This window comes from Pseudomonas sp. 2725 (assembly GCF_050434585.1).
Taxonomy (GTDB): Bacteria; Pseudomonadota; Gammaproteobacteria; order Pseudomonadales; family Pseudomonadaceae; genus Aquipseudomonas; species Aquipseudomonas jessenii.
In genome coordinates this window covers 572,967-686,460 of the sequence record NZ_JBNDIV010000004.1, presented here as the reverse complement: position 1 = coordinate 686,460, position 113,494 = coordinate 572,967, and the positions used below count along the sequence as shown (strand labels likewise).

The 113,494-nt window shown below is 59.9% G+C and carries 110 protein-coding genes and 2 pseudogenes (2 of these 112 only partly in view); 91 read left to right on the top strand and 21 right to left on the bottom strand.

What is annotated here, in order from left to right:
* The 43 genes from ABIE16_RS14595 to flhB form a co-directional block, all read left to right on the top strand.
* Positions 1–1,998, top strand: the 3' portion of a protein-coding gene (locus ABIE16_RS14595; RefSeq protein ID WP_429521417.1) for a glycosyltransferase. Its footprint begins 1,596 nt before the window's first position; only the last 1,998 of its 3,594 coding nucleotides appear in the window; the start codon falls outside the window, past its left edge; the stop codon is at positions 1,996–1,998.
* A 278-nt stretch (positions 1,999–2,276) separates the two neighbouring features.
* Complete coding sequence (rfbF, locus tag ABIE16_RS14590) at positions 2,277–3,050, top strand: glucose-1-phosphate cytidylyltransferase (protein ID WP_057715909.1); 774 nt, start codon at positions 2,277–2,279, stop codon at positions 3,048–3,050.
* Entirely contained in the window at positions 3,032–4,114 is a 1,083-nt protein-coding gene (gene rfbG / locus ABIE16_RS14585) for a CDP-glucose 4,6-dehydratase (protein ID WP_218497062.1), read from the top strand. Before rfbF ends, rfbG begins: the two co-directional genes overlap by 19 nt.
* Positions 4,111–4,671, top strand: a complete 561-nt coding sequence (locus ABIE16_RS14580; RefSeq protein ID WP_340315002.1) for a dTDP-4-dehydrorhamnose 3,5-epimerase family protein — start codon at positions 4,111–4,113, stop codon at positions 4,669–4,671. The genes rfbG and ABIE16_RS14580 overlap by 4 nt, the downstream gene beginning before the upstream one ends.
* Positions 4,668–5,894, top strand: a complete 1,227-nt coding sequence (locus ABIE16_RS14575) for a methyltransferase domain-containing protein (protein ID WP_429521416.1) — start codon at positions 4,668–4,670, stop codon at positions 5,892–5,894. Before ABIE16_RS14580 ends, ABIE16_RS14575 begins: the two co-directional genes overlap by 4 nt.
* Complete coding sequence (locus ABIE16_RS14570) at positions 5,891–7,012, top strand: DegT/DnrJ/EryC1/StrS family aminotransferase (RefSeq protein ID WP_429521415.1); 1,122 nt, start codon at positions 5,891–5,893, stop codon at positions 7,010–7,012. The genes ABIE16_RS14575 and ABIE16_RS14570 overlap by 4 nt, the downstream gene beginning before the upstream one ends.
* Positions 7,009–7,674 (top strand): acetyltransferase, encoded by a 666-nt coding sequence (locus tag ABIE16_RS14565; protein ID WP_090453805.1) that lies wholly within the window; start codon positions 7,009–7,011, stop codon positions 7,672–7,674. Before ABIE16_RS14570 ends, ABIE16_RS14565 begins: the two co-directional genes overlap by 4 nt.
* A 29-nt stretch (positions 7,675–7,703) precedes the next feature.
* A complete protein-coding gene (locus ABIE16_RS14560; protein WP_057715903.1) occupies positions 7,704–8,432 on the top strand; it encodes a cephalosporin hydroxylase family protein in 729 nt (242 codons plus the stop codon).
* 52 nt (positions 8,433–8,484) lie between these two features.
* Complete coding sequence (locus ABIE16_RS14555) at positions 8,485–11,409, top strand: TIGR00180 family glycosyltransferase (RefSeq protein WP_429521414.1); 2,925 nt, start codon at positions 8,485–8,487, stop codon at positions 11,407–11,409.
* A gap of 125 nt (positions 11,410–11,534) precedes the next feature.
* On the top strand, positions 11,535–12,725 hold the full coding sequence (gene pseC / locus ABIE16_RS14550; RefSeq protein ID WP_429521413.1) for a UDP-4-amino-4,6-dideoxy-N-acetyl-beta-L-altrosamine transaminase: 1,191 nt from the start codon (positions 11,535–11,537) through the stop codon (positions 12,723–12,725).
* A complete protein-coding gene (locus ABIE16_RS14545; RefSeq protein ID WP_429521412.1) occupies positions 12,725–13,345 on the top strand; it encodes a pseudaminic acid biosynthesis-associated methylase in 621 nt (206 codons plus the stop codon). Before pseC ends, ABIE16_RS14545 begins: the two co-directional genes overlap by 1 nt.
* On the top strand, positions 13,342–14,049 hold the full coding sequence (gene pseF / locus ABIE16_RS14540; protein ID WP_340315017.1) for a pseudaminic acid cytidylyltransferase: 708 nt from the start codon (positions 13,342–13,344) through the stop codon (positions 14,047–14,049). Before ABIE16_RS14545 ends, pseF begins: the two co-directional genes overlap by 4 nt.
* Positions 14,046–15,551, top strand: a complete 1,506-nt coding sequence (gene pseG / locus ABIE16_RS14535) for a UDP-2,4-diacetamido-2,4,6-trideoxy-beta-L-altropyranose hydrolase (RefSeq protein WP_429521411.1) — start codon at positions 14,046–14,048, stop codon at positions 15,549–15,551. Before pseF ends, pseG begins: the two co-directional genes overlap by 4 nt.
* Positions 15,544–16,596, top strand: coding sequence for a pseudaminic acid synthase (pseI, locus tag ABIE16_RS14530; RefSeq protein WP_057715898.1), 1,053 nt, complete (start codon positions 15,544–15,546; stop codon positions 16,594–16,596). The genes pseG and pseI overlap by 8 nt, the downstream gene beginning before the upstream one ends.
* A 226-nt stretch (positions 16,597–16,822) precedes the next feature.
* A complete protein-coding gene (locus ABIE16_RS14525; RefSeq protein ID WP_056721553.1) occupies positions 16,823–17,749 on the top strand; it encodes a ketoacyl-ACP synthase III in 927 nt (308 codons plus the stop codon).
* 90 nt (positions 17,750–17,839) lie between these two features.
* Positions 17,840–19,132 carry a motility associated factor glycosyltransferase family protein gene (locus ABIE16_RS14520; protein WP_429521410.1) on the top strand — a complete coding sequence of 431 codons (1,293 nt, stop codon included), beginning with the start codon at positions 17,840–17,842 and terminating at the stop codon, positions 19,130–19,132.
* Complete coding sequence (locus tag ABIE16_RS14515; protein ID WP_057715896.1) at positions 19,129–19,395, top strand: hypothetical protein; 267 nt, start codon at positions 19,129–19,131, stop codon at positions 19,393–19,395. The genes ABIE16_RS14520 and ABIE16_RS14515 overlap by 4 nt, the downstream gene beginning before the upstream one ends.
* Positions 19,396–19,636: 241 nt before the next feature.
* Positions 19,637–20,488 (top strand): flagellin domain-containing protein, encoded by an 852-nt coding sequence (locus ABIE16_RS14510; protein WP_057715895.1) that lies wholly within the window; start codon positions 19,637–19,639, stop codon positions 20,486–20,488.
* Positions 20,489–20,560: 72 nt separating this feature from the next.
* Positions 20,561–20,914 carry a flagellar protein FlaG gene (locus ABIE16_RS14505; protein ID WP_340315027.1) on the top strand — a complete coding sequence of 118 codons (354 nt, stop codon included), beginning with the start codon at positions 20,561–20,563 and terminating at the stop codon, positions 20,912–20,914.
* Between the two features lie 83 nt (positions 20,915–20,997).
* A complete protein-coding gene (gene fliD, locus ABIE16_RS14500; RefSeq protein ID WP_429521409.1) occupies positions 20,998–22,434 on the top strand; it encodes a flagellar filament capping protein FliD in 1,437 nt (478 codons plus the stop codon).
* Positions 22,435–22,563: 129 nt separating this feature from the next.
* On the top strand, positions 22,564–22,959 hold the full coding sequence (fliS, locus tag ABIE16_RS14495) for a flagellar export chaperone FliS (RefSeq protein WP_090453820.1): 396 nt from the start codon (positions 22,564–22,566) through the stop codon (positions 22,957–22,959).
* Between the two features lie 11 nt (positions 22,960–22,970).
* Complete coding sequence (locus ABIE16_RS14490; protein WP_056721566.1) at positions 22,971–23,267, top strand: hypothetical protein; 297 nt, start codon at positions 22,971–22,973, stop codon at positions 23,265–23,267.
* Between the two features lie 171 nt (positions 23,268–23,438).
* A complete protein-coding gene (locus ABIE16_RS14485; RefSeq protein ID WP_046037712.1) occupies positions 23,439–24,914 on the top strand; it encodes a sigma-54 dependent transcriptional regulator in 1,476 nt (491 codons plus the stop codon).
* 128 nt (positions 24,915–25,042) lie between these two features.
* A complete protein-coding gene (locus ABIE16_RS14480) occupies positions 25,043–26,236 on the top strand; it encodes a sensor histidine kinase (protein WP_218497249.1) in 1,194 nt (397 codons plus the stop codon).
* A gap of 5 nt (positions 26,237–26,241) precedes the next feature.
* Entirely contained in the window at positions 26,242–27,627 is a 1,386-nt protein-coding gene (locus ABIE16_RS14475; protein WP_429521408.1) for a sigma-54-dependent transcriptional regulator, read from the top strand.
* Between the two features lie 234 nt (positions 27,628–27,861).
* Positions 27,862–28,188: a flagellar hook-basal body complex protein FliE gene (gene fliE / locus ABIE16_RS14470; RefSeq protein ID WP_057715889.1), complete on the top strand. Its 327-nt coding sequence runs from the start codon at positions 27,862–27,864 to the stop codon at positions 28,186–28,188.
* A 16-nt stretch (positions 28,189–28,204) separates the two neighbouring features.
* Entirely contained in the window at positions 28,205–29,992 is a 1,788-nt protein-coding gene (gene fliF, locus ABIE16_RS14465) for a flagellar basal-body MS-ring/collar protein FliF (protein WP_429521407.1), read from the top strand.
* Positions 29,985–31,004, top strand: coding sequence for a flagellar motor switch protein FliG (gene fliG, locus ABIE16_RS14460; RefSeq protein WP_007983391.1), 1,020 nt, complete (start codon positions 29,985–29,987; stop codon positions 31,002–31,004). The genes fliF and fliG overlap by 8 nt, the downstream gene beginning before the upstream one ends.
* Before the next feature lie 4 nt (positions 31,005–31,008).
* A complete protein-coding gene (fliH, locus tag ABIE16_RS14455) occupies positions 31,009–31,806 on the top strand; it encodes a flagellar assembly protein FliH (protein WP_340315034.1) in 798 nt (265 codons plus the stop codon).
* Positions 31,796–33,154 carry a flagellar protein export ATPase FliI gene (fliI, locus tag ABIE16_RS14450; RefSeq protein ID WP_057715886.1) on the top strand — a complete coding sequence of 453 codons (1,359 nt, stop codon included), beginning with the start codon at positions 31,796–31,798 and terminating at the stop codon, positions 33,152–33,154. The genes fliH and fliI overlap by 11 nt, the downstream gene beginning before the upstream one ends.
* Before the next feature lie 6 nt (positions 33,155–33,160).
* A complete protein-coding gene (gene fliJ / locus ABIE16_RS14445) occupies positions 33,161–33,610 on the top strand; it encodes a flagellar export protein FliJ (RefSeq protein ID WP_090453830.1) in 450 nt (149 codons plus the stop codon).
* 157 nt (positions 33,611–33,767) lie between these two features.
* Complete coding sequence (locus tag ABIE16_RS14440) at positions 33,768–34,067, top strand: STAS domain-containing protein (protein ID WP_150813419.1); 300 nt, start codon at positions 33,768–33,770, stop codon at positions 34,065–34,067.
* 5 nt (positions 34,068–34,072) lie between these two features.
* On the top strand, positions 34,073–35,779 hold the full coding sequence (locus ABIE16_RS14435; RefSeq protein WP_407515198.1) for an ATP-binding SpoIIE family protein phosphatase: 1,707 nt from the start codon (positions 34,073–34,075) through the stop codon (positions 35,777–35,779).
* 30 nt (positions 35,780–35,809) lie between these two features.
* Positions 35,810–36,160, top strand: coding sequence for an Hpt domain-containing protein (locus ABIE16_RS14430; RefSeq protein WP_057715882.1), 351 nt, complete (start codon positions 35,810–35,812; stop codon positions 36,158–36,160).
* 100 nt (positions 36,161–36,260) lie between these two features.
* A complete protein-coding gene (locus ABIE16_RS14425) occupies positions 36,261–37,607 on the top strand; it encodes a flagellar hook-length control protein FliK (protein ID WP_429521406.1) in 1,347 nt (448 codons plus the stop codon).
* Positions 37,608–37,840: 233 nt separating this feature from the next.
* A complete protein-coding gene (gene fliL, locus ABIE16_RS14420; RefSeq protein ID WP_429521405.1) occupies positions 37,841–38,344 on the top strand; it encodes a flagellar basal body-associated protein FliL in 504 nt (167 codons plus the stop codon).
* Between the two features lie 9 nt (positions 38,345–38,353).
* Entirely contained in the window at positions 38,354–39,322 is a 969-nt protein-coding gene (fliM, locus tag ABIE16_RS14415; RefSeq protein WP_015096242.1) for a flagellar motor switch protein FliM, read from the top strand.
* A 65-nt stretch (positions 39,323–39,387) separates the two neighbouring features.
* Positions 39,388–39,834, top strand: a complete 447-nt coding sequence (gene fliN, locus ABIE16_RS14410; protein ID WP_057398370.1) for a flagellar motor switch protein FliN — start codon at positions 39,388–39,390, stop codon at positions 39,832–39,834.
* A gap of 30 nt (positions 39,835–39,864) precedes the next feature.
* On the top strand, positions 39,865–40,278 hold the full coding sequence (fliO, locus tag ABIE16_RS14405) for a flagellar biosynthetic protein FliO (protein WP_102669727.1): 414 nt from the start codon (positions 39,865–39,867) through the stop codon (positions 40,276–40,278).
* Positions 40,278–41,036 (top strand): flagellar type III secretion system pore protein FliP, encoded by a 759-nt coding sequence (gene fliP / locus ABIE16_RS14400; RefSeq protein WP_057715878.1) that lies wholly within the window; start codon positions 40,278–40,280, stop codon positions 41,034–41,036. Before fliO ends, fliP begins: the two co-directional genes overlap by 1 nt.
* A complete protein-coding gene (fliQ, locus tag ABIE16_RS14395) occupies positions 41,033–41,302 on the top strand; it encodes a flagellar biosynthesis protein FliQ (protein WP_015096238.1) in 270 nt (89 codons plus the stop codon). Before fliP ends, fliQ begins: the two co-directional genes overlap by 4 nt.
* A 3-nt stretch (positions 41,303–41,305) precedes the next feature.
* Positions 41,306–42,088, top strand: coding sequence for a flagellar biosynthetic protein FliR (fliR, locus tag ABIE16_RS14390; RefSeq protein ID WP_429521404.1), 783 nt, complete (start codon positions 41,306–41,308; stop codon positions 42,086–42,088).
* 3 nt (positions 42,089–42,091) lie between these two features.
* Positions 42,092–43,231, top strand: a complete 1,140-nt coding sequence (flhB, locus tag ABIE16_RS14385; RefSeq protein WP_218497095.1) for a flagellar biosynthesis protein FlhB — start codon at positions 42,092–42,094, stop codon at positions 43,229–43,231.
* A 28-nt stretch (positions 43,232–43,259) separates the two neighbouring features.
* Here flhB and ABIE16_RS14380 read toward each other — a convergent pair whose 3' ends face one another.
* The gene (locus tag ABIE16_RS14380; RefSeq protein WP_218497097.1) at positions 43,260–44,267 is read right to left on the bottom strand and encodes an RHS repeat-associated core domain-containing protein; all 1,008 of its coding nucleotides are present in this window, start codon (positions 44,265–44,267) and stop codon (positions 43,260–43,262) included.
* A gap of 357 nt (positions 44,268–44,624) precedes the next feature.
* On the opposite strand from ABIE16_RS14380, the gene flhA reads away from it, so the two are divergent.
* From flhA to ABIE16_RS14310, 14 genes are all read left to right on the top strand, one after another.
* Positions 44,625–46,754, top strand: coding sequence for a flagellar biosynthesis protein FlhA (gene flhA / locus ABIE16_RS14375; protein ID WP_057715875.1), 2,130 nt, complete (start codon positions 44,625–44,627; stop codon positions 46,752–46,754).
* An 11-nt stretch (positions 46,755–46,765) separates the two neighbouring features.
* Positions 46,766–48,094 carry a flagellar biosynthesis protein FlhF gene (flhF, locus tag ABIE16_RS14370; RefSeq protein WP_429521403.1) on the top strand — a complete coding sequence of 443 codons (1,329 nt, stop codon included), beginning with the start codon at positions 46,766–46,768 and terminating at the stop codon, positions 48,092–48,094.
* A 116-nt stretch (positions 48,095–48,210) separates the two neighbouring features.
* Entirely contained in the window at positions 48,211–49,041 is an 831-nt protein-coding gene (gene fleN / locus ABIE16_RS14365) for a flagellar synthesis regulator FleN (RefSeq protein WP_008001746.1), read from the top strand.
* Positions 49,038–49,778: an RNA polymerase sigma factor FliA gene (gene fliA, locus ABIE16_RS14360; protein WP_057715873.1), complete on the top strand. Its 741-nt coding sequence runs from the start codon at positions 49,038–49,040 to the stop codon at positions 49,776–49,778. Before fleN ends, fliA begins: the two co-directional genes overlap by 4 nt.
* Positions 49,779–49,946: 168 nt before the next feature.
* Complete coding sequence (locus ABIE16_RS14355) at positions 49,947–50,318, top strand: chemotaxis response regulator CheY (protein ID WP_003183998.1); 372 nt, start codon at positions 49,947–49,949, stop codon at positions 50,316–50,318.
* A gap of 21 nt (positions 50,319–50,339) precedes the next feature.
* Entirely contained in the window at positions 50,340–51,128 is a 789-nt protein-coding gene (locus ABIE16_RS14350) for a protein phosphatase CheZ (RefSeq protein ID WP_008052267.1), read from the top strand.
* A 46-nt stretch (positions 51,129–51,174) separates the two neighbouring features.
* Positions 51,175–53,439, top strand: coding sequence for a chemotaxis protein CheA (locus ABIE16_RS14345; protein WP_218497103.1), 2,265 nt, complete (start codon positions 51,175–51,177; stop codon positions 53,437–53,439).
* 48 nt (positions 53,440–53,487) lie between these two features.
* Entirely contained in the window at positions 53,488–54,612 is a 1,125-nt protein-coding gene (locus tag ABIE16_RS14340; protein ID WP_429521402.1) for a protein-glutamate methylesterase/protein-glutamine glutaminase, read from the top strand.
* A complete protein-coding gene (locus ABIE16_RS14335; RefSeq protein ID WP_057715870.1) occupies positions 54,612–55,352 on the top strand; it encodes a flagellar motor protein in 741 nt (246 codons plus the stop codon). The genes ABIE16_RS14340 and ABIE16_RS14335 overlap by 1 nt, the downstream gene beginning before the upstream one ends.
* Before the next feature lie 12 nt (positions 55,353–55,364).
* Positions 55,365–56,255, top strand: a complete 891-nt coding sequence (motD, locus tag ABIE16_RS14330; protein WP_150813434.1) for a flagellar motor protein MotD — start codon at positions 55,365–55,367, stop codon at positions 56,253–56,255.
* A gap of 43 nt (positions 56,256–56,298) precedes the next feature.
* Positions 56,299–57,087: a ParA family protein gene (locus ABIE16_RS14325; protein WP_008000390.1), complete on the top strand. Its 789-nt coding sequence runs from the start codon at positions 56,299–56,301 to the stop codon at positions 57,085–57,087.
* A gap of 126 nt (positions 57,088–57,213) precedes the next feature.
* A complete protein-coding gene (locus tag ABIE16_RS14320; protein ID WP_429521401.1) occupies positions 57,214–58,155 on the top strand; it encodes a chemotaxis protein CheW in 942 nt (313 codons plus the stop codon).
* Positions 58,156–58,231: 76 nt separating this feature from the next.
* Positions 58,232–58,717 carry a chemotaxis protein CheW gene (locus ABIE16_RS14315; RefSeq protein WP_007980742.1) on the top strand — a complete coding sequence of 162 codons (486 nt, stop codon included), beginning with the start codon at positions 58,232–58,234 and terminating at the stop codon, positions 58,715–58,717.
* The gene (locus ABIE16_RS14310) at positions 58,718–59,110 is read left to right on the top strand and encodes a DUF2802 domain-containing protein (RefSeq protein WP_057715868.1); all 393 of its coding nucleotides are present in this window, start codon (positions 58,718–58,720) and stop codon (positions 59,108–59,110) included. It begins immediately after the preceding gene.
* A gap of 478 nt (positions 59,111–59,588) precedes the next feature.
* On the opposite strand, the gene ABIE16_RS14305 is transcribed toward ABIE16_RS14310, so the two are convergent.
* A complete protein-coding gene (locus tag ABIE16_RS14305; RefSeq protein ID WP_429521400.1) occupies positions 59,589–59,918 on the bottom strand; it encodes an EscU/YscU/HrcU family type III secretion system export apparatus switch protein in 330 nt (109 codons plus the stop codon).
* Entirely contained in the window at positions 59,915–61,489 is a 1,575-nt protein-coding gene (locus ABIE16_RS14300) for a flagellar hook-length control protein FliK (RefSeq protein ID WP_429521399.1), read from the bottom strand. Before ABIE16_RS14300 ends, ABIE16_RS14305 begins: the two co-directional genes overlap by 4 nt.
* 199 nt (positions 61,490–61,688) lie before the next feature.
* Here ABIE16_RS14300 and ccmA point away from each other — a divergent pair, with 199 nt between their 5' ends.
* From ccmA to phnN, 11 genes are all read left to right on the top strand, one after another.
* On the top strand, positions 61,689–62,324 hold the full coding sequence (gene ccmA / locus ABIE16_RS14295; RefSeq protein WP_429521398.1) for a cytochrome c biogenesis heme-transporting ATPase CcmA: 636 nt from the start codon (positions 61,689–61,691) through the stop codon (positions 62,322–62,324).
* Positions 62,321–62,989 carry a heme exporter protein CcmB gene (ccmB, locus tag ABIE16_RS14290; RefSeq protein ID WP_007980754.1) on the top strand — a complete coding sequence of 223 codons (669 nt, stop codon included), beginning with the start codon at positions 62,321–62,323 and terminating at the stop codon, positions 62,987–62,989. Before ccmA ends, ccmB begins: the two co-directional genes overlap by 4 nt.
* A gap of 90 nt (positions 62,990–63,079) precedes the next feature.
* Complete coding sequence (locus ABIE16_RS14285) at positions 63,080–63,835, top strand: heme ABC transporter permease (RefSeq protein ID WP_429521397.1); 756 nt, start codon at positions 63,080–63,082, stop codon at positions 63,833–63,835.
* Positions 63,832–64,008 (top strand): heme exporter protein CcmD, encoded by a 177-nt coding sequence (gene ccmD / locus ABIE16_RS14280; RefSeq protein WP_057715863.1) that lies wholly within the window; start codon positions 63,832–63,834, stop codon positions 64,006–64,008. The genes ABIE16_RS14285 and ccmD overlap by 4 nt, the downstream gene beginning before the upstream one ends.
* A complete protein-coding gene (gene ccmE, locus ABIE16_RS14275) occupies positions 64,005–64,460 on the top strand; it encodes a cytochrome c maturation protein CcmE (RefSeq protein WP_008052305.1) in 456 nt (151 codons plus the stop codon). Before ccmD ends, ccmE begins: the two co-directional genes overlap by 4 nt.
* Positions 64,461–64,463: 3 nt before the next feature.
* Positions 64,464–66,452, top strand: coding sequence for a heme lyase CcmF/NrfE family subunit (locus ABIE16_RS14270; protein WP_429521396.1), 1,989 nt, complete (start codon positions 64,464–64,466; stop codon positions 66,450–66,452).
* Positions 66,449–66,985 carry a DsbE family thiol:disulfide interchange protein gene (locus tag ABIE16_RS14265; RefSeq protein ID WP_218497129.1) on the top strand — a complete coding sequence of 179 codons (537 nt, stop codon included), beginning with the start codon at positions 66,449–66,451 and terminating at the stop codon, positions 66,983–66,985. The genes ABIE16_RS14270 and ABIE16_RS14265 overlap by 4 nt, the downstream gene beginning before the upstream one ends.
* Positions 66,982–67,455, top strand: a complete 474-nt coding sequence (locus tag ABIE16_RS14260) for a cytochrome c-type biogenesis protein (protein WP_102669711.1) — start codon at positions 66,982–66,984, stop codon at positions 67,453–67,455. The genes ABIE16_RS14265 and ABIE16_RS14260 overlap by 4 nt, the downstream gene beginning before the upstream one ends.
* A complete protein-coding gene (gene ccmI / locus ABIE16_RS14255; RefSeq protein ID WP_429521395.1) occupies positions 67,448–68,650 on the top strand; it encodes a c-type cytochrome biogenesis protein CcmI in 1,203 nt (400 codons plus the stop codon). The genes ABIE16_RS14260 and ccmI overlap by 8 nt, the downstream gene beginning before the upstream one ends.
* 14 nt (positions 68,651–68,664) lie before the next feature.
* Positions 68,665–69,072 carry a hypothetical protein gene (locus ABIE16_RS14250; RefSeq protein WP_079246789.1) on the top strand — a complete coding sequence of 136 codons (408 nt, stop codon included), beginning with the start codon at positions 68,665–68,667 and terminating at the stop codon, positions 69,070–69,072.
* Positions 69,073–69,478: 406 nt separating this feature from the next.
* Complete coding sequence (gene phnN, locus ABIE16_RS14245) at positions 69,479–70,030, top strand: phosphonate metabolism protein/1,5-bisphosphokinase (PRPP-forming) PhnN (protein WP_349735928.1); 552 nt, start codon at positions 69,479–69,481, stop codon at positions 70,028–70,030.
* A gap of 14 nt (positions 70,031–70,044) precedes the next feature.
* Here phnN and ABIE16_RS14240 read toward each other — a convergent pair.
* A pseudogene (locus tag ABIE16_RS14240) lies at positions 70,045–70,329 on the bottom strand (LysR substrate-binding domain-containing protein); the annotation flags it as partial.
* 60 nt (positions 70,330–70,389) lie between these two features.
* The gene (locus tag ABIE16_RS14235) at positions 70,390–71,595 is read right to left on the bottom strand and encodes an MFS transporter (RefSeq protein WP_429521394.1); all 1,206 of its coding nucleotides are present in this window, start codon (positions 71,593–71,595) and stop codon (positions 70,390–70,392) included.
* 169 nt (positions 71,596–71,764) lie between these two features.
* Here ABIE16_RS14235 and ABIE16_RS14230 point away from each other — a divergent pair.
* Positions 71,765–71,860, top strand: a pseudogene (locus ABIE16_RS14230) (hypothetical protein); the annotation flags it as partial.
* Between the two features lie 129 nt (positions 71,861–71,989).
* On the opposite strand, the gene ABIE16_RS14225 reads toward ABIE16_RS14230, so the two are convergent.
* The 8 genes from ABIE16_RS14225 to gcl all read right to left on the bottom strand — a co-directional run bounded on the left by ABIE16_RS14225 (position 71,990) and on the right by gcl (position 81,617).
* A complete protein-coding gene (locus tag ABIE16_RS14225; RefSeq protein WP_102669706.1) occupies positions 71,990–72,988 on the bottom strand; it encodes a sulfate ABC transporter substrate-binding protein in 999 nt (332 codons plus the stop codon).
* Positions 72,989–73,079: 91 nt separating this feature from the next.
* Positions 73,080–73,904, bottom strand: a complete 825-nt coding sequence (locus ABIE16_RS14220) for an ion transporter (RefSeq protein WP_057715854.1) — start codon at positions 73,902–73,904, stop codon at positions 73,080–73,082.
* A 21-nt stretch (positions 73,905–73,925) separates the two neighbouring features.
* Positions 73,926–74,840, bottom strand: coding sequence for an urea transporter (locus ABIE16_RS14215; RefSeq protein WP_429521393.1), 915 nt, complete (start codon positions 74,838–74,840; stop codon positions 73,926–73,928).
* 145 nt (positions 74,841–74,985) lie between these two features.
* Complete coding sequence (gene pyk, locus ABIE16_RS14210) at positions 74,986–76,401, bottom strand: pyruvate kinase (RefSeq protein WP_349735931.1); 1,416 nt, start codon at positions 76,399–76,401, stop codon at positions 74,986–74,988.
* Positions 76,391–77,671 carry a glycerate kinase type-2 family protein gene (locus ABIE16_RS14205; RefSeq protein WP_007971416.1) on the bottom strand — a complete coding sequence of 427 codons (1,281 nt, stop codon included), beginning with the start codon at positions 77,669–77,671 and terminating at the stop codon, positions 76,391–76,393. The genes pyk and ABIE16_RS14205 overlap by 11 nt, the downstream gene beginning before the upstream one ends.
* 204 nt (positions 77,672–77,875) lie before the next feature.
* Entirely contained in the window at positions 77,876–78,769 is an 894-nt protein-coding gene (locus ABIE16_RS14200; protein WP_057715850.1) for a 2-hydroxy-3-oxopropionate reductase, read from the bottom strand.
* Between the two features lie 135 nt (positions 78,770–78,904).
* Complete coding sequence (gene hyi / locus ABIE16_RS14195; RefSeq protein WP_090453874.1) at positions 78,905–79,687, bottom strand: hydroxypyruvate isomerase; 783 nt, start codon at positions 79,685–79,687, stop codon at positions 78,905–78,907.
* A gap of 154 nt (positions 79,688–79,841) precedes the next feature.
* Positions 79,842–81,617, bottom strand: a complete 1,776-nt coding sequence (gcl, locus tag ABIE16_RS14190) for a glyoxylate carboligase (RefSeq protein WP_057715848.1) — start codon at positions 81,615–81,617, stop codon at positions 79,842–79,844.
* Between the two features lie 268 nt (positions 81,618–81,885).
* Here gcl and ABIE16_RS14185 point away from each other — a divergent pair, with 268 nt between their 5' ends.
* Complete coding sequence (locus ABIE16_RS14185; protein ID WP_218497140.1) at positions 81,886–82,326, top strand: GlcG/HbpS family heme-binding protein; 441 nt, start codon at positions 81,886–81,888, stop codon at positions 82,324–82,326.
* Positions 82,327–82,539: 213 nt separating this feature from the next.
* A complete protein-coding gene (locus ABIE16_RS14180) occupies positions 82,540–82,998 on the top strand; it encodes an REP-associated tyrosine transposase (RefSeq protein WP_150814897.1) in 459 nt (152 codons plus the stop codon).
* A 128-nt stretch (positions 82,999–83,126) separates the two neighbouring features.
* Here ABIE16_RS14180 and ABIE16_RS14175 read toward each other — a convergent pair whose 3' ends face one another.
* Positions 83,127–83,735, bottom strand: a complete 609-nt coding sequence (locus ABIE16_RS14175) for a TetR/AcrR family transcriptional regulator (RefSeq protein WP_340315089.1) — start codon at positions 83,733–83,735, stop codon at positions 83,127–83,129.
* 134 nt (positions 83,736–83,869) lie between these two features.
* On the opposite strand from ABIE16_RS14175, the gene ABIE16_RS14170 reads away from it, so the two are divergent.
* Complete coding sequence (locus tag ABIE16_RS14170; RefSeq protein ID WP_057715838.1) at positions 83,870–84,784, top strand: DUF808 domain-containing protein; 915 nt, start codon at positions 83,870–83,872, stop codon at positions 84,782–84,784.
* Positions 84,785–84,931: 147 nt separating this feature from the next.
* On the opposite strand, the gene ABIE16_RS14165 is transcribed toward ABIE16_RS14170, so the two are convergent.
* Positions 84,932–85,720, bottom strand: a complete 789-nt coding sequence (locus ABIE16_RS14165; protein ID WP_057715837.1) for an MlaA family lipoprotein — start codon at positions 85,718–85,720, stop codon at positions 84,932–84,934.
* A complete protein-coding gene (locus ABIE16_RS14160) occupies positions 85,713–87,011 on the bottom strand; it encodes a serine/threonine protein kinase (protein WP_057715836.1) in 1,299 nt (432 codons plus the stop codon). The genes ABIE16_RS14165 and ABIE16_RS14160 overlap by 8 nt, the downstream gene beginning before the upstream one ends.
* 225 nt (positions 87,012–87,236) lie before the next feature.
* Between ABIE16_RS14160 and ABIE16_RS14155 the strand changes: the two genes are divergently transcribed.
* Together ABIE16_RS14155 and ABIE16_RS14150 are read left to right on the top strand one after the other, a co-directional pair.
* Complete coding sequence (locus ABIE16_RS14155; protein ID WP_429521392.1) at positions 87,237–87,605, top strand: hypothetical protein; 369 nt, start codon at positions 87,237–87,239, stop codon at positions 87,603–87,605.
* A 225-nt stretch (positions 87,606–87,830) separates the two neighbouring features.
* On the top strand, positions 87,831–88,871 hold the full coding sequence (locus tag ABIE16_RS14150) for an RHS repeat-associated core domain-containing protein (RefSeq protein WP_349735936.1): 1,041 nt from the start codon (positions 87,831–87,833) through the stop codon (positions 88,869–88,871).
* A 45-nt stretch (positions 88,872–88,916) separates the two neighbouring features.
* Here the strand turns inward: ABIE16_RS14150 and ABIE16_RS14145 are convergent, their stop codons facing one another.
* The gene (locus ABIE16_RS14145; RefSeq protein WP_429521391.1) at positions 88,917–90,524 is read right to left on the bottom strand and encodes a beta (1-6) glucans synthase; all 1,608 of its coding nucleotides are present in this window, start codon (positions 90,522–90,524) and stop codon (positions 88,917–88,919) included.
* Positions 90,525–90,810: 286 nt separating this feature from the next.
* Between ABIE16_RS14145 and ABIE16_RS14140 the strand changes: the two genes are divergently transcribed.
* The 3 genes from ABIE16_RS14140 (at position 90,811) to ABIE16_RS14130 (ending at position 93,871) form a co-directional block, all read left to right on the top strand.
* Positions 90,811–91,662 carry a glycine betaine ABC transporter substrate-binding protein gene (locus ABIE16_RS14140; RefSeq protein WP_057715833.1) on the top strand — a complete coding sequence of 284 codons (852 nt, stop codon included), beginning with the start codon at positions 90,811–90,813 and terminating at the stop codon, positions 91,660–91,662.
* A 242-nt stretch (positions 91,663–91,904) separates the two neighbouring features.
* On the top strand, positions 91,905–92,216 hold the full coding sequence (locus tag ABIE16_RS14135) for a DUF485 domain-containing protein (RefSeq protein WP_057715832.1): 312 nt from the start codon (positions 91,905–91,907) through the stop codon (positions 92,214–92,216).
* Complete coding sequence (locus ABIE16_RS14130; protein ID WP_340315098.1) at positions 92,213–93,871, top strand: cation acetate symporter; 1,659 nt, start codon at positions 92,213–92,215, stop codon at positions 93,869–93,871. The genes ABIE16_RS14135 and ABIE16_RS14130 overlap by 4 nt, the downstream gene beginning before the upstream one ends.
* 1,003 nt (positions 93,872–94,874) lie before the next feature.
* On the opposite strand, the gene gltA is transcribed toward ABIE16_RS14130, so the two are convergent.
* Entirely contained in the window at positions 94,875–96,164 is a 1,290-nt protein-coding gene (gene gltA / locus ABIE16_RS14125; RefSeq protein WP_007977501.1) for a citrate synthase, read from the bottom strand.
* Between the two features lie 364 nt (positions 96,165–96,528).
* Here gltA and sdhC point away from each other — a divergent pair, with 364 nt between their 5' ends.
* The 10 genes from sdhC to brnQ all read left to right on the top strand — a co-directional run bounded on the left by sdhC (position 96,529) and on the right by brnQ (position 109,600).
* Positions 96,529–96,903: a succinate dehydrogenase, cytochrome b556 subunit gene (gene sdhC, locus ABIE16_RS14120; protein WP_057715829.1), complete on the top strand. Its 375-nt coding sequence runs from the start codon at positions 96,529–96,531 to the stop codon at positions 96,901–96,903.
* A complete protein-coding gene (sdhD, locus tag ABIE16_RS14115; RefSeq protein ID WP_008049683.1) occupies positions 96,897–97,265 on the top strand; it encodes a succinate dehydrogenase, hydrophobic membrane anchor protein in 369 nt (122 codons plus the stop codon). Before sdhC ends, sdhD begins: the two co-directional genes overlap by 7 nt.
* Positions 97,266–97,268: 3 nt before the next feature.
* Positions 97,269–99,041 (top strand): succinate dehydrogenase flavoprotein subunit, encoded by a 1,773-nt coding sequence (gene sdhA, locus ABIE16_RS14110; protein ID WP_057715828.1) that lies wholly within the window; start codon positions 97,269–97,271, stop codon positions 99,039–99,041.
* Positions 99,042–99,052: 11 nt separating this feature from the next.
* Positions 99,053–99,757, top strand: coding sequence for a succinate dehydrogenase iron-sulfur subunit (locus ABIE16_RS14105; RefSeq protein WP_008063297.1), 705 nt, complete (start codon positions 99,053–99,055; stop codon positions 99,755–99,757).
* Positions 99,758–100,010: 253 nt separating this feature from the next.
* Positions 100,011–102,842 (top strand): 2-oxoglutarate dehydrogenase E1 component, encoded by a 2,832-nt coding sequence (locus tag ABIE16_RS14100; protein ID WP_090453893.1) that lies wholly within the window; start codon positions 100,011–100,013, stop codon positions 102,840–102,842.
* Positions 102,843–102,884: 42 nt separating this feature from the next.
* A complete protein-coding gene (gene odhB, locus ABIE16_RS14095) occupies positions 102,885–104,105 on the top strand; it encodes a 2-oxoglutarate dehydrogenase complex dihydrolipoyllysine-residue succinyltransferase (protein WP_056721685.1) in 1,221 nt (406 codons plus the stop codon).
* 98 nt (positions 104,106–104,203) lie between these two features.
* Positions 104,204–105,640 (top strand): dihydrolipoyl dehydrogenase, encoded by a 1,437-nt coding sequence (gene lpdA, locus ABIE16_RS14090; RefSeq protein ID WP_007998079.1) that lies wholly within the window; start codon positions 104,204–104,206, stop codon positions 105,638–105,640.
* Positions 105,641–105,836: 196 nt separating this feature from the next.
* Positions 105,837–107,003 carry an ADP-forming succinate--CoA ligase subunit beta gene (gene sucC, locus ABIE16_RS14085; RefSeq protein WP_007919879.1) on the top strand — a complete coding sequence of 389 codons (1,167 nt, stop codon included), beginning with the start codon at positions 105,837–105,839 and terminating at the stop codon, positions 107,001–107,003.
* A complete protein-coding gene (sucD, locus tag ABIE16_RS14080; protein ID WP_007919877.1) occupies positions 107,003–107,884 on the top strand; it encodes a succinate--CoA ligase subunit alpha in 882 nt (293 codons plus the stop codon). Before sucC ends, sucD begins: the two co-directional genes overlap by 1 nt.
* A 402-nt stretch (positions 107,885–108,286) precedes the next feature.
* A complete protein-coding gene (gene brnQ / locus ABIE16_RS14075; protein ID WP_349735940.1) occupies positions 108,287–109,600 on the top strand; it encodes a branched-chain amino acid transport system II carrier protein in 1,314 nt (437 codons plus the stop codon).
* 92 nt (positions 109,601–109,692) lie between these two features.
* Here brnQ and ABIE16_RS14070 read toward each other — a convergent pair whose 3' ends face one another.
* Together ABIE16_RS14070 and ABIE16_RS14065 are read right to left on the bottom strand one after the other, a co-directional pair.
* A complete protein-coding gene (locus ABIE16_RS14070) occupies positions 109,693–110,931 on the bottom strand; it encodes a hypothetical protein (RefSeq protein ID WP_429521390.1) in 1,239 nt (412 codons plus the stop codon).
* Positions 110,932–111,069: 138 nt separating this feature from the next.
* Positions 111,070–111,288: a hypothetical protein gene (locus ABIE16_RS14065; RefSeq protein ID WP_349735942.1), complete on the bottom strand. Its 219-nt coding sequence runs from the start codon at positions 111,286–111,288 to the stop codon at positions 111,070–111,072.
* Here ABIE16_RS14065 and ABIE16_RS14060 point away from each other — a divergent pair.
* Together ABIE16_RS14060 and ABIE16_RS14055 are read left to right on the top strand one after the other, a co-directional pair.
* Positions 111,278–112,015, top strand: a complete 738-nt coding sequence (locus ABIE16_RS14060) for a DUF599 domain-containing protein (protein WP_102669684.1) — start codon at positions 111,278–111,280, stop codon at positions 112,013–112,015. The genes ABIE16_RS14065 and ABIE16_RS14060 overlap by 11 nt on opposite strands.
* Positions 112,015–112,416 carry an MAPEG family protein gene (locus tag ABIE16_RS14055; RefSeq protein WP_057715823.1) on the top strand — a complete coding sequence of 134 codons (402 nt, stop codon included), beginning with the start codon at positions 112,015–112,017 and terminating at the stop codon, positions 112,414–112,416. The genes ABIE16_RS14060 and ABIE16_RS14055 overlap by 1 nt, the downstream gene beginning before the upstream one ends.
* A 67-nt stretch (positions 112,417–112,483) precedes the next feature.
* Here ABIE16_RS14055 and ABIE16_RS14050 read toward each other — a convergent pair whose 3' ends face one another.
* Positions 112,484–112,738 carry a hypothetical protein gene (locus ABIE16_RS14050; RefSeq protein WP_429521389.1) on the bottom strand — a complete coding sequence of 85 codons (255 nt, stop codon included), beginning with the start codon at positions 112,736–112,738 and terminating at the stop codon, positions 112,484–112,486.
* A 158-nt stretch (positions 112,739–112,896) separates the two neighbouring features.
* On the opposite strand from ABIE16_RS14050, the gene ABIE16_RS14045 reads away from it, so the two are divergent.
* On the top strand, positions 112,897–113,373 hold the full coding sequence (locus ABIE16_RS14045) for a PaaI family thioesterase (RefSeq protein ID WP_057715822.1): 477 nt from the start codon (positions 112,897–112,899) through the stop codon (positions 113,371–113,373).
* Positions 113,370–113,494: the 5' end (the start) of a PaaI family thioesterase gene (locus ABIE16_RS14040; RefSeq protein WP_090453899.1), read on the top strand. Its footprint extends 328 nt past the window's final position; the window shows 125 of its 453 coding nt (coding positions 1–125); its start codon is at positions 113,370–113,372; the stop codon falls past the right edge of the window. Before ABIE16_RS14045 ends, ABIE16_RS14040 begins: the two co-directional genes overlap by 4 nt.

Sequence of the window (113,494 nt, the reverse complement as noted above, 5' to 3'; positions counted from 1 at the left end):
CTGTCGCTGCCGCAAGTGGTGGACACCAATCCGCGGTTACTCGAGGCGCACTTGCAGCGCCTGGGTGTCGCCCACGGCATTCGCCAGGGCAGTTCGGCACTGCTCAATCGGGTCGACTATCACCATGAAGATCGGCCGCTGGTGTCGATCGTTATCGTCAGCAAGGACCAGACCCTGGCGTTGCAACGCTGTGTCGAGAGCTTGTTGGAGAAAACCGCGTACGGTGAATACGAGTTGCTGTTGGTGGACAATGGCAGCGAGAGCGCCGAGGCGCTTGACTGGTTCGCCGGCATGGCGCAACTGGGCAGCGACCGGGTCCGGGTGTTGCGTTACGAGTTGCAGGGCAATGCAGCGGCGGTGCGCAACTTCGCCGTGCAGCAGGCTGCTGGCGAGTATGTCCTGATGCTCAACCCCTACACGGTGATCACCCAGGCGCAATGGCTGGGTGAACTGCTCAATCATGCGCAACGTCCGGAAGTCGGTGTGGTGGGGGCCAAGCTGTTCAACCCCGATGGCCGCGTGCTGCATGCCGGCCTGATTCTCGGGCTGCAAGGGCCCGCCGGCGTGCCGTTCCATGGCGAGATGCTGCACGCGGCAGGCTACATGTACCGCTTGCAGGTCGCCCACAATTTCAGTGCCGTCGGCGGCGACTGCCTGATGGTGCGCAAGGCGGTCTTCGATGCGGTCGGCGGCCTGGATGAGCAGGGCCTGGCGCACTCCCTCAACGAGGTGGACTTGTGCCTGCGGGTCGGCCAGGAAGGTTATCTGGTGGTGTGGACGCCCCACGCGCAACTGGCCTTGGGCGCGCAACCGGCGGTAGTTGCGCAAGAGGGTGACCAGGCCCGGAGCGAACAGGAGCAGGAGGTTTTCTATAAGCGCTGGCTGCCGATCGTGGCCCGTGATCCGGCCTACAACTCCAACCTGGCGTTGCAGGGGGTGGGCGGGGCAAGCTTCAGTCTCGAGCCCGGCTTGCGATCCGGTTGGAGTCCGTTTTCCAAGGCGCAATTGCCGAAGATTCTCGCGTTGCCGGTCAACGCATCCGCCATTGGCCATTATCGGGTCACGCAACCGCTGATCGAACTGGAGGCCGCCGGCAGGGCGCATGGGCGCATTCATTACAACCTGCCGACCATCATCGAAGTCGAGCGCCATTCGCCTGACGTGATCATCTTGCAGGGGCGCTATTCCGAAGGTCCGATCAACGAAATCCCGAGCCTGCAAAAATATTCCAGCGCGCGACGTATCTATGAGCTGGATGACTTTGTGATCAACGTCCCGCACCGTAATGCGCATATTCGCAATATGCCGGGCAAGGATGAAATGGAGGCGCTGGTCCGGCGCGCCATCGGCATGTGCGATCGCGTGGTGGTCTCCACCGAACCGCTGGGTAACGCGCTGTCGGACATGCATCACGACATCCGCGTGGTACCCAACATGTTGGCGTCGCACTTGTGGACCGATCTGCGCAGTCAGCGCCGCACTTCGAAAAAGCCTCGGGTCGGCTGGGGTGGCGGCACCAGCCACCACGGTGACCTGGCGGTCATCGCCGATGTGGTCCGCGAATTGGCCAATGAGGTCGACTGGGTCTTCTTCGGCATGTGCCCGGACGATTTGCGCCCGTACATGCATGAGTTTCATGGGGTGATCGGGCTGGATGTGTACCCGGCCAAGCTGGCCAGCCTGAACCTGGATCTGGCATTGGCGCCGTTGGAGTTCCACATCTTCAACGACTGCAAGAGCAACCTGCGGCTGCTGGAGTATGGCGCGTGCGGTTACCCGGTGATCTGCACCGACACCGAAGCCTATCGCGGCTACTTGCCGTGCACCCGGATCAAGACCAACTCCACGGATGAATGGCTGCAGGCGATCCGCATGCACCTGGCCGATCCGGACGCCAGCTATCGCATGGGCGATGAGTTGCGCGAGATCGTGCTGCGTGACTACGTGCTGCGCGGCGACAATTTGCGCTACTGGGAAAATGGCTGGCTGGCGGACTGACCGTTCGCACATCCATCCCGTCCAGGCAGGCGAAGTTGAGTCGCCTGCCTTTTTTTGCCGCCAGGTTTCCAATCAGCGTTGAAGATGCCCGTCAGGCATTGCCCGGTAGCGGATTGAAAGAGCTGGCGCGTTTCCTGCAAGTCCCCCTTATATCGCCATAAAACGAGCACTTCCGGGGAGTCCGGACGTGTCCTGAACGGCGGCAGGTTTAACCCAGATGGCCCCGCAAAAGCTTGATACAGCTTGGCTGAGCCCTGTGACGAACAAGAGGGAAGGGGATGAAGGCAGTTATTTTGGCGGGTGGCCTGGGTACGCGGATCAGCGAGGAGTCGCACCTCAAGCCCAAGCCGATGATCGAGGTCGGCGGCAAGCCAATTCTCTGGCACATCATGAAGCAGTACTCCGCTCACGGAATCCACGATTTCGTGATCTGTCTTGGCTACAAGGGCTATGCGATCAAGGACTTCTTCGCCAACTACTTCCTGCACACCTCCGACGTCACGTTCGACATGCGCAACAACCGCATGGATGTTCACCAGAACTACAGCGAGCCATGGCGCGTCACGCTGATCGACACCGGCGAAGAGACCATGACCGGTGGCCGTTTGCGCCGCGCCCGACGCTACCTCGAAGACGAAAAGGCCTTCTGTTTTACCTATGGCGACGGCGTGTCGGACCTCAATATCGGTGCGTTGGTGGATTTCCATCTCAAGCACGGAAAGCTGGCGACCGTCACCGCGGTACAGCCACCAGGTCGCTACGGTGCCCTCAATCGCGATGGCGACAAGGTCTTGGGCTTCACTGAAAAACCTCGCGGCGACGGTGGCTGGATCAATGGCGGGTTCTTTGTCCTGTCGCCCAAAGTGCTGCCGTTGATCGACGGCGATGAAACCTCGTGGGAGTCCGGCCCGCTGGACGGCCTGGCCGAGCGCGGCGAACTCATGGCGTTCCAGCACGACGGTTTCTGGCAACCGATGGATACCCTGCGCGACAAGAATCACCTCGAAGCGCTGTGGCAGAGCGGGGAGGCCCCATGGAAGCAATGGGATTGAGCCCGCAATTCTGGCGCGGCAAGCGCGTGCTGGTCACCGGCCACACCGGGTTCAAGGGCAGTTGGCTGACGTTGTGGCTGCAAAGCCTGGGTGCCGAGGTCAGCGGGTTTTCCCTCGACCCGTCCACCGAGCCGAGCCTGTTCGAACTGGCCCGGGTTCACGAAGGCATCAATGATCAGCGCGGTGACCTGCGTGATCTGGGGGCCTTGCTGGAACTGATCGCCGAAACCCAGCCGCAGATCGTTCTGCACCTGGCGGCCCAGCCGCTGGTGCGCGAAGGTTATCGCGACCCGTTGGGCACGTACTCCAGTAACGTCATGGGCACGCTCAACCTGCTCGAGGCGATCCGTCAGGTGGGCGGCGTGCGCGCCTGCGTGCTGGTGACCACCGACAAGGTCTACGCCAATCAGGAATGGCTGTGGCCGTACCGCGAAAACGAAGCGTTGGGCGGTCATGATCCCTACAGCAGCAGCAAGGCGTGCTGCGAATTGCTGGCGCAATCCTATGCCGCCTCGTTCTTTGCGCCGCAAAAGCATGCCGAGCATGGTCTGGCGTTGGCCACGGCCCGCGCCGGCAATGTGCTCGGTGGTGGCGATTTTGCCCCGGAGCGGCTGATTCCCGACGTGCTGCGGGCGTGGTCGGCGGATGAGCCCGTGACCTTGCGCTATCCCCAGGCGGTGCGCCCATGGCAGCACGCGCTGGAACCGCTGGCCGGCTATCTGCAACTGGCGGCCGGCCTGTTTGAGCAGGGCCCGCAATTCGCCGGGGCGTGGAACTTCGGCCCCGGTGAAGCGGACATGCGCAGCGTCGGTGAAGTGGTCGAACTGCTCGCCAGCCGCTGGCCGCAAGCACGCGGGCTACGCATCGAACCGAGCGATATGCATGAGGCCGGCCTGTTGCGCCTGGACAGCAGCCGCGCCCGTCAATTGCTGGGCTGGCAACCGCGCTGGTCGTTGCAGCAGTGCCTGACCCAGACCCTGGATTGGCATTTGGCGTGGCAGAACGGCGATGACATGCGCGCCGTCAGTCTGGCGCAATTGAACCTGTACCGAGGCACGCTGTGAGTGAATTTCTGCTGAAGGCGTTGCCGCTGAACGGATTGTTCAGCGTGCAGCACAAACGTTTCGAGGACGAGCGCGGGCACTTTTCCCGGTTGTTTTGCGAAGGCAGCCTCGGTGCGTTTGGCCAGGCGTTTCATATCCGCCAGATCAATCACTCCTGCACCCGCGAACGCGGCAGCGTGCGTGGCCTGCATTACCAGAGTGCCCGTGCACCGGAAGCCAAATTGATCACCTGCCTGCGTGGTGAAGTCTGGGATGTCGCGGTGGATCTGCGTCCCGACTCCGAGACTTTCCTGCACTGGCACGCCGAACACCTGCGTGCCGGCGATGGCCGCAGCCTGTTGATTCCTGCCGGGTTCGCTCATGGCTTCCAGACCCTGAGTGCCGATGCCGAGCTGCTTTACCTGCACAGCAACGACTACACGCCGGAACATGAAGGCGGGTTGTCGGTGCTCGATCCACGGCTGGCGATTGCCTGGCCGTTGCCTGTCAATAATCTGTCGGTGCGCGATGCGAGCCATCCGGCGCTCGATGAACACTTTGCCGGAGTGCGTCTATGAACTGCCGTGGTTGCGCCGCTGCGCTGGCCCTGCCGCTGATTGACCTGGGCACCTCGCCGCCGTCCAACGCTTACGTGCGTGCCGATCAGCTGGAGCAGGCCGAACAATGGGTGCCGTTGAAGGTTGCCGTGTGCCAGCAGTGCTGGCTGGTGCAAACCGAGGATTACACCAGCGCCGACAGCCTGTTTGATGCCGAGTACGCCTATTTCAGTTCGTTCTCCAGCACCTGGTTGGCCCATGCCGAGCGTTATGTGGCCGAGATGGTCGAACGCTTCGGCCTGAGCGTCGACAGCCGTGTGGTGGAAGTCGCGGCCAACGACGGTTACCTGTTGCAGTACGTGGCCGGGCGCGGCATCCCTTGCCTGGGCGTCGAGCCGACCCGTAGCACCGCGCAAGCGGCGCGGGAAAAAGGCTTGGAGATTCGTGAGCTGTTTTTCGGTCGCGACACCGCCGCGCAATTGAAAAGCGAAGGCTGGGGCGCCGACCTGATGGCCGCCAACAACGTGTTGGCCCACGTCCCGGATATCAACGATTTCCTCGGCGGCTTTGCGACCTTGCTCAAGCCGGCGGGTGTGGCGACTTTCGAATTCCCGCAGTTGCTGACCCTGATGGCCGGCCAGCAGTTCGACACGCTGTACCATGAGCATTATTCCTACCTGTCGCTGACCGCTGTGCAGACCTTGTGCGAGCGCAATGGCCTGCAAGTGTTCGACGTCAGTCAGCTCCCGACCCATGGCGGCTCGCTGCGGGTCTTCGTCCAGCGGCTGGACGGCGAGCGTCGCGAAGTGCAACCGACGGTTCGGCAACAGCTGCAGGCTGAACTCGCCGCCGGGGTGAAAACCCCTGAGTACTACGCGACCCTGGCGCCCGCCGCCGAGCGCATCAAGCATGACCTGCTGCGCTTCCTGTTGCAGGCCAAGGCCGATGGCAAGCGCGTGGTCGGCTACGGCGCCGCCGCCAAGGGCAACACCTTGCTCAACTACGCCGGGGTCAAGCCGGACCTGCTGGCCTGGGTGGCCGATGCCAACCCGCACAAGCAAGGCAAGTACCTGCCCGGTAGCCGCATTCCGATCGTGTCGCCGGCACAGATCGACATCGAAAAACCGGACTACGTGCTGGTGCTGCCGTGGAACCTGCTGGATGAGATCACCCAGGCCTTTGCCGGCATTCGTGCATGGGACGGTCGTTTTGTCATTGCCATTCCCGAGTTGATCATTCGATGAGCCGAATTCATTACACCAAGCCCAGTGTCGGTGAGCTGGAAGCTGACTACGTACTCGATGCCGTCCGCCATGGTTGGGGAGAGCGCTGCTACGAGTACCTGACCCGCTTCGAAAAGTCCTTTGCCGAGCACGTGGGTGCGACCTACGCGATTGCAACGTCCAGTTGCACCGGCGCGCTGCACATGGGCATGGCGGCGCTGGGCATCGGTGCCGGCGATGAGGTGATCCTCGCCGATACCAACTGGATCGCCTCGGCTGCGCCCATCACCTATCTGGGTGCGACACCGGTGTTCGTCGACGTGCTGGCCGACAGTTGGTGCCTTGACCCGCAGCAGGTTCGCCGGGCGATTACCCCACGGACCAAGGCGATTCTGGCGGTGCACCTCTACGGCAATCTCTGCGACATGGATGCGCTGCTGGCCATCGGTCGCGAGTTTGGCCTGCCGGTCATCGAAGACGCCGCCGAGGCGATCGGCTCGCAGTGGCGCGGTCAGGCGGCGGGTTCACTGGGCGCGTTCGGTGCGTTTTCCTTTCACGGCACCAAGACCATGACCACCGGCGAAGGCGGGATCTTCGTGACGTCGGACAAGGCCCTGTATGACCGGGTATTGACCCTGTCCAACCATGGCCGGGTAGCGGGCAGCAGCAAACAGTTCTGGCCGGATTTCCTGGGCTTCAAATACAAAATGAGCAACCTGCAAGCGGCCGTCGGTTGCGCGCAGGTTGAACGGATCGACGAGCTGATCGAACGCAAGCGCGCGATCTTCGCCAACTATGCCCAGGCGCTGGTGCTGCTGCCGGGCTTGTCCATGAACCCTGAGCCCGAACACGCACGCAACGGTTACTGGATGCCCACCGTCGTCTTTGACCGCGAGCTGGAGATCACGCGGGACATGTTGATTGCAGCCTTCCAGGCCGCCGATATCGATGCGCGGGTGTTCTTCTGGCCGCTGTCGTCCTTGCCGATGTTCAGCGAACTGACGGCTGACTCGCCCGTGGCGCATGCGCTGCCGGAGCGCGCGATCAATCTGCCGAGTTATCACGACATGACCGATGACGATCAGCAACGGGTCATCGAGGTGCTGCGCGCGCTGGTACTCAAAAGGACGCGGCTATGAAGGTTTACCTGCTGGGGGCGGCCAATCCTGAAGCGGTACGGATGATCCTCACCCTGCAACGCAGCCAGCCGGACGTGCAGTTCGCCTTTCTCGATAACGATCCGGCGAAGCAAGGCACGCTGTTTTATGGCGTGCCGGTGGTGGGTGGTACCGACAAGGTGGCCGAGCTGAAAGGCCCCGATACACGCTTTGTCAATCTGATCACTGGCACCACGGCGCTGCGTTACCGGACCACCTGCGAAATCGTCGAGGCCGGCGGCACCCTGGGCAACTTCATCCACCCGGGCATCGATCTGACGATGATCACCATGGGCGTCGGCACCTATCTGCAAGAGGGCGTGATCATGCAGGCGCAAGTCAGTCTCGGTGATAACACCAGCATCAGCGCCGGCAGCGTCGTCGGGCATGAGGGACAGATCGGCCATTCGGTATTCATGGCGCCGGGTGTCTGCATTGCCGGTTGCGTCGAGATCGGCGACGGCACCTTCATCGGCACCAACGCCACGATCCTGCCGCGATTGCGCATCGGTCGTTGGGTCACCATCGGTGCAGGCGCCGTGGTGACCAAAGACGTTCCAGACTATGCGGTTGTGGTGGGCAGTCCCGCCAGGACCATCAAGACCAATCCAGCTTCCTTTCAAGACGGTCGGGTTTTCAATTAACCACCGCACCAATTTCCGGAGAGTCTGTAATGAATCCTCATGAGCAGTTTCGTGAAGAAGTAAAAGAGAACATCGAAGGCCTGCAACAGGACAAAGCGTTGCAAGCCACGTCGCTGGACTGGGTTGGCACGACCGCCAAGCATAAATACACCTACAACTTCAGCTGGATGGGCCGCCCGATCATTCAGTTTCCCCAGGACATGGTCGCCATGCAGGAGATCATCTGGGCGCTGCGGCCGGACATCATTGTCGAGACCGGTATTGCCCACGGCGGCTCGCTGGTGTTTTACGCCTCGATGCTCGAACTGATCGGCCATGGCGAAGTGCTGGGCGTCGACATCGATATCCGCCAGCACAACCGTGAGGCAATCGAAGCGCACCCGATGAGCAAGCGGATCCAGATGATCCAGGGTTCGAGCATTGATCCGGCAATCGTCGAGCAGGTCCGTCAGCGCGTCGAAGGCAAGAAAGTGCTGGTGGTGCTGGACTCCAACCACACCCACGAGCACGTCCTGGAAGAGCTGCGGGCCTATGCGCCGATGACCTCGGTGGGCAGCTACTGCGTGGTGATGGATACCGTGGTTGAAGACATGCCCGAAGACGCGTTCCCGGACCGTCCGTGGGGCAAGGGCGACAACCCGAAGACCGCGGTATGGGCTTACCTGGAAGAAAACGACGGTTTTGAAATCGATCAGGCCATTCACAGCAAGCTGCTGATCACCGTCGCGCCGGATGGCTATCTGCGTCGCGTGCGGTAATCGACAAGACATCGTTGGGTTTTTTCGGCGATTCGCCGTTGTGGGGAAATGTATGCAAGGCAAGAACAATTCTGGACACGGGTTGGCACTCAACGAACAGTTGACCGTGGTGCTGATGTCTCACGAGCGGCCGGCATTTTTGCGCCGGGCCGCACGTTTCTACAGCGGCTTGCCTTGCAGGATTCTGGTGCTGGATTCTTCGACTGAAGGTCAGCCAAGCCTGGCCGGGCAGTTTGAAAATGTGGATTACCAGCATGTTCCGCAGTTTGGCTACTGGGGAGTCCGTGCCAAGCTGGCCTTTGGCGTGGAACAAGTGACCACGCCGTTCATGGTGTTCGCCGCCGACGATGACTTCCATGTGCACGACGCCCTGCGCGCAGCCGTGGCATTCATGCAGGCCAATCCCGATTACGGCCTGTGCCACGGCTACAGCATGATGTACCTTTCGCAACCCAACAGCGTCAGCTACTTCCGGCGGGACAAGAAGGTCTGCGAAGACTATTCGTCCGAGCACGCCGAGGAGCGTGTGCTCGATTACATGCACCAGTACCTGCCACCTTTCTATGCCGTACAGCGCACCGACCTGGTACGTGACTGGTATCAGGTGATGCCTCAGGATACGTCCTTCCAATGGCAGGAAATCGGTCACACCTATTACATGCTGGCGCGGGGCAAGGCGCGGATTCTGCCGATCCCGTATGTCGTGCGTGAAATGAACTACGGGTACTCGGATCACAACACTGAAATCTTCCACACGCTGGCTCATACGGATGCCAGGACGGTCGCCGAGCGTGAAGCCTTTGCCGCTTTCCTCTTCGGCTTGCCGACCCAAGTTCAAAGCGAGGACCCGGAGCAAGGCCGGCAGTTCGCGCTGCAAAGCTTTGAGGCCTTGGCCGATAGCTTGCGCACCGGTCGCGCACTGACCACCGAGCTGATTATCGAGTCCGCCTGGACGAGCGTCGAGAAAGGCCCTGTGCGCCGTTTCGGCCCCAAGCAATACGTCGAAATGCCGTTCTACAACCAGGCGTTTTTCGATCAGTTGACCCAGTTCGAGTTCCTGTTGCACGCCATGCCGGCCGGTCGCGTTCAATTGGCAGGCCTGGAGGGTATCTGGACCCGTCAGCAGAGCCTGATGCTGGCGCGCAACAATGACACGCCGGAAAGTGTGGTCGACCGTTTGTGGCAAGCCCACGACAGCAACATCTTCAACCGCGCGGTGGTCAAGCGTCTGGTGGCCCAGCTGGAACTGCTGGGTGAAGACGAAGAAGCGCAGACCCTGGGCGATTGGGCTGCACGTCTGGAGGCGGTGTCGGTTGAGGGTAATCGTGCGACGTTCGACAAGATGCTCTCCGGTCGACTGCTCAAATGGCTCTCCCCCCGCCAGCCTGATGAACAAGAGGCTGAGTCGATCGCCCGACACCTTGCGGCCAACGACGGTGGTCCTCAGTTCGGGATTTTCCTGCTCGACCTGGATAACGATATCGACAAGCTGCAAGTCTCTCTCGACAGCCTGCTCGAAGGTCACAGCAAGGCGTTCAGGATTGTGGTCTTCACTACCGGTGAAGCACCGGCCGCGACCACGGCGCAGAACACTCTGCACTTTGTCCGGGTTACCCAAAGCAACTACGTCGACAAGCTGAACCAGGGTGCTCGTCAGTCGCCTTGCGACTGGTTGATGCTGGCCGAAGCCGGCGACGAGTTCACTGCCGGCGGGCTGTTGCGCGCCAGCCTGGAACTGTTGTCTGCCGCGGATTGCCGCGCCGTCGCCACCGACGAAATCCAGCGCACCAGCGAAGGCGCACTGGTGGACGTATTCCGTCCTGGCTTCAATCTTGATCTGCTGCAAAGCCTGCCGGCCTTGATGGCGCGTCACTGGCTGATCCGTCGGGAAGTGTTCCTTGAAGTCGGTGGCTACCAGCCTGATTTCAGCAAGGCCCTTGAGTTCGACCTGCTGCTGCGCATCATCGAGAATGGTGGCCTCAACGGGCTGGCCCACCTGGATGAGCCACTGGTGATTGCCCGGGCGCCGGTACTGGAAGAAAACGCCGATGAGCGCCTGGCGTTGTTGCGCCACCTGGGCAATCGCGGCTACAAGGCCAAGATCACTTCGACGGTACCTGGCACCTGGCAGATCGATTACCGCCACACTGAACGCCCGCTGGTGTCGATCATCGTGCCGGCCGGGGACAATCTTTCGGCCCTGCAGCAGTGCCTGCAAGCGGTCTTGCTGCGAACCCGCTACATCCAGTACGAAGTGTTGGTTGCGATCAACCAGTATCAGTCGGCCGAGGTCAATGACTGGCTCGGTACTTATCAGCATCCGAAAGTCAGCGTCCTGCGCACCGATCAGCGTATGAGCGATGCGGCGTTGTACAACGCGGCCAGCCAGCAGGCGCAGGGCGAGTACCTGATACTGTTGGCCGCCGACAGTGAAGTGGTCAACCCGAACTGGCTTGAGTCGCTGCTCAATCACGCCCAGCGTCCGGAAGTCGGCGTGGTCGGTCCCAAGTTGATCGACCGCGACGGCAAGGTCACTCAGGCCGGTCTGATTCTCGGCATGAACGGTGGTGTGGGTTCAGCCTTTGTTGGTGAAAAACACGACGCCGAAGGTTACCTGCACCGGTTGGCGCTGGAGCAGAACTACTCGGCGGTGTCGATGGTGTGTCTGATGGTGCGTAAAGCGTTGTTCGACGAGCTGGACGGTCTGGACAGCGTGACCTTCGCCGACGGCTTGAGCGACGTCGACCTGTGCCTGCGGGCCGGTCAGGCCGGTTACCTCACCGTGTGGACGCCGCTGGTACAGGTGATTCATTCGGGTGAAGTACCAAAAGCGCCGCAAGCCCTCGATGCACTGCGTGACAAGTGGGCCCCAGCCTTTGCTCAGGACCAGGCCTATAACGCCAATCTGGCCTTGAGCGGCAAAGGCTTTGCCCTGGGCGAAAGTGCTTCGGTGAGCTGGGCGCAGATGCTCGGCTAGGCCTGGCGAACAGGTATAAGGATTCAAGGCATGTTCAACGGAAAATCGATTTTCATCGCAGGCGGGACCGGTTCGTTCGGGTGTCGGATCATTCGGGACGCGCTGGTGCGTGTCTGGTTGCCAGCATGATTCCTTACGCTAGGCAAAGCCTTGATCAGGCGGACATCGATGCCGTGGTCGGTGTATTGCAGTCTGACTGGCTGACCCAGGGGCCGACCATCGAGCGCTTTGAGCGGGCGATGGCCGAACGCTGCGAGGCAGGTTTTGCCGTGGCGGTGTGCAATGCCACGGCGGCCCTGCACATCGCTTGCCTGGCGGCAGGGCTCGGCCCGGGCGATTGGCTGTGGACGACACCGAACACCTTTCTCGCCTCGGCCAACTGTGCTCGCTACTGCGGTGCCGAGGTGGATTTTGTCGACATCGACCCGCTGACCTGGAATCTCGATGCCGCTGCGCTGGCCGTCAAGCTGGAGCGGGCCGAGCGTGAAGGCCGGCTGCCGAAAGTGTTGGTGGCGGTGGCGTTCTCCGGGCAGAGCTGCGACATGCGCAGGATTGCCGCACTGGCCAGGCGATATGGCGTTACTGTGATCGAAGACGCGGCCCATGCCGCTGGTGCGTCCTACGCCGGGCGGCCGGTGGGTTGTGGCGAGTTTGCCGCGATGACCGTGTTCAGTTTTCATCCGGTGAAGATCATCACCAGCGCCGAAGGTGGCATGGTGATGACCAACAGCCCGGAACTGGCCGAGCGTCTGCAACGCTTGCGCAGCCACGGCATGACCCGGGATCCGCAGCAGATGACCGGGCCCAGCCACGGCCCTTGGTACTACGAACAGGTGGAGCTGGGCTTCAATTACCGCATTACCGACCTGCAAGCGGCCCTTGGTTTGTCGCAGTTGAACAAACTGGATGAGTTCATCGAGCGCCGGCGTGAACTGGCGGCTCGTTATGACCGCTTGCTGGCGTATTTGCCGCTGACCTTGCCTGGTGCGCAACCCGAGGCCGAGTCGTCATGGCATCTGTATGTGGTGCGGCTGCAACTCGATCAGATCGGTCTCACTCATCGTGAGGTGTTCGAGGGGTTGCGAGAGGCCGGGGTCGGTGTGAACCTGCACTACATTCCCGTGCATTTGCAGCCTTACTATCGTGATCTCGGGTTCGTCGAAGGTGATTTTCCGCAGGCAGAACGTTACTACGCCGAAGCCATCAGCCTGCCGTTGTATCCCTTGCTCAGTGATGAACAACAGGACTACGTGGTCGAGCAGATGCGGCAGCTGATCGAAATAATCCAGCCATTGCGGCGGGTGGGAAATGTGTGATGCATGAACTGACCGAGCAGGAAACCTTCTGGCAGGGTGAATTCGGCAACCAGTACGTTGAGCGCAATGTCGGGCAGCCGCTGGTGGCGGCCAACCTGGCGTTGTTCGCCAAGGCACTGACACGGGTCGGGCACATCGACAGCCTGGTAGAGCTGGGCACCAATGCCGGCAACAACCTGCAGGCACTGCACCAGCTGTTGCCGCGCTGCGAGTTGTTCGGCGTGGAAATCAATGCCAGCGCTTGTGCCGCGGCCCGGGCGTTGGGTATCGCACACATCTGGCAGGGTTCGCTGTTCGACTTCCCACGGGAACGCACCTTCGACCTGACCCTGAGCAAAGGCGTTCTGATTCACCTGGCGCCGGAGTTGCTGCCGGCCGCGTACGCGCAACTGTATGAGCTGAGCCAGCGCTACATACTGATCGCCGAGTACTACAACCCGGTGCCGGTCGAGGTCCCGTATCGCGGCAACAGCGGCAAGTTGTTCAAACGCGATTTCGCCGGTGAAATGCTCGATCGCTATGACGACCTGCAACTGGTTGATTACGGTTTTGGTTACCACCGCGATCGGCAATTCCCGGTGGATGACATCACCTGGTTTGTCCTGGAAAAATGCCGTTGAACAACGTCGCCATTATTCCGGCCCGCGGTGGCAGCAAACGCATACCCCGCAAGAATCTCAAGCCGTTTGCCGGTGTGCCGATGATTGCCCGATCGATTCAGGTCGCTTTGGAATCCGGGTTGTTTTCCCGGGTGGTGGTCAGCACCGACGACGAGGAAATTGCCGGGCTGGCGCGGGACTGCGGCGCCCAGGTGCCCTTCATGCGCCCGGCGGCACTAGCCGACGACTTCACGGGCACTGCGGCGGTGATCGCCCATGCCCTGCAAGCCTTGCGCGAACAAGGGGGCGAGTTTGATCGCGCCTGTTGTATCTACGCGACCGCGCCTTTGTTGCAATCGCGATTTCTTGTCCAGGGGCTGAGCCTGCTGGAACAGCATCCCGACAAGTCATTCGCCTTCTCGGTGTGCGACTTCGGGTTCCCGGTCCAGCGAGCCCTGACCCTTGATGATCAGGGGGCATTAACGGCGCTGTATCCGCAGTATCGTGATACCCGCTCCCAGGATTTGTCGATCGCCTATCAGGATGCCGGACAGTTCTACTGGGGCCGCAGCGATGCCTGGCTGCGTGGCGAGGTGTTGTATTCGCCGTACAGCCTGCCGGTCATCCTGCCGCGTCATCTGGTGCAGGACATCGACACACCGCAGGACTGGAAACGCGCCGAATACCTGTATGCCGCGCTGAAGGCCGGGGGTGAGCTGCAATGAGAGTGCTGATTCGCTCTGACGCCTCGCCAACCATCGGCAGCGGCCACATCGCGCGCTGCCTGTGCCTGGCCCGAGTGTTGCGCCGGCAGGGCAGTCATGTGGCGTTCGCCTGTCGCCTGTTACCGGGGCATCGGCTGGAGGCACTGCGGGCCGAAGGTTTCGAAACCTTCGCGCTGCCCGAGCGCTACAGCGATGAAGACCCGCAGCAAGCCATCGAGTCCATGCTGCCATGGCAGACGGACATCGCCGCGCTCGAGCCGCTGCTGGAGCACCAGCCGGCGTTTGACTGGATCATTGTCGACCACTACGGCCTCGATCATCGCTGGCAGACGGCCGCCCGGCGCTTTGCGCCACGGATCGCCGTGGTCGATGACCTCGCCACGCGGACCTACAGCGCCGACTTGCTGCTGAACCAGAATCTCTCGGGAACGCCAGAGGCTTATGCGTCGCTGCTGGCGCCAGGCTGCCGGACCTTGTTCGGCCCAAGGTTTGCCATGCTGCGCGACGAGTTCCGTTGCCCGGCCATCGAAATCAAGCCTCAGGCCCGGCGTGTGCTGGTAAATTTCGGCGGTTTCGACGCGGCAATGCAGACCCATCATGCGATGCTGGCGCTGGCAGACTTTGCTGAGCTGGAAGTCGATTTTGTCGCCGGAGCAGATAATCCGGCCTGGGCGCAGATGCAGGCGTTGGCGGTGAGTCGCCCGCATTGGCGCCTGCACAGTTTTGTCAGTGACTTTTATCGATTGATGACCGAGGCCGACCTGTTTGTCGGGGCGGGTGGCGGCACCAGTTGGGAGCGGGCGGCCATGGGGCTGCCGACGATTTGCATTGCCGTATCGAACAACCAGCAGGTCAACGGCGAGGTCATGGCGGTCGCGGGCGCCCATGTGTTCATGGGGGCGCGCGAGCAGGTCAGTGTCGAGCAATTGCGCCTGGCCATCGGCTTTGTCGCGGGTAACCAGGGTCTGCGCCAGAGCCTGGCGCGGCAATCGCGACAACTGGTCGATGGCCGGGGGGCGCAGCGAGTGGCGGCTGCGCTGGCCGGCGCGGTGCTGAGGGTGCGTCCGGCGAACCTGGGTGATGCGCAGCTGTTGTTCGACGGGCGCAACACCGAGGCCGTGCGCCACTGGTCGCTGGAGACCGGTGTGATCGAGTGGCCCGCGCATCAAAACTGGCTGACGGCGACCCTGAGCAATCCCCGGCGGCTGCTGCTGATAGCCGAGGCCGATGACGGTCCGGTCGGTGTGCTGCGTTATGACGTGCGTGGCTTTACCGCCGAAGTGTCGATTTATCTGTTCGAAGGCCGGTTCGGCCTGGGCTGGGGCAGGGCGCTGCTGGACCGTGGAGAAGCCTTTGTGAAGGCCCGCTGGCCAGAACTTGAGTCGCTCACCGCCCAGGTATTGCCCGCTAACCAGCCGTCGCTGCATGTCTTTCGCGAAGCCGGTTTTACCCAGAGTGCCTGCGCGTTCACGCGCGTATTGAAGGATCACGCAGATGACTAGCTTCAAGATTGGCGAGCGCCTGATCGGTGCCGATGCGCCGCCATTGATCATTGCCGAGATGAGCGGCAACCATAACCAGTCCCTGGACGTGGCGCTGCAAATCGTCGAGGCCGCGGCCAAGGCCGGTGCCCATGCGTTGAAACTGCAGACCTACACCGCCGACACCATGACCCTGGACCTGGCCGAGGGTGAGTTTTTCATCAAGGACCCCAACAGCCTGTGGGCCGGTAGTTCGTTGTACGCGCTGTACGAGAAGGCATACACGCCCTGGGAATGGCATGCGCCGATTTTCGCTCGCGCCAGGGAGCTGGGCCTGCTGGCGTTCTCCACGCCATTCGATGAGAGCGCCGTGGACTTCCTCGAAAGCCTCGACGTGCCGGCCTACAAGATCGCCAGTTTCGAAAACACCGACCTGCCGCTGATACGCCGGGTGGCCGCGACGGGCAAGCCGCTGATCATTTCCACCGGCATGGCCAGCATCGCCGAGCTCGATGAAACCGTGCGCGCCGCCCGCGAGGCCGGGTGCAAGGATCTGGTGCTGCTCAAATGCACCAGCACCTATCCGGCATCACCCGCGAACAGCAACCTGCGCACGATCGCGCATTTGCGCGAGTTGTTCGATTGCCAGGTGGGGCTGTCCGATCACTCCATGGGGGTCGGTGTGTCCGTGGCGGCGGTGGCATTGGGGGCAACGGTGGTGGAAAAGCATTTCACCCTCGACCGTGCGGCCGGTGGCGTCGACGCCAGTTTCTCGCTGGAGCCTTCCGAACTGGCCAGCCTGGTGATTGAAACCGAGCGCGCCTGGCAAGCCATGGGGCAGGTGCATTACGGTGTCACCGAGGCTGAGCGCCAATCCCTGGTATACCGTAGATCGTTGTATGTAACCCGGGATATGGCGGCCGGCGAGCCCTTCGACGGGACAAATCTGAGAGCCATCCGTCCGGGTCTCGGGCTGGCGCCCAAACACGCGCAAAGTCTCCTGGGACGCCGTGCCCGTCAGGCCATCAAGCGTGGAACAGCACTGGACTGGTCGTTGGTCGAATGACCCGTTGCCGTGCTGATTCGGCAAAATAGCGTGACCTGCGAGTCATAACGGGCATCTTCACTGTATTGTATTGACCGGGAAGATGGCGCCTGACCCTTTATCGGGTTCAGTGATGGCCCTCTACGCTTCCCGGCCGTCGCCTTGGGGCGACGCAAATCCAGGTTTGTCGGCGCCCCTCGATTCCTGCGAGTGGTGGTATTGGGCTGTTTATTATTGGGAAGCCGTAATGATTGGCATAAAGAGCATTGCGAGCTACGTTCCTGTAGCCGGCGTGGACAATTACGCACAAGGTGCAAAATTCGAGAAGGATGAAGAATTCATCCTGGGCAAGATCGGTTCGGCTTTCCTGCCGCGCAAGGGCGTTGATCAGGAAACTTCCGATCTGTGCGTTGAAGCGGCCAATGCGCTGTTTGCCAGCAACCCCGATTTGAAACGCGAGTCCATAGATGCGTTGATCGTTGTCACCCAGAACGGTGACGAAGAAGGCCTGCCGCATACCGCGGCCATCGTGCAGGACAAACTCGGCCTGCCGACCAACGTCGCTGCGTTCGATATTTCCCTGGGTTGTTCCGGTTACGTCTACGGCATTTATGCGATCAAGGGCTTCATGGAGGCCGCTGGCCTGAAGAACGGCCTGCTGATCACTGCCGACCCGTATTCGAAGATCGTCGACCCGGAAGACCGCAACACCACCATGCTGTTCGGCGATGCGGCCACGGCTACCTGGATGGGTGAGAACCCGACCTGGGCACTGGGCAAGGCCAAGTTCGGCACCGATGGTTCCGGCGCCCCACATTTGAAAGTCACCGACGGCGTGTTCTTCATGAACGGTCGCCAGGTGTTCAATTTCGCACTGCTCAAGGTGCCGGCGCATTTGCATGAGTTGCTGGGCGAATCGCAATTGAGCGCTGACGACATCGATGCGTTCTGCATTCACCAAGGCAGCGCGGCGATTGTCGACGCAGTTGCGCGGCGCTTCGAAGAGTGCCCGCAGAAGTTCATCAAGGACATGGTCGAGACCGGTAACACGGTGTCGTCGAGCATTCCATTGCTGCTGGAAAAGCATATTCTCGATTCCGAATGGAAGCGCGTTGCGCTCAGCGGTTTCGGAGTGGGGCTGTCATGGGGTTCGGCGATTATCTATCGTCCTTGAGTGAACGTCTTTTAATAAAAAGGCCGGTACAAAAAAGCGCTCAAGGGTTAACCTTGAGCGCTTTTTTGCTTGTAAGGAATGCGAGGTAGCATGAGCGAATGCTTTGAAGACAATGCTCAGGTTATCCAGCGTCGCTGGCCGTCGCTGTATGCGCGATTGAAAACGGAAGACCGCCTGGCCGTCGAGGTCGACCTGATCGAGGGGCGGGACTCGACGCTGTGTGTGGGTGGCATCCAGCTCACCAGCCGTCATGGTCGTCTGCGCGAGGCCCGCCTGCAGGCCGCCAGTCTCCCGCTCGACAAGCCACAGCTGCACGTTTACGGCACCGGCTTCGGCGATTTGCCTGCGGTTTTGCTGGAACGCGCCGGGCTTGAAAAACTCTATGTCCACATTCTCAACGGCGCGCTTTTCCTGTTGGTGCTGGAGCTGATCGATCAACGCCAATGGCTGGGCGATCCGCGCGTGCAATTGCTCTACGCCGGCGATCTGTCCGACATCTTCACGCCGTTTTTTGCCTTGCCCGCCGAAATGCTGCTGGCCGATGACCACAGTGCGAAGATTCGTGATCGGCTGGTCAGCGAAGTGCACTTGAGTTTCAACAATCGTGATTTCGACCCGCAGTCGCCGGTCATTCTGCAGCGCTTGCAGGACACCCTTGGACTACTGCTTGCCGATGACGATGTGGCTCGGCTCTTTGGCACTTGTCCCGGGCGCGAGGTTTATGTGATTGCCACCGGGCCGAGCCTGGAAGGGAATTTCGAGCGCTTGGCAGCGGTGCGCAACCAATCCCCGCGACCCCTGTTCATCTGTGTGGACACGGCCTACAAGCCCCTTCGCGAGCACGGAATCAAGCCTGACCTGGTCGTGAGCATCGACCAGCGCATCAGCGTGCTGCACTTGCCCGGTGACGCGTCCGAGGATATTGCGCTGGTGTACTTGCCATTGAGCGATCCACAAATGCTCAATGCCTGGAAAGGCAAGCGTTACGGTGGTTACTCCGCAAGCCCGATCTACGCCACGTTGCGCGAACAGCATCCCCGTGCGCTGCTGAACGTGGGCGGCAGCGTGATTCACCCGGCCGTGGATCTGGCGGTGAAGATGGGCGCGCAGCGCATCACGCTTTTCGGTGCCGACTTTGCCTTTCCAATGAACCGGACCCACACCGGCTGGAACGATGGTGACCTGGGGCCGCCGGTGAGTCAGGCCAGATACTGGGTGCACGATGGCCATGGCCAGAAGGTCAAGACGCAGTTGAATTTTCGCGGCTATCTGTGCGAGCTGGAGCGTTACATTGCCAGGCATCCCCAGGTCCTTTTCCTCAACAGCAGTCGGGCGGGGGCAATGATTGCCGGGACGCAGTTCAATCAGGATTTCGTGCGATGAAGCATCAGGCGATAGGTATCGAGGAATACCGGCAATGCGCCGGTTTGTTTCGCTTGGGGCGTGATGTCGAAGCGGCGTTGAACATGGTCGATCTGTTCGATGAGGCGCAGCGCCTGTTTTTGCAGGCGCCTCAGGACGTGCAACAGGCGTGGGCATCGTTGCTCAGGCAAATGCTCGCCTGCCAGGAGCGCCAGGATTGGCTGGGGCTCGCCGATTTCATGGAATATGAGTTGATCGAATTGCTCGAAAACATGCCGGCCTGAGGGCAACAACAGCTTTGGCACGGGCGTTTTCGGGCTGGACAGTTTTATGGCGTCATTTTTTCGCGGTTGAGGGGCGCTAAGCCCTTGTTTTCTCGGGGGTGGCAGGGTGATGGCATTTTTTTTAAAAAAAGCCCTCAAGCAACCTGCCAACCCGACGATAACTAATACGAAGGTTCTCTAGGCCATACCCGGCGGTTGCCAGGGCCGGAAGCCGCAGTACCCAACCAACGAGGAATTCGTCATGGCTTTAACAGTAAACACCAACACCACGTCGCTGAACGTTCAGAAAAACCTGAACCGTGCTACCGACGCTCTGTCGACTTCGATGGCTCGCCTGTCTTCCGGCCTGAAAATCAACAGCGCTAAAGACGACGCCGCTGGCCTGCAGATCGCAACTCGCATGGCTGCACAGATTCGTGGTGGCAATCAGGCAGTGCAGAACGCCAACGACGGTATCTCCGTTGCCCAGACCGCTGAAGGCGCGCTGCAAGCTTCGACCGACATTCTGCAGCGTATGCGTGAACTGGCTGTTAAAGCACGTAACGGCACCAACAGCACTGCTGACCAGACCGCTACCAACTCCGAATTCGCTCAGATGTCTGACGAGATCACTCGTATCTCTGCTTCCACCAATCTGAACGGCAAAAACCTGCTGGACGGTACCGCTGGTACCATGCAACTGCAAGTTGGCGCCAACACTGGTTCGGCTAACCGCATCGACCTGGTACTGAGCTCCAAGTTCGACGCCGTATCCCTGTCCGTAGGCAGCGGTACTGTTGTTCTGACTGGTGCAACTTCCGCTACCCTGTCTGCCAACATCGACAACGCGATCACCGCGATCGACGCTGCTCTGGCATCGATCAACGCCACCCGCGCAAACCTGGGTGCTTCGCAGAACCGTCTGACCAGCACCATCTCCAACCTGCAGAACATCGTGGAAAACACCACTGCTGCACAAGGCCGTGTACAAGACACCGACTTCGCCGCAGAAACCGCGAACCTGACCAAGCAGCAAACCCTGCAACAGGCTTCTACCTCGGTTCTGGCTCAAGCCAACCAACTGCCTTCCGCTGTACTGAAGCTGCTTCAGTAATTTCGGCAAGAGTTTGGGCGGGGGAGTGTGCTTGTCACGCTCTCTCGCTTTTTACGTTAAGAGGTGATGGGCATGGAGATGAGCGTAAAGCTTGGCGTGTCTTATCCGGCTCCCCAGCCAGCGAGCACCGTTTCGGATAAAGCGCCGGAAAAGCCTAAAGTCGCCAGCGAGACTCCCGTGGCGGAAAAGAAGCTGGATACGGATGACACTCACTTGAAGCAGGCGGTGCAGCAGATCGAAAAATTTGTACAGTCGATCAAGCGCAATCTGGAGTTCTCGATAGACGAGCAGTCCGGAAAGGTCGTCGTCAAAGTGATTGCAAGCGAAACGGGCGAAGTCGTGCGACAGATCCCCTCCGCCGAGGCCCTCAAACTGGCGGAAAGCCTGAGCAATGCGAGCCATGTATTGTTCGATGCCAAAGTTTGATGGCTGGCATGAATAGTGTTTGTACGTTCTTTGGGCGCTGGTAAAGGTCAAAAGAGTGGCAGCAACCTGAAGGGAGACGAAAAATGGCAAGTCCAATTTTACCGGGTACGGGCCTGGGCTCTGGCCTGGATATCGGTGCGATCGTTACTGCGCTGGTCAATGCCGACAAATCGGCGAAACAGACGCAGATCGATACCCAGACCAAAACCAACACGCTGAAGATCTCCGGTGTCGGTTCCTTGAAAAGCGCACTGACGGCCTTTCAGACGGCGCTGACCAATCTCGGTAGCAAGACCAATCCTGCGTTTGCGGGCTATACCGCAACTTCGGGTACCCCGTCGATCCTGGGTGCAACTTCCGACAATACCGCCGTTGCCGGTACTTACAGCGTTGTTGTGAATAACCTGGCCACCAGCTCGAAAGTAGCCAGTGCTTCTTTTGCCGGCGGTGCCGCCAGTGCCATTCCGAGTGGTACTTTGAAAATCAGTCAGAATGGCACTGATTACGATGTCACGATTCCAGCCAATGCGACCTTGCAGAGCACCCGGGACGCCATCAACTCTGCACAGGCGAGTAATGGTATTTCTGCCAACATCGTGACCGACAGCACGGGTGCGTCGCGTCTGGTGATCAGCTCCACCAAGACCGGCGCGGGTTCCGACCTGACGGTCAGCGGTATCGCCGGCCTTGAAATCGACGGCACCCAACCGATGGGCACCAACCCTTCGGCCTCCAGTTCAGGAGCTGTCAACGGGGTTGCGGTGGATGCATCGCTGACCATCGATGGACTGGCAGTGACCAGCAAGAGCAATACGGTTACCGGCGCGGTCAGTGGCCTGACCCTGAACCTGACATCTGTGAGCCCGGGTACGCCGCCGGCTGCGGCGACCGTCACCGTTGCGAACAACACCACCGGTTTGCAGACGTCGATCCAGTCGTTCGTTGATTCCTACAACACCCTGATGAACACCATCAACTCCCTGTCCAAGGCGACAGCGGATGCCGATGGCAACCTGACTGTTCAGGCGGCGTTTACCGGTGATTCGATGTCGCGCACACTGATCTCCGATATTCGCAGCGTGCTGACCGCTCCCGGGGCGGGCGGTCCATTGGCCGTGCTGTCGCAGATCGGCGTGCTGACGAATGAGAAAACTGGCAACCTGGCGTTCGATACAACGGCGTTCAACAAGACGATGGCCATCAACGGCATGAGCGGCCAGGTGCAGCAGTTGTTCAACGGTAGCAATGCTACCAACGGCCTGCTGGCGCGCATGGGCACTGTAATCAAGCCTTATGTGCAGACGGGCGGGTTGCTTGACCAGCGCAATACCAGCCTGCAGACCGTGAGCAAGAACCTTTCAAATCAGCAGACTGCGCTGGACTTGCGTGTCGCCAACATGACCAAGACGTTGACCGCCAAGTACAACGCAATGGACCTTTTGGTCGGGCAGATGAAAGCGACGGCGAGTAACATCACCTCGTTCTTCACTTCCTTGAACGCCCAGAAGTCCAACAGCTAGTCGTGAACTGACGATAAAAACCCGGCTACGCATTTTCGCGTGTGCCGGGTTTTTGTCTTTTGATCTAAAGTTCTCTGGCTCGCGGACGATACACTGGTCATACGAGTCTTTGTGGTAATGAGGTAGAACATGAATCCAATGTTAGCCCTTCGGCAGTATCAGAAAGTGGGTGCGCACGCCCAGACGTCCGAAGCAAGTCCGCATCGTTTGGTGCAGATGCTCATGGGGGGTGGCCTGGACCGTATTGCCCAGGCCAAAGGCGCCCTGGAGCGCAAGGACATTCCCGGCAAGTGTGTGTCGATCAGCAAGGCGATCGGCATCATCGGTGGTTTGCGTGAAGGCCTGGACCTTGAAAACTGCGCCGATGCCGTGGGTGAACTCGACAGCCTTTACCTCTACATGATGAAGCGCCTGGCCGAGGCGAACATCAGCAGCGATCCGGAGATTCTCGATGAGGTCGCGAGCTTGTTGCGCACGGTGAAAGAAGGCTGGGACGGCATTGCTGAGCCAGGTCCGCAGTTCTAAGGGAGATCGCCATGAGTCTTGTATTGCAGCGGATAGAGCAAACTCGTGAAGCGCTGGTCGGTGCTTTGGCCGAGCGTGACTGGGAGGCCATCGGTCAATTGGACCTGGATTGCCGTTCCTGCATGGAAGATGTCATGAGCGAGGCTTCGCTGGATGAAGAGGTTTTGCGCAGCAATCTTGAGGAGCTGCTGTATGTCTACAAGCAGCTGCTTGAGGTCGCGATGGGTGAAAGGCAGGCGATAGTCGATGAAATGTCTCAGATCCAGCAAGCGCGGAACGCGGCAAAGGTTTACCATCTGTTTGGATAATAAAACCCGGTTAATCCAAACAAGTGCGCCATAAATTTGACTGTGCACGGATTTTTGACTTAACTAGTGGCTGGTTCCAGATTTCAGTCGTCTTCAGGCATACAAGGCCTGCAAGCGTTTAGCTTGCCCCAGCATTTTGGGCATTGAGTTGACTAGGGAAGTTGCTATTGCATGTGGCGTGAAACCAAAATTCTGCTGATTGATGACGATAGCGTCCGCCGCCGCGACCTGGCGGTGATTTTGAATTTTCTCGGCGAAGAAAATTTACCCTGCGGTAGCCATGACTGGCAGCAGGCTGTCGGCTCTTTGTCGTCAAGTCGTGAAGTGATCTGTGTCCTCATCGGGACGGTCAATGCTCCTGGTGCACTTCTGGGCTTGCTTAAGACACTCTCGACATGGGATGAGTTCCTTCCGGTTTTGTTAATGGGCGATAATTCTTCCATTGACTTGCCGGAAGACCAGCGTCGGCGAGTGCTTTCGACCCTCGAAATGCCGCCCAGCTACAGCAAATTGCTCGATTCGCTGCACCGTGCCCAGGTCTATCGCGAGATGTACGACCAGGCCCGCGAGCGCGGTCGTCATCGCGAGCCCAATCTTTTCCGCAGCCTTGTCGGCACCAGCCGGGCGATTCAACACGTCCGCCAGATGATGCAGCAGGTCGCCGACACCGATGCCAGCGTGCTGATCCTCGGTGAGTCCGGCACCGGCAAGGAAGTGGTTGCGCGCAACCTGCATTACCATTCCAAGCGCCGCGAAGCGCCGTTCGTGCCGGTCAACTGCGGGGCGATTCCGGCCGAGTTGCTGGAAAGCGAATTGTTCGGCCATGAGAAGGGCGCCTTCACCGGGGCGATCACCAGCCGCGCCGGTCGATTCGAGCTGGCCAACGGCGGCACCCTGTTCCTCGATGAAATCGGCGACATGCCGCTGCCGATGCAGGTCAAGTTGCTGCGCGTGTTGCAGGAGCGCACCTTCGAGCGCGTGGGCAGCAACAAGACCCAAAGCGTCGACGTGCGCATCATTGCGGCGACCCACAAGAATCTCGAAAGCATGATCGAGATCGGCACCTTCCGCGAAGATTTGTACTACCGCCTGAATGTGTTCCCGATCGAGATGGCGCCGCTGCGTGAGCGCGTCGAAGACATTCCCCTGCTGATGAACGAGCTGATCTCGCGCATGGAGCACGAGAAGCGCGGTTCGATCCGTTTCAACTCGGCGGCCATCATGTCGCTGTGTCGTCATGGCTGGCCGGGCAACGTCCGCGAATTGGCCAACCTGGTGGAGCGCATGGCGATCATGCACCCATACGGCGTGATCGGCGTGGTCGAGTTGCCGAAGAAATTCCGCTACGTCGACGATGAAGACGAGCAAATGGTCGACAGCCTGCGCAGCGATCTGGAAGAGCGCGTGGCTATCAACGGCCATACCCAGGACTTTACCGCCAATGCCATGTTGCCTCCGGAAGGTCTGGACCTGAAGGACTACCTCGGTGGTCTGGAGCAGGGGCTGATCCAGCAGGCGCTGGATGATGCCAACGGCATTGTGGCGCGCGCGGCCGAGCGCCTGCGTATTCGTCGCACCACGCTGGTGGAAAAGATGCGCAAGTACGGCATGAGCCGTCGTGATGGAGACGAGCAGGCGGATGATTGACGCCTGTTTTTCAACTCATTCATTTATAAGAAGTTTTTTTTAGGCACGGGTATTGCTACGTCCCTCGCAACGTTCCGTTTCACTGACGGTCAGCCAAGCGAGAGAGCACGATGCCCCAAGCCGCCCAGATGTCTCCTGTCCTTGATGCTTCGGGGCAACCGTCGTCCGTAGAGCTGGCGAGCCGGCTTGGCCTTGAGCAGGCATTTGCGCTGTTCAACCAGATGTCCAGTCAGTTGACCGATTCCTACAGCATGCTTGAAGCCCGGGTAACCGAGCTCAAGGGTGAATTGGCAGTGGTCAGTGCCCAGCGCATGCAGGAGCTGGCGGAAAAAGAACGCCTGGCCAATCGCCTGCAAAACCTCCTTGATCTCTTGCCCGGCGGAGTCATCGTCATTGACGCCCAGGGCATCGTGCGCGAAGCCAATCCGGCGGCGTGCGAGTTGCTGGGGTTGCCGCTGGAAGGTGAATTGTGGCGCCACGTCATTGCCCGCTGTTTTGCGCCGCGCGAAGACGATGGTCATGAAGTCTCCCTCAAGGATGGTCGTCGCCTGTCGATCGCCACGCGCTCGCTGGACGCCGAGCCTGGCCAGTTGGTGTTGCTCAACGACCTGACTGAAACCCGTCACCTGCAGGATCAACTGGCCCGTCATGAGCGGCTGTCGTCGTTGGGGCGCATGGTCGCTTCGTTGGCTCATCAGATACGCACGCCGTTGTCCGCCGCGTTGCTGTATGCCAGTCATTTGACCGAGCAAGAGCTGCCGGTCGCTACCCAGCAGCGCTTTGCCGGGCGCCTCAAGGAGCGCCTGCACGAGCTGGAGCACCAGGTGCGCGACATGCTGGTTTTCGCCCGGGGCGAGTTGCCGCTGACCGATCGCGTGACGCCCGCTCAGTTGATGCAATCGTTGCAAGCGGCGGCACTGACCCACGTACAGGATCTGCCGATCCGCTGGCAGTGCGACAGTCATTCGGGGGAGTTGCTGTGCAATCGCGACACCCTGGTCGGTGCGATCCTCAATCTGATCGAGAACGCCATTCAGTCCAGTGCCGGTCCATTGCGCCTCAAGATTCACCTCTATACCCGCGGCAATTACCTGCACCTGTGCGTCAGCGACAGTGGCTCCGGTATCGATGCCGCCGTTCTGGCGCGATTGGGCGAACCCTTTTTTACCACCAAGGCCACTGGCACAGGTCTTGGCCTGACCGTGGTCAAGGCAGTGGCGCGTGCTCATCAGGGACAATTGCAGTTGCGCTCGCGACTCGGTCGCGGCACTTGCGCGCAGGTTATTCTGCCGTTGTTCAGCAGCGCTCAAGGAGCGGAGTGACACAGATGGGTATCAAGGTTCTGCTGGTCGAGGACGACCGCGCGTTGCGCGAGGCGCTGGCCGATACGCTATTGCTCGCGGGGCACGATTACAAGGCGGTGGGTTCGGCAGAGGAGGCGTTGCTTGCCGTCGGCGGCGAGGCCTTCAGCCTGGTGATCAGCGACGTCAACATGCCGGGTATGGACGGCCACCAGTTGCTGGGCCTGTTGCGAGCGCGGCAGCCGCAATTGCCGGTGTTGCTGATGACGGCTCACGGCGCGGTCGAGCGTGCGGTCGATGCGATGCGCCAAGGTGCGGTGGACTATCTGGTCAAACCATTCGAGCCCAAGGCGTTGCTCGATCTGGTGGGGCGTCATGCCCTGGGCAGTCTCGGTCTGGCTGAGGGTGAAGGGCCGATAGCATTCGAGCCGGCGAGCGCGCAGTTGCTCGAATTGGCAGCGCGGGTCGCACGCAGCGATTCCACGGTGTTGATCTCGGGTGAGTCGGGCACGGGCAAGGAAGTGCTGGCGCGCTACATCCATCAGCATTCTCATCGCGCCAATCAGCCATTCATTGCGATCAACTGTGCGGCGATCCCGGACAACATGCTCGAAGCGACCTTGTTCGGGCACGAGAAGGGCTCCTTCACCGGTGCCATTGCCGCGCAAGCCGGCAAGTTCGAGCAGGCTGACGGCGGCACCATTCTGCTCGACGAAATTTCCGAAATGCCCCTGGGGCTCCAGGCCAAATTGCTGCGCGTACTGCAAGAACGTGAGGTCGAAAGGGTTGGGGCGCGCAAGCCGATCACGCTGGACATTCGCGTGGTTGCCACCACCAATCGCGACCTGGCGGGTGAAGTGGCGGCGGGGCGCTTCCGTGAAGATCTTTACTATCGCCTGTCGGTGTTTCCCCTGGCCTGGCGTCCGTTGCGCGAGCGTACCGCCGACATCCTGCCGCTGGCCGAGCGTCTGCTGGCCAGGCACGTCAATAAAATGAAGCATTCACCGGCCAGATTGTCCCCCGAGGCCCAGGCGTGTCTGATCGCTTATCCGTGGCCGGGTAACGTGCGTGAGCTGGACAACGCGATTCAGCGAGCGTTGATTCTGCAGCAGGGTGGCTTGATCCAGCCGCAGGATTTCTGCCTGGCCGGGCCGGTGGCTTGCGCTCCATTGCCTGCGTTGGCGCAGGCGCCGGTGCGTCCAGTGGAAGTCGAGGCCGAGTCGGCCGGTGCGCTGGGCGATGATCTGCGTCGCCGAGAATTCCAGATGATCATCGATACCCTGCGCGCCGAGCGCGGTCGTCGCAAAGAGGCGGCCGAGCGCCTGGGTATCAGCCCGCGGACCCTGCGCTACAAGCTGGCGCAAATGCGCGATGCCGGTATGGATGTGGAAGCCTATCTGTTCGCCACCTGATCCTGTTCCTGTAGGAGCGAGCTCTGCTCGCGATGGTCGTTAACGATAATGCGGGGCGTCAGGATAAACGCGGCGTTCTTCAGTTCATCGCGAGCAAGCTCGCTCCTACAGCGGCTAGCGGCGATGAGAAGGGCTTTTGTGAAACAAGGCCATGGAGCTGGCACCCTTGTTGCTAACACCTCATGACCCGCCGAGTGAGTGTCAAAAAATTGCGGGTCGTCAAAGAGAGAAACCATGAGCCAAGGTATTGAATTCAATCGGTTGATGCTGGATATGCGCGCCATGCAAATGGATGCCATGTCTGCGCCGAAATCGACTGCCGTTCCTGAAGTGTCGGGCAGCAGCTTTTCCGACATGCTCGGTCAGGCCGTCAATAAAGTGAACGACACCCAACAGGCTTCCACGCAGTTGGCCAGTGCGTTCGAAATCGGCAAAAGCGGCGTCGATCTTACAGACGTGATGATCTCATCGCAGAAAGCCAGCGTGTCCTTCCAGGCATTGACCCAGGTGCGCAACAAACTGGTTCAGGCCTACCAAGACATCATGCAGATGCCGGTTTAAAGGACGAGATTGAGTCATGGCAGAAGCAGTCGCCGATAACGTTCCGGCCAAGGCCACTCCAATAGACGGCAAACCGCCGCTGTTCGGGTTGTCCTTCCTGGAAAACCTCTCCGAGATGACCATGTTGCGTCAGGTGGGCCTGTTGGTCGGCCTGGCGGCGAGCGTGGCGATTGGTTTTGCCGTGGTGTTGTGGTCCCAGCAACCGGACTACCGGCCTCTGTACGGCAGCCTTGCCGGCATGGACGCCAAGCAGGTCATGGATACCCTGGCCTCCGCCGATATCCCGTACACCGTCGAACCCAATTCCGGTGCCTTGCTGGTCAAGGCCGATGACCTGTCCCGAGCGCGGCTCAAGCTCGCGGCCGCTGGTGTCACTCCCAGCGACGGCAACATCGGTTTTGAAATCCTCGACAAGGAGCAGGGGCTTGGCACCAGCCAGTTCATGGAAGCGACCCGCTACCGTCGCGGCCTCGAAGGCGAACTGGCCCGCACCATTTCCAGCCTGAACAACGTCAAGGGCGCCCGCGTACACCTGGCGATCCCGAAAAGTTCGGTGTTCGTGCGCGACGAGCGCAAGCCGAGCGCTTCGGTTCTGGTTGAACTCTATTCCGGTCGCTCCCTCGAGCCAGGCCAGGTCGTTGCCATCATCAATCTGGTAGCGACCAGCGTTCCCGAACTCAGCAAATCGCAGATCACCGTGGTCGACCAGAAGGGCAACCTGCTCTCCGATCAGGCGGAAAACTCCGAACTGACCATGGCTGGCAAGCAGTTCGACTACAGTCGTCGCATGGAAAGCATGCTCACTCAGCGCGTGCACAACATCCTGCAGCCGGTGCTGGGCAACGACCGTTACAAGGCCGAAGTCTCGGCCGACGTGGATTTCAGTGCGGTCGAATCGACTTCCGAGCAATTCAACCCGGATCAACCGGCGTTGCGCAGCGAGCAGTCGGTCAACGAACAACGTACCGCCAGCAATGGCCCGCAAGGCGTGCCGGGTGCCTTGAGCAACCAGCCTCCAGCGCCGGCCTCCGCGCCGCAAACCACCGGCGGCCCTCCGGGGGCAGCCGGCATGGTGCAGCCGGGCCAACCGCTGGTTGATGCCAATGGCCAGCAAATCATGGACCCGGCCACCGGTCAGCCGATGCTCGCTCCGTACCCGGCGGACAAGCGTCAACAATCGACCAAGAACTTCGAACTCGACCGATCCATCAGCCACACCAAGCAGCAGCAGGGCCGGTTGAATCGCCTGTCGGTGTCGGTGGTGGTCGATGATCAGGTCAAGATCAATCCGGCCAACGGCGAAACCACCCGTGCGCCATGGAGCGCCGATGAATTGGCGCGCTTCACTCGCCTGGTTCAGGACGCAGTCGGCTTCGATGCCAGCCGTGGTGACAGCGTCAGCGTGATCAACATGCCGTTCTCCGCCGAGCGCGGTGAAGCGATTGCCGAAATTCCGTTCTACTCCCAGCCGTGGTTCTGGGACATCGTCAAGCAAGTGCTGGGTGTGCTGTTCATTCTGGTGCTGGTATTCGGTGTGCTGCGTCCGGTGCTCAACAATATTACCGGTGGTGGCAAGGGCAAGCAGTTGGCCGGTATCGGCAGCGACGTCGAGTTGGGTGGCATGGGCGGTCTGGATGGCGAACTGGCCAACGACCGTGTCAGCCTCGGTGGCCCGACCAGCATCCTGTTGCCGAGCCCGAGCGAAGGCTATGACGCTCAGTTGAACGCAATCAAGAGTCTGGTGGCAGAAGACCCGGGTCGTGTGGCCCAGGTCGTGAAAGAGTGGATTAACGCAGATGAGTGATAACCGAGCCGTTGCCGCCAAACTGTCCAAGGTCGACAAAGCCGCAATCCTGTTGCTGTCCCTGGGGTCCACCGACGCTGCCCAGGTGCTGCGTCACATGGGCCCCAAAGAGGTTCAGCGCGTGGGTGTGGCCATGGCCCAGATGGGTAATGTGCACCGCGAGCAGGTCGAACAGGTGATGAGCGAGTTCGTCGATATCGTCGGCGACCAGACCAGCCTGGGCGTCGGCTCCGACGACTATGTGCGCAAGATGCTCACCCAGGCTCTTGGCGAAGACAAGGCCAACGGCCTGATCGACCGCATCCTGCTCGGTGGCAACACCAGCGGCCTCGACAGCCTGAAGTGGATGGAGCCGCGCGCCGTCGCCGACGTGATCCGTTATGAACACCCGCAGATCCAGGCGATCGTGGTGGCGTATCTCGATCCGGACCAGGCCGGTGAAGTGCTCGGCAACTTCGACCACAAGGTGCGGCTCGACATCATCCTGCGGGTCTCTTCGCTGAACACCGTACAGCCAGCGGCCCTGAAAGAGCTCAACCAGATTCTCGAGAAGCAGTTCTCCGGCAACTCGAATGCCTCGCGCACCACCCTGGGTGGCATCAAACGCGCGGCGGACATCATGAACTTCCTCGACAGCTCGATCGAAGGCCAGCTCATGGACTCGATCCGCGAAGTCGACGAAGACCTGTCCGGTCAGATCGAAGACCTCATGTTCGTGTTCAACAACCTGGCCGATGTCGACGACCGCGGGATTCAGGCGCTGCTGCGCGAGGTGTCCTCCGATGTGCTGGTGCTGGCCCTCAAGGGGTCGGACGAAGGCGTCAAGGAGAAGATCTTCAAGAACATGTCCAAGCGTGCCGCCGAACTGTTGCGCGACGACCTGGAAGCCAAGGGCCCGGTGCGCGTCAGCGACGTGGAAACCGCGCAGAAGGAAATCCTCACCATCGCCCGCCGTATGGCCGAAGCCGGGGAAATCGTTCTCGGCGGCAAGGGCGGCGAGGAAATGATCTAACACCATGGTCAAGAATGATGATGCACCCACTGACCTGATCCGGGCCAGGGATGTCAGTGGTTTCGATACCTGGGCACTGCCCAGTTTCGACCCGCCGGAACCCGAGCCGGAACCTGAGCCTGAACCCGAACCGCCGGAAATGGAGGAAGTGCCGCTGGAGGAAGTCCAGCCACTGACCCTTGAAGAGCTCGAAAGCATTCGCCAGGAAGCCTATAACGAAGGCTTCGCGGTGGGTGAGAAGGAAGGTTTCCACAGCACCACGCTCAAGGTCCGTCAGGAAGCCGAGGTGGCCCTGACCGCCAAGATTGCGGCGTTGGAGCAACTGATGACGCACCTGTTCGAGCCCATTGCCGAACAGGACACCGAGATTGAAAAGTCCCTGGTCGACCTCGTGCAGCACATCACCAGACAGGTGATTCAGCGCGAACTGGCCATCGACTCGACGCAGATCGAACACGTCATGCGCGAGGCGCTCAAGCTCTTGCCGCTGGGCGTGGGCAATGTGCGGCTGTACATCAATCCGCAGGATTTCGAACAGGTCAAAGCCCTGCGCGAACGTCATGAAGAAACCTGGCGCATCGTCGAGGACGAAGCGTTGTTGCCTGGCGGTTGCCGGGTCGAGACAGAACACAGCCGCATCGACGCCACGGTCGAAACCCGTGTCGCGCGGGTGATGGACAAGCTGTTCGATCAGTTGCACGAGCAGGCCTTGCACCCGGCCGCGCCGGACCTGAGCCTGGAACTGCCGATCGAAAGTAAGCCTGTGGTCGCACCGGCTCAGGATGTTCCCGATGCGCCTTGAACGCACCAGTTTCGCCAAGCGCCTGGGCAGCTATGCCGAGGCCACGGGACTGGAGGGCGCACCGATCCTCGAAGGCCGCTTGCTGCGCATGGTCGGCCTGACCCTTGAAGCCGAAGGTCTGCGCGCCGCTATGGGCAGCCGCTGCATGGTCATCAACGACGACAGCTATCACCCGATGCAGGTCGAAGCCGAGGTGATGGGCTTCTCCGGCAGTAAAGTCTTCCTGATGCCAGTCGGCAGTGTCGCCGGCATCGCGCCCGGTGCCCGAGTGGTGCCCTTGGCCGATACCGGTCGCCTGCCCATGGGCATGAGCATGCTCGGGCGGGTGCTGGATGGCGCCGGTCGTGCGCTGGACGGCAAGGGCGGGATGAAGGCCGAAGACTGGGTGCCAATGGACGGCCCGACCATCAACCCGCTCAAGCGCGAACCGATCAGCGAACCGCTGGACGTGGGCATCCGTTGCATCAATGGCATGTTGACGGTCGGCCGCGGCCAGCGGCTCGGCCTGTTCGCCGGTACCGGTGTCGGTAAGTCCGTGTTGTTGGGGATGATGACGCGCTTTACCGAGGCCGACATTATCGTCGTCGGGCTGATCGGTGAGCGGGGACGTGAAGTTAAAGAATTCATCGAGCACATCCTCGGTGAAGAAGGGCTCAAACGTTCGGTAGTGGTGGCGTCCCCGGCGGACGATGCGCCGCTGATGCGACTGCGCGCCGCCATGTACTGCACGCGCATCGCCGAATATTTCCGCGACAAGGGCAAGAACGTCCTGTTGCTGATGGATTCGCTGACCCGTTTCGCCCAGGCCCAGCGGGAAATCGCCTTGGCCATCGGCGAGCCGCCGGCGACCAAAGGTTATCCGCCGTCGGTATTCGCCAAGCTGCCGAAACTGGTGGAGCGGGCCGGTAATGCCGAGAAGGGTGGTGGTTCGATCACCGCGTTCTACACCGTGCTGTCCGAAGGCGATGACCAGCAGGACCCGATTGCCGACTCGGCGCGGGGCGTGCTCGACGGGCACATCGTGCTGTCCCGGCGACTGGCCGAGGAAGGGCATTACCCGGCCATTGATATCGAGGCATCCATCAGCCGGGTGATGCCGGCGGTGGTGTCGCCGGAGCACATGATGCGAGCGCAGTATTTCAAGCAATTGTGGTCGCGCTATCAGCAGAGTCGCGACCTGATCAGCGTCGGCGCCTACGTCGCTGGCGGCGACCGCGAGACCGACCTGGCGATTTCCTTGCAACCGCAGCTGGTCAAATACCTGCGGCAGGGGCTCAACGACAGCATCAGCCTGGGCGAAAGCGAAGCTTACCTCGCGTCGATCTTCGCGCCCGCGGCGGGCGGCTAACCGGCCATGGCCCAGACTCGGGCAGGGCGCCTGGCCCCCGTGGTGGAAATGGCCGAAAAGGCCGAGAAAACCGCAGTCCAGCGCCTGGGGCACTTTCAGGGGCAAGTGCGTTTGGCCGAAAGCAAACTCGCCGACCTCGAAGCCTTCCGTCTCGACTATCAGGAACAATGGATCGTGCGCGGCAGCGGCGGCGTCTCGGGCCAATGGTTGCTGGGCTATCAGGGCTTTCTCGCGCAACTGGGCACGGCCATCGACCAGCAGCGGCAAAGCCTGGCCTGGCATCAGAACAACCTCAACAAAGCCCGGGAAACCTGGCAGCAGGCGTTTGCCCGGGTCGAAGGCTTGCGCAAGCTGGTTCAGCGCTATGCCGATGAGGCGCGGGCGCTTGAAGACCGGCGCGAACAGAAACTGTTGGATGAATTGTCCCAGCGCCTGCCACGGCAGGATCACCTGTAGGAGCGAACTCGCTCGCGATGAACCTGTGAGCGCACGGGGATGTCAGGTTTACAGCGATAACGATCCGACAGTCACCACAACCTACCGCCTTGCTCCAACCTCTACCAAATGCTAAACCTTGTGCAAGCGGGTTTACCAATGACAAGGAAGCCATGAAATGTCAGTCGTTACAGAAGTCTCTCCGGATGGGCAAAAACTGACGATATCGGTCAAGGGACGATTCGATTTCGCCAAGCATCAGGAATTTCGTCAGTCCTACGAAAATAAAGAGATATCGGCGGTTGTGGTCGACCTGAAAGACGCCACTTACCTCGATAGCTCGGCGCTGGGCATGCTGCTTTTGCTGCGTGATCACGCCGGTGGCGACGAATCCGATATCCGCGTCGTCAACAGCAGTACCGACGTGCGCAAGATCCTCGCCATCTCCAACTTCGACAAGCTGTTCGACATCAGTTGATTGCCATGCAGCCACTGGAGCCGCTGACGATCCTGATCGCCGAGGATAGCGCCGCCGATCGCCTGCTGTTGTCGAGCATTCTGCGCCGCCAGGGGCACGAAGTGCTGACGGCGGCCAACGGTGCCGAAGCGGTCGAGGTGTTTCGCCAGCAATCACCGCACCTGGTGTTGATGGATGCGCTGATGCCGGTGATGGACGGTTTCGAGGCGGCCCGGCAGATCAAGGCTCTGGCCGGGGAAACCCTGGTGCCGATTATCTTCCTCACGTCGTTGTCCGAAAGCGAAGCCCTGGCCCGTTGCCTGGAAGTCGGCGGTGACGACTTTCTGGCCAAGCCCTACAACCAGGTGATTCTCGCTGCCAAGATCAAGGCGATGGATCGCTTGCGGCGCTTGCAGGACACCGTGCTGCAACAGCGTGACCAGATCGCCCGGCACCACGACTACCTGCTCAACGAGCAGCGTGTGGCCAAGGCCGTTTTCGACAAGGTGGCGCACTCCGGCTGCCTGAATGCCGCTCCGAATATCCGTTATCTGCAATCGCCCTATGCGCTGTTCAACGGCGACCTGTTGCTGGCCGCGTTCACCCCGGCCGGAGACATGCACGTGCTGCTGGGCGATTTCACCGGCCACGGTTTGCCAGCGGCAGTGGGTGCGATGCCCTTGGCCGAAGTCTTCTATGGCATGACCGCCAAGGGCTATGGCCTGGCGGAAACCCTGCGCGAGATGAATGCCAAGCTCAAGCGCATCCTGCCGGTGGACATGTTCTGCTGTGCCACGTTGCTGTGCCTGAGTTTTCAGCGTCGTTCGGTGGAAGTCTGGAATGGCGGCATGCCGGACGGTTACCTGCATCGCGTTGCCAGTGGCGAGCGAACGCCTCTGCCGGCGCGGAACCTGCCTTTGGGTGTGCTGAGCCCGGAATCCTTCGATGAGCGTACCGACGTGTATCCCATGGCCCTCGGGGATCGAGTGTTTCTGCTGTCCGATGGGGTGATCGATACCTGCGACGCCAATGATCAACTGTTTGGCGCGCAGCGATTGCAGCAAGTGTTTGCCGCCAATCGGCATCCGAATGCGCTGTTCGAAGAGATCGAGCAGGCGCTGCGTCATTTCGGCGGTGAAGCGCGTGACGATGTCAGTATGGTCGAAGTCAGCCTGCTGGAGTCGACGCAAATCACTCCGCCGGCGTTGGTCTACTCCGACAGCGGCCAGTCCTGCCCGCTGGACTGGTCGGTAAGTTTCGAGTTTCGCGCCGCCACGCTCAAGCGCTTCAATCCGTTACCCTATCTGTTGCAGTTGTTGCTTGAGGTCCATGGTCTTCGGGCTCAGAGCGGTGCGCTCTACAGCGTGCTGGCGGAGCTCTACTCCAATGCGCTGGAGCATGGCGTGCTGGGGCTGGATTCGAGTCTCAAGCGCGATGCCTCGGGTTTTGCGCGATATTATCAAGAGCGCAATACCCGGCTGGACGAGCTGCTGGATGGTTATGTACGGTTGCATTTGCAGGTGACGCCAACGGACGATGGCGGTTGCCTGACCATTCACATCGAAGACAGCGGCAAGGGTTTCGATGTCGAGCGGGTGATCGCAAGACCTTTGGAAGACGTCCGCCTGTCGGGGCGTGGGGTCAGTCTGATCCGCCAGTTGGGGCGTAATGCCCGCTGGACCGACAATGGTCGAAGTGCACGCGTGGAGTTTATCTGGGAGGCTCTGGCATAATCCGCGCATTCTTGATCAAGGAGTGAGCAAGTGGACGACACACATGTGGATCGCGACGTGCTGAGCGCATTGCAGGAAGTGATGGAAGAGGGCTATCCGGATCTGCTGGTTGTCTTTCTTGCAGACTCCGAAGAGCGCCTGAAAGTCTTGAGAACAGCTGACAGTGCCGCACGGCTCGTTGAAACCGCCCATAGCTTCAAGGGCAGCAGCAGCAATATGGGCGCCTTCCGGCTGACAGAGCTCTGCCGTCAACTTGAACAGCAGGCCAAAGATTTGCCATGGGCCGCCGTTCAGGAGTTGGTCGGCGAAATCGACCGCGAATTTGCCGATATCCGGCCTCTGTACGAAGCTGAACGACAGCGTTGCCCGGCGAAAATCTGAGCACACGCTGCATTTGGTCCTCTTCGAGTGAAACTGGCTCGACCTTTGCAGTCAACTCATCCAACTGTACTTACGAGCCCCGTGCAGCGGAGACCGTTTCATGCCCGTTACCCCCGATATTCTGTTTCAGGCCTCCAGGCAGGCCAAGACTCAAGCTGGCTCCGCCAATCCTCCGGCGCAGACCTCTGAGCCCGGGGGCAAGGCCGCAAGCTTCGCTGATGTCTACGCCGATCAGGCGCAAGGCAAACCCACTGCGTTGGCGGATGCCTCGCTCAAGCCGGGTCGCGACAAAACCAGCGATGTTGCCGGAACCAAAGACGCAGGTGACGACAAGTCTGCCGCCGAGGAACCGGTGGTTGCCGATGGCGGCAAATCCTTGCCTGCCGAGAGTTCGGTGCAGGCTGGCGACAAGGTCGCTGGCGATGATGCGTCAGATGCCGACCCGGCTCCGGTCGTTGACGCCGCACTGCTGGATCCGGCGCTTGATCCTACATTGCAATCCATCGTATCGGCACCGGTAGCCCCCGCCGTGGTCGACACCGTGCAACCTGTCGTTGATGCGCCGGTTGCCGCTACGGCTACGGCTGTACTCGCTCCAGCGCTGGCCACTGCCGAGGGCGATTTCGATCCCTCGACCGATCCGCTCGACGCATTGCCGGCGGTGCGCCTGGCGATGGAGCAGGGCGGTCACGTATCGGCTTCCAGCCAGGCACAACCCAAGACTGCACCGACACAGGCGCAAGCCCAGGCTGACGCAGAGCTGACGCCAGAGCAAAATTTTGCCGCCGGCATGGCGACCCTGTTGGATGTTAAGGGTGACAAGAGCGACACCAGCCCGGGTGAAGACAAGGCTTTCAGCGGCTTGATCGATGACGGCCTGAAGGATCTCAAGTCCGCCAGCAGCGACACCCGTGTCGATGATTTCGCCAACCGTCTGGCAGCGCTGACCCAGGCAGCCACACCGAAGACAGCCAATGCCTTGCCGGTGAACCAGCCGATCGCCATGCACCAGAGCGGGTGGACCGAAGAGGTGGTGAACCGGGTCATGTACCTGTCCAGCGCCAATCTCAAGGCGGCGGACATCCAGTTGCAGCCCGCTGAGCTCGGGCGTCTGGACATTCGGGTGAACATGGTTCCCGATCAACAGACCCAGGTCACGTTCATGAGTGCGCATCCGGGCGTCCGTGAGGCGCTGGATGGGCAGGTCCATCGCTTGCGCGACATGTTCGCGCAGCAGGGCATGGGGCAGGTCGATGTCAACGTTTCGGACCAGTCCCGTGGTTCGCAGCAGGGGCAGGAACAAGCCCGGCAAGGTCAGAGCGGGCGGACCAGTGCCAGCGGCGGTCGCCTCGATTCAATGGATGATGACATCACCCCAGGCGTCGCTGAAGCGGCGGTCAATACCACCAGCGTGATCGGCTCCAGCGCGGTCGATTACTACGCCTGACCAAACGAACACCTAACCCTGTGGGAGCGAGCTTGCTCGCGATAGCGGTGTAACAGTCGATGAAAATGTTGACTGTTAAAATGCCATCGCGAGCAAGCTCGCTCCCACAGTGGCTTCGTGGTGATCTTCCGATCGAAGCCGGTCCGCCCAGCTCTTCCCGATACTTCTGGCATAACACTTGCTCTTGCCTTGCCGTGCGACTGTGAAAACCCGAATAGTGACGGATTATTGGCATGGCGAAGAGCGACGCAGCAGTAAAAGACCCCGCAACGAAAGGCAAACTCAAGCTGATTATCGTGATCGTGCTGGCCCTGCTGCTGGCGATCGGTGTGTCCGTGGGGGCGACCTGGTACTTCATGCACAGCGCTCAGAGCAAGCCTGCCGCCGCAGTGGAACAAACCGCTCCTGTCGGCAAGCAGCCAGCGATTTTCGAGGCGATGGCGCCAGCTTTCGTGGCCAACTTCAACCAGAGCGGTCGCCAGCGCTACATGCAAGTGAGCATCACCATGCTCGCGCGCAACCAGGCGGATCTGGAGGCGCTCAAGGTCCACATGCCGGTGATCCGCAATAACCTGGTGATGCTGTTCTCCGGGCAGGACTTCGCGACCCTCGCCTCGCCGGTCGGCCAGGAAATGCTGCGGCAGAAAGCTACCGCCAGTGTCCAGGAAGTGGCGCAGAAAGAGCTCGGTAAAGTGGTGATCGAACAGTTGCTTTTCACTAATTTCGTACTGCAGTAGGAACACGACATGGCCGTGCAGGACCTGCTGTCCCAGGATGAGATCGACGCGCTGTTGCATGGCGTCGACGATGGTCTGGTACAGACCGAAAACGCTGCCGAACCCGGCAGCGTCAAAAGCTATGACCTGACCAGCCAGGATCGCATCGTCCGTGGACGCATGCCGACCCTGGAAATGATCAACGAGCGTTTCGCCCGCTACACACGCATCAGCATGTTCAACATGCTGCGTCGCTCGGCGGACGTGGCGGTCGGCGGCGTGCAGGTGATGAAGTTCGGCGAATACGTGCACTCGCTGTACGTGCCGACCAGTCTCAACCTGGTCAAGATCAAACCCCTGCGCGGCACCGCGCTGTTCATCCTCGACGCCAAACTGGTGTTCAAGCTGGTGGACAACTTCTTCGGCGGCGACGGCCGCCACGCCAAGATCGAAGGGCGTGAATTCACGCCGACCGAACTGCGTGTGGTACGCATGGTGCTGGAGCAGGCGTTCGTCGATTTGAAGGAAGCCTGGCAGGCGATCATGGAAGTCAACTTCGAGTACATCAACTCGGAAGTGAACCCGGCCATGGCCAACATCGTCGGCCCCAGCGAGGCCATTGTGGTGTCGACCTTCCACATCGAACTCGATGGCGGTGGCGGCGACCTGCACGTGACCATGCCGTACTCGATGATCGAGCCAGTGCGCGAAATGCTCGACGCCGGCTTCCAGTCGGACCTCGACGATCAGGACGAGCGCTGGGTCAACGCCCTGCGCCAGGACGTGCTGGACGTCGACGTGCCGATCGGTGCGACGGTGGCTCGTCGTCAGTTGCGCCTGCGCGACATCCTGCACATGCAGCCGGGGGATGTGATCCCGGTCGACATGCCGGAAGAAATGATCATGCGCGCCAACGGCGTGCCGGCCTTCAAGGTCAAGATGGGCTCGCACAAGGGCAACCTGGCGTTGCAAGTGATCGAGCCGATCGAGCGCCGTTGACCGGCGCTCGTACCCATTCGCGATTAAACGAATTCTGAATTTTTGCTCGCCGAGGACACTGACAAATGAACACGCAAGACGACCAGGCTCTGGCCGATGAGTGGGCGGCAGCCCTGGAAGAAACCGGTGATGCCGGGCAGGCCGATATCGATGCCTTGCTGGCCGCCGACTCCGGCAGTTCCGCGTCCAACCGCCTGCCCATGGAAGAGTTCGGCAGCGTGCCGAAAAACAACGATCCGGTGAGCCTCGAAGGCCCGAACCTGGACGTGATCCTCGATATCCCGGTGTCGATTTCCATGGAAGTGGGCAGCACCGACATCAACATCCGCAACCTGCTGCAACTGAACCAGGGTTCGGTGATCGAGCTTGATCGCCTGGCCGGCGAGCCGCTGGACGTGCTGGTCAATGGCACGCTCATCGCCCACGGCGAAGTGGTGGTGGTCAACGAGAAGTTCGGCATCCGCCTGACGGACGTGATCAGCCCGAGCGAACGCATCAAGAAGCTGCGCTGAGTGAAAAGGGTTCTCGGGTTTGTATTGGCGATGCCGTTCAGCGTGCTGGCGGCTGAGCCTGTCGCTACGGCGACCACGGCTGCCGCGCCGGCAGTGAGCAGCGGTGTGGCTGGGCAACTGACGCAGCTGGTGTTCGGCTTGCTGCTGGTGCTGGGGTTGATCTTCCTCCTCGCCTGGTTGCTGCGTCGGGTCCAGCAGGCCGGTCCGGCTGGCAAGGGGCAGGTGATCGAGATTGTCGGTTCCCGCGCGCTGGGGCCTCGCGACCGCCTGATGCTGGTGCAGGTCGGCAACGAGCAGATCCTGTTGGGCCTGAGCCCCGGCAACATCACTGCATTGCATGTGCTCAAGGAGCCGGTGCAAGTGCCGAGTACCGAGAAGCCGACGCCGGAATTTGCCCAGCGCCTGTTGGAGATGCTGGGTAAAGATCAGAAGGATAAGAAGTAATGGGTGCGCTGCGCATCGCCTTGATGCTGACCCTGATGCTGGCCGCGCCGCTGGCATTCGCCGCCGATCCGTTGTCGATCCCGGCCATCACCCTGGGCACCAATGCGCAGGGTGCGCAGGAATACTCGGTCAGCCTGCAAATCCTGCTGATCATGACCGCGCTGAGTTTTATCCCGGCGTTTGTCATGCTGATGACCAGTTTCACCCGGATCATCATTGTCTTCTCGATCCTGCGCCAGGCCCTGGGCCTGCAGCAGACACCGTCGAACCAGATCCTCACCGGCATGGCGCTGTTCCTGACCCTGTTCATCATGGCGCCGGTGTTCGACCGGGTGAACCAGGACGCCTTGCAGCCGTATCTGGCGGAAAAACTGACGGCCCAGGATGCGGTCGCCAAGGCCCAGGTGCCGATCAAGAACTTCATGCTCGCCCAGACCCGCACCAGCGATCTGGAACTGTTCATGCGCCTGTCCAAGCGCACTGACATCGCGACGCCGGATCAGGCGCCATTGACCATCCTGGTGCCGGCCTTCGTGACCTCCGAGCTGAAAACGGCATTCCAGATCGGCTTCATGATCTTCATTCCGTTCCTGATCATCGACCTGGTCGTGGCCAGTGTGTTGATGGCCATGGGTATGATGATGCTGTCGCCGCTGATCATTTCCCTGCCGTTCAAGATCATGTTGTTCGTGCTGGTGGATGGCTGGGCGCTGATCATCGGCACGCTGGCCAGCAGCTTTGGCGGTGTCTCGCCATGACCCCGGAAGTTGCGGTCGACATCTTTCGCGAAGCGCTGTGGCTGACCACCATGATGGTCGCCGTGCTGGTGATTCCGAGTTTGCTGGTGGGCCTGTTGGTGGCGATGTTTCAGGCCGCCACGCAGATCAACGAACAGACCCTGAGCTTTTTGCCGCGCCTGTTGGTGATGCTGGTGACGCTGATCGTTGGCGGTCCATGGCTGGTGCAGACTTTCATGGAGTACATCCTGCAGTTGTACGGCAGTATTCCGCAGGTCATCGGCTAAGCCATGTCACTGCTTGCACTGACCGATACTCAGATCAGCACCTGGGTGGCGACGTTCATGTTGCCGCTGTTTCGCGTCGGCGCCTTGCTGATGGTCATGCCGGTGTTTGGCACGACCTTGCTGCCCCGGCGCATCCGCCTGTATTTCGCGTTGGCTATCACTGTGGTCATCGCGCCGGGCCTGCCACCGATGCCCCCGGTCAATCCCCTGGACCTTAGCGGGTTGCTGCTGATCGCCGAGCAGATTCTCATCGGTGCGGTGATGGGTTTTTCCTTGCAGCTGTTCTTCCAGGCCTTTGTGGTGGCCGGGCAAATCGTCGCCATCCAGATGGGCATGGGCTTCGCCTCCATGATCGACCCGGCCAACGGCGTATCGACGGCGGTGATCGGGCAGTTCTTCACCATGCTGGTGACGCTGTTGTTCCTGTCCATGAACGGTCATCTGGTGGTGTTCGAGATCCTTACCGAGAGTTTCACCACGTTGCCGGTGGGGGGCGGCCTGATGGTCAACCACTACTGGGAACTGGCCGGCAAGCTCGGCTGGGTGCTCGGTGCGGCGCTGTTGCTGGTACTGCCGGCGATCACCGCGTTGCTGGTGGTCAACATCGCGTTTGGCGTCATGACCCGGGCGGCGCCGCAACTCAATATTTTCTCTGTCGGCTTCCCGCTGATCCTGGTGCTTGGGCTGTTCATTGTCTGGGTCGGGCTGGCGGACATTCTCAATCAGTATCAACCGCTGGTCTCCGAGGCCTTGCAGTTGTTACGCGAAATGGCACGGGCGAGCTGAGTCATGGCCGAGAGCGAAAGCGGTCAGGATAAAACAGAAGACCCCACGGAGAAGCGCAAGCAGGACTCCCGTGAAAAGGGTGAGATTGCGCGGTCCAAGGAGCTCAACACCCTGGCGATCATGCTGGTCGGTGCCTCGGCGCTGCTGATTTTTGGCGGCGCCATGGCGCAGGACATGATGGAGCTGATGCGCATCAACTTCTCGCTGCCGCGGGAGGTGATTCTGGATCAGCGCTCCATGGCCACCTACCTGATGCGCTCGGGGCAGATTGCCCTGTGGTCGATCCAGCCAGTGATGATCACGTTGGTGCTGGCCGCCATCATCGGTCCGATTTCCCTGGGTGGCTGGCTGTTCGCGGCAAGTTCCATGGCGCCCAAATTCAGCCGCTTGAACCCCGGTCCCGGCCTCAAGCGCATGTTCTCGACCAAGTCGCTGGTCGAACTGCTCAAGGCTCTGGCCAAGTTCATCATCATCCTGTTCGTGGCGCTGGCGGTGCTGTCGTCGGACATCGACGACCTGCTGCGCATCGCCCATGAGCCCTTGGACATGGCCATTATTCACAGCCTGCAAGTCGTGGGCTGGAGCACCCTGTGGATGGCGTGCGGGCTGATTCTGATCGCGGCGGTGGATGTGCCGGTGCAGCTTTGGGAAAGCCACAAGAAGCTGCTGATGACCAAGCAGGAAGTGCGCGATGAACACAAGGACCAGGAAGGGCGACCGGAGGTCAAACAACGGATCCGTCAGTTGCAGCGCGAAATGTCCCAGCGACGGATGATGGCCGCCATTCCCGAGGCCGACGTGGTCATCACCAACCCGACCCACTACGCCGTGGCCCTCAAGTACGACCCCGAAAAGGGTAATGCGCCGGTATTGCTGGCCAAGGGGAGCGACTTCCTGGCCCTGAAGATCCGTGAGATCGCTGCGGCCAACGAGATTCTGTTGCTGGAGTCTCCGGCGCTGGCGCGGTCGATCTACTACTCCACGGAACTGGAGCAGGAGATTCCCGGCGGTCTCTACCTGGCGGTCGCGCAGGTGCTGGCTTACGTTTATCAGATTCGACAGTACCGGGCGGGCAAGGGCAAGCGGCCTGATCCGCTTAAGGATGATTTGCCGATTCCGCCGGATTTGCGGCGGGATGCGTGACTGCAATTTCGAGATGTAGCTGTCCTTCTCATATTTGTTGGTTTAATGCTTGCCTGCGAATAAACATTGGGTTATTTACTAACTCTTCAATAATGGAGTGGGGGAAGTGGGGGGTGCTTATTTGCATGTGCGCTCTTTCGATATCTATCTTCAAAGGTTTTGGGAGAACGGCGCGTCCATGCCGGTGGAGTTCCTTGTTTCCAATGATGGTTTTTATACTCAGTGCTTTCAGGGTTGCAGGTTGATAAGAATTCGCAATAGGGATGGGGCTCTCGCGCGTGCTAAATGCTGAACTCTCTATTCTGTTAGCGGCATCAGACATCTTAGTGGGTACAGGGGCATAGGTTTTCTCGAGTCTCCCTGAAAATCTCGTCGACTGATTAATATTTTCGAGATCAACTTTGGGTGATTGAGTGCTACCGAGCTTTCTAGCAAATTTAATGCTATTCATGTCTTGAACTTTGCTTGCTATAGTCTGGAATTTTAGATTGGGAAGTACGGGCGTGTGTCCTGTATTGTCAGTGTGGTTAATGGGATCCCCCTTGCAATATGCATAGGGGTTTAACCCGCCTTCGCCAAATGGGCTAACACTATCCGGGCTGATAAATCGCATCAAAACTGGATTAAACGCCCGATACCCATTCCCTAATATGTAATGTCCAGTTACTGGATCCTGACGTTCGCCGTTAAACCCCAATAAACTGGTCAATCCACTTTCGGCAGTGCGGTGACCATAAGGGGAATAGGCGATAGGTTGTCGTTGATTGTTTGTCTTGAGCGAATTCAACACCGAGCGTTGCAAGTCGGTGGCCAATAATGAGGTTTCACGTGCATCTCCCTGGCTTTTTTGTTGCGCCAGCAATAGGTCTTCGTGTTGAGCGATGCTGTAGCCGACGGCTCCTTGTATTTCAGTGGTCAGGCGGTTTTTGCAATAAAAGCTCTGGTGGATAGGGGTGTCCGGCTCAAATTGGCTGATCAGGCGATCCAGAGGGTCATAGCTGTAGCGGCAACGCAGGATGGGTTGTGTGGATTCCATAGGGGCTGCTCCAGATTCTCAAAGGGAGGGCGATTGAGTATCGGTCGATCAGTCGCAGGTGGGTACTAGCAGAACTGATAGGTTCGGCAGTCTGCGCGACTTATGGCTAACCATGAACACTGAAAATACCGTGGGAGCGAGCCTGCTCGCGAAAGCGGAGGGTCGGTCAACATGGATATTTGCTGTGCTGACGCCATCGCGAGCAGGCTCGCTCCCACAGGGATCCGTGTCAGTCACAGAGGCCCGTGCCATGCGCTCAATTCCTTTCCCGGCAAAAAGTTGGAAAGCTTCTTGCAGTAGCCGCTCTGCGCTCGCTTCAGGCGTCAAAAGTTTGCTTTAAAGGAACGGGGAAAACCGGTGGATCGCTCTCAGTTATTCAACACTGCTCGCACAAACGTTGCCGATTTGAGTCGCGGCAATCTGGGCGTGCCGCTGTTGCTGCTGGTCATGCTGGCGATGATGATGTTGCCGGTGCCGCCGTTCCTGCTGGACGTGTTCTTCACCTTCAACATTGCCCTGTCCATCGTCGTTCTGCTGGTGTGCGTCTACGCCCTGCGACCGCTGGATTTCGCGGTGTTTCCGACCATTCTGCTGGTGGCAACGTTACTTCGCCTGGCGTTGAACGTGGCCTCCACGCGGGTGGTGATGCTCCACGGCCAGGACGGTCATGCGGCGGCCGGCAAGGTGATCCAGGCCTTCGGCGAGGTGGTGATCGGCGGTAACTACGTGGTCGGTATCGTGGTCTTTGCGATTTTGATGATCATCAACTTCGTCGTGGTGACCAAGGGCGCGGGGCGGATTTCCGAGGTGAGCGCGCGTTTCACCCTCGATGCGATGCCCGGCAAGCAAATGGCGATCGACGCCGACCTCAACGCCGGCCTGATCGATCAGGCCCAGGCCAAGGCCCGTCGTTCGGAAGTGGCCCAGGAAGCCGAGTTCTACGGTTCCATGGACGGTGCCAGCAAATTCGTCCGCGGTGACGCCATCGCCGGTCTGTTGATCCTGTTCATCAACCTGATCGGCGGCATGGCGGTCGGTATCTTCCAGCACGGCATGACCTTCGGCGACGCCGGCAAGGTGTATGCGCTGCTGACCATCGGTGACGGTTTGGTGGCGCAATTGCCATCACTGTTGTTATCGACAGCAGCGGCAATCATGGTGACCCGTGCGTCCGGTTCGGAAGACATGGGCAAGCAAATCAATCGCCAGATGTTCGCTTCGCCCAAGGCGCTGGCGGTGGCAGCCGGTTTGATGGCGGTCATGGGCCTGGTGCCCGGCATGCCGCACTTCTCGTTCCTGAGCATGGCGGCCCTGGCGGCCGGTGGCGCTTACCTGTTCTGGAAAAAGCAGAACGTCGCCAAGGTTCACGCCCTGCAAGAGGTCAAGCGCCAGCAGGAGTTGCTGCCGTCGCCGGCCCGCGCACAGGAAACCAAGGAGCTTGGCTGGGATGACGTGACACCGATCGACATGATCGGCCTGGAGGTGGGTTATCGGCTGATTCCGCTGGTGGACCGCAACCAGGGCGGCCAGTTGCTGGCGCGAATCAAGGGCGTGCGCAAGAAGCTGTCCCAGGATCTGGGCTTCCTGATGCCCACGGTGCATATCCGCGACAACCTCGACCTGGCGCCGAGTGCCTATCGCCTGACCCTCATGGGAGTGATCCTGGCCGAAGCGGAGATTTACCCGGATCGCGAGCTTGCGATCAACCCGGGGCAGGTCTACGGCACGCTCAACGGCATTACCGCCAAAGATCCGGCTTTCGGCCTGGAGGCGGTCTGGATCGAAATCAGCCAGCGCGCCCAGGCGCAATCCCTCGGTTATACGGTGGTTGATGCCAGTACAGTAGTGGCTACTCACTTGAACCAGATACTCTACAAGCATTCCAGTGAGCTGATCGGTCACGAAGAAGTGCAGCAACTCATGCAATTGCTGGCCAAAAGCTCGCCGAAACTGGCCGAGGAGCTGGTGCCGGGCGTGGTTTCGCTGTCGCAGTTGCTCAAGGTGCTGCAAGCGCTGTTGGCCGAACAGGTGCCTGTTCGCGATATCCGCAGTATTGCCGAGGCGATCGCCAACAATGCCGCCAAGAGTCAAGATACCGCCGCGCTGGTGGCTGCCGTGCGGGTTGGCGTATCCCGCGCAATCGTCCAAAGCATTGTAGGTACTGAGTCGGAGCTGCCAGTTATCACGCTGGAGCCAAGGTTGGAACAGATATTGCTCAATAGTCTGCAAAAGGCAGGACAAGGCTCTGAAGAGGGCGTTCTGCTGGAGCCAAGCATGGCTGAGAAGCTGCAACGTTCGTTGATCGACGCGGCGCAGCGTCAGGAGATGCAAGGTCAGCCGGTGATTCTGCTGGTGGCCGGTCCGGTTCGCGCGATGCTCTCGCGATTTGGCCGGCTCGCAGTCCCGGGTTTGCATGTGTTGGCTTACCAGGAAATCCCTGACAACAAGCAAGTGACCATCGTTGCGACAGTAGGGCCCAACGGCTGAGGTAGTGGTTTATGCAAGTTAAGCGTTTTTTCGCCGCCGATATGCGTCAGGCCATGAAGCTGGTTCGCGATGAGCTGGGCGCTGATGCCGCCATCATTGGCAACCGCCGGATCGCCGGGGGGGTCGAACTGACAGCTGCGTTGGATTACAAGTTGTCGGCGCTGGCGCCGCGGGTTCCGAACATGGAACTCGAAGACGAATTGCGCAAGACTCAGTCGCGGATCGTCACCGCCCAGGCCGAATTGAGCCTGCGTGGCGATGGCGAGAGCGACAATGCAACCAATCGCCAACTGTTCGCCGGATTGCCGTTGACTGCCGCCGAGCCGCTGATCGAGCCGACCTACGCCGAACCCCGTCGCCCCGCGCCAGCCGCTGCGACAGCGTCCGGTGGCGTGGACCCGCGCGCGTTCGACTCGATGCGTTTCGAGCTCAACAGCCTGCGCGAACTCATGGAAGTACAACTCGGCTCCCTGGCCTGGAATCAGCTGCAAGGCAGCCGTCCGGACCAGGCCAACCTCTGGCGTCGCCTGCAACGCATCGGCCTGTCTGGCCCGCTGTCGCGCGACCTGCTGGCAATGATCACCGAAATCGAAGAGCCTCGTCAGGCCTGGCGTATGTTGCTGGCGCACCTGGCGCGCATGATCGTTACTCCGGAAGTCGAGCCGCTGGAAGAGGGTGGAGTGATCGCCATGGTAGGCCCTGCCGGCATGGGCAAGACCACCACCCTGGCCAAGCTGGCCGCCCGTTACGTGCTCAAGTACGGCGCGCAGAACATTGCGTTGGTGAGCATGGACAGCTTCCGCATCGGCGCCCAGGAACAGCTCAAGACCCTGGGGCGCATTCTCAATGTGTCGGTGACCCACGTCGATCCCGGCCAGTCCCTGGTGCAGGCCCTGGAGCCGTTGCTGCGCAAACGCGTGGTGCTGATCGATACCGCGGGCCTGCAGGCCAGCGATCCGGCGCTGCGCATGCAGCTCGAAAGCCTGGCCGGTCGCGGCATCAAATCAAAAAATTATCTGGTCCTGGCAACCACCAGCCAGAAACAGGTTCTAACGGCCGCGTATCACAGTTACAAGCGCTGCGGGCTCTCCGGCTGCATTCTGACTAAACTGGATGAAACGGCTAGTCTGGGTGAGGTGTTGAGCCTTGCCATCAGCCATGAACTGCCGGTGGCTTACCTGACCGATGGCCCGCGGATCCCGGATGATTTGCATCTGCCGCGCCGTCATCAATTGGTCAGCCGCGCCGTGAGCGTGCAAATGCAGGAAGAACCCAGCGAAGAAGCCATGGCTGACATGTTCGCTGACATCTACCACAGCCCGACCAAGCAGGTTGGCTGAGGTAATAATGAACAGTTTTTGTACCTACATCGATGGTCTGCCATGCATTGTTCCGTTTGTGAACGCGCAGCCAGTAATGTGGCCTCCGTCTATGCAAGACAAGGTAAAGAAATAACATGGGCAGCATGCATCCCGTACAGGTGATCGCGGTGACCGGCGGCAAAGGTGGCGTCGGGAAAACTAATGTGTCAGTGAACTTGTCCCTGGCTTTGGCCGAACTTGGCCGGCGCGTCATGCTGTTGGACGCCGACCTGGGACTGGCGAACGTCGACGTTCTGCTGGGCCTGACACCCAAACGTACCCTGGCCGACGTGATCGAGGGCCGCTGCGAACTGCGCGATGTATTGCTGCAGGGACCCGGCGGCATCCGTATCGTTCCGGCCGCATCCGGCACTCAGAGCATGGTGCATCTGAGCCCCGCGCAACACGCCGGCCTGATCCAGGCCTTCAGTGATATCGGCGATAACCTCGACGTACTGGTGATCGACACCGCTGCGGGCATTGGTGACTCGGTAGTCAGTTTCGTCCGCGCAGCCCAGGAAGTGCTGCTGGTGGTGTGCGACGAGCCGACCTCGATCACCGATGCCTACGCCTTGATCAAGTTGCTCAATCGCGACTACGGCATGAACCGCTTCCGCGTCCTGGCCAACATGGCCCAGAGCCCGCAGGAAGGACGCAACCTGTTCGCCAAGTTGACCAAGGTCACGGATCGCTTCCTCGACGTCGCCCTGCAATACGTCGGTGCGGTGCCTTACGACGAAAGCGTGCGCAAGGCCGTGCAGAAGCAGCGCGCCGTCTACGAGGCCTTCCCGCGTTCCAAGTGCTCGCTGGCGTTCAAGGCCATCGCGCAGAAGGTTGATACCTGGCCGCTGCCTGCCAACCCGCGCGGGCACCTGGAGTTTTTCGTCGAGCGCCTCGTGCAGCAGACAGCAGGACCTGTTCTATGACAGCCAGCGGCTACAACCTCTACAAGAAGTCGGCACGTGATGCGCAGTACGAGCTGATCGAGCGTTACGCGCCGCTGGTTAAACGCATTGCCTACCACTTGCTGGCGCGTTTACCGGCCAGTGTCCAGGTCGAAGACCTGATCCAGGCCGGGATGATTGGCCTGCTTGAAGTGTCGACCAAATATGACGCCGGCAAAGGCGCCAGTTTCGAGACGTACGCGGGCATACGAATCCGCGGCGCCATGCTCGATGAAGTGCGCAAGGGGGACTGGGCGCCACGTTCGGTCCACCGCAATACGCGCATGGTCAGCGATGCCATTCGCTCGATTGAAGCTAAAACCGGCCGTGACGCTAAAGATCACGAAGTTGCGGCCGAACTCCAATTGAGTCTCGACGATTACTACGGGATTTTGAACGACACCCTGGGCAGCCGGCTGTTCAGTTTCGACGACCTGTTGCAGGACGGCGAACACGAAGGGCTGCACGAGGATGGCGCGAGTGCTCATGTCGAGCCGTCACGCGACCTGGAGGATGAACGCTTCCAGGCTGCGCTGGCGGATGCGATTGCCAATTTGCCGGAGCGTGAGCGACTGGTGTTGGCGCTGTACTACGACGAAGAGTTGAATCTCAAGGAAATCGGTGAGGTCCTGGGGGTCAGCGAATCTCGGGTCAGCCAGTTACACAGCCAGTGCGCGGCCCGTTTGCGGGGGCGTTTGGGGGAGTGGCGAGCGCGCTGAAGGCAGTGTGGGGGACACTGCGAACGAGGCTGGTGTGGTGTTGAACTGCGCCGGTCGCGATCTGTTGTGCTCCAGACAGTCATTGAGTGCTTTGCCGGATTGATTGAAATGGCGTGTCCAGGTGCTGGGCGCGTTTAAGACTGCTTGGAGGTCGAATTGGACAAGAACATGAAAATCCTCATCGTTGATGACTTCTCAACGATGCGGCGGATCATCAAGAACCTGCTGCGTGACCTTGGGTTCACCAACACCGTCGAGGCCGATGATGGCACTACCGCCATCCCGGTGCTCAACAGCGGAAGCATCGACTTTCTGGTAACGGACTGGAACATGCCTGGCATGACCGGTATCGATCTGCTGCGCCACGTGCGTGCCGATGAAAAGCTCAAGCACCTGCCGGTGCTGATGGTGACCGCTGAAGCCAAGCGCGAGCAGATCATCGAAGCGGCCCAGGCCGGCGTTAACGGCTATGTGGTCAAGCCCTTCACGGCCCAGGCGTTGAAAGAAAAAATCGAGAAGATTTTCGAACGCATCGGTTGATGAGTGCGCCACGGGGGAGCTATGGGCAATAACGAAACTTCATTGGGCGATTTTGAATCGACCCTGAAAAAACACGCCGTCGAATTGGTCGAGAGCCTTGAAAAAGGCAAGTTCGGCGACGCGGTGCAATTGATCCATGAGCTCAACCAGACCCGTGACCGCGGCCTGTATCAGGAAGTAGGCAAGCTCACCCGCGAACTGCATAGCGCGATCGTCAATTTCCAGATTGACCCGCACATGCCGCAGGCCGAAGAAGTGTCGCAGATCACCGACGCCACCGAGCGCCTGGGGTATGTGGTCAAGCTGACCGAGGCTGCGGCCAACCGCACCATGGATCTGGTGGAAAGTGCCACGCCGCTGGTCAATGGCCTGGCCGATGAGGCCAAGGTGTTGAGCGCGGACTGGGGGCGCTTCATGCGTCGCGAAGTCGGCGCCGAAGAGTTTCGTGAACTGGCCCGGCGGGTCGACGGGTTCCTGACGCGCAGCGGCACGGACAATCGCGCGGTGTCGGGCAACCTGAACGACATCCTGCTCGCCCAGGATTACCAGGACCTCACAGGCCAGGTGATCAAGCGTGTGACCCAGTTGGTCACCGAAGTTGAAAGCAACCTGCTCAAGCTCGTGCTGATGGCCAGTCAGGTGGACCGATTTGCGGGCATCGAACATGACCGTGAAGCGATGCTTGCTGAAAAAGATCCACAAAAACATCTCTCTCAGGGTGAAGGTCCGCAGATTCATGCCGATAAAAGAGAAGACGTTGTGTCCGGTCAGGACGATGTGGACGATTTGCTATCCAGCCTAGGGTTTTAGAATTTTAGGCATTTTAGGTTTTTAGACCTTTAGGAGCACCCCCTTAATGAGCTTCGGCGCCGATGAAGAGATCCTTCAGGATTTCCTGGTTGAGGCCGGCGAGATTCTAGAGCAACTGTCCGAGCAACTGGTCGAGCTGGAAAGCCGCCCGGATGATGCGGATTTGCTCAATGCAATTTTTCGCGGTTTTCACACTGTAAAAGGGGGCGCCGGCTTCCTCCAGCTCAACGAGCTGGTGGAGTGCTGCCACATCGCCGAGAACGTGTTCGACATCCTGCGCAAGGGTGAGCGTCGCGTCGACTCGGAACTGATGGACGTGGTTCTCGAAGCGCTGGACGCGGTGAACAGCATGTTCAGCGAAGTCCGCGAACGCAGCCCGATCACGGCCGCGACACCGGAACTGCTCGCGGCACTGGCCCGTCTGGCCGAGCCGCAATCGGCTGACGAGGCGGCTGCCGCACCTGTCGTCGCCGTGGTCGAAGCGCCTGTGGCTGAAAGCGAGTCGGGCGATATCACCGACAATGAATTCGAACAACTGCTGGACTCGCTGAACGCCGTCAAGGCCCAGGCCGAGGCCCCGGCGGCTGTTCCAGCGCCTGCCGGCAATGCCGCTGGCAGCGACGAAATCACCGATGCCGAGTTCGAGTCGTTGCTCGATCAACTGCACGGTAAAGGCCAGTTCGCCGTTGACGCGGTGGTCCAGGCACCGGCTGCGCCAGAAGCCCCGAAAGCGGCTGGCGACAGTTCCGATATTACTGACGACGAATTCGAAGCACTGCTCGACCAGCTGCACGGCAAGGGTAATTTTGCTGTCGAGGCGCTGGAGTCGGCCATTGCTTCTGTGCCTGCACCCGCGGCACCAAGCGCGGTGGCGGCCGGCAGCGATCTGATTTCCGATCACGAGTTCGAAGCGCTGCTCGACGAATTGCACGGCAAAGGCAAGTTCACTGAAGTGGGCGCGACGGTTGGAAAGGCAACCGGCGCCAACGCCTCGGTGGCGGCACCTGCCGCGAAGGCAGCCGCGCCGAAACCGGTGGCCAGGGCCCCCGAGCCAAAAGCCGAAGCGCCGGCCCCGGCAACTGCTGCACCGGCATCGTCCCGTGCCCCGGCCGCGCCACCGGCGGAAAAGCCGGCGAGCGAAGCCGAGACCACCGTACGTGTCGATACCGCGCGTCTGGACGAGATCATGAACATGGTCGGCGAGTTGGTGCTGGTGCGTAACCGCCTGGTCCGCCTGGGCCTCAACAGCGGCGACGAAGCCATGTCCAAGGCCGTGTCGAACCTCGACGTGGTCACCGCCGACTTGCAAACCGCGGTCATGAAGACCCGGATGCAACCGATCAAGAAAGTCTTCGGGCGCTTCCCGCGCCTGGTTCGCGACCTGGCCCGCCAGCTCAAGAAAGAGATCAACCTGGAGCTGGTCGGCGAAGAAACCGACCTCGACAAGAACCTCGTCGAGGCCCTGGCCGACCCGCTGGTCCACTTGGTGCGCAACGCGGTTGACCACGGCATCGAGTCACCGGAAGAGCGTGAAGCCTCGGGCAAGGCCCGGGGTGGCAAGGTGATCCTGGCGGCGGAGCAGGAAGGCGACCACATCCTGCTGTCGATCTCCGACGACGGCAAGGGCATGGACCCGAACGTGCTGCGTTCCATCGCGGTAAAACGCGGTGTTATGGACAAGGATGCCGCCGATCGCCTGAGCGACACCGAATGCTACAACCTGATCTTCGCCCCGGGTTTCTCGACCAAGACCGAGATTTCCGACGTATCGGGTCGTGGCGTGGGCATGGACGTGGTGAAAACCAAGATTTCCCAGCTCAACGGCTCGATCAACATCTACTCGGCCAAGGGCCAGGGTTCGAAGATCGTCATCAAGGTGCCGCTGACCCTGGCGATCATGCCGACGTTGATGGTCATGCTCGGTAACCAGGCGTTCGCGTTCCCGCTGGTGAACGTCAACGAGATCTTCCACCTCGACCTGTCGACCACCAACGTCGTGGACGGCCAGGAAGTGGTGATCGTGCGGGACAAGGCGCTGCCATTGTTCTATCTCAAACGCTGGCTGGTCAGCTCCGCCGCTCACGAAGAGCAGCGCGAGGGCCATGTGGTGATCCTTTCGGTGGGCACGCAGCGGATCGGCTTTGTCGTCGATCAACTGGTGGGCCAGGAAGAAGTGGTCATCAAGCCATTGGGCAAAATGCTCCAGGGAACCCCGGGCATGTCCGGCGCCACCATCACCGGTGACGGCCGCATCGCGCTGATTCTCGATGTTCCGAGCATGCTCAAGCGTTACGCCACACGGCGTATTTGATTCTGGTGGAGCGAGGCGCCTGGCCTCGCTCCATCTAATGGAGTGTTTATGGCAGTCAAAGTCCTGGTGGTGGACGATTCGGGGTTTTTCCGCCGCCGCGTCTCGGAAATTCTTTCAGCGGATTCCAATATCCAGGTCGTCGGCACGGCGACCAACGGCAAAGAGGCGATCGATCAGGCGCTGGCCCTCAAGCCGGATGTGATCACCATGGACTACGAGATGCCGATGATGGACGGCATCACCGCCGTGCGGCACATCATGCAACGCTGCCCGACCCCGGTCCTGATGTTCTCCTCGCTGACCCACGAAGGCGCCCGGGTCACCCTCGATGCGCTGGATGCCGGCGCGGTGGACTTCCTGCCGAAGAATTTCGAAGACATCTCGCGCAACCCCGAGAAGGTCAAACAACTGTTGTGCGAGAAGATCCTGAGCATCTCGCGCAGCAATCGTCGCGTCAGCACTTACAGCGCTCCGGCCCCTGTGGCCGCACCTGCTCCAACAACTGCGCCTTCGAGCGTCGGCAGTTACGGCAGCAGCGCGCCCGTGCGTCCGGCACCGATCCCTGCGCGTACGCATGCGGCCACTGCGTCGTCGCCCGCGCCGAAACGCAAAGCCTTCAAACTGGTGGCCATCGGTACGTCCACCGGCGGCCCGGTCGCCCTGCAGCGAGTGTTGACCCAATTGCCGGCCAACTTCCCGGCCCCGATCGTGCTGGTTCAACACATGCCGGCGGCCTTCACCAAGGCCTTCGCCGAGCGCCTGGACAAGCTCTGCCGCATCAGCGTCAAGGAAGCCGAGGATGGCGATATCCTGCGTCCGGGCCTGGCGTTACTGGCACCGGGTGGCAAACAGATGATGATCGACGGCCGCGGCGCGGTGAAAATCCTCCCGGGTGACGAGCGTCTCAATTACAAGCCGTGCGTGGACATCACCTTCGGTTCGGCAGCCAAGACCTACGGTGACAAAGTTCTGGCGGTAGTCCTGACCGGCATGGGCGCCGACGGCCGCGAAGGCGCGCGCCTGCTCAAGCAGGGCGGCAGTTCGATCTGGGCCCAGGACGAAGCCAGTTGCGTGATCTACGGCATGCCGATGGCCATCGTCAAAGCCGAGCTCGCCGACGCGGTGTACAGCCTGGACGACATTGGCAAGCACCTGGTCGAGGCCTGTATCTGATGGATGTCCTAAGCCTGATTGGCATCATCATGGCCTTTGTCGCGATCATCGGCGGCAACTACCTTGAAGGCGGTCACCTCGGCGCCCTGGCCAACGGCCCGGCAGCGCTGATCGTGCTCGGCGGCACCATTGGCGCCGCGCTACTGCAATCGCCGATGAGTGCCTTCAAGCGTGCCATGCAGATCCTCGCCTGGATCCTGTTCCCGCCCCGTGTCGATCTGGCCGGTGGCATCGACCGCGTGGTGAACTGGAGCCTGACCGCCCGCAAGGAAGGCCTGCTGGGACTTGAAGGCATCGCCGACGCCGAGCCCGACAACTACGCACGCAAAGGCCTGCAACTGCTGGTTGACGGCGCCGAGCCGGAAGCGATCCGCAGCATTCTGGAAGTGGACTTCTACACCCAGGAAAGCCGCGACATCGAAGCGGCCAAAGTCTTCGAAAGCATGGGCGGTTACGCGCCGACCATCGGCATCATCGGTGCGGTCATGGGCCTGATTCATGTCATGGGCAACCTCGCTGATCCATCGCAACTGGGCAGCGGTATTGCCGTGGCGTTCGTCGCCACTATCTACGGCGTGGCCAGTGCCAACCTGGTGCTGCTGCCGATTGCCGCCAAACTCAAATCCATTGCGTTGCGCCAGTCGCGTTATCGCGAAATGTTGCTGGAAGGGCTCCTGTCGATCGCCGAAGGTGAAAACCCACGCTCCATTGAGTTGAAGCTTCAGGGCTTCATGGATTAAGGGAATAAGCTCATGGCACGTCGTCGCCAGCATGAAGAGCATGTAAACCATGAACGTTGGCTGGTTTCCTATGCCGACTTCATCACCTTGCTGTTCGCCTTTTTCGTGGTGATGTACTCCATCTCGTCGATCAACGAAGGCAAGTACAAGGTCATTTCCGAGGCGCTGATCGGGGTCTTTACCGATTCCGATCGTTCGCTCAAGCCGATCCCGATCGGTGACGAGCGACCGAAGACCGTGACCCCGGCCAAGCCGCTGGTCAAGGACAGTGACCAGGTCGATGCCGGCGTCTCCGGCGCCAGCGATCCGCTCAAGAGCATCGCCGACGACATCAGTGCGGCGTTCGGTGACCTGATCAGCTCCAACCAGATGACGGTGCGCGGCAACGAGTTGTGGGTCGAGATCGAGCTCAATTCCAGCCTGCTGTTCGGCAGTGGCGACGCCATGCCCAGCGACATCGCGTTCAACATCATCGACAAGGTCGCGGCGATCCTGAAGCCGTTCGACAACCCGATCCATGTCGAAGGTTTCACTGACGATCAGCCGATCCGCACCGCGCAGTACCCGACCAACTGGGAGCTGTCCTCGGCCCGCTCGGCCAGCATCGTGCGCATGCTGGCGATGCAGGGGGTGAACCCCGGTCGCCTGGCTTCAGTGGGCTACGGCGAGTTTCAGCCGGTGGCCAACAACGCCACCGCCGAAGGCCGCGCCCGCAACCGTCGCGTGGTGCTGGTGGTGTCGCGCAACCTCGATGTTCGCCGCAGCCTGACTGGCACCGGAACCGCCCATGCGCAACCGGATGCCGCATTGAAGCGTGCTGGCACACAAACTGCACCGACCCCGGTCAAGTCGCCGGTACGAGAGAACGCCGTCAATTCTCCGTCACCCGCATTAACACGTTGAGCTATTTCTCGGTCGATCCGTTCGGCCGGGAGGAACAATCCGAATGAGAGTCTGGGCAGTCGCCAATCAAAAGGGTGGTGTCGGTAAAACCACTTCCTCCATCGCTTTAGCCGGTTTACTGGCGGAGGCGGGCAAGCGCGTGGTCGTGGTCGATCTCGACCCCCACGGCTCCATGACCAGCTACTTCGGCTACGATCCCGACGCCCTGGAGCACAGCAGCTACGATTTGTTCCTGCACAAAGGCAACGTGCCCCAAGGCCTGCCGGGTCAACTGCTGCTGTCGACCAGTGACGAGCGCATCTCCCTGCTGCCCTCCAGCACCGCACTGGCCACCCTTGAGCGCCAGTCGCCGGGGCAGAGCGGTTTGGGCCTGGTGATTGCCAAGAGCCTGGCGCAACTGTGGCAGGACTTCGATTACGCCGTGATCGACAGCCCGCCATTGCTCGGCGTGCTGATGGTCAATGCCTTGGCGGCGAGCCAGCAACTGGTGATCCCGGTGCAGACCGAGCATCTGGCGGTCAAAGGCCTTGAGCGCATGGTCAACACCCTGGCGATGATCAATCGCTCTCGCAAACAGGCGCTGCCCTTCACCATCGTGCCGACCCTGTTTGACCGCCGCACCCAGGCGTCCCTCGGAACGTTGCGCGTGCTGCGCGACAAATTCCCCGACGAAATCTGGCAAGGCTATATCCCGGTGGACACGCGCCTGCGCGATGCCAGCCGCGCCGGTCTGACGCCTTCACAATTCGACGGCAAGAGCCGTGGCGTTCTCGCTTACCGTGCGTTGCTCAAGCACTTGCTGGCGGCGCAACTTGTGCCGCAGGTGGCATGAGATGAAACCAATCCCTGTAGGAGCGAGCTTGCTCGCGATGGACGACAACGATTACGTGCGCTGTCTGGATGATCGCGTTTCCCGACAGTTTTTCGCGAGCAAGCTCGCTCCTGCAGGGGGGCAGCCATGAACCGGCCGTTTAAGACCACCTCGCGCCCGCAACTGGCGCTTCAGTCTTATCTGGACAGCTTGCTGCAGGACATCACCGAGGAATTTGCGCCACAAATCGAAGCGCCTCCCCGGGTGGTCGAGGTTGAAGCGGCGCTGGACGAATTCCAGGCGGCAGTGCTCGAAGAACAGGCCCGCGATGCGCAGAAAATTGTGGTTGCTCCCGCTCCTGTGGTCACGCCGGTAGCGAAGGCTCCAGTAGCTGTGGTCGAAGCACCGACACCCATGCTGGCGCCGGTATCGACCATCGCACCGTTGCTCCAGGCGTTGGTGTCGCCGGCCGTCGAGGTGCAGCCAGCACCGGAGCCAGCTGTTGTCGAAGTGCCTCAGGCACTGGTGCCGCCAGTCGTCGAAGTTCATCTGCCGCCGAGCAATACGCCGCCACCGGTGGAAACCGACGGTCGTCCGTCCTGGGCTGCCGAACCCTTCGAATGCCTGCTGTTCGATGTCGCCGGCTTGACCCTGGCGGTGCCGCTGGTGTGCCTGGGGTCGATTTATTCCCTGGCCGGCCACGAGTTGACCCCATTGTTCGGCCAGCCCGAATGGTTCCTGGGCATCCTGCCGAGCCAGGCCGGCAATCTCAAGGTGCTCGATACCGCGCGTTGGGTCATGCCCGACCGATACCGCGACGATTTCAAGCAAGGTCTGCAATACGTGATTTCGGTGCAAGGCTACGAGTGGGGGCTGGCGGTGCATCAGGTCAGCCGCTCGTTGCGTCTGAACCCGAATGAAATCAAATGGAGAAGTCACCGAGGTCAGCGGCCATGGCTCGCCGGCACGGTGATTGAACACATGTGCGCCTTGCTCGATGTCGCCTCACTGGCCGAGTTGATCGCCAGCGGCGGAGCCCGGCACATGTCCGGTGACAAGCCGGGCCACAAACCGACATCAGTCAAATAAACAAAACAGGCGACGTCACTCTGATGATGTTGCACAGAACACACACCGCCAGGGCGGTTTCTTGAGGGGTCAGGGTATGAATGACAAGGCAACGGCGGCAAAAGGTTCCGAAGATCCGATCCTGCAATGGGTCACCTTCAAGCTGGACAACGAGACCTACGGCATCAACGTGATGCGCGTCCAGGAAGTCCTGCGTTACACCGAAATCGCCCCGGTCCCGGGTGCCCCGAGCTACGTGCTGGGCATTATCAACCTGCGCGGCAACGTCGTGACCGTGATCGACACCCGCCAGCGCTTCGGCCTGATGAATGCCGAGATCAGCGACAACACCCGTATCGTCATCATCGAAGCCGACAAGCAGGTGGTCGGGATCATGGTCGACAGCGTGGCAGAAGTGGTTTACCTGCGTCAGTCGGAAATCGAAACCGCGCCGAACGTGGGTAACGAAGAGTCCGCCAAGTTCATTCAAGGCGTATGCAACAAGAACAACGAATTGCTCATTCTGGTCGAGCTCGACAAGATGATGAGCGAAGAAGAATGGTCGGAACTGGAGAGTATCTGATTGATTCTCGAGGTTGCGGTCATTGTCCTGTTCCTGTTTTGGGCAGGCACGCTGGCAATGTTCCTGGCGTACATTCGCGGTCAAAAGCAGATCGCCGCGCAACAGGCCCAGGGTGATGCGCTGCGCGATCAGCGCATCAAGGACCTGGCCAGACGCGTCGAGGATTACCAGAACGGCAATGTGCGCATGGGCGAGGACCTGCATGAACTGCGGGCGATCGTTGCGCCCTTGCCGGACAAACTCGCCCAGCTGGAACAACGCGACCCTTCAAGCCTGTCGTTCGCCCAGGCGGCGCGACTGGTCGGGATGGGCGCCAGCGTCAACGAACTGACCCAGTCCTGCGGCTTGACCCAGGCTGAGGCGGAGTTGATGAGCAAGTTGCACAAGAACTGACAGCCTGTAGGAGCGAGCTTGCTCGCGATGGTCGTTAACGATGACGCGGGCCTCCTGAAGAAACGCGGCGCTTACACCGCCATCGCGAGCAAGCTCGCTCCTACAAAGGTTCCATGTCGGACACAGAACATGTGTTCACCGCAGATCACCTGTGGGAGCGAGCTTGCTCGCGATGGACGTCAACGATGACGCGGACCTCCTGAAGAAACGCGGCGCTCATACCTCCATCGCGAGCAGGCTCGCTCCTACAATGGTTCTATGTCGAACACAGAACATGTGTTCACCGCAGATCATCTGTGGGGCGAGCTTGCTCGCGATGGTCGTTAACGATGACGCGGGCTTCCTGGAGAAACGCGGCGCTCATGCCTCCATCGCGAGCATGCTCGCTCCTACAATGGTTCTATGTCGAACACAGAACATGTGTTCACCGCAGATCATCTGTGGGAGCGAGCCTGCTCGCGAAGGCGCCCTCGAATCCTCAGTAGTCTTCCCCGCGCTCGGTAATATCCTTCTCGACCATCAGCCCATCCGCATCCTGCCCCGCCGGAAACTTCCCCTTCAAACTCCACGCAAACGCAATGATCTCGGCAATCGTTAGATAGAGTTCCTGCGGAATGCTGTCCCCCAGTTCCATGCGCGCCAGCAGTCTCACCAGTTCGGCGTTTTCGTAGATCGGCACTTCGCAGTCGCGGGCAATGCGCAGGATTTCTTCCGCCAGCTCTTCGTCGCCCTTGGCGGTGAGGGTGGGGGCGTGGGTGCCGTCGTATTTGAGAGCGATGGCCTGGCGTGGGGCGTTGGGGATTTTCATGCGGTTTCGTCGACCCAGCGTTGTTCGAGGCGGGTTTGCGGGCCTTGGGGCGGTGTGCCGAGGTGGCAGTCCAGGTTGCCGACGTTCAGGCCGGCGGACAGCAGGCGATCACGCAGCCCGGCTAAATTGCTTTCGATCAGGCTGGCGGTGTATGGCCGCTCGGCCCAGAGCTGGCCGCAGAGGCTGCCCTTGATCAGTTGCGCCTGGATTTGCAGCGGCCCCAAAGGCTCCATGGAGAAGGCCAGCTCCACACGCCACAGCTGTTGCTTGGGTTCGTGTTCTTCGCGACGTTCCTTTGGCTGTTGTTTTTCGGGGGCGTCTTCGCGCTGGAACTTGACCTGCAAGGGCACGATGTCCTGCATTGTGCGCATCGGGATTTCCAGCTGCCAGGTGCTCATCAGCCGTCCGTCGGCGGTTACGCCGGTCTGTTCCAGGCTCGACAGTTGATGGCTTTGCAGGCGTGAAACCGCGGCGGCGGCCAGGCGAAGCAGGTGTTCGAGGTCGTTTTCACCGTCGGCACCTTTTAACAGACGTTCGGGCAGCGGGAAACCGGTCGGCGACGGCTTGGCACTGACCTGACCGAGCATGCCCAGGGCATTGCGGACAAAATTCGGCATAGCCTGGGCCAGGGTATTGGCGGCGATGATCGCGCCGAGGCTGGTGTTGGCCGGCAAGCCCTGACTCAGCTGCGCAACCAGTTTGAGCAAATCGCCTTTCATGTCCGGCGCGAGCGTCGGGTTTTGCCCGGTCAGCAGTTTGCTTTCGAGAAACATGCCGCTGCTGGCCAGGGCCTGGGCCAGGCCCTTGGGGGTGCTCAACTGTTGAACATCCGGCAAGCCGGCGAGCAAACGGGCAGCAGCGCTGCGCAATTCAACGGATGTCTGGTCCGAGGGCGGAAGGTTCTGCAGGCGCTTGAGCAAGCTATCCAGCGAGCCCTGGCGGCTTTGCTGGTCGACCAGTTGTCGGGTCACCGCCAGTTGTTCCTGTCGGCTGCTCAGGGGCACGAACTTCACGGTCTGGGCGTCCTGCACCTGTGCGCTCAACAAGGTGCCGATGCGCAAGGGTTGCGGGCTGTCGATGCTCAGTGTGCTGCCGCTCAGTGCGGTGTTGAGCAGGCCCACCATCGAGCGAAACACCATGGGCTGGCCGGGCACCTGGGGCAGCACTTGCGAGGTCAGCACTTTGCCCTGCAGCAGGGTGCCAACGGGCAGTTGCGCGGTGTCGAGGCGGGTGAGGGTGGCGACGTTGGAAGCAATGGCCTGTTGCACCGTCACGGCCAGGCTGCCGGCCGAGGGTTGGGTGACGACCAGCGTGGTGCCCTGGGCCAGCGGTTGATTGCTGGTGGTCTGGACCGTGGTCTGACGACCGCTGTCGAGGGTGACCTTGAGCAGCAGCTGGAAAGTCTGGTCCGCCTGCTTGAGCGACAACACTTCGGCCTGGGCGGTTTGACCGATGCTGATCAGCCCCTCCACCGGCGTCAGCAACTTGAGCAACTCACCGCTGACCACCTGCGGGCGCGAAGTCGCCTGGAGGGTTTGCGGTAGCGGGAGGATGTTCATTTCGCCTGTCATACGCGGTCACAACCTGAGGAAAATGCACTCTTTAGAGTAAGGTATGGCATGTATAATGCCGCGCCGTTGTATCCAATAATGGCGAAAACTTTGCAATTGTTTGACGCAGCTCTCTAGAACAAGACGCCAATGCATCTATGCTGCATCTCTTTAACGGCCGCGCCAGAGCCGACTTGAACCGTATAAGGCCCGTGATCCCTTGACCAGTCCTGTCCTGCAAACCGTTGCCCTTGCCTGTGAGCGAGACCTTCGGCTGCTCTTCGAAAATCTCGATTTGAGACTGGCCAGTGGCGAAATGATGCAAATCAGCGGGCCCAACGGCAGCGGCAAGACCAGCCTGTTGCGCCTGCTCTCGGGGCTGATGCAGCCGACCGCCGGTCAAGTGCTGCTCAACGGCCAGCCGCTGAATGAACAACGCGGTGAGCTGGCGCGCAACCTGCTGTGGATCGGTCATGCGGCCGGGATCAAGGATCTGCTGACGCCGGAAGAGAACCTGAGCTGGCTGTGCGCCTTGCATCATCCGGCGACCCATGCGGCGATCTGGCAGGCGCTGGCCGCGGTCGGGCTGCGCGGATTCGAGGATGTTCCCTGTCATACGTTGTCCGCCGGACAACAGCGGCGCGTTGCCCTGGCGCGCCTGTATCTGGACAGTCCGCCGCTGTGGATCCTCGATGAACCCTTTACCGCCCTCGACAAGCAGGGCGTGGCTCAACTGGAGGAACACCTGGCCGGCCACTGCGAACGCGGCGGCATGGTGGTGTTGACCACCCACCACACGCTGAGCCGGATGCCGGCCGGTTATCGCGACATCGATCTGGGGAGCTGGGCCGTATGAGTGTTTTCGGCCTGCTGGTCGCCCGCGAGGCTCGTCTGCTGTTTCGCCGTCCGGCTGAACTGGCCAATCCGCTGGTGTTCTTCGCCATCGTCGTTTCCCTGTTCCCGTTGGCGGTCGGTCCTGAGTCTCAATTGTTGCAAACCTTGTCTCCGGGGCTGGTCTGGGTCGCGGCACTTTTATCGGTCCTGCTCTCGCTGGACGGGCTTTTCCGCAGTGATTTCGAGGATGGATCGCTCGAGCAGTGGGTCCTTTCGCCGCACCCCCTCGCTCTTCTGGTTTTGGCCAAGGTGCTGGCACACTGGGCTTTTTCCGGCCTGGCACTGGTTTTGCTCGCGCCTTTGCTGGCGCTGATGCTCGGTTTGCCTGCCGCCTGTCTGCCAGTGTTGCTGCTTTCGTTGCTGCTCGGTACACCGGTACTGAGCCTGCTCGGTGCGGTGGGCGCGGCGCTGACGGTGGGCTTGAAGCGCGGTGGCCTGTTGCTGGCCCTGCTGATTCTGCCGTTGTACATCCCGGTGTTGATCCTTGGCAGTGGCGCCTTGCAGGCGGCCTTGCAGGGGATGCCGGCGACCGGTTATCTGTTGTGGCTTGGTAGCCTGACCGCCCTGGCGATAACCCTGACACCTTTTGCAATAGCTGCTGGCCTGAAGATCAGCGTCGGCGAATAATAATGAGGCCTGATCATTTTTTGATCACTTCTTTTGAAGAAAGGCAGACCCTGGCTCTTCACAGTAAAGAGCAACCGTGATGGAAACAGTATGAACTGGACGTGGTTTCACAAGCTTGGCTCGCCCAAATGGTTTTACGGCATCAGCGGCAGAATGCTGCCCTGGCTGAGCATCGCGGCGTTGCTGCTGATCAGCGTTGGCGTGGTCTGGGGCCTGGCCTTCGCGCCGCCGGACTACCAGCAGGGCAACAGCTTCCGCATCATCTATATCCACGTTCCGGCCGCCATGCTGGCGCAGTCCATCTACGTGATGCTGGCCGTGTGCGGCATCGTCGGCCTTGTGTGGAAGATGAAACTGGCCGACGTCGCCCTGCAATGCGCGGCACCCATTGGCGCCTGGATGACCGCCGTGGCGCTGGTCACCGGGGCGATCTGGGGCAAGCCGACCTGGGGCTCGTGGTGGGTCTGGGATGCACGCCTTACGTCCATGCTTATCCTGCTGTTCCTGTACTTCGGTCTCATTGCATTGGGCAACGCCATCAGTAATCGTGACAGCGCGGCCAAGGCTTGTGCGGTGCTGGCGATCGTCGGCGTGATCAACATCCCGATCATCAAGTACTCGGTGGAGTGGTGGAACACCCTGCACCAGGGCGCGACCTTCACCCTCACCGAAAAACCGGCGATGCCAGCCGAGATGTGGCTGCCACTGCTGCTGACGGCGCTGGGTTTCTACTGTTTCTTCGGCGCGGTCCTGCTGCTGCGCATGCGTCTTGAAGTGCTCAAGCGCGAAGCCCGGGCCAGTTGGGTCAAAACCGAAGTCGAAAACAGCCTGGAGGTCGCTCGATGAGTTTTGCTTCATTCGGCGACTTCGTCGCCATGGGTCATCATGGCCTGTATGTATGGTCAGCCTATGGCATCTGCCTGGCGGTATTGGCCCTCAACGTGGCGGCGCCGATCCTGGCCCGCAAGCGGTATCTGCAACAAGAGGCGCGCCGTCTGCGCCGGGAGAACGGCAAGTGAATCCGCTGCGTAAAAAGCGTCTTATCATCATTCTCGCGATCCTGGTCGGGGTCGGCGCTGCCGTTGGCCTGGCCCTGAGTGCCCTGCAGCAGAACATCAACCTGTTTTACACACCGACCCAGATCGCCAACGGCGAAGCCCCGCAGGACACGCGTATCCGTGCCGGCGGCATGGTCGAAGCCGGTTCCTTGCAGCGCTCCGGCGACTCGCTGGACGTGAAGTTTGTCGTCACCGACTTCAACAAGTCCGTGACCATCACTTATCGCGGCATCCTGCCGGACCTGTTCCGCGAAGGGCAGGGCATCGTCGCCTTGGGCAAGCTCAATGCCGATGGTGTGGTGGTGGCCGATGAAGTGCTGGCCAAGCACGATGAAAAGTACATGCCGCCGGAAGTGACCAAGGCGTTGAAAGACAGCGGCCAGTCGGCACCCACTCCCGCGAAAGAGGGCTAACTGATGACAGCTGGAATCTTCATTCCCGAATTGGGCCACCTGGCCATGATCCTGGCGCTGTGTTTCGCGCTGGTTCAGGCCGTGGTGCCATTGGTCGGTGCCTGGCGCGGTGACCGCTTCTGGATGAGCCTGGCCCAGCCGGCCGCGTGGGGGCAGTTCGCGTTCTTGCTGTTCGCCTTCGGTTGCCTGACCTACGCCTTCATGGTCGACGATTTCTCCGTGGCCTATGTGGCCAACAACTCCAACAGTGCCTTGCCGTGGTACTACAAGTTCAGCGCCGTGTGGGGTGCCCACGAAGGTTCCCTGCTGTTGTGGGCCTTGATTCTCGGCGGCTGGACCTTTGCGGTATCGGTGTTTTCCCGGCAATTGCCGCAGGTCATGCTGGCCCGCGTGCTGGCGGTGATGGGCATGATCAGCACCGGTTTCCTGCTGTTCCTGATCATGACCTCCAACCCGTTCAAGCGCATCCTGCCGCAAATGCCCACCGACGGTGCCGACCTCAACCCGCTGCTGCAAGACATCGGCCTGATCGTTCACCCGCCGATGCTGTACATGGGCTACGTCGGCTTCTCGGTGGCCTTCGCCTTCGCCATCGCCGCGCTGATGGGCGGTCGCCTGGACGCCGCCTGGGCGCGCTGGTCGCGTCCGTGGACCATCGTGGCCTGGGCGTTCCTCGGCATCGGCATCACCCTCGGTTCGTGGTGGGCGTACTACGAACTCGGCTGGGGCGGCTGGTGGTTCTGGGACCCGGTGGAAAACGCCTCGTTCATGCCATGGCTGGTGGGCACCGCACTGATTCACTCGTTGGCGGTCACGGAAAAACGTGGCGTGTTCAAAAGCTGGACCGTGTTGCTGGCCATCGCCGCATTCTCCTTGAGCCTGCTGGGCACCTTCCTCGTGCGTTCCGGCGTGCTGACCTCGGTGCACGCCTTTGCGTCCGACCCGGAGCGCGGGGTGTTCATCCTGATTTTCCTACTGTTCGTGGTCGGTGGTTCGCTGACGCTGTTCGCCCTGCGCGCGCCGGTGGTCAAGAGCCAGGTGGGCTTCAACCTCTGGTCCCGGGAAACACTGCTGCTGGGTAACAACCTGGTGCTGGTGGTGGCCGCGTCGATGATTCTGCTCGGCACCTTGTATCCGCTGATTCTGGACGCCATGACCGGCGCCAAGCTGTCCGTCGGCCCGCCATACTTCAATGCGCTGTTCATTCCGTTGATGGCATTGCTGATGGTGGTGATGGCGGTCGGCGTGATCGTGCGCTGGAAAGACACTCCGGTGACATGGCTGGTAAGCATGCTCACCCCGGTCCTGCTCGGCAGTGCCGCGCTGGCCGTAGTGGCCGGCATCGCCTACGGCGATTTCAACTGGGCCGTGCTCGCGACCTTCATGCTCGCTGCCTGGGTGTTGCTGGCCGGCGTGCGTGACATCTTCGACAAGACTCGCCACAAGGGCCTGATCAAAGGACTGCCAACCCTGACCCGCAGCTACTGGGGCATGCAGATCGCGCACCTGGGCATCGCCGTGTGTGCGCTGGGTGTCGTGCTGTCGAGCCAGAACAGTGCCGAGCGCGACCTGCGCCTGGCGCCCGGTGAATCCATGGCCCTGGGCGGCTATCAGTTCGTCTTCGAAGGCGCCAAACACTTCGAAGGCCCGAACTTCACCTCCGACAAGGGCACCGTGCGGGTGATCCACAACGGCAAGGAAATCAGCGTGCTGCACCCGGAAAAACGCCTCTATACCGTGCAGAACTCGGTGATGACTGAAGCGGGTATCGACGCCGGTTTCACCCGCGACCTCTATGTCGCCCTCGGTGAACCACTGGGTAACGGCGCCTGGGCTGTGCGTGTGCACGTCAAGCCGTTCGTGCGCTGGATCTGGTTCGGCGGCTTGCTGACAGGTGCAGGCGGGTTGCTGGCGGCGCTGGATCGGCGTTATCGGGTCAAGGTCAAAAGCCGCGTGCGCGAAGCACTGGGCATGTCGGGAGCCACTGCATGAAGCGTTGGTTGATGTTGCTGCCACTGGCGATTTTTCTGGTGGTCGCGGTATTCCTTTACCGTGGGTTGTACCTGGATCCGGCCGAGCTGCCTTCGGCCATGATCAACAAGCCGTTCCCGGAGTTTTCCCTGCCGTCGGTGCAGGGCGACAAGACCCTGACCCGCGCTGACATTCTGGGCAAACCGGCGCTGGTCAACGTCTGGGGCACCTGGTGCATTTCCTGCCGGGTCGAGCACCCGGTGTTGAACAAACTGGCCCAGCAGGGCGTGGTGATCTACGGCATCAACTACAAGGACGTCAACGTTGATGCCTTGAAGTGGCTGAAGGACTTCCACAACCCGTATGCGCTGGACATTCGTGACGACGAAGGCTCGCTGGGCCTGAACCTCGGCGTGTATGGCGCACCGGAAACCTTCTTCATCGACGCCAAGGGCATCATCCGTGACAAGTTCGTCGGCGTGATCGACGAGCAGGTCTGGCGTGAAAAACTGGCGGGCAAGTACCAGGCGCTGGTCGACGAGGCCAAGCCATGAAGCGCTGGATCGCTGCCGTTGTCCTGGGCTTGAGCCTGGCGGGCGTGGCCCACGCGGCCATCGACACCTACGAGTTCGCCAAGGAAGAAGACCGCGAGCGTTTCCGCGAGTTGACCAAGGAGCTGCGTTGCCCCAAGTGCCAGAATCAGGACATCGCCGATTCCAACGCACCGATTGCCGCCGACCTGCGCAAAGAGATTTTCCGCATGCTCGGCGAGGGCAAGGACAACCAGCAGATCATCGACTTCATGGTCGATCGCTACGGTGATTTCGTCCGCTACAAGCCAGCGCTGAACGCCAAGACCGCCTTGCTCTGGTTCGGCCCCGCCGGCCTGCTGCTGGGCGGTGTCGTGATCATCGCGGTGATCGTCCGCCGTCGTCGCGTGCAACGTGCCGGCACCCCGGACTCGCTTTCTGCCGAGGAGCGCTCGCGCCTCGACCACCTGTTGGATAAAACCAAGAATGATTGATTTCTGGCTCGCTGCAGGTCTGCTGCTTCTGGTTGCCCTGAGTTTTCTGTTGATCCCGGTGCTGCGCAGCCGTCGCGCCCAGCGCGAAGAGGATCGTACCGCCCTGAACGTCGCGCTGTATCAGGAGCGCGTGGCTGAGTTGCAGACTCAGCAGGAAGAGGGCGTGCTCGATGCCGCGCAAATGGACGCCGGTCGCGCCGAAGCTGCCCGTGAGTTGCTGGCGGACACCGAAGGCGCTGAAGCGCCACGGGTGTCGCGTCTGGGCAAACCCTTGCCGTTGCTGGCGGCCATTCTGGTGCCGGTGCTGGGCCTGGGCCTGTATCTGCATTTCGGTGCCAGCGACAAGGTCGAACTGACCCGCGAATTCTCCCAGGCACCCCAGTCGATGGAAGAGATGACGCGGCGCCTGGAACGTGCGGTCGCCGCTCAACCGGATTCCGCTGAAGGCATGTATTTCCTCGGTCGCACCTACATGGCTCAGGATCGTCCGGCGGACGCGGCGAAAATGTTCGAACGCACCGTGAGCCTGGCCGGTCGCCAGCCCGAGTTGCTCGGTCAATGGGCCCAGGCCCAGTACTTCGCCGATGGCAAGAAGTGGTCGGACAAGGTCCAGGCCCTGACCGACGAAGCGCTCAAGGCCGATCCGAAAGAAGTCACCAGCCTTGGCCTGCTTGGCATTGCCGCGTTTGAAAGCGAGCGTTATCAGGACGCCATCGATTACTGGAATCGCTTGTTGGCGCAGCTGCCGCCGGAGGACAAGTCCCGCGAGGCGCTGCAAGGCGGAATTACCCGGGCCACGGAGAAGCTGGTGGCCAGTGGCGGCAAGGTTGCACAAGCACCGGCGGCCAAGGCCTCGGCGTTGCTCAAGGTCAGTGTCGATCTGGCCGCGGACCTCAAATCCAAGGTCCAGCCTGGCGACAGCGTGTTCATCTTCGCCCGTGCGATCTCCGGTCCTCCGGCCCCGCTGGCGGTCAAGCGCATGACCGTGGCCGACCTGCCGGTGACCGTCGAACTGGGCGACGCCGACGCAATGATGCCGCAATTGAAACTGTCGAACTTCCCTGAAGTCCAACTGGTTGCGCGCATTTCCCGTGCCGGCAAACCGACCGCCGGCGAATGGATTGGTCGCAGCCAGCCCCTGGCCAGCAGCACCACCGCGCCGCAGACACTGACCATCGACAGCCCGGATAAATAACAGGAAACGCCACCATGACCGCCATTGCTCGTATTGCCCTGCTCAGCGCTGTTTTGGGGTTAAGCGCTTGTGCGGTCCAGCAACCAACGGAACATCAGGCACCACCACCATTCCCGCCGTCGCAGCCTAGCCCCACGCCATCGACGTCGCCTGTACCGAGCAAGCCGACCATCCCGGCCAAACCCTCCAAGCCGTTGCCACGCACTTCTGCCAGCTTCGCGCCACCACCTGGGGGCAATAGCCATTGGGATCCGAAGCTTGGGGTGTATGTGCTTGATGACCAGCCCAATACCTTTTATCGCCAACGTACCTATTACCGCTGGGATAATGGTTGGAGTCGGTCGATTAGTCCGCAAGGGCCGTGGGAAGATACTGACATCCAGGGTGTACCGGGTGGCCTGGGGCGGAAATTCGGGCAGTAACGCAAAAAGGCGACCTTCGGGTCGCCTTTTTTGTGCCTGCCGGAATGTGATTGGTGGGTCACTGCTGAATTCTGTGGGAGCGAGCTTGCTCGCGATGGCGGCCTGAATGAGTCCATACATAAGGGCGGAACCCTAAATGGCCGTGACCGCAGAAACGGATATGTACACCGGTAAAAAACACTCCGCCATCGCAGGCAAGCCAAGCACCCACAGCCTCCAACGCCGGAATGACCTGCGCTGCGAGGACACCCTCAGCGTATACCGTGACCCGTTGGAAAACCCGCTGGTGCAACCTGTGTCGGTGATGGATCATACGCGGGGCCTGCGGGCTGATCTGGCGCAAGCGCAATCAGGATGGTCTGCCGTGGGGCCGGCAAACAGGTCGAAAAATGAAGAGGATGGTTTGATGGCGGGCAGGTTGATCTATCTCATCGGGCCTTCAGGTTCGGGCAAGGACAGCCTGCTGGATGCCGCGCGTACACGGTTGGCCGAACGAGGCTGCCGCGTCGTGCGGCGGGTCATCACGCGTTCGGCAGAAGCCGTTGGCGAAGCGGCGCTGGGCGTCAGTGAACAGCAGTTCTCCGAAATGGAGGCCCAGGGCGCGTTTGCCCTGAGCTGGCACGCCAACGGGTTGTCCTATGGCATCCCGCGGGAAATCGACGATTGGCTGGCCGCCGGGCAGGACGTGCTGATCAATGGCTCTCGAGGGCATTTGCAGAACACGCGCCAGCGCTATCCGAACGCGTTGGTGCTGTTGTTGACTGTGGATCAGGCAGTACTGCGCCAGCGCTTGCTGGAACGCGGGCGGGAATCGCCGATCGAGATCGATCAGCGGTTGGCACGCAATGCCCGATTCTGCGAGCAATTGCTGGCGGAGGACCCGGCCGTGCACTTGCTCGACAACTCAGGGCCGCTTGAGCAAACGGTCGAACGGTTGCTGGTCTGCATTGACGAGTAACTCCCGGCTGCCTGTCAGGCCTTCCAGGCCAACAACCCCTGCACATACTCCACGAACGCCCGAGCCTTGGCGCTGGCCATTCTCCCCGTAGGGAAAACCGCCCACAAATCCAGATTCGGCAGTGCCCAGTCCTTCATCAGTTCCCGGACCGAACCGTCGGCCAGTTCCGGCGCGAACATCCATTGCGAGGCCATGGTCAGCCCTTGATGGGCCAGCACGGCTTCACGCAGGCCTTCGGCGGCGTTGACGCGGATCCGGCCGCTGACGATGACCGATTGCTCCTCGCCGGCCTTGTTGAACGGCCGATCCACTGTGGGAGCGAGCCTGCTCCGGGCGGCGATCCGACCGGGTTTTGAGGCTTACGCCGTCGCCAGCGAAGCCTTCTGCGAAGCACTCAAGAGCCGCAACAACGCCAACAGCGGAAACGCGCTGCCGACGATCACGATCCACAACCAGCCACCGTGTTCGTACACCGCGCTGGCCACCGAAGAGCCGAAGGCGCCGCCGATGAAGATGCTGGTCATGTACAGCGCATTCAGGCGGCTGCGGCTTTTGCCGTCGAGGGCGTAGACGGCGCGCTGGCCGAGGACCATGTTCATCTGCACGCAGAAGTCGAGTACCACGCCGGTCACCGCCAGGCCGATGACACTGTAGACCGGATGGATAAACGCCGGCATGAAACTCAGGCTGGCAAACAGCAGGGCCAGTAATGACGCGATGCGGGTGTGACCGGCATCGGCCAGGCGACCGGCGATCGGGGCAGCAATGGCGCCGATGGCCCCGACCAGGGCGAAGATCGCGATCTCGCTTTGCGACAAACCGTGATTGCGCGCCAGTTCCAGCGGCACGGCGGTCCAGAACAGGCTGAAGGTGGCAAACATGCAGCCTTGGTAAAACGCACGCTGGCGCAGGACCGGTTGCTTGCGCAAAAGCGTCCACAGAGAGCCCAGCAACTGGCCATAGGAGGCGCTGTGATCAGGCTCACGCTTGGGAATGGTCACGGCCAGCACGATGCTGATGGCCGCCATCAACACCGCGGCAATCACAAACATCGCCCGCCAGCCGAAGTGGTCGGATACCACGCTGGACACCGGTCGGGCCAGCAGAATGCCGAGCAACAACCCACCCATGATCCCGCCCACCACACGACCACGGGTTTCTTCCGGTGCCAGGTGCGCGGCCAACGGAATCAGGATTTGCACCGAAACCGAACTGAACCCCACCAACAGCGAAATCAGCAAAAACACGTTCGGCTGATCGGTAAACGCCGCACCTAGCAGGCTGACAATTGCCACCAGCGTGGTGATGATCATCAACCGGCGGTTCTCCAGCAGATCCCCCAGCGGCACCAGGAAAAACAGTCCCAGCGCATAGCCGATCTGAGTCAAGGAAACGATCAGGCTGGCCATGGTGTTGGTCAGGCCAATGTCCGGCGCGATCAGGCCGATGATCGGCTGGGCGTAGTAGATATTGGCGACAATGGCGCCGCAGCAGAAGGCGAACAGCAGCACCATGCCTCGGGTCATTGTCGCGGTGCCGTGGGGCACCTGGGTCGCTGGGTTCATAACGGGTCTCGCTGTACGGAAAGGAATGCGCGCAGGCTAATGGGCTGACTGAAACGGCGGAAGTGGGATTGGAGTGATAGCAATCATTCCATTGCGGAATGACTGACGAACGTGTGTGTCTTGCGTCAGAACATCGAGGGTGAATGATACATTCACTTACATCTTGTTCGTGAAGATCGTGACCTTTGTGACGCAGGGCGCTGACGGCACGCTCACCGCCCAATCCATTTCGGCGGGCAAGGATGGCGTGACGCCGCCGATGTAGCGGGATGTCGCAGAACCTGTGGGAGCGAGCTTGCTCGCGATAGCGTAATGGCAGTCAACGACGATGCTGACTGTTCAATTGTCATCGCGAGCAAGCTCGCTCCCACAGAAGTTGCAGTGTTTCAGTCGATTACTTGCCGCTGTAGATCTGGTCGAAAACCCCGCCATCATTGAAGTGGGTCTTCTGCACGGTGCGCCAGTCGCCGAAGGTCTTCTCGACCGACAGGAAGTCTACTTTCGGGAAACGGTCGGTGTACTTGGCCAGCACGGCTGGGTCACGTGGGCGCAGGTAATTCGCCGCAGCAATCTCCTGGCCTTCCGGTGACCACAGGTATTTCAGGTATTCCTCGGCCGCTGCACGGGTGCCTTTCTTGTCGACGGTCTTGTCGACCACCGACACCGGTGGCTCGGCTTCGGCGGAAACGCTTGGGTAGATGACTTCGAACTGATCGCGGCCGAACTCGCGGGCGATCATTTCCGCTTCGTTTTCAAAGGTCACCAGCACGTCGCCGATCTGGTTGGTCATGAAAGTAGTCGTCGCGGCGCGGCCACCGGTATCCAGCACCGGCGCTTGCTTGAACAGTTTGCCAACGAAGTCTTTGGCCTTGTTCTCGTCGCCGCCGTTTTTCAGCACGTAGCCCCAGGCCGAGAGGTAGGTATAGCGACCGTTACCGGAGGTTTTCGGGTTTGGCACGATGACCTGAACGCCGTCCTTGAGCAGGTCCGGCCAGTCTTTCAGGGCTTTCGGGTTGCCCTTGCGCACGATGAACACGGTGGCCGAGGTGAACGGCGCGCTGTTGTTCGGCAGGCGCGTGACCCAGTTGTCCGGGACCAGTTTGCCATTGTCCGCCAGGGCGTTGATGTCGGTGGCCATGTTCATGGTGATCACGTCAGCGGGCAAGCCGTCGATGACCGAACGCGCCTGTTTGCTGGAGCCGCCGAAGGACATTTGCAGGGTGATGTTTTCGTTATGCTCGGCTTGCCAGTGTTTCTGAAACGCAGTGTTGTAGTCCTTGTAGAAATCGCGCATCACGTCGTAGGAAACGTTGAGCAGGGTCGGTGCAGCCTGGGCGATGTTGCCCAGGGCCAGGCCAGCGGCGATAAGCGAGGCGCCAAAGAGTTTTTTCACTGCGCATTCCTTGTTCTATTAAAAGTGGGGCAATTTGCCAGCGACTATAACTGGGCTCGTATAGTCCTTTAAAGATTAAAAAGCTCTTTGCTTATTCCCGTTTCCTGAACAGCGCATTACCGCAACGGGAACAGAACGACGCTTCCTGTTCGTGGCTGTTTTTCGCACACACCGGGCAGTCGTGCTGCAACTGGCCGCCACGCATGGCCGTGGCCAGTTCGGCGGTGAAGATCCCGGTGGGCACGGCGATGATCGAGTAACCGGTGATCATCACCATCGACGAGATGACCTGACCCAGTGCGGTCTTGGGCACGATGTCGCCGTAACCGACGGTGGTCAACGTCACGATAGCCCAGTAAATGCCCTTGGGAATGCTGGTGAAGCCATGTTGCGGGCCTTCGACCACATACATCAGGGTGCCGAACACCGTCACCAGGGTGCAGACGCTGAGCAGGAACACAAGGATCTTTTGCTTGCTGCCACGCAGGGCATCGAGCAGGTAATGAGCTTGCTTGAGGTACGGGCCGAGCTTGAGCACGCGGAAGATCCGCAGCATCCGGATCACCCGGATGATCAGCAGGTACTGGGCATCGCTGTAGTACAGCGCGAGGATGCCGGGCACGATGGCCAGCAGGTCCACCAGCCCATAGAAACTGAAGGCGTAGCGCAGGGGCTTGGGCGAGCAGTACAGGCGCAGGATGTACTCGCCGAGGAAGATCGCCGTGAAGCCCCACTCGATGTACGCCAGCAGGCTGGCGTAGTGCTGGTGAACGTCATCGATGCTGTCCAGAATCACGACTACCAGGCTGGCGAAGATGATCAGCAGCAGGGTGGAGTCGAAGCGTCGACCGGCGACGGTGTCGGTCTGGAAAATAATCACGTACAGGCGATTACGCCACGTGTCGTTGCTGATCATGCACATCGCCTTGGCTGCAAATCAGCGCAGCCTAGGTTGATTCTCCCCGGTAGCGCAAGGCGCGCTTTCGACCGTGGCTTTGCCGAGCATTTGCACGACGCTGCGAATCAGCCAGCCGGCAAGAATGAACGGCGCGGTCAGGGTGGGCAGACCGATGGCGGCAAACAGCGGCGTCAGCAGCAGCGCCAAGCCGATGCCAACCAGCGGCAGCCACGGTTGGCGACGCTGGGAGCTGAAGGCGAGGGCGGCCAGCACGGCGTTATAGCCACCGAGGCCGAGCAGTGCGGTATAGAAATCGTGGTTCAGCAGGCTCCAGCCCATGCCCGCGACTGAGGCCAGCAACGCCCAGCAGAATGCGCGGCGATCAGCGATCAGCAAACCGGCGGCAATCATCGCACCGGCCAGCGGATGACCGAGGAACATCACCTGGCCGAGGCCTTTGAGTGGCGCGGCGAGCATGTTCAGGGTGCTGACTTCGATCAAGTGCGGCTCTGTCGAGGGCGTGGCGAAGCACAGCAGCAACCAGCCCAGCCCAACGAAGGGCGCGGTGTAGGCCGGCAGGTATTGGCTGAACCGGACGCGCTTGAGCCACTGTTGGGTGACCATCGCGCTCAGGCCACCGGCGGCCAGGATCAGTGGCGGCATCATCGCCGACCAGGGGAAATACAGGCTCAGCAACAGTCCGAGCAGCACGCCGTTGTAGCTGAACAACCCGGCCTGACGATCAGCCTTGGCATAGTTGCGGCGTTGCGCGGTGAGCAGCCCGGCGACACCACCGAGCAAGGCGCCGCCGAGCAAGGCGGGCGCCGTGAACAAAATGGCCAAGACGCACAGCAGGCCGCACAGCGGATTGCGCTGAAGAAAGATCTGGCTGAAGCCGTTGAGCAAGGCTTCGGCCCAGTCGGGGCAGTGGGTGTTGAAATGGTTGGCAGGCATGGCAGGTCTGAAAGTCAGTGGGACCGGGTTGCCTGCATCGCGAGCAAGCTCGCTCACACACTGAATCTTTGTTCAGTCTTGGTTCCGTGAACGACACAAAACCACTGTGGGAGCGAGCTTGCTCGCGATAAGGCCGGTACAGGCGCTAGATCAATGTCTCGATACGCAGAGAGTTAGTCGACCCCGGCTGGCCAAAGGGCACACCTGCGGTGATCAGCAGTGTGTCGCCACGCTGCGCCATGCCCTGGGCCTGGGCAATTTCCAGTGCCGTCGAGCAGACTTCATCGACCTGACGCAGGCGGTCGTTGACCACCGAGTGCACACCCCACGCCACGCTCAGGCGACGGGCGGTCTGCAGGTTCGGTGTCAGGTTGAGGATCGGCACCGTCGGCCGCTCCCGCGCCGCACGCAGGCTCGACGCACCGGACTCGCTGTAGTTGACCAGCACCGCCACCGGCAGCACGTTGCTGATACGGCGAATGGCGCAGCTGATCGCATCGGAAACAGTCGCCTCGGCTTTCGGCCGGCTGACGTCCAGTTGAGTCTGATAGTCCGGACCGTTTTCCACCTGGCGGATGATCTTGCTCATCATCTGCACGGCTTCGAGTGGGTATTCGCCGGATGCGGTTTCCGCCGACAGCATCACCGCGTCCGCACCTTCGGCCACGGCGTTGGCCACATCGGTGACTTCGGCGCGGGTTGGCGCGGGTGAGAAGCGCATCGACTCCAGCATCTGAGTGGCGACCACCACCGGTTTGCCGAGCTGGCGGCAGGTGCTGATGATGTTCTTCTGGATCTGCGGCACGCTTTCGGCCGGCACTTCCACGCCCAGGTCACCCCGGGCGACCATGATCGCGTCGCTCAATTCGGCGATCTCGCGCAGTTGCTCGACGGCCGAGGGCTTCTCGATCTTGGCCATCAGGAACGCCTTGTCGCCGATCAGGGTACGGGCTTCGCGGATGTCATCGGGACGTTGCACGAACGATAGCGCCACCCAGTCCACACCCAACTCCAGCCCGAAGGCCAAGTCGCGGCGATCCTTGGCGGTCAGCGGGCTCAGGTCGAGCACCGCTTGCGGTACGTTCACGCCTTTGCGGTCCGACAGTTCGCCGCCATTGAGCACGGTGGTGTCGATGGCGTCGGCGTACTTGGTCACCACCCGCAGACGCAACTTGCCATCGTCCAGCAGCAGGTCCATGCCCGGCTCCAGCGCGGCGATGATTTCCGGGTGGGGCAGGTTGACCCGGCGCTCATCGCCCGGCGTGGTATCGAGGTCCAGGCGCAAGGCCTGGCCGCGAACCAGTTGCACCTTGCCTTCGGCGAACTTGCCGACCCGCAGTTTCGGGCCTTGCAGGTCCATCAGGATGCCCAATGGATAATTGAGCTGACGCTCGACTTCACGAATCCACTGGAAACGCTGGGCGTGGTCAGCATGATCGCCATGGCTGAAGTTCAGGCGGAAGATGTTGACCCCGGCCAGCACCAGTTCACGGATGGCATCGATGCCGTCGATGGCCGGGCCGAGCGTGGCGAGTATTTTGACCTTTTTATCAGGCGTCATGTTTAGTGCTCTCAAGGATCAGAATGGCGCGGAAGTCGTTGACGTTGGTACGGGTCGGCTCGGTGACGATCAGGGCGTCCAGCGCCTCGAAGTAGCCGTAACCGTTGTTGTTATCCAACTCGTCGCTGGCGCTCAGGCCCTTTGCCGCGGCGCGGGCGTAGCTGTCCGGGGTCATGATCGCGCCAGCGTTGTCTTCGGAACCGTCGATGCCGTCGGTGTCACCGGCCAGCGCATAGACGCCGGGCAGGCCCTTGAGGCTGTCGGTCAGGCTCAGCAGGAACTCGGCGTTGCGCCCGCCACGGCCATTGCCGCGCACGGTGACGGTGGTTTCACCGCCCGAGAGAATCACGCAGGGCGCCGCCAGCGGCTGACCGTGCAGGACGATCTGCCGTGCGATGCCGGCGTGGACTTTCGCCACCTCGCGGGATTCGCCTTCAAGGTCGCCGAGGATCAGCGGACTGAACCCGGCCTGACGGCATTTCACCGCCGCCGCTTCAAGGGATTGCTGCGGGCGGGCGATCAACTGGAAATGACTGCGTGCCAGACTTGGGTCGCCGGGTTTGACGGTTTCCGATTCGGGGCTTTGCAGCCAGGTGCGCACCGAAGCCGGAACCTCGATAGCGTAGCGTTTTAGGATCGCCAGCGCTTCGGCCGACGTGCTCGGGTCGGCCACGGTAGGGCCGGAGGCGATGACCGTGGCGAGGTCGCCCGGCACATCGGAAATCGCATAGGTATAAACCGTGGCAGGCCAGCAGGCTTTACCCAGTCGCCCACCCTTGATCGCCGAGAGGTGCTTGCGCACGCAGTTCATCTCGCCGATGGTGGCGCCGGACTTGAGCAGGGCTTTGTTGATCGACTGCTTGTCGGCCAGGGTGATGCCTTCGGCCGGCAGTGCCAGCAGGGCAGAGCCACCGCCGGAGAGCAGGAAGATCACGCGGTCGGATTCGTTCAGGTCACTGACCAGTTCCAGCACACGCTTGGCCACCGCCAGACCTGCAGCGTCCGGTACCGGATGTGCGGCTTCGACCACTTCGATTTTTTCGCAAGGTGCGCCGTGACCGTAGCGGGTCACCACCAGGCCGGACACTTCACCCTGCCAGCAGCGCTCGACCACTTGGGCCATGGCGGCTGCGGCTTTGCCGGCGCCAATGACGATCACGCGGCCGCTGCGGTCGGCAGGCAAATGGGCTTCGAGGACTTGTTGCGGATGCGCCGCATCGATGGCTGTGGCAAACAGCTCGCGCAGCAATTGTTGCGGATCGACCGACATGGCGGGCTCCCGGAATTCTTGTTATTTGAAGGGCAACTCGGTCCAGTGTGGGAGCGGGCCCTGTGGCGAGGGGGCTTGCCCCCGTTTGAGTGCGCAGCACTCACAAGATCTTTGGTGTACTAGAGATTTTGGGGCTGCTTCGCAGCCCAACGGGGGCAAGCCCCCTCGCCACAGGCCCGCTCCCACATGGGGATGGGACAGGACTTACTTCTTGTCGCGAATCGAGAAGTTCGCCATGTGTTCCAGGCCCTTGATCAGCGCCGAGTGGTCCCAGTTGCTGCCACCGATGGCCGCGCAGGTGCTGAACACTTGCTGGGTGTTGGCGGTGTTCGGCAGGTTGATGTTCAGCTCCTTGGCGCCTTGCAGGGCCAGGTTCAGGTCCTTCTGGTGCAGGCTGATGCGGAAGCCTGGATCGAAGGTGCCCTTGATCATGCGCTCGCCGTGCACTTCGAGGATCTTCGAGGACGCGAAACCGCCCATCAGTGCTTCACGCACCTTGGCCGGATCGGCACCGTTTTTCGAAGCGAACAGCAGGGCTTCGGCCACGGCCTGGATGTTCAGGGCCACGATGATCTGGTTGGCCACCTTGGCGGTTTGACCGTCGCCGTTGCCACCGACCAGGGTGATGTTCTTGCCCATGGCCTGGAACAGTGGCAGGGCGCGCTCGAAGGCGTCGGCATCGCCGCCGACCATGATGCTCAGGGTAGCGGCCTTGGCGCCGACTTCACCGCCAGAGACCGGGGCGTCGAGGTATTGCGCGCCTTTTTCGTTGATCTTTGCTGCGAAAGCCTTGGTGGCGGTCGGCGAGATCGAGCTCATGTCGATCACCACTTTGCCTTTGCCAACACCGGCGGCAACGCCATCAGCGCGGAACAGTACGTCATCGACCTGTGGGGTATCCGGCACCATGACGATGATGAATTCGGCTTCCTGGGCGACTTCCTTCGGGTTCGCCAGGGCAACGGCGCCAGCGGCGACCAGGTCGGCAGGCGCAGGGTCGTGGTGAGCCGACAGGAACAGGCTGTGACCGGCTTTCTGCAGGTTCAACGCCATTGGGTGGCCCATGATGCCGGTGCCGATAAATCCGATTTTAGCCATGAGAAAATCCTCTTGTTTTTGTCTTTTGTAGGAGCGAGCTTGCTCGCGAAAAACTCAACGAAAACGCGTACTGCCTGAGTAATCGCGGTGCCTGATCGTTCTTCGCGAGCAGGCTCGCTCCTACAGGGATATGTGTTAAATCGCGTTATGGGTTTTCAACCAGCCCAGGCCCGCTTCAGTGGTGGTCAGCGGCTTGTATTCGCAACCGACCCAGCCCTGGTAACCGATGCGGTCCAGGTGTTCGAACAGGAAGCGGTAGTTGATTTCACCGGTGCCTGGTTCGTTGCGCCCCGGGTTGTCCGCGAGCTGCACGTGGTTGATCTCGCCCAGGTGCGATTGCAGGGTGCGGGCCAGATCGCCTTCCATGATTTGCATGTGATAGATGTCGTATTGCAGGAACAGGTTGGCGCTGCCGACCTGCTCGCGAATCGACAGGGCTTGCGCCGTGTTGTTCAGGTAGAAACCTGGAATGTCACGGGTGTTGATCGCTTCCATCACCAGTTTGATGCCCGCCGCTTGCAGCTTGTCGGCCGCGTACTTGAGGTTGGCGACGAAGGTTTTCTCCACGGTGGCATCGTCAAAGCCCTGCGGACGAATACCGGCCAGGCAGTTGACCTGGGTGTTGCCCAGCACTTGCGCGTAAGCGATGGCCAGGTCGACACCGGCACGGAACTCTTCGACCCGGTCCGGCAGGCAGGCGATACCGCGCTCGCCCTTCGCCCAGTCGCCGGCTGGCAGATTGAACAGCACTTGGGTCAGACCGTTGGCGTCGAGCTGGGCCTTGATTTCGGCGGAGCTGAAGTCGTACGGGAACAGGTATTCGACACCACTGAAGCCGGCTTTGGCGGCCGCTTCGAAACGGGCAAGAAAGTCCTGTTCGGTGAACAGCATGGACAGGTTGGCTGCGAAACGCGGCATGGTGGTCTCCTGAATATGTATGGTGAGCGTTCCCGGATCCCTGTGGGAGCGAGCTTGCTCGCGATAGCGGTGTGTCAGTCGACATGGATGCTGAATGGCAGTACGCAATCGCGAGCAAGCTCGCTCCCACAGGATGTGGGAACGATCCTACAAGTTAATCAAGCAACGAAATCGCAGTCGGTGCGTCGTCGCCGACCAGCGCCAGGTCTTCGAATTCGTTGACGGCGTTGATCTCGGTACCCATGGAAATGTTGGTCACGCGCTCCAGGATGATCTCGACGATCACCGGAACCTTGAACTCTTCGATCAGCTCCTGGGCCTTGCGCAGGGCAGGCTGGATCTGAGCCGGTTCGAACACACGCAGTGCCTTGCAGCCCAGGCCTTCGGCAACTGCGACGTGGTCCACACCGTAGCCGTTGAGTTCCGGCGCGTTCAGGTTGTCGAACGACAGCTGTACGCAGTAATCCATGTCGAAACCGCGCTGCGCCTGACGGATCAGACCCAGGTACGAGTTGTTTACCACCACATGAATGTACGGCAGCTTGAACTGCGCGCCCACTGCCAATTCTTCGATCATGAACTGGAAGTCATAGTCCCCCGACAGGGCCACGACTTTACGGTTCGGATCAGCCTTGACCACGCCCAGTGCTGCCGGAATGGTCCAGCCCAGAGGGCCTGCCTGACCGCAGTTGATCCAGTGACGCGGCTTGTAGACGTGCAGGAACTGCGCGCCGGCAATCTGCGACAGACCGATGGTGCTGACGTAGCAGGTGTCTTTGCCGAACACCTGGTTCATTTCTTCGTAAACGCGTTGCGGCTTGACCGGCACGTTGTCGAAGTGAGTCTTGCGCTGCAGGCTGGCTTTACGCTGCTGGCAGTCTTGCAACCAGGCGCTGCGGTTCTTCAGCTTGCCGGCGGCTTGCCATTCGCGAGCGACTTCGATGAACACGGTCAGCGCGGCAGCAGCGTCGGAAACGATGCCCAGGTCCGGGGTGAACACGCGGCCGATCTGGGTCGGTTCGATATCAACGTGAATGAACTTGCGGCCTTCGGTGTACACGTCAACGGAACCGGTGTGACGGTTGGCCCAGCGGTTGCCTACGCCCAGAACCACGTCGGACTTGAGCATGGTGGCGTTGCCGTAGCGGTGCGACGTCTGCAAGCCAACCATGCCCACCATCAACGGGTGATCGTCCGGGATGGCGCCCCAGCCCATCAGGGTCGGGATCACTGGAATACCGGTCAGTTCGGCGAACTCCACCAGCAGATCGGCGGCATCGGCATTGATGATGCCGCCACCGGCCACCAGCAATGGACGCTCGGCCTGATCCAGCATGGCCAAGGCCTTTTCAACCTGGACGCGGGTAGCGCTCGGCTTGGCCAATGGCAGTGGCTGGTAGGCGTCGATGTCGAATTCGATTTCGGCCATCTGCACGTCGAACGGCAGGTCGATCAGCACCGGGCCTGGACGGCCTGAGCGCATTTCATAGAAAGCCTTCTGGAACGCATAAGGCACCTGGCCCGGTTCCATGACGGTGGTCGACCACTTGGTGACTGGCTTGACGATGGTGGTGATATCGACAGCCTGGAAGTCTTCCTTGTGCATACGGGCGCGGGGTGCCTGGCCTGTGATGCAGAGGATTGGAATCGAGTCGGCCGAGGCGCTGTAGAGCCCGGTGACCATGTCGGTACCGGCAGGGCCGGAAGTGCCGATGCAAACGCCGATGTTGCCGGCCTTGGTGCGGGTGTAGCCCTCGGCCATGTGCGAGGCGCCTTCAACGTGGCGAGCGAGTACGTGATCGATGCCGCCGACCTTTTGCAGGGCGGAGTACAGCGGGTTGATGGCGGCACCCGGGATGCCAAAAGCGGTATCGACCCCTTCACGGCGCATCACCAGAACGGCGGCTTCGATTGCTCTCATTTTGCTCATGGTTTTGTGCCTCTTTACGTTTTGTAATTGTATACAAGTGGCTTTGCGCAGAGTGTATTCACGGCGGACGGCGCAGGTCAATCCATTTTCTCAAGCGCTTGTTTCATTCGTCGGAAGCCGGTTCTGCTGTGGCTTTTCGTCGCATGTGGCGCCTTTCGATGATTATTGTATACAAAAAAATAATTCATTGTGTTCTATTTGTTGCATCGGGCTGCGGCACAACGGCGCAGTCCACCGACTTTCCGAAAAACAAAATGAGGACGGCACCATGAGCGCTTTAACCTTGAAAGTCGCAGTCAACCTGGTCGATCAGGCCATCACCGCGGGGCGGGCAATCTCTGCCGCGCCATTGACCGTTGCAGTACTGGATGCCGGCGGGCATCTGATCACCCTGCAACGCGAAGACGGCGCCAGCCTGCTGCGCCCGCACGTCGCCATCGGCAAAGCCTGGGGCGCCATCGCGCTGGGCAAGGGGTCGCGCCTGCTGGCGCTGGACGCCCAGCAACGCCCGGCGTTTATCGCCGCGTTGAACAGCCTGGGGCAGGGCAGCGTCGTGCCGGCACCGGGTGGTGTGCTGGTTCGCGATCAGGACGGGAACGTGCTGGGGGCGGTGGGGATCAGCGGCGATCTGTCGGATGTCGACGAGCAGTGCGCGATCAATGCCATCGAGGCGTTGGGGTTGGTGGCGGATGCGGGGGTGGCGGCTTGATCTTCGCTGACTGAACTACCGCTTTCGCGAGCAAGCCCGCTCCCACATTGGATTTTTTGCGTACACAAATTTTGTGAACGTCAGCGATCAAGTGTGGGAGCGGGCTTGCTCGCGAAGGCGATCTCCCAGACATATCCAGCTAAAGGTCTACCCCACTATCCTGTAGTCGCTGAACTAGCCTTTTCATGACTTCAACATGAGAGAGGGCAAGGAATGCCTGAGCTGTCAGCATCACACCGCCTACGCATCGGCCGCTATGCCGAGCAAAATCGCATCTATCTACTGACTGCCAACACACTAAAGCGAGAGCCCGTTTTCAGGGATTACACCTTGGGAAGGTTGGTTGTATATCAGTTCAGGCAAGCACAGAGTGAGGGATTTGCCGAGTCGTTGGCCTGGGTGGTCATGCCCGATCATTTTCATTGGTTGATTCAGTTGCAAAAGGGGACGCTGGCGCAATTGATGTGTCAGGCGAAATCCCTGAGTACTCGTGCAGTCAATTCGGCGCTCGGAAGAACAGGTAGCCTTTGGCAGCAAGGCTTTCATGATCATGCGCTGCGAAAAGAGGAAGACCTGGTAAAGCTGGCTCGATATGTTGTGGCTAACCCGTTGCGGGCAGGGCTGGTCGAGAAGCTTGGCGACTATCCATTGTGGGATGCGATCTGGGTTTGATTTAAAACCGAGTTGCCGCCATTCGCGAGCAAGCCCGCTCCCACATTGGATTGTCGGCGGATACAAAGTGTGTGAACACCACGGATCCCTTGTGGGAGCGGGCCTGCTGACGAAGGCCGCGCCGCAGTCTACCGCTCGGGCTCACACCCTTTGAGCACCAACCGGATAATCGTCTGCGCCGCCGCTTCATAGTCCACGTCATCCAGCTTGGTCTTGCCGGTGATGGCGGTGATTTGCCAGTCGAAGTCGGCGTAGGTCTGGGTCGCGGCCCAGATGCTGAACATCAGGTGGTTGGGATCGATGGGGGCGATTTGCCCGCGGTCGATCCAGGTCTGGATGCACTCGATGTTGTGTTTGGCCTGGCCATTGAGCTGCTCGACCAGATCGCTGCTCAGGTGGGGGGCGCCGTGCATGATTTCGCTGGCGAACACTTTGGAGGCGAAAGGCAGGTCGCGGGAGATGCGGATTTTCGAGCGAATGTAGCCGCTGAGCACTTCACCGGGCTCGCCGTCCGGATTGAACGGTGTCGAGGCCTGCAGGATGGGCTCGATGATGCTTTCCAGAACCTCGCGGTAGAGGTTTTCCTTGGACTTGAAGTAGTAGTAGACGTTGGGCTTTGGCAATCCCGCCTTGGCTGCGATGTCGCTGGTTTTGGTCGCAGCGAAGCCTTTGTCGGCGAATTCCTCACTGGCGGCACGCAGGATCAGTTGTTTGTTGCGCTCGCGGATAGTGCTCATAAACCGGGTGATTCCTTGCCTGTTCTGGCGGTTGCGCATGGTATCACCGGCCTCGCGCGGCGCTCAAGAATGCACCGTAGGCTCTTATGTCGCGCTATGCTGCTGCGCATTCATTGCAGAAGGAAACCTGATTCATGGCAGGAAGCAGTTTGCTGGTGCTGATCGACGACATCGCGACCGTGCTGGATGACGTGTCCTTGATGACCCAAATGGCCGCCAAGAAAACGGCCGGCGTACTCGGTGACGACCTGGCGCTCAACGCTCAGCAAGTCAGTGGCGTGCGTGCCGAACGGGAAATCCCGGTGGTCTGGGCGGTCGCCAAGGGTTCGTTCATCAATAAACTGATCCTGGTGCCGTCGGCGCTGGCGATCAGTGCGTTCATTCCGTGGCTGGTCACACCGCTGTTGATGGTCGGCGGTGCCTATCTGTGCTTTGAAGGGTTTGAGAAGCTCGCCCACAAGTTCCTGCACAGCAAGGCTGAAGATCAGGCTGAACATGCCGAATTGGTCGAAGCTGTGGCAGACCCGGCGGTGGATCTGGTGGCGTTTGAAAAGGACAAGATCAAGGGCGCGATCCGTACCGACTTCATTCTCTCGGCCGAAATCATCGCCATCACCCTCGGCGTCGTCGCCGAGTCGGCGCTGACCCAGCAAGTCGTCGTGCTGTCGGGGATCGCCATCGTCATGACTGTCGGTGTCTACGGGTTGGTAGCGGGTATCGTCAAACTCGATGATCTGGGGCTCTGGCTGACCCAGAAGCCTGGTCAGATGGCCAAGAGCATCGGTGGCGGGATTTTGCGTGCGGCTCCGTACATGATGAAAAGCCTGTCGGTGATCGGCACCGCGGCGATGTTCCTGGTCGGCGGCGGCATCCTGACCCACGGCGTGCCGGTGGTGCATCACTGGATCGAAAGTGTCAGCGCGGGGGCGGGTGGTGCCGGGTTTATCGTACCGACGTTGCTCAATGGGGTAGCGGGGATTGTGGCGGGGGCGGTGGTGTTGGTTGGGGTGATGGCTGCCGGCAAGATCTGGAAAGTCCTGAAAGGCTGAAGCGCGAATAGAGGATTTATCTGCAGTACATAACAACTGTGGGAGCGAGCTTGCTCGCGATGGCGGTGTAACAGTCAACATCAATGTTGAATGTAACGGCCTCATCGCGAGCAAGCTCGCTCCCACAGTGTTTTTTGGGGGGCTTGTTTACTCGGCAACCTGCAACTTGCGCGCTTCGGTGTACACGTAACGCACTTTCTCGTACTCGAATGGCGAGTTCATCTGACCATAGCGGAAGCCGGTCTGGTGGCGCTTGTCGATGCCGCGCAGGATCACGACTTCCGGATGGTTGGAGCTGACTTCGGCCACGTTGAGGAAGTTGATCGCATTCTCGGCCGAGTAATCCACCAGCAGGCCGCCGGTGTCACGCAGATTCGACGGACCGAGGATCGGCAGGACGAAGTAAGCGCCGCCCGGCACGCCGTAGAAGCCTAAAGTCTGGCCGAAGTCTTCGCTCTGACGCGGCAGGCCCATGGCGGTGGCCGGGTCCCACAGGCCGGCGATGCCGATGGTGGTGTTGAGCAGCAGTCGCCCGGTGGTTTCCAGCGAGCGCTGGCCCTTGAGTTGCAGCAGGCTGTTCATCAGGTTCGGCACATCGCCGAGGTTGTTGAAGAAGTTGCTGACACCGGTGCGCAGGAAGCTCGGGGTAACGTAGCGGTAACCATTGACCACCGGCAGGAACACCCATTGGTCGAAGCGGTAGTTGAAGTGATAGACGCGCCGGTTCCACTCTTCCAGCGGATCGTAGACGGCCAGCGCGTTGAGCGTCGAACGCTCGAACTCGCGCTGATCCAGGCCCGGGTTGAATTTGAGTTTGCTCAGCGGCTCCTTGAAGCCATCGCTGTCGACGACCACGGGGGCATTGGCTTTGCTGTTGTCGGCATTGGCGACGCCTGCACAGAGTAACGCTGCGAAAAGCAGGAGATATTTAGCCACGGAAAAACTCCAGCATGGCGTCGCTGTTGACGCGGTAGTTAATGTTGCCGCAGTGGCCGCCATACGGGTAAACGGTCAGGCGATCACCGAAGGTCTTGCGCAGGAAGCCTAGGTCGCCAGGACCGAGGATTACGTCATCGGCGTTGTGCATGACCGCGATTTTCGGGCTTTCGTGCAGGTAGTCCTTCAGTGCATACAGGCTCACCTGGTCAATCAGTTGCAGCAGGCTGCCGCCGTCGGTGCGGGCGCGCCACATCGGGATCACTTGTTCGGTGATGTAGCAGTCGAAGTCGCATTGCAGCGCACGCTTGAGGAATGGCGTGAGGCTGGTGCCCTCGGTGATCGGGAACTTCGGTGGGGTGATCAGGCCGCGACGGTTGACCAGGTCCGAAGTGAAGGCGATGTCGGCCGCCGAAAAGCGGAACGAGGTGCCGATCAACATGGCCATCTGCTCGTTGGTCAGGTGCTGCTTGGACTGCTGGAAGTCGTAGAGCAGGGCGTCATTGAGGTCGATGTAGCCCTTTTGCTGGAAGTAGCGGGTCAGCTTGTCCAGTACCAGTTCATAGAATGTGGTGCTGGTGTTGATGCCCTTGACCTCGGTCTGGACCAGTTTGTCGAGGTTGGTGATCGAGGTGTAGAGGTTGACCGGCGGGTTGAGCAGCAGGACTTTCTTGAAGTTGAAGCTGCGGCGGGTTTCGTCCAGGTGAGAGACGAAAGCTGCATCCAGTGCACCCAGGCTATACCCGGTCAGGTAGTAATCGGTGACCGGCACTTTCGGATTCTGTGCCCGTACGGCCTGCATCACCCGGTACAGATCTTCGGCGTCTTCCTTGGAAACACCCGGCGTGGCGAAGCGTGAGGCGGCACTCATGAAGTCATAGCTGGTGGGCGATGACAACTGCACCACGTGGTAGCCGGCTTTGTAATAGAGCTTTTTCAGGTATTCGTTCAGGGTGCTGTCATAGCGCGCGCCGGTGCCGGCGATCAGGAACATCAGCGGTGCGGCGTGATCCTGTGTGGCAATGCGGTAGTCGAGCGTCTTGACCGCCCAGAAGTTGTTCGGCAATTCGAACGCCCGTTCCGGACGCAAGGTGACACTGCGCACCGTCTGATCGATGTCTTCGTCCAGAGGTAACTCCGGACGCAGGTCCGGCGGTGTGGTCGCGATGGTCGCCTCGAACGGGTTGGTCAGGGGGTAGCCATAGCTGGCGGCGTCAATGTCGGCCGCCAGTGCGGACGCACTCAATATAAGGCCGCCAAACAGGGCAGCGAAGCGCAAGGAACGGAGCATGACTAAATCCCTTAGAGGAAGGTGCCGAATGAATTTCGCAGGCTATGACCACCAGATTTGCGCCAAAGTGCCAACCCTCGGCACCAAACAGGCTTAATTTCGAAGTAATAGTAGCTGGACGATACACTTTGCAGCGATTGAAAGACCAGTTAACAGTTGTTATCGCTTGCGAAACGCTTAAGGGCGATTAAGCTGGCCGCCGCTTTTCGCCAATTGGAGTGTTTCATGTCTCGCCGCTTGCCCGTGATTCTGCTGCTTGTTTTGCTGCCTTTATGGCTGGCCGCCAGTTATGGCGCGCGCTATGGCTTCATGGAGGATGCGCAGTGGGTCGGCATTTGTGTGGATGAAGCGAATCGTTGGGAATGCCTGGTACGTTCGAACCTGGGGCTGATGATCCATTTCGGGGTGTTGGGCTGGGCTGCGCTGGGTGCGGCGATCATCGGCTTTATCGTGCCGGGGCGGGCAGGCTGGTGGCTGGCGGTGCTGGCGCTGGTGTTCGGTTTTCCGGCACTGGCGTTGTACAACACCACGCTGGCGGTGTTTGCGGTGGTGATTGCGGGGTTGCGGTTGGTCAGGGCTTCTCGTAGCGCCTGATAAATAGCTATCGCGAGCAGGCTCGCTCCCACGATTGATCTTAGTCGCACACGGATTTCGTGTTCACTGAAGATCGCCTGTGGGCGAGCCTGCTCGCGAAGAGGCATTTACAGGCACGCAACTCAGGTCGGTTTCACTCCATACCTATCAGTTCTGATAGTAGACGGCCCTCCCGATAACTCCGAATCTATCCATCCGAAAACCGAATATGAAACGGATGCCGCCATGACCGTCCAGCAAGCTACATTACTGTGCCGCTATCACTACGACCCGCTGGATCGAGTTGCAAATTGTGCCCCGCTGAATCAGTCGGGCATTCAGCGTTTTTACCGAAAAAATCGTTTGGCCACTGAGATACAGGGGCAGGTGCAGCACTCGATGCTTGAGCGCGAGGAGCAGCCGTTGGCGCAGCAACAGCGTCAGGCGGGGAGGATTGACTCTGTGTTACTGGCCACGGATTTGCAACGTTCGGTTCTGTATTCACTATCACTCGGTCAACACCAGCGGCCGGTCTATTCCCCTTATGGTCACCGTTCGCCCGAAGGTGGTTTGATCAGCCTCCTGGGCTTCAATGGCGAGCGGCGAGATCCGGTGACCGGGCATTATTTGTTGGGGAATGGGTATCGTGCCTTTGACCCAGTGTTGATGAGGTTTAACAGTCCGGACAGTTTGAGTCCGTTTGGGAAGGGCGGGGTGAATGCGTATGCGTATTGCCTTGGGGATCCCGTTAACAAGGTGGATCCACTGGGGGAGTTTGCATTGTTTGCGCGAACTATTCATCGGCTTGTTTCAGTCTCTATTTCTGCCGGACAGCATGCTGGAAAAAGTTTAAGAGTTTGGAGTAAAGGCTCAATCAACGGCTTCTCAAAGACGCCGCCACGTCCTGGGCATGGACCATTATCACCAATTGAATCAGGTAGGGCGGGTGTGTCGAAGGCGGTTACCAGTAACCCTAGCAGCATCACTAAAGAAGCAGCGGCTCGAGCCGGTGAATTGAATTTATATGAAGCGGGAGCAGCGTTTAGACTCGCTAAAAATAAAGTTACTCCTCAACTATCGAGACAGATGAAAAATCAGAAATATCTCGAAACTAACAACCTTCCGGATCATATGCAGTACAAAATGCCGCAGGAACACTCTAAAAATCTAGACAGATTCCAATGGGCTGACCAGAATTTGAAAAAGGTTGTTACGGGGCAAACGTTGAAGTCCCCCGGAGAGTTAATGTCGACATATAGATTTGTAGAAATAATCAGACAGGCGTGATCGAATCCCTTTTTTACAACGGTTCGATCACGCGGTTATTGATACTCAGATCGTGGCTGGGTTCCCGCGAACCCGCAAACACCGCCACAACGAAGCCACCATCAACACACTCACCAGCGCCCAACCCCAGGCCTGCTGGTTCTGCAAACCTTCACGGTACAGCTGCGGTGCAATGCCGGCACCGATGATGAAGGTCAGCAACGCAATCTCGCGGCGCGGCACGTTCACCGGGCGACACAGATAGACCAGTGCCGGCACGATGAACGCGACACTCGGGAAGCTGCGATAACGCGGATCGAGCACCAGTTCCAGCATCATCACGGCTGCCGCGAAACCTGTCGTTGCAACCAGCCAGCCAGCCCGGCGCTCAAGCAGGTTGAAAGCCCGCCCGCGCCAACCGTTGCGAGGGCTCAATGTCAGCGCGGCATGAGCCAGCACCAGCAGATTCAGGGCGGTCAGCAATCCGACCCATAGCCATTCACTGGTAAAGCGCGTGGTCACCCGTGCCAGGTCGCCCCAGGCGCCAATCGAACACGCAGCCAAGGCACCGAGCAGGGGCAGCACCAGTGCCGACCGCGTCGTGCGGACCCGACCACCGAGCAGCAAGGTGCCGATGAAGATCAAGCCGCCCACCGCCAGCCACTGCGACCAGTACGGTACGTTTGTCACGGGCCCCGCCAGCACGCCCTTGTCCTGGCGATCGGCGTCGAACAAGCCCCAGTATCCACCGACCGCACCTTCACTGGCGCGTTTCCAGGGCTGGTCGAAGGCTTCGATCAGGTTGTAGTGCCAACCCTGTTGCTCGGCCATGGCGACAAAGCCGCGAATGAACTTGGCTTCGTTGACCCGACTCGGCAGGGCCGTTTCGCGCTGGCGACCTTCGCTTGGCCAGCCGGTTTCGCCGATCAGCACATCCTTGGGCGCGAATTTGTTGCCGAACACCTGGCGTACATCGGCCACATGCTGCAGGGCTGCGTCGATGTTCGACGGATCATCTTCCCAGTAGGGCAGCAAGTGAATGGTCAGGAAGTCCACGGCGGGGGCAATTTCCGGATGCTTGAGCCAGAACTCCCAGACGTCGGCGTAGGTGACAGGTTGTTTGACCTGGCTCTTGACCTTGTTGATCAGCTTCGCCAATTGCGCGCCAGTGACTTCCTTGCGCAGCAGGGTTTCGTTGCCGACGATCACTGCGCTCACCACATCCGGGTTGGCATTGGCCGAGGCGATCAGCAGGTCGACTTCTTTCTCGGTGTCCACCGGGTTGCTGTTGACCCAGGCACCGATCATCAGCTTCAAGCCATGCTTGCGCGCCAGGTCCGGCAGGGCTTCGAGGCCGGTCATGGAATAGGTGCGGATGCATTCGAAACGGGTCGCCAGCAGCGCGAGGTCGGCGTCCATGCGCTCCGGACGCAATTTGAATGGCTGGTCGAACGGCGATTGATCCTTGTCGAACGGCGTGTAGGAGGCGCATTGCAGCTTGTGCGTCGCGCTGGCGACGTCCGGTAAAGCCACCGGTTTGCCGAGGCCGTACCAGAAGCCACCGAGGGCAAACAGCCCCAGCAGGCAAGCGAATAGATAAGCAGCGAAAGGAAAGCGGGATGTCGCGGACATGGTCAGGCCGTGTGGGAGCAAAGCGGCGCATGTTACCTGCATTTACCGCGTGCTTGGTGGCCTGCATGATTTTGACATGCAAAGTTCGAGCGGATTGGCAGGGGGTCTGTTGCGCTGAGGATTAATGGCTTTCTGATGTCGTTTCTCGATGGCTTGAGGTCGCTGGCAGAGCAGGTCGCCATGAGCGTCAGGTTGATTATCGCAAGTGTCAGTACTCCGCTGATGTTCGAACGAGTTTGCGGTGGGCGTGATGGGGGCGCTGTGCACCATAACAATACGTTTAAGCGACTCGGCATCCGTCGAGCGCAGCACTTTCGGGGAAGTAACGATGAAGATGCGACGACTCTTGGGCGCAGGTGCGGCTTTGGTGCTGGCGATCAGTTCGGCCGTGGCGAGCGCCGCCGGCAAGGACGTGACGCTCGGTTATGTCGACGGTTGGTCGGACAGTGTCGCCACGACCAACGTGGCGGCTGAAGTGATCAGGCAGAAACTCGGTTATGACGTGAAGCTGCAAGCCGTCGCTACCGGGATCATGTGGCAGGGCGTGGCCACCGGCAAACTCGACGCCATGCTGTCGGCCTGGCTGCCGGTGACCCACGGTGAGTACTGGACGAAGAACAAGGATCAGGTCGTCGACTACGGCCCGAACTTCAAGGACGCGAAAATCGGCCTGATCGTGCCGGAGTACGTCAAGGCCAAGTCCATTGACGACCTCAAGACCGACGACACCTTCAAGAACCGCATCGTCGGCATCGACGCCGGTTCAGGTGTGATGCTCAAGACCGATCAGGCGATCAAGGACTACGACCTGACCGGTTATCAACTCAAGGCCAGTTCCGGCGCCGGCATGATCGCCGAGCTGACCCGTGCCGAGAAGAAGAACGAATCCATCGCGGTCACCGGCTGGGTACCGCACTGGATGTTCGCCAAGTGGAAACTGCGCTTCCTCGAAGACCCGAAAGGCGTGTACGGCGCGGCTGAAACCGTGAACAGCATCGGCAGCAAGGGCCTGGAAGCCAAGGCGCCGGAAGTGGCCAAGTTCCTGAAGAACTTCCAGTGGGAATCCAAGGATGAAATCGGCCAGGTGATGTTGGCGATTCAGGATGGTGCCAAACCTGAAGCCGCGGCGAAGGATTGGATCGCCAAACACCCTGAGCGTGTGGCTGACTGGACCAAGTAATAGCAAAGAGCACGCTTGCCCCTGTGGGAGCGAGCCTGCTCGCGAAGCGTTCTGCCAGTTGACTGATATGTCGACTGGCATGACGCCTTCGCGAGCAGGCTCGCTCCCACAGTTGTTTGGTGCATGCTGGAAGTTGGCGAATACGTCATGTGGTTCTAAGACTAAGGTCGTCTGGAACCTGCCCCGCAGCCGCATAGAGTGGATACCGTTCCAACTAAATCTGTGCTGCGAGGATAAAAACAATGAACGACAGCATTTACCTCTCGATTCAAAACAGCCCGCGCTTCAAGGAGCTGGTTAGCAAGAGGGAACGATTCGCCTGGATTCTTTCGGCGATCATGCTAGGGCTTTACTCCGGATTCATCCTTCTGATTGCCTACGGGCCGCAGGTTCTGGGGGCGAAAATCAGCCCTGAGTCCTCGATTACCTGGGGCATACCGATCGGTATCGGGCTGATCATTTCGGCTTTCATCCTGACCGGTATCTACGTACGACGCGCCAACGGCGAGTTCGACGACCTGAACAATGCGATTCTCAAGGAGGCTCAGCAATGATCCGCCGTCTAATGGCTCTTTTGAGCATCGCAGCTTTCGCACCTGGCGCCTGGGCGGCTGACGCCCTGACCGGTGCCGTGCAGAAGCAACCGCTTAACGTGTCCGCGATCGTGATGTTTGTCGCCTTCGTCGGTGCCACCCTGTGCATCACCTACTGGGCTTCCAAGCGTAATAATTCGGCAGCCGACTACTACGCCGCTGGCGGCAAGATCACCGGTTTCCAGAACGGCCTGGCGATTGCCGGTGACTACATGTCGGCTGCGTCCTTCCTGGGTATTTCCGCGCTGGTGTTCACCTCTGGCTACGACGGCCTGATCTACTCGATCGGCTTCCTGGTGGGCTGGCCGATCATTCTGTTCCTGATCGCCGAGCGTCTGCGGAACCTGGGCAAATACACCTTTGCCGACGTGGCGTCCTATCGCCTGGGGCAAACCCAGATCCGCTCGCTGTCCGCTTGCGGTTCGCTGGTGGTGGTGGCGTTTTACCTGATCGCGCAAATGGTCGGTGCCGGCAAGCTGATCCAACTGCTGTTCGGTCTCGATTACCACGTTGCGGTGATCCTGGTCGGTATTCTGATGTGCCTTTACGTGTTGTTCGGCGGCATGCTGGCGACCACCTGGGTGCAAATCATCAAGGCTGTCCTGCTGCTGTCCGGCGCTTCCTTCATGGCGCTGATGGTGATGAAGCACGTCAACTTCGACTTCAACATGCTGTTCTCCGAGGCGATCAAGGTCCACCCGAAAGCTGATGCGATCATGAGCCCGGGCGGCCTGGTGAAAGATCCGATCTCGGCGTTCTCCCTCGGTCTGGCGCTGATGTTCGGTACCGCTGGCCTGCCACACATCCTGATGCGCTTCTTCACCGTGAGTGACGCAAAGGAAGCTCGCAAGAGCGTGTTGTACGCAACCGGTTTCATTGGCTACTTCTACATCCTGACCTTCATCATCGGCTTCGGCGCGATCCTGCTGGTCAGCACCAACCCGGCTTTCAAAGACGCTGCTGGCGCCTTGCTGGGCGGTAACAACATGGCGGCGGTGCACCTGGCCAACGCGGTTGGCGGCAGTATCTTCCTGGGCTTCATCTCGGCAGTAGCGTTTGCGACCATTCTGGCAGTGGTTGCCGGTCTGACCCTGGCCGGTGCTTCGGCGGTGTCCCACGACCTGTATGCCAGCGTGATCAAGAAGGGCAAGGCCAACGAGAAGGACGAAATTCGCGTCTCGAAAATCACCACCATCGCGCTGGCGGTGTTGGCGATCGGTCTGGGTATTCTGTTCGAAAGCCAGAACATCGCGTTCATGGTGGGCCTGGCGTTCTCCATCGCGGCGAGCTGTAACTTCCCGGTACTGCTGCTTTCCATGTACTGGAAAAAGCTGACCACTCGCGGTGCGATGATCGGTGGCTGGATGGGGCTGGTCAGTGCCGTGGGCCTGATGGTGCTTGGTCCGACCATCTGGGTGCAGATCCTGCATCACGAGAAAGCTATCTTCCCGTATGAGTACCCGGCGCTGTTCTCGATGATGATTGCCTTTGTCGGGATCTGGTTCTTCTCGGTTACCGACAAGTCCGCTGCGGCTGACAATGAGCGGGCGCTGTTCTTCCCGCAGTTTGTTCGTTCGCAGACGGGGTTGGGGGCGAGTGGGGCGGTTTCGCACTAAGGCTGCGAGATTGTTTGTGTAAGTTGGGTTAAACAGAAATGCCCCGGTCGAGAGATCGGGGCATTTTTTTATGGGCGGTAATCGACCCGTTTTTTTGGATTTGCCCGTTTTACTGTAGGAGCGAGCCTGCTCGCGAAGACTTTGTGTCAGTTGGAGTGTTTTTTGAGGGGGTACATATCCATTCCTTCGGTAACGGCGACTTATGGTTTCGCCCTTACGGCGAGTCCCTTTTGTCAAACGACACAAAAGGAACCAAAAAGTCTCGCCCCGAACGTACGGCCCCTCGCCAGGGCTCGGGGTTCCTTCGCTCCGGCATTCATCCGGGGGCATCGCCCTCCGGTTGGCTTCGCTGGCACCTACATGCGATGAGTTCGACTGCGTCGAACGGCGCTGCGCGCCAATCCCCGGATAAACACCTCCGCTCAGCCTTCCGAGGGGGCGGGTGGATCAAGATCAAAAGCTGCAGGCGAGCTAACGCTCGGCCTGATGAGTGGTGAAGAGCGTGGGGGTACGCGGCCCTGCTTTTGCTCTGCTCTTCTGTGGGAGCGAGCTTGCTCGCGATGGCGACCTGTCGGCCGATCGAAATTCTGCAGCGAGCTCAACCAGCAACCAGGCCGGCCGGTAGGCCGCCTCGGGTGCTGTTGCGGTGTACGCCCCCTCGTGAGGCCGAGTGCAGGTTCTGCGCAGTGGGCAACCCGGCATGGATGCCGGGTTAGCCGCCCCCGGCCATGGATGGCCGATGGCGGCGGGCCCACGGAGCAGGACCGGAGCGAGGGAATGCCGAGCCTGGGCGAGGCACCGAATGTCAGGGGCAAAAGCGCTTGGTTACTTGGCGCTTTTCCAAGTGACCCGCCGTAAGGGCGGAACCAATAGCGGCCGTAACCGCAGAAACGGATATGTACACCATCAAAAAAAGCGCACAAACAAAAACGGCCTCCTGCTCTTTATATAAAAAGCAGAGGCCGTTCCCGGTACAACTCAACACGCTACAGCAAGACAGATCTTACTTGCGGTCTTCCAGCTTGGTGATGTCACGCGACTCGTAGCCGGTGTACAACTGGCGCGGACGGCCGATCTTGTACGGGCTGGAGAGCATCTCTTTCCAGTGGGAGATCCAGCCGACGGTCCGCGCCAGGGCGAAGATCACGGTGAACATGCTGGTTGGAATGCCGATCGCCTTGAGGATGATCCCCGAGTAGAAGTCGACGTTCGGGTACAGCGAGCGTTCGATGAAGTACGGGTCGGTCAGGGCGATCTCTTCCAGGCGCATGGCCAGTTCGAGTTGCGGATCGTTCTGGATGCCCAGTTCCTTCAATACTTCGTCGCAGGTCTGCTTCATGACCGTGGCGCGCGGGTCGCGGTTTTTGTAAACGCGGTGACCGAAGCCCATCAGTTTGAACGGATCGTTCTTGTCCTTGGCCTTGGCGATGAACTTGTCGATGTTCGAAACATCGCCGATTTCATCGAGCATGGTCAGTACGGCTTCGTTCGCACCGCCGTGGGCAGGGCCCCACAGTGCAGCGATACCGGCGGCGATACAGGCGAACGGGTTGGCGCCCGAAGAACCCGCCAGGCGCACGGTGGACGTCGAGGCGTTCTGCTCGTGGTCGGCATGGAGGATGAAGATCCGGTCCATGGCCTTGGCGAGTACCGGGCTGATCGGTTTGATCTCGCACGGGGTGTTGAACATCATGTGCAGGAAGTTTTCCGCGTACGACAGGTCGTTGCGCGGGTACATCATGGGTTGGCCCATGGAGTACTTGTAAACCATCGCGGCCAGGGTCGGCATCTTGGCAACCAGGCGGATCGCGGAGATTTCGCGATGCTGCGGGTTATTGATGTCCAGGGAGTCGTGGTAGAACGCCGAGAGGGCGCCGACTACGCCGCACATGACGGCCATCGGGTGGGCGTCGCGACGGAAGCCGTTGAAGAAGGTCTTCAGCTGCTCGTGAACCATGGTGTGGTTCTTCACGGTGCTGACGAACTGGGCCTTCTGTTCTGCGGTCGGCAGTTCGCCGTTGAGCAGCAGATAGCAGGTTTCCAGATAGTCCGACTTTTCAGCCAGCTGTTCGATCGGGTAGCCGCGGTGCAGCAGAATGCCGTTGTCGCCGTCGATATAGGTGATCTTCGACTCGCACGAGGCGGTCGACATGAAGCCTGGGTCAAAGGTGAAACGGCCCGTGGCCGTCAGGCCCCGAACATCGATAACATCGGGACCAACGGTGCCGGTTAAAATGGGCAGCTCGACGGGGGCTGCGCCCTCGATGATCAACTGCGCTTTTTTGTCAGCCATGTGGCCTCCTATTTATGCTTGAAATCATCAGACAGACCCCCCACGCAGGGCCCGCACCACTATAGTGAGATAAATTCGAATGTCAATTTGCCTAAAGTCTTGCTCCAGAAGGCTTTAACCGGACTTTTTTCTCGAAATTGGCTGCCATTTACGCCTTTTATGTCAGTTGCGCAATCAGCTGTTTGGGTTAGGTGTTTGCGTTGTCATTAGTAGCCTAACTGTCTATACTCGGCCACCGACCGCCAAGGGCTTTTGGGCTTGCTTTCATTGGGGGTCGCATCCCTGGGTGGTGGTTACCTGACCAGTGCACTCCCCAACAACTTTGCCCTGATTGTTAGGGGCTCTTCAGTGTGAAAAAAAAGCCGTGAAAAGCCAACGACCTGTAAACCTAGACCTAAGGACCATCAAACTCCCAGTCACTGCTTACACGTCCATCCTTCACCGAATCTCCGGTGTCATCCTCTTCGTGTGCCTTGCCATCATGCTTTACGCATTGGACAAGTCGCTGAGCTCCGAGGAAGGCTTCGGTCAGGTGAAAGCGTGTCTGACCAGTCCGCTAGCCAAGCTAGTGACATGGGGCATCCTGTCCGCTCTGCTTTATCACCTGGTAGCCGGTGTGCGCCATTTGATGATGGACATGGGCATCGGTGAGACGCTGGAAGGCGGCAAGCTGGGCTCGAAAATCGTTATCGCCGTTTCCGTGGTGGTAATCGTTCTGGCAGGAGTTTGGATATGGTAACTAACGTCACGAACCTGTCGCGTTCGGGCCTCTATGACTGGATGGCGCAACGTGTGTCTGCGGTCGTTCTCGCGGCTTACTTCATCTTCCTGATCGGATACATCGTGGCCAACCCTGGCCTCGAGTACGCCCAGTGGCATGAACTGTTCGCCCATAACGGAATGCGTATTTTCAGCCTCCTGGCCCTTGTTGCCCTCGGCGCTCACGCCTGGGTCGGCATGTGGACCATCGCGACCGACTACCTGACGCCAATGGCGTTCGGCAAGTCCGCGACCGCTATACGTTTCCTTTTCCAGGCAGTCTGCGGCGTTGCGATGTTCGCTTACTTCGTCTGGGGCGTGCAGATTCTCTGGGGTATCTGAGTCATGGCTAACATTCCAACGATTTCTTTCGACGCCATCATTATTGGTGGTGGCGGTGCCGGCATGCGCGCAGCGCTGCAACTGGCACAGGGCGGTCACAAGACTGCCGTGATCACCAAGGTTTTCCCGACCCGTTCGCACACTGTATCCGCCCAGGGCGGCATCACCTGCGCGATCGCGTCCGCTGACCCGAACGATGACTGGCGCTGGCACATGTACGATACCGTCAAGGGTTCCGACTACATCGGTGACCAGGACGCTATCGAATACATGTGTCAGGAAGGCCCGGCTGCCGTTTACGAGCTGGACCACATGGGTATGCCATTCTCGCGTACCGAGCAAGGTCGTATCTACCAGCGTCCATTCGGCGGTCAGTCCAAGGACTACGGTAAAGGCGGCCAGGCTGCGCGTACTTGCGCTGCGTCCGACCGTACCGGTCACGCTCTGCTGCACACCCTTTATCAGGGCAACCTGAAAGCCGGTACCGTGTTCCTGAACGAGTACTACGCTGTCGATCTGGTGAAGAACGGCGAAGGCGAGTTCGTCGGCGTGATCGCCATCTGCATCGAAACCGGCGAAACCACCTACATCCGCGCCAAGGCCACCGTACTGGCTACCGGCGGTGCAGGTCGTATCTACGCTTCGACCACCAACGCCCTGATCAACACCGGTGACGGCGTTGGCATGGCGCTGCGTGCTGGCGTACCGGTACAAGACATCGAAATGTGGCAGTTCCACCCGACCGGTATCGCCGGCGCTGGTGTACTGGTTACAGAAGGTTGCCGTGGTGAAGGTGGATACCTGATCAACAAGCACGGCGAGCGTTTCATGGAGCGTTATGCTCCGAACGCCAAAGACCTTGCCGGTCGTGACGTTGTTGCCCGTTCGATGGTTAAAGAGATCATCGCCGGCAACGGTTGCGGTCCGAACGGCGACCACGTGATGCTCAAGCTCGACCACCTGGGCGAAGAAGTGCTGCACAGCCGTCTGCCAGGCATCTGCGAGCTGTCGAAGACTTTTGCGCACGTTGACCCGGTTGTTGCTCCGGTTCCGGTTGTTCCGACCTGCCACTATATGATGGGCGGCGTTGCCACCAACATTCATGGCCAGGCAATCACCCAGAACGCCGAAGGCGTGGACGAGATCATCCCTGGTCTGTTCGCTGTAGGTGAAGTGGCTTGCGTATCGGTTCACGGTGCCAACCGTCTGGGCGGCAACTCGCTGCTCGACCTGGTGGTATTCGGCCGTGCTGCCGGCCTGCACCTGGAAAAGGCGCTGACCGACGGTATCGAATACGACGAAGCCACCGACGCCGACATCCAGGCTGCCCTGGCGCGCCTGTCCGCCCTGAACGAGCGTACCGAAGGCGAAGACGTGGCAACTCTGCGTCGCGAGCTGCAAAACTGCATGCAGAACTACTTCGGTGTATTCCGTACCGGCGAATACATGCAGAAGGGTATTGCCCAGCTGGCTGACCTGCGCAAGCGCATCGCCAACGTGAAGATCAACGATAAGTCGCAGGCGTTCAACACTGCACGTATCGAAGCTCTGGAACTGCAGAACCTGCTGGAAGTGGCCGAAGCCACCGCCATCGCTGCAGAAGTACGTAAAGAGTCCCGTGGTGCTCACGCCCGTGAAGACTTCGAAGATCGTGACGACGAAAACTGGCTGTGCCACACCCTTTACTTCCCGGGTGACAAGCGCGTGACCAAGCGTGCCGTGAACTTCTCGCCGAAGACTGTTCCGACTTTTGAACCTAAGATTCGGACTTATTAAGGGTGGCCGCCATGTTGCAAGTCAGCGTTTATCGTTACAACCCTGATCAGGACGCCGCGCCGTTCATGCAGGAATTCCAGGTTGATACCGGTGGTAAAGACCTGATGGTGCTGGACGTGCTGGCCCTGATCAAAGAGCAGGACGAGGGTTTCTCCTATCGTCGCTCTTGCCGTGAAGGTGTTTGCGGTTCCGACGGCATGAACATCAACGGCAAAAACGGCTTGGCGTGCGTCACGCCGCTGTCTGCTGTCGTAAAAGGTAACAAGTTGATCGTTCGTCCTCTGCCAGGTTTGCCGGTTATCCGTGACCTGGTCGTCGATATGAGCATCTTCTACAAGCAATACGAAAAGGTTAAGCCATACCTGCAGAACGACACGCCGGCTCCGGCCATCGAGCGCCTGCAGTCCCCTGAAGAACGTGAAAAGCTGGACGGTCTGTACGAGTGCATCCTGTGCGCTTGCTGCTCGACTTCCTGCCCGTCCTTCTGGTGGAACCCGGACAAGTTCCTGGGTCCAGCTGCCCTGCTGCAAGCGTACCGCTTCCTGGCAGACAGCCGTGACACCAAGACGTCCGAGCGCCTGGCTTCGCTGGATGACCCGTTCAGCGTATTCCGCTGCCGCGGGATCATGAACTGCGTCAACGTATGTCCGAAAGGCCTGAACCCGACTAAGGCCATCGGTCACATCCGTAACATGTTGCTCTCAAGCGGCGTGTGATTCAGCTGCTGTACCCGCTGTACCCGTAGATGCTACGGCGCAGGCTTCAACCGGCGCCGTAGTTTTAACCTGAGCAGCAGCTTAAAAGGCTGCGGCTCTTATTTTGAAGAAATGAGACAAGCAGGGGCATCCGGGCTGGTACCCGGACTATCAGTGTGATCCTAGTGGCTTGTTTTGGTCGCTGCATTCGGACTTCTGCAAGTTTGCTCGGTGTCGACATCGATGGTGTTCCCCTAACCGAGGGTGACCAAGCATGCAAGAAAGCGTGATGCAGCGCATGTGGAACAGCGCCTACCTATCCGGTAGTAACGCTGCCTATGTGGAAGAGCTTTACGAGCTCTACCTGCACGACCCTAACGCTGTGCCAGAAGAGTGGCGCACCTACTTCCAGAAGTTGCCTGCTGACGGCAACTCTGCCACCGATGTTTCGCACTCCACAATTCGCGATCATTTCGTCTTGCTGGCAAAGAACCAGCGCCGCGCCCAACCGGTTTCCGCCGGCAGCGTGAGCAGTGAGCACGAGAAGAAGCAAGTTGAAGTGCTGCGATTGATCCAGGCCTACCGTATGCGTGGCCACCAGGCAGCCCAGCTTGACCCGCTGGGGCTGTGGCAGCGTCCTGCACCTGCAGACCTGTCGATCAATCATTACGGCTTGACCAATGCCGATCTTGATACGACCTTCCGTGCCGGCGACCTGTTCATCGGCAAAGAGGAAGCGAGCCTACGCGAAATTCACGAAGCGTTGCAGCAGACATATTGCCGCACCATCGGCGCTGAATTCACGCACATCACCGATTCCGAGCAGCGCCAGTGGTTCCAGCAGCGTCTGGAAAGCGTGCGCGGTCGTCCGACGTACTCCGCCGACATCAAGAGCCACCTGCTCGAGCGCGTGACCGCCGGCGAAGGCCTGGAAAAATACCTGGGCACCAAATACCCGGGTACCAAGCGTTTCGGTCTGGAAGGCGGCGAAAGCCTGATTCCGATGCTCGACGAGCTGATCCAGCGTTCCGGTTCCTACGGTACCAAGGAAATCGTCATCGGCATGGCCCACCGTGGCCGTCTGAACGTGCTGGTCAACACCTTCGGCAAGAACCCGCGCGAGCTGTTCGACGAGTTCGAAGGCAAGAAGAAGGTCGAGCTGGGTTCCGGTGACGTGAAATACCACCAGGGCTTCTCGTCCAACGTGATGACCACCGGCGGTGAAGTTCACCTGGCCATGGCGTTCAACCCGTCCCACCTGGAAATCGTTTCCCCGGTGGTCGAGGGTTCGGTTCGCGCCCGTCAGGATCGTCGCAACGACCCGACCGGTGAGAAGGTTCTGCCGATCTCCATCCACGGTGACGCTGCATTCGCAGGTCAAGGCGTGGTCATGGAAACCTTCCAGATGTCGCAGACCCGCGGTTTCAAGACCGGCGGTACCGTGCACATCGTGATCAACAACCAGGTCGGTTTCACCATCAGCAACCCGCTGGACTCGCGTTCCACCGAGTACGCGACCGACGTTGCGAAAATGATCCAGGCGCCGATCCTCCATGTGAATGGTGATGATCCGGAAGCCGTATTGTTCGTGACCCAGCTGGCCATCGACTACCGCATGCAGTTCAAGCGTGACGTGGTGATCGACCTGGTCTGCTACCGTCGTCGCGGCCACAACGAGGCCGACGAACCAAGCGGCACCCAGCCTCTGATGTATCAGCAGATCACCAAGCAGCGCACCACCCGTGAGCTGTATGCCGATCGTCTGACCCAGGCCGGTGTGCTGGATGCTGAGCGTGTCAAGGCGAAAGTCGACGAGTACCGCAACGCGCTGGACAACGGTCTGCACGTGGTCAAAAGCCTGGTCAAAGAGCCGAACAAAGAGTTGTTCGTGGACTGGCGTCCGTATCTGGGCCACGCCTGGACCGCGCGTCACGACACTCGCTTCGACCTCAAGACCTTGCAGGAACTGTCCGCCAAGCTGCTGGAAATCCCGGAAGGCTTCGTGGTTCAGCGCCAGGTTGCCAAGATCTACGAAGACCGCCAGAAGATGCAAGCCGGCGGCCTGCCGATCAACTGGGGTTACGCCGAAACCATGGCGTACGCGACCCTGGCGTTCGAAGGTCACCCGATTCGCATGACTGGCCAGGACATCGGCCGCGGCACGTTCTCGCACCGCCATGCTGTCCTGCACAACCAGAAGGACGCGGGCACCTACATCCCGCTGCAGAACCTGTACGACGGTCAGCCACGCTTCGACCTGTACGACTCGTTCCTGTCCGAAGAAGCGGTATTGGCGTTCGAGTACGGTTACTCGACCACCACGCCGAATGCCCTGGTTATCTGGGAAGCCCAGTTCGGCGACTTCGCCAACGGCGCCCAGGTAGTTATCGACCAGTTCATCACCAGTGGCGAGCACAAGTGGGGCCGCCTGTGTGGTCTGACCATGCTGCTGCCGCACGGTTATGAAGGTCAGGGTCCGGAGCACTCCTCGGCTCGTCTGGAGCGTTACCTGCAGTTGTGCGCCGAGCACAACATTCAGGTGTGCATGCCGACGACGCCGGCTCAGATCTACCACTTGCTGCGCCGTCAGGTGATCCGCCCGCTGCGCAAGCCACTGGTAGTCCTGACTCCGAAGTCGCTGTTGCGCCACAAGCTGGCCATCTCGACGCTGGAAGATCTGGCCGAAGGTTCGTTCCAGACCGTTATCCCGGAAATCGATGCCCAAGACCCGAAAAAGGTCGAGCGCGTTGTTCTGTGTAGCGGCAAGGTCTACTACGACCTGCTGGAAAAACGCCGTGCCGAAGGTCGTGACGACATCGCTGTCGTGCGTATCGAGCAGCTGTACCCATTCCCTGAGGACGACTTGAAAGAAGTCCTGGCTCCTTATACCAACGTCAAGCATGCCGTCTGGTGTCAGGAAGAGCCGATGAACCAGGGTGCGTGGTACTGCAGCCAACACCACATGCGTCGCAGCATCAGCAACCTCAACAAGTCTCTCGTACTCGAGTACGCGGGCCGTGAGGCTTCTGCTGCACCTGCATGCGGTTACGCATCGATGCACGCCGAACAGCAGGAACAACTGCTGCAAGACGCCTTTACTGTTTAACGCCTTCGCGCACCTGAAACCGAATTTAAGGAACCACAGACAATGGCTATCGAGATCAAAGCCCCCACTTTCCCGGAATCGGTTGCCGATGGCACCGTTGCCACCTGGCACAAACAACCGGGCGACGCGGTCAAGCGCGACGAACTGATCGTCGACATCGAAACCGACAAAGTCGTGCTGGAAGTGCTGGCTACCGCTGACGGCGTGCTGGGCGCTATCGTCAAGAACGAAGGCGAAACCGTTCTGTCCGACGAAGTTCTGGGCTCCATCGTTGAAGGCGGCGCTGCTGCTGCCGCTCCGGCTGCCGCTGCTGCTCCGGCCGCTGCTGCCGCTGCTCCAGCTGCCGGCGCTGACGAAGACGCTATCGCGGCTCCAGCTGCTCGCAAGCTGGCCGAAGAAAACGGCATCAACCTGGCTTCCGTCAAAGGCACCGGCAAAGATGGTCGTGTAACCAAGGAAGACGTGGTTGCCGCTGTCGAAGCCAAGAAAGCCGCTCCGGCTGCCGCGCCTGCCAAGGCTGCTGCACCTGCCGCTGCTGCTCCGGTATTCGCTGCAGGCGATCGCATCGAGAAGCGCGTACCGATGACCCGCGTACGTGCCACTGTGGCCAAGCGTCTGGTTGAAGCTCAATCGAACATGGCGATGCTGACCACCTTCAACGAAGTCGACATGACCGAAGTCATGGCGCTGCGTTCGAAGTACAAGGACCTGTTCGAGAAGTCCCACAACGGCGTGCGCCTGGGCTTCATGTCGTTCTTCGTGAAAGCAGCCACCGAAGCGCTGAAACGCTTCCCGGCTGTCAACGCGTCGATCGACGGCGGCGACATCGTTTACCACGGCTACGCTGACGTCGGCGTTGCAGTTTCCAGCGATCGCGGCCTGGTTGTACCGGTTCTGCGTAACGCCGAACTGATGAGCCTGGCTGAAATCGAAGGCGGCATCGCCACCTTCGGCAAGAAAGCCCGCGACGGCAAACTGTCGATGGACGAAATGACCGGTGGTACTTTCACCATCACCAACGGTGGTACTTTCGGTTCGATGATGTCGACCCCGATCGTCAACCCGCCACAAGCAGCCATCCTGGGCATGCACAACATCATCCAGCGTCCGATGGCCATCAACGGCCAGGTCGTTATCCGTCCGATGATGTACCTGGCACTGTCCTACGATCACCGTCTGATCGATGGCAAAGAAGCTGTGACCTTCCTGGTGACCATCAAGAACCTGCTGGAAGATCCGGCTCGTCTGTTGCTGGATATCTGATAGAAGCAGCCATGAGCTGCAAGCCCGGGCTGTCGGAAAACCCGCAGCCTGGCTTGCCGCTCGCGGCTTGAAGCTTTTCGCTAAAGAGGATTTTTTGAATGTCGCAGAAATTTGACGTAGTAGTGATCGGCGCTGGCCCTGGCGGCTATGTGGCTGCCATCAAGGCCGCTCAGCTTGGTCTTTCGACTGCCTGCATCGAGAAGTACACCGACAAGGAAGGCAAACTGGCTCTGGGCGGTACCTGCCTGAACGTCGGCTGCATTCCATCCAAGGCCCTGCTGGACAGTTCGTGGAAATTCCACGAAGCCCAGGACGGTTTCGCGATCCACGGTATCAATCACGCTGGCGTGACCATGGACGTGCCAGCGATGGTCGGCCGTAAAGCCAACATCGTCAAAGGCCTGACCTCCGGCGTTGCGACCCTGTTCAAAGCCAACGGTGTGACCTCGATCCAGGGTCACGGCAAGCTGCTGGCCGGCAAGAAAGTTGAAGTCACCAAGCCTGATGGCTCGGTAGAAATCATCGAAGCCGAAAACGTCATCCTGGCTCCAGGTTCGCGTCCGATCGACATTCCGCCAGCTCCGGTTGACCAGAATGTGATCGTCGATTCGACTGGCGCTCTGGAATTCCAATCCGTACCTAAGCGTCTGGGCGTGATCGGCGCTGGCGTGATCGGTCTGGAACTGGGTTCGGTCTGGTCGCGTCTGGGTGCAGAAGTGACTGTCCTGGAAGCCCTGGACACCTTCCTGATGGCAGCGGACACCGCTGTTTCCAAGGAAGCGCTGAAAACCCTGACCAAACAGGGTCTGGACATCAAGCTGGGCGCTCGCGTCACCGGTTCCAAAGTGAACGGCGACGAAGTCGTGGTGAACTACACCGATGCCAAGGGCGAACAGAACATCACTTTCGACAAGCTGATCGTAGCCGTTGGTCGCCGTCCGGTGACCACTGATCTGTTGGCTGCCGACTGCGGCGTGACCCTGGACGAGCGCGGTTTCGTGCACGTTGACGATCACTGCGCCACCACCGTACCGGGCGTTTACGCCATCGGCGACGTGGTTCGCGGCATGATGCTGGCGCACAAGGCCTCGGAAGAGGGCATCATGGTTGTCGAGCGCATCAAGGGCCACAAGGCCCAGATGAACTATGATCTGATCCCTTCGGTTATTTATACTCACCCGGAAATCGCGTGGGTCGGTAAAACCGAGCAGGCCTTGAAAGCTGAAGGCGTTGAAGTTAACGTCGGCACCTTCCCGTTCGCAGCCTCTGGCCGTGCCATGGCTGCCAACGACACCGGTGGTTTCGTCAAGGTCATCGCAGATGCCAAGACAGACCGCGTATTGGGCGTCCACGTGATTGGCCCAAGCGCTGCAGAACTGGTTCAGCAGGGCGCGATCGGTATGGAATTCGGCACCAGCGCTGAAGACCTGGGCATGATGGTTTTCTCCCATCCGACCCTGTCTGAAGCCTTGCACGAAGCTGCTTTGGCTGTGAATGGCGGCGCCATCCACATCGCCAACCGCAAGAAGCGTTAAGACAATAAGAAACCACGGCGGAATGGCCCGTCGTGAGCCTTGCATGCAAGACTCACCGCGGAATATCCGCTGGACGCAGTCTTGCATAGCTGCACCGGGTATCCGGAAAGGCTATGCAAGCAGCAGTCACAGGTGGTGCGGCACTTGAATGAGTGCAGCACCGAATGCGCAGTACCTAACGAAGACGGTAATAAGCATGAATCTTCACGAGTATCAGGGTAAGCAGCTGTTCGCTGAGTACGGCCTGCCAGTTTCCACCGGTTACGCGGTAGACACCCCGGAAGCAGCAGCAGAAGCTTGCGACAAAATCGGCGGCAGCGAGTGGGTTGTCAAAGCCCAGGTCCACGCCGGTGGTCGCGGTAAAGCGGGCGGCGTAAAGCTGGTTCGCAGCAAAGAAGACGCCAAAGCCTTCGCACAGCAGTGGCTGGGCAAGCGTCTGGTGACTTACCAGACTGACGCCAATGGTCAGCCAGTCACCAAGATCCTGGTTGAATCGTGCACTGATATCGCTAAAGAGCTGTACCTGGGCGCTGTCGTTGACCGTTCGAGCCGTCGTATCGTGTTCATGGCTTCCACCGAAGGTGGCGTGGACATCGAGAAAATCGCTCACGACACTCCAGAAAAAATTCTGAAAGCCACTATCGATCCACTGGTTGGCGCTCAGCCATTCCAGGGGCGCGAGCTGGCATTCCAGTTGGGTCTGGAAGGCAAGCAAGTTGCCCAGTTCGCCAAGATCTTCGTAGGTCTGGCAAAACTGTTCAAGGATCACGACCTGGCCCTGCTGGAAGTGAACCCGCTGGTGATCAAGGCTGACGGCGATCTGCACTGCCTGGACGCCAAGATCAACATCGACGCCAACGCCATGTACCGTCAGCCTAAGCTGAAGACTTTCCACGATCCGTCGCAAGACGATCCGCGCGAAGCGCACGCTGCCAAGTTCGAACTGAACTACGTAGCGCTGGAAGGCAACATCGGTTGCATGGTCAACGGTGCTGGCCTGGCCATGGGTACCATGGACATCGTCAACCTGCATGGCGGCAAACCAGCCAACTTCCTCGACGTGGGCGGCGGTGCTACCAAGGAACGCGTTACCGAAGCGTTCAAGATCATTCTGTCCGACACCAACGTCGCTGCAGTACTGGTCAACATCTTCGGCGGCATCGTTCGCTGCGACATGATTGCCGAAGGCATCATCGGTGCAGTGAAAGAAGTCGGCGTGAAAATCCCGGTTGTTGTTCGCCTTGAAGGCAACAACGCTGAGCTGGGCGCTAAAGTACTGGCAGAAAGCGGTTTGAACATCATCGCTGCTACCAGCCTGACCGACGCTGCTCAACAAGTTGTCAAAGCTGCGGAGGGCAAATAATGAGCGTCCTGATCAATAAAGACACCAAAGTTATCTGCCAGGGTATTACCGGTTCGCAAGGTAGTTTCCACACCCAGCAAGCCATCGAGTACGGCACCAAGATGGTTGGTGGTGTAACTCCAGGCAAAGGCGGCACCGAGCACCTGGGTCTGCCAGTGTTCAACACCGTTAAAGACGCTGTAGCTGCCACTGGCGCCACCGCCAGCGTGATCTACGTTCCGGCTCCTTTCTGCAAAGATTCGATCCTGGAAGCTGCTTTCGGCGGCATCAAGCTGATCGTGTGCATCACCGAAGGCATTCCTACCCTGGACATGCTGGACGCTAAAGTTAAGTGCGACGAGCTGGGCGTAGTCCTGATCGGCCCTAACTGCCCAGGCGTGATCACCCCAGGCGAATGCAAGATCGGCATCATGCCAGGTCACATTCACTTGCCAGGCAAGGTCGGTATCGTTTCCCGTTCCGGCACCCTGACCTACGAAGCTGTGAAGCAGACTACTGACGCCGGTTTCGGTCAGTCGACTTGCGTCGGCATCGGTGGTGACCCGATCCCGGGTTCGAACTTCATCGACATCCTGAAGCTGTTCCAGGAAGACCCGAAGACCGAAGCGATCGTGATGATCGGTGAGATCGGCGGTTCGGCTGAAGAAGAAGCGGCTGCCTACATCAAGGCACACGTGACCAAGCCGGTTGTATCCTACATCGCTGGTGTGACTGCTCCTCCGGGCAAGCGCATGGGCCATGCTGGCGCAATCATCTCTGGCGGCAAAGGCACTGCAGACGAGAAATTCGCTGCTCTGCAAGACGCAGGCGTTAAAACCGTGCGTTCGCTGGCAGACATCGGCAAGGCCCTGGCCGAGCTGACTGGTTGGGCTGTCAAGTAAGCCTCGCGCTTAGCTGACGCTTCACCAAACAAAGGCCACCTTCGGGTGGCCTTTGTCGTTTCCGGGGTTTGCGTTGACAGTGCGGACGCCATCGCGAGCAAGCTCGCTCCCACATTGGAACGCGGTCAACTGTGGGAGCGAGCTTGCTCGCGATGGCGGACTTACAGGCGACATCTATCAACATGCAGAAACGCGACACAAAGATGTCGTATATCGGATAGTTCGCCCTCTAACAGTGCGTTTATCGGTCAAATTCGTTAGTCTATGCGCCATTTTTGCGTCTGCGGCCCACAAGGCGCGCAACGCGCTAAAAGGGTCGGTCTTATACGGACTGACAGCATTTCCCTCACCCATAGGGAAATCCCTCTCTAAATTCCGATTCAGTAGTGTGGTATTTCCTTAATGAAAGTGTTGAAAGGCCAGGACATCCTGGCACTTGGTTTTATGACGTTTGCCCTGTTCGTCGGGGCTGGCAACATCATCTTCCCACCTATCGTCGGTTTACAGTCCGGGCCCAATGTCTGGATGGCGGCGCTGGGTTTCCTGGTCACCGCAGTTGGTCTGCCGGTGATCACTGTTGTGGCGCTGGCCAAGGTCGGCGGAGCAATGGATGCCTTGAGCAGCCCGATCGGTAAAGTGGCCGGTGGCCTGCTGGCAGCGGCTTGCTACCTCGCTGTTGGCCCGCTGTTCGCGACGCCACGTACCGCGACGGTATCCTTCGAGGTGGGCCTGGCGCCCCTGACCGGCGAGAGCCCGCTGGCACTGTTCCTCTACAGCTCGGTTTACTTCCTGCTGGTGTTCTTCATTTCGCTGTATCCGGGCCGTTTGCTGGATACCGTAGGGCGCTTCCTCGCGCCGTTGAAGATCATCGCCCTGGCCGTGCTGGGCATTGCAGCATTCGCGTTGCCGGCCGGTGACATTGGCCATGCAACCCCTGAATACGTTGCAGCACCGTTTTCCCAAGGCTTCATCAATGGTTACCTGACCATGGATACCCTGGGCGCCCTGGTGTTCGGCATCGTCATCGTCAACGCCATCCGTTCCCGCGGCGTCGAGTCGCCAGCACTGATCACCCGTTATGCGATCATCGCCGGGCTCATCGCCGGTGTGGGTCTGGCGCTGGTGTATGTCAGCCTGTTCCGTCTCGGTTCGGGCAGCCATGAAGTGGCCGTTGGCGCTACCAATGGCGCGGCGGTATTGCACGCTTACGTGCAGCACACCTTCGGTTCGCTGGGCAGTGGTTTCCTTGCCGTGCTGATCTCCCTGGCGTGCCTGGTGACCGCGGTCGGCCTGACCTGTGCCTGCGCCGAGTACTTCAGCCGTGTGGTGCCGTTGTCTTACAAGACACTGGTGATCATCCTGGCGGCGTTCTCGCTGCTGGTGTCCAACCTGGGCCTGACCAAGCTGATTGCGTTCTCGATCCCGGTACTGACCGCGATCTACCCGCCGTGCATCGTTCTGGTGGCGTTGAGCTTCTGCAAGGACTTCTGGCATGAGCAGGGTCGTATCCTCGGCCCGGTGATGCTGGTGTCGTTCATCTTCGGCCTGATCGATGCCCTGAAGGGGGCCGGCCTGGCGGACTGGATGCCGACACAAATGGCCCACCTGCCGCTTAGCGAGCAGGGCCTGGCGTGGTTGGTGCCATCGGTGATGACGCTGGTTGTCGCCGTGGTCTGCGACCGTCTGCTGGGCAAGCGCGAAGAAGCGCTGGCTTAAGCTTTACCGGCCCGTCACAAACGGGCCTGTGAACAAAACAGAAATGCCCCGTATCAATCGATACGGGGCATTTTTAATGGCTAATGGGTGATTTATGTCTCTTGGTAGCGGACTACCGTTGCAGGATCTGTTTTGAACGTGCAATCGCCCGACACCAGGATTTTGTTGTTGGGCTGTACCAATACCGACAGCCACTCTTCGCGGTCGGAGCTGATATCCGTTACCCGATGTCCATTGTTGCCAAATGAGGGATCGGTCTCCCCGGATGTTTTATAGCGCGCGACCAGGCTGCTTTCGCTACCATGCTTGCCTGTTGAACCTACGACGACGAGTCGGTCTGGCAGAGAGTGATAGATGTCCTTCCACCGGCAGGATTGACCGGAAGGGAGTTCAGTGACGACTGGCTCGCCGCCGTTGAACACTAGATTGGGGCTACCATTGCTATTGAACGCAGCCAGCATTCCTCTTTCGGTAGCTCTGTCTGGAGTGAAAATGTCGGGGTCCGCAATTCCTGCAACAAAAATGCTGTCGTCATCACGTAACGCCATGCAATTGACAACCGTTCCGGCATCACGTCCTTTGAAAACGCTGAAAGCTAAGTAACCGTTATCTCCAAAAGTATTGTCTGGGGTGCCGTTTGCTTTGAAACGAGCAATTACCCCCTGGCGTTGACGATTGACACCGGCGACAGTAATTTTGCCGGTTGCCGATACTCCTACAGCGTTGATCGAGCGGAGCTGGGTATCAAAATGCATATCCTCTTTTCCGTCGCTGGTGTACCTGCGCACCCGTAATCCGCTTGCGGTGATGATTTCACCGTTTGGTCCTATTGCTGTTGGGAGGCTAAGGGCATTGCGGCTGCTCTGGCGAGTGGTTGGGGGGGCGCCTGAGGCGCTTGGGATCGGAGTAATGTAAACGCCCCCATCTCCAAACGTCTGGTCTAGTGAACCATCCGCTAGGAATCTGGCAAACGCCAATTGATTCAACGCGCCCCAGTACGTACCTATCAGCAGGATCTTGCCGTCCTTCAGCAGATTCGCTCCGTCTGTATATGCGTGATGATTTTCCTTAAAACCACCCACCACAAAACCGCTGGTTCCAAAATCAGGGTCCGGAGTCCCATCTTCAAGGAGTTGAACAAGCTGAAATTGAGACAGCGGCTTGCCTGCGACTTCCGGCAACGCAGACCCCGCGAGCAGGATTTTCCCGCCGGTGGTTCTTCCCAAAATTTTCATGGGTGAACTGCCTTGGGCAAATTCATAAAACATGCCACGATTCGCGAAATCAGGGTCAAAGCCCTGTTTGCTTGGATCAATTGTGCTGTGGGACATGATCAAGTCTCGCTGCGTAAAAGGAGTGAATTTCCGTCAGGCTGATTCCTGCGAAATGTTCTCTCAAATTACTGCCACACAAGCCGCATTAATAGCTGTCAAAAATGACAGCTATTAAGCTGTTCTAGTTCATAGTTTTTAAGTATCGAGGCAGCACAAGCACACGCTGCAGTCTTCGTTTCGCGCCTGCTTGAGCATGTGGCTGTCGATGGAATTATTGTGAATGGGCGGCGTGTCTTTTTTCTCCGAATCCCGTCGAAACTGCACTTGAGCACTGCGTGGAAGAATCGTTCGTTGAATTTGCGCAGCCACAGCTTTTTTCTTAAGTCCAAACACAAGGACCTGCATGTCGTTCATCCAAGCCAACCTGATCCACATTCTTGCCGCCGTCTGGTTCGTTATCTGCTGGGGCGGGTACACCCGCTATGCCACATGGAAAGGCCGTGACACCGCGTGCCTGGCCAGTGTGCTGCACCTGTATCGTGAAGACTGGATGCGCCGCATGCTGCTGCGCGACAACCGCATCGCCGATGCCAGCGTGATCGGCAATCTGGAGCGCAATGCGTCGTTCTTCGCCTCCAGTACATTGATTATCCTGGCCGGTATTCTCACGGTATTGGGGGCTTCGGAACGGGCGGTATCCTTGCTGGCGGATATTCCGATGGTGCAACAGGCGTCCCAGGGCATGTCGGAAATCAAGTTGCTGTGCCTGGCGCTGGTGTTTGTCTATGCGTTCTTTACGTTCAGCTGGTGCATGCGCCAGTACAACTTTGCGGCGGTACTGGTGGGTTCGGCGCCGATGGTCGGTGAGCGCCATGTATCGGAGCAAGAGCGCAAAGCATTCGCTTCACGCGCCGCCCGCGTCATCTCCATGGCCGCCAACCAGTTCAACTTCGGGCTGCGTTCCTACTACTTCGGCATGACCATGCTGGCCTGGTTTGTCAGCCCATGGCTGTTCATGTTGATGAGTGCCGGCGTCGTGTTTGTGTTGTACCGCCGCGAGTTTCATTCCGACGTTCTTGACGTGATGGTCTATACCCCTACAGAGGCGCCGTTGCCGGAGGTAATTAAAGAGGCAGCTTGATGAGTATTCCATTCTGGTGCGTGTTTATCAGTGCAGTATTGATTTATCTGGCGCGAATGCCCGTGACCAGGGCCATGAAAGAGCAGGGTGGTTACGATAACCACCTGCCGCGCCAGCAGCAGATGCAACTCACAGGTCTGGGAGCCCGGGCGGTGGCGGCGCATCAGAACAGTTTCGAAGCGTTCATATTGTTCGCGGTGGGTGTGTTGATGGCGCATACCACGCAGACTGCGGGCTGGCTGATCGACTGCCTGGCGATCATATTCGTGATCACGCGGGTTATTTACCTGGTGTGTTACTGGAAGGATCTGGCCTGGCAGCGCAGTCTGGTTTGGCTGGTGGGATTGATCTGTTCGCTGTTGTTGATGATTAGTCCGACTTTTCGAACGATTTTGCTCTAACCATTTTTTTCAAGGCAAAAGAAAACCCGCACTTGGCGGGTTTTCTTTTGCCACTCTAAAAACCGTATTAGTTCTTAGGTGCTTCTGGAGCGGCCGGAGCGGCCTCTTTTACCGCTTCTGCGTTCGATTCGGCCTGAGCTTTGGCAGCTTCGGCGTTTTCTTTCGCAGCGTCGTTCACTTTATCCTGAGCTTTGTTCATGTCCTGCTGAGCTTGCTCGGCATGTTTGGTCGCATCTTGAGCTTTGTCCTCGGATTTTTTATCGCAGGCAGCGAGACCGAGGGAAGCGGTCAACATCAAGGCAATAGCTAAAGTCTTACGCATGGGGTGTTTCTCCTGATGAAAAGCATCTACTGGCATTAAGAGCCCACGCATCAGGGTTAAGTTCCTTAATTTTTTCAGATATATAAGTTTGTTCTAGTGTGGAACTTTTACCCGGACCGCCACCGCACTGTACAGACATAAACAAGAGTTTTTATCAAATGACTGAAAACCCCGTTTTTGAGCGTGCAAAGCGCTTTCTGTCGGCGCTGCGACATTGCCAGGTACTTGGACTAAGCGTTCACAGCGCCAGCAACGAAGGGCTGACGATTGTGCTGCCGTACAGCCCGCAGATCGTCGGCAATCCCGAAACCGGCGTGATTCATGGCGGAGCGCTGACTTCGCTGATGGACACCGCCTGTGGCATGGCGACCCTCTGCGTGCTCCCGGAATTCGAAGTCTGCCCGACCCTGGACCTGCGCATCGACTACATGCACGCCGCCGAACCACATAAGGATGTCTACGGCTTTGCCCAGTGCTATCGGGTCACCACCGACGTGATTTTTGCCCGTGGCTTCGCCTATCAGGATGACCCCGGGCAACCCATTGCCCATGTGATGGGCACTTTCATGCGCATGGGAAAGAACATCAAAGGCACCAAGGGCTTTGGTGGCGCGGTTGCCGGAGGTGCGCAATGAGCGAGTCGCTGAAAGAGCAATTGCAAAAGGCCCATGAGCAGGGCGATTACGCCTCGCTGCTGGATTTGATTCCCTATGCCCGGCTGATCGGCGTCGAATGTTCCCGGGTGGGAGATGAGTT

Excerpts from the sequence above, each read along its gene's own strand:
- fliL (WP_429521405.1), top strand. The coding sequence starts at position 37,841 with ATGGCGAAGAGCGACGCAGCAGTAAAAGACCCCGCAACGAAAGGCAAA.
- ABIE16_RS14060 (WP_102669684.1), top strand. The coding sequence starts at position 111,278 with ATGTCGTTCATCCAAGCCAACCTGATCCACATTCTTGCCGCCGTCTGG.
- phnN (WP_349735928.1), top strand. The coding sequence starts at position 69,479 with ATGGCGGGCAGGTTGATCTATCTCATCGGGCCTTCAGGTTCGGGCAAG.
- ABIE16_RS14235 (WP_429521394.1), bottom strand. The coding sequence starts at position 71,595 with ATGAACCCAGCGACCCAGGTGCCCCACGGCACCGCGACAATGACCCGA.
- ABIE16_RS14150 (WP_349735936.1), top strand. The coding sequence starts at position 87,831 with ATGACCGTCCAGCAAGCTACATTACTGTGCCGCTATCACTACGACCCG.
- fliR (WP_429521404.1), top strand. The coding sequence starts at position 41,306 with ATGTCACTGCTTGCACTGACCGATACTCAGATCAGCACCTGGGTGGCG.
- ABIE16_RS14355 (WP_003183998.1), top strand. The coding sequence starts at position 49,947 with ATGAAAATCCTCATCGTTGATGACTTCTCAACGATGCGGCGGATCATC.
- ABIE16_RS14480 (WP_218497249.1), top strand. The coding sequence starts at position 25,043 with ATGTCTCCTGTCCTTGATGCTTCGGGGCAACCGTCGTCCGTAGAGCTG.
- pyk (WP_349735931.1), bottom strand. The coding sequence starts at position 76,401 with ATGACGCCTGATAAAAAGGTCAAAATACTCGCCACGCTCGGCCCGGCC.
- rfbG (WP_218497062.1), top strand. The coding sequence starts at position 3,032 with ATGGAAGCAATGGGATTGAGCCCGCAATTCTGGCGCGGCAAGCGCGTG.
- fliN (WP_057398370.1), top strand. The coding sequence starts at position 39,388 with ATGAACACGCAAGACGACCAGGCTCTGGCCGATGAGTGGGCGGCAGCC.
- gltA (WP_007977501.1), bottom strand. The coding sequence starts at position 96,164 with ATGGCTGACAAAAAAGCGCAGTTGATCATCGAGGGCGCAGCCCCCGTC.
- fliI (WP_057715886.1), top strand. The coding sequence starts at position 31,796 with ATGCGCCTTGAACGCACCAGTTTCGCCAAGCGCCTGGGCAGCTATGCC.
- fliA (WP_057715873.1), top strand. The coding sequence starts at position 49,038 with ATGACAGCCAGCGGCTACAACCTCTACAAGAAGTCGGCACGTGATGCG.
- ABIE16_RS14205 (WP_007971416.1), bottom strand. The coding sequence starts at position 77,671 with ATGTCGGTCGATCCGCAACAATTGCTGCGCGAGCTGTTTGCCACAGCC.
- ABIE16_RS14435 (WP_407515198.1), top strand. The coding sequence starts at position 34,073 with ATGCAGCCACTGGAGCCGCTGACGATCCTGATCGCCGAGGATAGCGCC.
- ccmD (WP_057715863.1), top strand. The coding sequence starts at position 63,832 with ATGAGTTTTGCTTCATTCGGCGACTTCGTCGCCATGGGTCATCATGGC.
- ABIE16_RS14315 (WP_007980742.1), top strand. The coding sequence starts at position 58,232 with ATGAATGACAAGGCAACGGCGGCAAAAGGTTCCGAAGATCCGATCCTG.
- ABIE16_RS14345 (WP_218497103.1), top strand. The coding sequence starts at position 51,175 with ATGAGCTTCGGCGCCGATGAAGAGATCCTTCAGGATTTCCTGGTTGAG.
- ABIE16_RS14180 (WP_150814897.1), top strand. The coding sequence starts at position 82,540 with ATGCCTGAGCTGTCAGCATCACACCGCCTACGCATCGGCCGCTATGCC.
- hyi (WP_090453874.1), bottom strand. The coding sequence starts at position 79,687 with ATGCCGCGTTTCGCAGCCAACCTGTCCATGCTGTTCACCGAACAGGAC.
- pseI (WP_057715898.1), top strand. The coding sequence starts at position 15,544 with ATGACTAGCTTCAAGATTGGCGAGCGCCTGATCGGTGCCGATGCGCCG.
- ABIE16_RS14130 (WP_340315098.1), top strand. The coding sequence starts at position 92,213 with ATGATCCGCCGTCTAATGGCTCTTTTGAGCATCGCAGCTTTCGCACCT.
- ABIE16_RS14140 (WP_057715833.1), top strand. The coding sequence starts at position 90,811 with ATGAAGATGCGACGACTCTTGGGCGCAGGTGCGGCTTTGGTGCTGGCG.
- sdhA (WP_057715828.1), top strand. The coding sequence starts at position 97,269 with ATGGCTAACATTCCAACGATTTCTTTCGACGCCATCATTATTGGTGGT.
- sdhD (WP_008049683.1), top strand. The coding sequence starts at position 96,897 with ATGGTAACTAACGTCACGAACCTGTCGCGTTCGGGCCTCTATGACTGG.
- gcl (WP_057715848.1), bottom strand. The coding sequence starts at position 81,617 with ATGAGCAAAATGAGAGCAATCGAAGCCGCCGTTCTGGTGATGCGCCGT.
- ABIE16_RS14505 (WP_340315027.1), top strand. The coding sequence starts at position 20,561 with ATGGAGATGAGCGTAAAGCTTGGCGTGTCTTATCCGGCTCCCCAGCCA.
- lpdA (WP_007998079.1), top strand. The coding sequence starts at position 104,204 with ATGTCGCAGAAATTTGACGTAGTAGTGATCGGCGCTGGCCCTGGCGGC.
- ccmI (WP_429521395.1), top strand. The coding sequence starts at position 67,448 with ATGATTGATTTCTGGCTCGCTGCAGGTCTGCTGCTTCTGGTTGCCCTG.
- fliQ (WP_015096238.1), top strand. The coding sequence starts at position 41,033 with ATGACCCCGGAAGTTGCGGTCGACATCTTTCGCGAAGCGCTGTGGCTG.
- ABIE16_RS14515 (WP_057715896.1), top strand. The coding sequence starts at position 19,129 with ATGAAGCATCAGGCGATAGGTATCGAGGAATACCGGCAATGCGCCGGT.
- ABIE16_RS14440 (WP_150813419.1), top strand. The coding sequence starts at position 33,768 with ATGTCAGTCGTTACAGAAGTCTCTCCGGATGGGCAAAAACTGACGATA.
- ABIE16_RS14300 (WP_429521399.1), bottom strand. The coding sequence starts at position 61,489 with ATGACAGGCGAAATGAACATCCTCCCGCTACCGCAAACCCTCCAGGCG.
- fliP (WP_057715878.1), top strand. The coding sequence starts at position 40,278 with ATGGGTGCGCTGCGCATCGCCTTGATGCTGACCCTGATGCTGGCCGCG.
- fliD (WP_429521409.1), top strand. The coding sequence starts at position 20,998 with ATGGCAAGTCCAATTTTACCGGGTACGGGCCTGGGCTCTGGCCTGGAT.
- flhF (WP_429521403.1), top strand. The coding sequence starts at position 46,766 with ATGCAAGTTAAGCGTTTTTTCGCCGCCGATATGCGTCAGGCCATGAAG.
- ABIE16_RS14350 (WP_008052267.1), top strand. The coding sequence starts at position 50,340 with ATGGGCAATAACGAAACTTCATTGGGCGATTTTGAATCGACCCTGAAA.
- fliH (WP_340315034.1), top strand. The coding sequence starts at position 31,009 with ATGGTCAAGAATGATGATGCACCCACTGACCTGATCCGGGCCAGGGAT.
- pseG (WP_429521411.1), top strand. The coding sequence starts at position 14,046 with ATGAGAGTGCTGATTCGCTCTGACGCCTCGCCAACCATCGGCAGCGGC.
- ABIE16_RS14145 (WP_429521391.1), bottom strand. The coding sequence starts at position 90,524 with ATGCAGGTAACATGCGCCGCTTTGCTCCCACACGGCCTGACCATGTCC.
- ABIE16_RS14570 (WP_429521415.1), top strand. The coding sequence starts at position 5,891 with ATGAGCCGAATTCATTACACCAAGCCCAGTGTCGGTGAGCTGGAAGCT.
- ABIE16_RS14560 (WP_057715903.1), top strand. The coding sequence starts at position 7,704 with ATGAATCCTCATGAGCAGTTTCGTGAAGAAGTAAAAGAGAACATCGAA.
- ABIE16_RS14555 (WP_429521414.1), top strand. The coding sequence starts at position 8,485 with ATGCAAGGCAAGAACAATTCTGGACACGGGTTGGCACTCAACGAACAG.
- ABIE16_RS14055 (WP_057715823.1), top strand. The coding sequence starts at position 112,015 with ATGAGTATTCCATTCTGGTGCGTGTTTATCAGTGCAGTATTGATTTAT.
- ABIE16_RS14270 (WP_429521396.1), top strand. The coding sequence starts at position 64,464 with ATGACAGCTGGAATCTTCATTCCCGAATTGGGCCACCTGGCCATGATC.
- odhB (WP_056721685.1), top strand. The coding sequence starts at position 102,885 with ATGGCTATCGAGATCAAAGCCCCCACTTTCCCGGAATCGGTTGCCGAT.
- ABIE16_RS14520 (WP_429521410.1), top strand. The coding sequence starts at position 17,840 with ATGAGCGAATGCTTTGAAGACAATGCTCAGGTTATCCAGCGTCGCTGG.
- ABIE16_RS14185 (WP_218497140.1), top strand. The coding sequence starts at position 81,886 with ATGAGCGCTTTAACCTTGAAAGTCGCAGTCAACCTGGTCGATCAGGCC.
- fleN (WP_008001746.1), top strand. The coding sequence starts at position 48,211 with ATGGGCAGCATGCATCCCGTACAGGTGATCGCGGTGACCGGCGGCAAA.
- ABIE16_RS14045 (WP_057715822.1), top strand. The coding sequence starts at position 112,897 with ATGACTGAAAACCCCGTTTTTGAGCGTGCAAAGCGCTTTCTGTCGGCG.
- ABIE16_RS14220 (WP_057715854.1), bottom strand. The coding sequence starts at position 73,904 with ATGATCAGCAACGACACGTGGCGTAATCGCCTGTACGTGATTATTTTC.
- ABIE16_RS14575 (WP_429521416.1), top strand. The coding sequence starts at position 4,668 with ATGAACTGCCGTGGTTGCGCCGCTGCGCTGGCCCTGCCGCTGATTGAC.
- rfbF (WP_057715909.1), top strand. The coding sequence starts at position 2,277 with ATGAAGGCAGTTATTTTGGCGGGTGGCCTGGGTACGCGGATCAGCGAG.
- ABIE16_RS14160 (WP_057715836.1), bottom strand. The coding sequence starts at position 87,011 with ATGCTCCGTTCCTTGCGCTTCGCTGCCCTGTTTGGCGGCCTTATATTG.
- ABIE16_RS14525 (WP_056721553.1), top strand. The coding sequence starts at position 16,823 with ATGATTGGCATAAAGAGCATTGCGAGCTACGTTCCTGTAGCCGGCGTG.
- ABIE16_RS14260 (WP_102669711.1), top strand. The coding sequence starts at position 66,982 with ATGAAGCGCTGGATCGCTGCCGTTGTCCTGGGCTTGAGCCTGGCGGGC.
- fliG (WP_007983391.1), top strand. The coding sequence starts at position 29,985 with ATGAGTGATAACCGAGCCGTTGCCGCCAAACTGTCCAAGGTCGACAAA.
- ABIE16_RS14250 (WP_079246789.1), top strand. The coding sequence starts at position 68,665 with ATGACCGCCATTGCTCGTATTGCCCTGCTCAGCGCTGTTTTGGGGTTA.
- ABIE16_RS14285 (WP_429521397.1), top strand. The coding sequence starts at position 63,080 with ATGAACTGGACGTGGTTTCACAAGCTTGGCTCGCCCAAATGGTTTTAC.
- sucD (WP_007919877.1), top strand. The coding sequence starts at position 107,003 with ATGAGCGTCCTGATCAATAAAGACACCAAAGTTATCTGCCAGGGTATT.
- ABIE16_RS14335 (WP_057715870.1), top strand. The coding sequence starts at position 54,612 with ATGGATGTCCTAAGCCTGATTGGCATCATCATGGCCTTTGTCGCGATC.
- ABIE16_RS14215 (WP_429521393.1), bottom strand. The coding sequence starts at position 74,840 with ATGCCTGCCAACCATTTCAACACCCACTGCCCCGACTGGGCCGAAGCC.
- fliE (WP_057715889.1), top strand. The coding sequence starts at position 27,862 with ATGAGCCAAGGTATTGAATTCAATCGGTTGATGCTGGATATGCGCGCC.
- ABIE16_RS14320 (WP_429521401.1), top strand. The coding sequence starts at position 57,214 with ATGAACCGGCCGTTTAAGACCACCTCGCGCCCGCAACTGGCGCTTCAG.
- fliO (WP_102669727.1), top strand. The coding sequence starts at position 39,865 with ATGCCGTTCAGCGTGCTGGCGGCTGAGCCTGTCGCTACGGCGACCACG.
- ABIE16_RS14475 (WP_429521408.1), top strand. The coding sequence starts at position 26,242 with ATGGGTATCAAGGTTCTGCTGGTCGAGGACGACCGCGCGTTGCGCGAG.
- motD (WP_150813434.1), top strand. The coding sequence starts at position 55,365 with ATGGCACGTCGTCGCCAGCATGAAGAGCATGTAAACCATGAACGTTGG.
- ABIE16_RS14265 (WP_218497129.1), top strand. The coding sequence starts at position 66,449 with ATGAAGCGTTGGTTGATGTTGCTGCCACTGGCGATTTTTCTGGTGGTC.
- sucC (WP_007919879.1), top strand. The coding sequence starts at position 105,837 with ATGAATCTTCACGAGTATCAGGGTAAGCAGCTGTTCGCTGAGTACGGC.
- ABIE16_RS14545 (WP_429521412.1), top strand. The coding sequence starts at position 12,725 with ATGCATGAACTGACCGAGCAGGAAACCTTCTGGCAGGGTGAATTCGGC.
- fliS (WP_090453820.1), top strand. The coding sequence starts at position 22,564 with ATGAATCCAATGTTAGCCCTTCGGCAGTATCAGAAAGTGGGTGCGCAC.
- ccmB (WP_007980754.1), top strand. The coding sequence starts at position 62,321 with ATGAGTGTTTTCGGCCTGCTGGTCGCCCGCGAGGCTCGTCTGCTGTTT.
- pseC (WP_429521413.1), top strand. The coding sequence starts at position 11,535 with ATGATTCCTTACGCTAGGCAAAGCCTTGATCAGGCGGACATCGATGCC.
- flhB (WP_218497095.1), top strand. The coding sequence starts at position 42,092 with ATGGCCGAGAGCGAAAGCGGTCAGGATAAAACAGAAGACCCCACGGAG.
- ABIE16_RS14100 (WP_090453893.1), top strand. The coding sequence starts at position 100,011 with ATGCAAGAAAGCGTGATGCAGCGCATGTGGAACAGCGCCTACCTATCC.
- ABIE16_RS14305 (WP_429521400.1), bottom strand. The coding sequence starts at position 59,918 with ATGAAAATCCCCAACGCCCCACGCCAGGCCATCGCTCTCAAATACGAC.
- ABIE16_RS14175 (WP_340315089.1), bottom strand. The coding sequence starts at position 83,735 with ATGAGCACTATCCGCGAGCGCAACAAACAACTGATCCTGCGTGCCGCC.
- ABIE16_RS14485 (WP_046037712.1), top strand. The coding sequence starts at position 23,439 with ATGTGGCGTGAAACCAAAATTCTGCTGATTGATGACGATAGCGTCCGC.
- ABIE16_RS14380 (WP_218497097.1), bottom strand. The coding sequence starts at position 44,267 with ATGGAATCCACACAACCCATCCTGCGTTGCCGCTACAGCTATGACCCT.
- ABIE16_RS14070 (WP_429521390.1), bottom strand. The coding sequence starts at position 110,931 with ATGTCCCACAGCACAATTGATCCAAGCAAACAGGGCTTTGACCCTGAT.
- ABIE16_RS14490 (WP_056721566.1), top strand. The coding sequence starts at position 22,971 with ATGAGTCTTGTATTGCAGCGGATAGAGCAAACTCGTGAAGCGCTGGTC.
- fliJ (WP_090453830.1), top strand. The coding sequence starts at position 33,161 with ATGGCCCAGACTCGGGCAGGGCGCCTGGCCCCCGTGGTGGAAATGGCC.
- ABIE16_RS14425 (WP_429521406.1), top strand. The coding sequence starts at position 36,261 with ATGCCCGTTACCCCCGATATTCTGTTTCAGGCCTCCAGGCAGGCCAAG.
- ABIE16_RS14325 (WP_008000390.1), top strand. The coding sequence starts at position 56,299 with ATGAGAGTCTGGGCAGTCGCCAATCAAAAGGGTGGTGTCGGTAAAACC.
- ABIE16_RS14105 (WP_008063297.1), top strand. The coding sequence starts at position 99,053 with ATGTTGCAAGTCAGCGTTTATCGTTACAACCCTGATCAGGACGCCGCG.
- ABIE16_RS14340 (WP_429521402.1), top strand. The coding sequence starts at position 53,488 with ATGGCAGTCAAAGTCCTGGTGGTGGACGATTCGGGGTTTTTCCGCCGC.
- brnQ (WP_349735940.1), top strand. The coding sequence starts at position 108,287 with ATGAAAGTGTTGAAAGGCCAGGACATCCTGGCACTTGGTTTTATGACG.
- ABIE16_RS14065 (WP_349735942.1), bottom strand. The coding sequence starts at position 111,288 with ATGAACGACATGCAGGTCCTTGTGTTTGGACTTAAGAAAAAAGCTGTG.
- ABIE16_RS14510 (WP_057715895.1), top strand. The coding sequence starts at position 19,637 with ATGGCTTTAACAGTAAACACCAACACCACGTCGCTGAACGTTCAGAAA.
- ABIE16_RS14565 (WP_090453805.1), top strand. The coding sequence starts at position 7,009 with ATGAAGGTTTACCTGCTGGGGGCGGCCAATCCTGAAGCGGTACGGATG.
- ABIE16_RS14200 (WP_057715850.1), bottom strand. The coding sequence starts at position 78,769 with ATGGCTAAAATCGGATTTATCGGCACCGGCATCATGGGCCACCCAATG.
- fliM (WP_015096242.1), top strand. The coding sequence starts at position 38,354 with ATGGCCGTGCAGGACCTGCTGTCCCAGGATGAGATCGACGCGCTGTTG.
- ABIE16_RS14155 (WP_429521392.1), top strand. The coding sequence starts at position 87,237 with ATGTCTCGCCGCTTGCCCGTGATTCTGCTGCTTGTTTTGCTGCCTTTA.
- fliF (WP_429521407.1), top strand. The coding sequence starts at position 28,205 with ATGGCAGAAGCAGTCGCCGATAACGTTCCGGCCAAGGCCACTCCAATA.
- ABIE16_RS14135 (WP_057715832.1), top strand. The coding sequence starts at position 91,905 with ATGAACGACAGCATTTACCTCTCGATTCAAAACAGCCCGCGCTTCAAG.
- ABIE16_RS14050 (WP_429521389.1), bottom strand. The coding sequence starts at position 112,738 with ATGCGTAAGACTTTAGCTATTGCCTTGATGTTGACCGCTTCCCTCGGT.
- ABIE16_RS14170 (WP_057715838.1), top strand. The coding sequence starts at position 83,870 with ATGGCAGGAAGCAGTTTGCTGGTGCTGATCGACGACATCGCGACCGTG.